This window comes from Nonomuraea mangrovi, assembly GCF_042681425.1.
GTDB lineage: Bacteria > Actinomycetota > Actinomycetes > Streptosporangiales > Streptosporangiaceae > Nonomuraea > Nonomuraea mangrovi.
This window is the reverse complement of sequence record NZ_JBHUFV010000020.1, coordinates 110,089-220,404: the sequence shown is the minus strand read 5'-3', so window position 1 is coordinate 220,404 and position 110,316 is coordinate 110,089. Positions and strand designations below refer to the sequence as shown.

Here is a 110,316-nt window from a genome sequence, read left to right as displayed (position 1 = left end):
ACGCGCCGTCGCCGAGGCTCACCAGGTCCGCCTCGGGCAGCCAGTAGGTGTGGCAGGAGACCCCATGCCCGATGCGTGCCCCGAGCGAGCGCAGCCACACGTTCAGCGGCGCGGTGCCCAGCCACGGGTCGGCGAACCACGGCGCGGCCAGCACCTCGACGAAGTTGTCGGCCAGCTCGTTGCGCCAGACGAACGAGCTCCACAGCGGTCGGTCACCGGCGGCGATGCGGCCCAGCAGCGCCCACTTGGCCAGGCTGGCCACCGCGGCGGCCACCACTCCGGCCGACAGCAGCACCAGGCCGCTCAGCAGGGCGGCGACGGGCGTGCCGTACGTCCAGGCGAGCCACAGCAGCACGCCGGCCGTCACCGCCGCCAGCGCCGCCGTACAGGTGGCCGGCAGCAGGCGGCACAGCTCGACCAGCGCGCGGGCGGCCTTCAGCCGCGCGGGCGGGTCGTAGGTGCGGCTGCGGTCGCCTCCCTGGCTGGTACGGCGCAGCTCCACCGGCGGCATGCCCAGGTAGGACGAGCCCGACTTGGCCTTCTTCGGTGTGGCCGACAGCACGCCTACCAGGCCGTCCTTGGGCACCTTGCGGCCCGGCGCGGTCATGCCCGAGTTGCCGAGGAAGGCGCGCTTGCCGATGCGGGCCTCCGCGATCCGCATCCACCCGCCGTCCAGCTCGTAGGGGGCGACCATCGTGTCGTCGGCCAGGAACGCGCCGTCGCCGACCGAGGTCATGGACGGCAGCGCCAGCACCGTGGACAGTTCCGCGTCGCGGCCCACCTTCATGCCGAGGGCGCGCAGCCAGCCCGGCGTCAGGATGCTGGCGTACAGCGGGAACAGCCACACCCGTGCCGAGGACATCAGCCTGCCGGTCGCCCACGCCTGCCACGCCGCACGGCTGTGCACGGGGTACTGGCCGGGGACCAGCCCGATCGCCAGCAGCCGCACGCCGGCGAGCGTGACGAGCGCGAACGCGGCCATCCCTGCGACCGTCGCCAGGGGGAGCGCCCACAACGTGTTCGTCGCCAGCAGCACCGCGAGGCCCGCGCCGATCCCGGCGGCGGGCAGCAGGCCCAGCGCGACCGCCGAGACCGCGTACACGCCCACCCAGAATCGGGACCTGGGTGGCCGCTCCTCTGCCCGGCGCGCCTTGCCCTGCCTGGTCGCGGGAGCGCCCGCCCACCTCGTGCCGGCCGGGACCGCGCCCTGGACCGCCGAGCCGGGCGCGATCTGGGCGTGCTTGCCGATCTTCGTGCCGGGCAGCAGCGTCGAGCGCGAGCCGACCGACGCGCCCGCGCCGATCCTGATCTCGCCGACGCGCACCCTGTCGCCGTCGTACCACACGCCGCTCAGGTCGACCTCGGGCTCGACCGAGGCGCCCCTGCCGAGCCTGAGCATCCCGGTGATGGGCGGCGCCGAGTGCAGGTCGGCGTCCTCGCCGACCTGGGCGCCCAGCAGCCTCGCGTACCAGGACATCAGCGGCGCGCTGCCCAGGTCGGGCAGCCCGAGCCTGGCCGCGAACTGCTCGGCGAACCACAGCCGCAGATGGACGGCGCCGCCGCGCGGATAGCGCCCTGGCTTGAGCCCTCGCAGCAGCAGCCGGGCGACGGCCGCCGACAGCGCGAGCCGTCCCGGCGGGGACAGCAGCACCAGCGCGCCCGCCGCGACCCACCACCACGACAGCACCGGCGCCCACAGCAGGTTGGCCAGCGCCGCCACGACGAGGAGGAAACGCAGCCCCGTCACGGTCATCAGCGGCACCATGAGCGCCGTCTGGGCCAGCGACGCGCGCACCGGCATGGGTGCGATCTCGCGCGCCTTGGCGTGGGCCTGCTGCGTCCGCTCGTCCCCCAGCAGCTCGTGGAGCGCGCCGAAGGTCGAGTGCTCGTAGAGGTCGGCGACGGTCACCGCGGGGTGGCGCACGCGCAGGGCGGACACCAGCCGCGCCGCCGCCAGGCTGCCGCCTCCCTCGGTGAAGAAGTCGGTGCGGGGGCCCTCGGGCGCCACACCGAGGACGGCGGCCCACTGCTCGGCCAGCCATCCGCGCTGCGCCTGCCGCTGGGGGAGCGGCCACGGCAGCGCATCACGGTCGATCTTGCCGGAGGTGCGGGTCGGCAGCTCCTCGACGACCGCCAGCCGGGGGACGAGCGCGGCCGGCAGCGACCCCCGCAGCAGTTCCCTGGCCTCGGCCAGATCGAAGTCCTCCGCGGCGACCAGGTAGCCGACCAGCAGCTGGCCGCGCACGGCCGCGGCCGCGCCCGCCACTCCAGGAAGGGCCTGCAGGGCGGCGTCCACCTCGCCGAGCTCGATGCGCCGCCCGCCCAGCTTGATCTGCTCGTCGGCGCGACCGGCGAAGACCAGCCCCTCGGGCTCGGCGCGCACGAGGTCGCCGCTGCGGTAGGCGCGCTCCCAGCCCATGCTGGGCAGCGGCGCGTACTTCTCGGCGTCCTTGACGGGGTCGAGGTAGCGGGCCAGGCCGACGCCGCCGATGATCAGCTCGCCGGTGGCGCCCATCTCGACGGGCCGGCCGTCGCCGTCGACGACCACCAGGTCCCAGCCGTCCAGCGGCAGCCCGATCCGCACCGGGCCCTCGCCGGTCAGCAGCGCCGCGCTCGCCACGACCGTGGCCTCGGTGGGGCCGTAGGTGTTCCAGACCTCCCTGCCGGGCACGGCCAGCCGCGCCGCCAGCTCGGGAGGGCAGGCCTCGCCACCGAAGATCAGCAGGCGCACGTCGTCGAGCGTCTCGGCCGGCCACAGCGCTGCCAGGGTCGGCACGGTCGACACGACCGTGATGCCGTGGGCCACCAGCCAGGGGCCGAGGTCCATGCCGGTGCGCACCAGCGCCCTGGGGGCGGGCACCAGGCACGCGCCGTGGCGCCAGGCCAGCCACATCTCCTCGCAGGAGGCGTCGAAGGCGACCGACAGCCCCGCCAGGACGCGGTCGCCCGGGCCCAGCGGCCGTTCGGCCAAGAAGAGGCCGGCCTCGGCGTCGACGAAGGCGGCGGCGTTGCGGTGGGTGACCGCCACCCCCTTGGGTTTGCCCGTCGAGCCCGAGGTGAAGATGATCCACGCGTCGTCGTCGACCGTCGGCCCGCCGTCGAGCGGCCAGGGGGAGGGCTCGCCGTGCACGGTGACGTGGTCGGTGACCACCGCGCGGACGCCCGCCTCGGAGAAGACCAGCTCGGCACGGTCGTCCGGGTCGTCGGCGTCCACGGGTACGTAGGCGGCGCCCGCGGTCAGCACGGCGAGGATGGTGATGTACAGCTCGGCCGTGCCCGAGGGCACCCGCACGCCGACCCTGTCGCCGCGCCGTACCCCCGCCTCGGCCAGCTCGCCGGCCAGACTCGCCACACGGGCGCCGAGCTCGCGGTAGGTCAGCGAAACCTGGCCGTCGTCGAGCGCGGACGCGTCGGGGTGCGCCGTCGTCGTCGCCTTGAGGATGTCGAGCAGGGTGCGCGGCGGCGCGGCCAGCGGGCCCGCGGCGTAGACGGCGCGGGTGGCGAGCTCCTGCGGGGCGACCACGGACGGTAGCAAGGCGCGACTCCTGGGATCGGGGACAACAGGACGCAACGAGGCATTGTCCTCCGCTATTCCCTATTCCATCGGAGGTTCGGCCAGTGCGTCTCTATATATGAGACATATCTTCTTAAAATGTGAGAAACGGGGCTAGGGTGCGTATCCATGAACGCCGTATATACCCATGGCCACCACGAGTCCGTCCTGCGCTCCCACCGCTGGCGCACCGCCGAGAACTCCGCCGCCTACCTGCTGCCTCACCTGAAGCCGCACATGGAGGTCCTCGACGTCGGCGCGGGCCCCGGCACCATCAGCGCGGACCTGGCGGCCAGGGTCGGCCGTCTGACCGCCTCGGAGGTGACCGGCGAGGCGCTGGAGCTGTCCAGGGCTGAGGTGACGGCGCGAGGGCTGACCAACGTCGACTTCGCCGTCGCCGACGTGCACGCGCTCGACTACCCCGACGACACCTTCTGCGTCGTCCACGCCCACCAGGTGCTGCAGCACGTCGGTGATCCCGTCCAGGCCCTGCGCGAGATGCGCAGAGTCACCAAGCCTGGCGGGATCGTGGCCGTGCGCGACAGCGACTACGCCGCCTTCGCCTGGTATCCGCGGTTGCCCGCGCTGGAGGAGTGGATGGAGCTGTATCAGCGGATCGCCCGCGCCAACGGCGGCGAACCCGACGCGGGACGGCGCCTGCTGTCATGGGCGCGCGCGGCCGGGTTCTCCGACATCACCGCCACGTCCTCCACCTGGTGCTTCGCCACCGACGACGACAGGCAGTGGTGGGGCGGGATGTGGGCGGAGCGGATCCTGCGTTCCGACATGGCGTGCCGGGCGCTGACCTCGGGCGCGGCCACGGCGGCCGACCTCCAGCGGATCTCGGACGGCTGGCGCGAGTGGGCCGCCTCGGGCGACGGATGGATGTCGATCCTGCACGGCGAGATCCTCTGCCGCGTCTGACCGGACTACACGCCCAGGGTGCGGACCCTCTCCCACGCGGGATCGCGGTGCAGGACGACCTCGGTGCCGTCGAGCAGTTCGTCGGGGGCCGACACCATCACGATCTCGCCCGCGGCCTCCATCTGGAGCAGCAGGTCGCGAACCCTTGGCCCGACGGGCAGCCGTCCTGCGGGCAGGTCGAGCATGGCCCTGACGGTGTCGGCGACCTCCGACAGATGGAAGGGGCCACGAGCCTGCCGGACGAGGTCGCGCACGACCGGTAGTGTGATCAGCTGCTCGGCCTCGAGGTGAGCCAGCCCCCAGATGAGCTGCTCGCGGCGGCGTCCCGTGCCGGCGCACGCGCGGCAGGCGCGGGTCAGGCCGGGCACGACCTCCTCCGTCGCGGAACCGAGGCATGCGGTGCACTTGTCATCGTTCGTCATCGCCCGACACTGTACTAAAACACATTAAACCTATGAGGTTTGCGGGTTATTGGCCGGGGTGGGAGACTGGTGCCATGAGCCCGATCGAGGCCCCTGTGCAGGCCGCCGTTGAGGCCGCACAGTGGATCCGCGCGTGCGCCGTCGACGACGCCCGGGGCCGCCACTGGCACGCAGGCGAACGCGCGGCACTCCCGCACAGGCCGGCCTCGCTCTACTCGGGCGCGGCCGGCATCGTGCTGTTCTTCCTCGAGCTGGCCGCGGCCACAGGGGACGACTCCTACCTGGAGGACGCCGCCGAGGGCGCCCGCTACCTGACCGCCGTCGTGCCCGAGCAGAGCGACCCCACCTTCCATGACGGCCTGGCGGGCGTGGTGTTCGCACTCTCGGAAGCGGGCTGGGTCATCGACGACGCCTTCACCGCCGCCGCCGCCCGAGCCGCCGACCTGCTGGCCGCCGCCGGACCCACCTGGACGGGCGATCCGTGCCAGCGCGGCGACGGCGGCATCATCCTCACCCTCCTGCACGCCTCCGCCCTGCTCGGCGAACCCGCCTACGAGCGCGTGGCCGTCGAGGCGGGCCTGCGCATCGCCGACCTGCCCGTCCCAGGGCACCGCTTCGGCGCCGAACCGCCCGCCGACCTGCCCGTCGACGCCGTCACTCCCGGCTTCCTCTCCGGTACGGCGGGCACCGCGTTCCTCCTGGCCCGCCTCCACGCGGTGACGGGCGACCCCCGCTTCCACGACGCGGCCGCCAGAGGCGCCGGCTTCGTCAGGTCGATCAGCGAGGTCAACGGTTCGTGCGCGCTGGTGCCCCACCACGTGCCGCAGGGCCGCCACCTGCACTACCTCGGCTTCTGCTCGGGCTCTGCCGGAGTGGCCAGGATGTTCCACGAGCTGGGCGACACCGACTGGGTGGAGCGTCTGGCGCACGGCATCCTCACCAGCGGCGTGCCGTACCGGCAGACCCCGGGGTTCTGGAACGTCATGTGCCAGTGCTGCGGCGCGGCGGGGCTGCTGGAGCTGTTCGTCGGGCTGTGGGCGGCCACCGGCCACGAGGAGTACCGCGCCTTCGCCCTCATCCTCGGCGAGCACCTGGTCGGGGCGGCGAGGCAGGGGCGGTGGTGGCAGGCCTACCGCAGGCTGCGGCCCGCCGAGGTCACCGCCGACACCGGCTACATGGTGGGCGCCGCGGGCATCGGCGCGGCGCTCCTCCACCTGGACGCGGCCGAGCGCGGCGACAGCCGCAGGCTCATCCTGCTGCCGGACAACCCCTTCCCGCTGACGGTGCGGTCAGGACTGTCGTAGCCGCGCCCGCCGGTCAGCAGAACCGCGAGGGCGTCCTGACCTGGCGTTCGTCGCCCGCGCCGAGCAACGCCCTCGTCAGCGCCTGGGCGTCGCCCGACATCGCCTGGAAGGCGGTGTCGAAGTGCTCGTCGGTCAGCGCGTGCTCGCCCGCCCTGATCGCCAGCAGGATCACCCGCCGCAGCAGCTCCTTGACGAAGGCCGCCGTCACCCCCTCGGTGGCGTCGACCACCTTGGCCACGTCCGCCTCGACCGGCCTGTTCCTGGCGTACAGGCGGACCAGCCGCTCCCTGTCGGGCGCCGACGGAGGCGGGACCTCCACCGCCAGATCCACCCGGCCCGGTCGCTGCACCAGCGCCCTCTCCAGCGTCTCCACCCTGTTGGTGGTGAGCACGAACGACACGTCGGCCTCGCCGGTGATGCCGTCCATCGCGTCCAGCAGGGAGAACAGCAGCGGCGAAGTCTCGAAGTGGCTGCGGTCCTCGGCGATCAGGTCGACGTCCTCGATCACCACGATCGACGGCTGCAACTTGCGGGCCAGCCCGACGGCGTAGTCGAGGTGGCGCATCCCCGGGCCCGACATCAGGATCGCGGTGTGCTCTCGCAGCCTGCCCACCAGGTAGCGCACGGTGTGGGTCTTGCCGGTGCCCGGCGGGCCGTACAGGAGCAGGCCTCTGCGCAGGTGCTGGCCCGCCTCGATCAACTGCTCCTTCAGCGCCGCGATGCCCACGACGTGCTCCTCGACCGCCTCCAGCCGGCCCTCGGGCAGCACCACCTCCTCGGCCGTCATGGACGGTCTGGGCAGGAAGGTGAGCAGTTCGTTCTCCTTGTGCTCGCTGAAGCCGAAGCTCATCACCTGTCCCTTGAACGGGTCGTGCAGGCGCTTGAGCCGTTCGATCTCGTCGCGCACCGCGGAGGCAGCGGTCCTGGAGGAGGACAGGACGGTCAGCATCGAGTGGCCCTGGTACTCGTCGACGCTGCTGACCACCAGCACGACAGGCGTGCCGTCGGGCGCGAGGCTCTCCACCATGCCGAGCTGCACCACCTCCATGCTCTCGGCGGGGCCGACGGGAGCGCTGCCGTAGTCGGGCCTGCCGAGCAGGCGGCTGCCGTCGCGCAGGGCGTAGAGCAGCATGTTGATGATGCTCTCCCACCGGCGTTCGCCACCCATCACGCCGAACCACTGCGCGCCGGGCGAGTGGGCGGCCAGGTAGTGATCGGTACCGGACTGGAGACCCGCGTGCTCCCACAGCCGGTACTTCTCCTCCACCACCACCGCCTCGGACAGGGGGCAGCCCAGGTGTCCCGTCACCCGGGCGACGAGCGGCGAGGAGGCGTTGTCCTCAACGATCCTGCTGGACACGGAGTCGTAGACCTTGGCCAGGCTCACCGCGAGAGCGTGCGCGGTGTTTTGATCGATTATGGTCACCCGCACACTCTGGCAAACCCCGGGCCCGACCGGAATGAGTAGCCTCTACTCAGGTCCGTCACCTGACGACCGGCCGGCGTGCCGCGAGGCGGCGCGGGCGCCGCGGCTGGTCGGGGGCGACGAACCCGGCCGCACTTTTGATACGGCCGGCCGAAGCCGCCGCGGCGGGGGAGCCCCACCATGGGGGTCATGGCTGACCTCACCGACCTGCAGAAGCTCATCGACCACGAGGCCGAGGCGCTCGGCGTTCCCGGCGCGGCCGTAGGGGTGATCCACGGCAGGGGCCGGCACGTCCTCACCACAGGGGTGGCCAGCGTCGACGCGCCCGCGCCCGTCACCGCTGACACCCTGTTCCAGATCGGCTCCACCACCAAGACGGTGACCGCCACCGTGATCATGCATCTCGTCGAGCGGGGCGAGCTCCGGCTGGACGGGCGGGTGCGCGCGTACCTGCCCGGCTTCGAACTGGCCGACGAGGCGGCGGCGGACGCGGTGACCGTCGAGCACCTGCTCACGCACACCGGCGGATTCCTCGGCGACATCGACGACGGCGAGAGCTGGGGGCCCTCGGCGCTGGCCGACGCCATCGCGGTGTACGGCGGCCTGTCGCAGCTGTTCCCGCCCGGCGCCGTCGCCTCCTACAGCAACGCCGGATTCCGGCTGCTGGGCAGGATCGCCGAGGTCGTCTCCGGCCTGCCGTACGAGGAGCTGGTCCGGCGCGTGGTCCTCGAACCGCTGGGCATGACCTCCAGCTTCTTCTTCCCGTGGGAGGCCGCGACCAGGCCGCACGCCGTCGGTCACGTCGGCGGTGACGACGGCCCGCGCGTGGCGCACACCTGGGGCCTCTTCCGCGAGAGCATGCCCGAAGGGGGACTGCTGTCGTCGGTGACCGACCAGCTCCGCTATGCGGCCTTCCACCTGGAAGGCGCCGCCACCGGCCAGGCCCCGCTCACCGGGGAGACCCGCGCGCTGATGCAGCGCGACCGGATCGCCGTCGGCGTCCCGTGGAAGGCGATCGGGCTGCCCTGGCTGATCGACGAGCGGGCCGGGCTGCGCCTGGTCACCCACGGCGGCAACGTCGGCAACCTCCAGCTGTCGTCGTTCGTGCTGGCGCCCGAGCACGGCTTCGCGGTCACCGTGCTCACCAACGCGGGACCCGGCAAGCGGCTCGGCGAGCTGGTGCTCGGCTGGTGCCTGGAGCACCTGCTCGGCGCGCCACAGGCCGAGGTGAAGCCCTCGCTCAGCAGGGACCCGGTCGCGAAGGAGTACACCGGCGGCTACTACGCAGGGCAGTGGACCTTCCAGGTGGCAGCGGAAGGCGAACGGCTGCGGGTCAGGATGGAGCTCGCCGAGGACCTGGCCGCCGCGGGGGTCGCGGCGCTGCCGGAGCTGGAGCTGGCCTTCCTGGACGGCGGCGAGCGCGACACGGTCGTCATGGTCACCGATCCGGGCCGGCCCGCCGGACGCTTCCTGCGCGACGAGAGCGGCCGTATCGCGTTCCTGCATCTCGCCGGGCGGGCGGCGCAGAAGCTCCCGGCCTGACCGGAACGCCGCAGAAGGGTGCACGATGGTGCGAACCAGGGCGGCCAAGCCGTCATCAAACCCGGTGGACGACTCACACCATAGGGGGATCACGATGACGCACAACAGGCTGGGCCGCTCGGCGCTGGTGGCCGCACTCGCGGGAGGGATGCTGCTGACGGGCCTCGCGCCCGCGGCGCTCGCGGAGCCGGCCGGGCGCGCGCAGGACGTGCTGGGGCCGTACGGGCTCGGTGGCGTCCGGCTGGGCATGAGCGCCAAGGACGCCAAGGCCACCGGGAAGGTCGTGCAGAAGAGGCGGGCCGGCGCCTGCTCGGGCTGGGACCTGAAGGCTCACCCCTCCGGCCGGGACCGCGTGGGCATGTGGATCTCCAAGAAGGCCGGGGTCGCCATGATCTTCGCTCCCGAGGGCGTCAAGACGCCCCAGGGCATCGGGCTCGGCTCCACCGGCAAGCAGCTCGACAAGGCCTACCCCAAGCTGAAGCGCGCCGCCAGCGGCTTCCCCATCGTCACGGTCCCCGGCAACCCGAAGGCCTACTACTACTTCCTGCTGTCCAAGAACAAGATCTACGAGATGGGCCTCGCGCTCGCCGACCAGGACTGCACCAACTAGCCGCCGAGCCGCGTCCGCACCACCAGGTCGTGCAGGGCCTCGCCCGCCGAGGGCGTCTCGGGCAGGCGCGAGGCCTCGCGTTCCTCCTCAAGCCGCGCCGTCATCCGCGCCACATCGTCGGCGGCCGAGGCGAGAGCGGGCGCGGGTCCGTGCTCGGCCTCCCGTTTGGCGGCCACCAGTTCGGGCAGGTAGGCGGGGCCGTAGTCCAGCAGCCTGGTCAGATCGGCCTCCAGCGTTCCCGTCCGCATCAGGTGGATGCCGGTGGCCAGCACCCTGAAGGTGTAGAGCAGGGGCTTGATCTCGCCGTTCCTGCCGAACAGCCGCCACTGCGTGCGCGCGAACCCCAGGTAGTGGTGGGCATGGCCGCGTGTCAGGCAGGCCGGCGCGAGCGAGACCAGCTCCTCGTGCACCGGCGAGGACGCCACCACCAGCGGGGACAGCAACTGCTCCAGCACGTACCCGTTGCGCCGCAGCAGGAGCGCGCAGAACTTCGCCAGGTCGTGCGTGACCAGGTCGACCTCGACACCCGAGCGGATCCACGACCTGTCGACCGTCTGCTCGCCGACCCGCAGCCCGACGACCTGTTCCACCGGCAGCACATGCACGCCGCGCAGGTCGACGTCGGAGTCGGCGGAGGGGAACCCGTACAGGTGCGCTCCGCTGACCGTCGCGAACGCCAGCGGGTACGGCTGCTCGCCGGCCACCTCGGCCAGCCACCCGGGAAGCGTCACAGGTTCGCCCTTCGTACCTCGACCAGGAACTCCTCCACCGCCGCGCGGTCGGGCGCGGCGGGCAGCACGCTGCGCGGCAGCGCCCGCTCGAAGGCGTCCGTCAGCGAGGCGCGCCACTCCTGCAGTTCGTCCCACGACAGCCGCCCCCGCCTGACGTCGAGCAGCCGTTCGCGGTGCGCGCCGACGTGCACGAGCGGCTCGCCGTGCTCCACCAGGTGGATGCCGCTCAGCAGCAGCCTGAGCATGTGCATGGCCTGCTTCCACTTGGGCGCGGCCGGATCGAGGCGGCGGAACTGCGCGTCGGCGTAGCGGGCGAACGTCTGGTGCGCCCGCCGCGACACGAAAGCGCCGCGCAGATCCAGCAGCCGCCTGCCCGCAGGGGCGGCCACCTCCACCAGCGGCGACCACAGCGTCTCCAGCACCGTCGGGTTGGCCTCCAGCGCCAGCACGCAGAACCGTTCCACCTCCCACGAGAACTGCTCGGGCAGCGGCCCGTCGCGGTGGGTGGGCGGCTTGTCCAGTCGCCAGAACGCCTGGGTGGGCGCCACGAACACGCCCCGCCTGTCGGTGTCGGAGGCCGGGGTGTCGAGCCCGTAGGCCCGCGACCCGACGACCACCGAAAGGATCACGTCGTCCTCGCTCACGTGCCCGCCCCCAGTCCGCTGACCAGGTCGGCGGCGTCGATCCTGCGCGCCTCGCCGAGCCCGCCGGGGAACAACGCGTACGCCTGGGCCCCGGCGCCGAGCTCCACGTCACCGGTGACCAGCGCGGCCCACTCCACCTCGGCGAAAGCGCCGGTGTCCTCGACGCCGCCCGCGCTGACGGCCAGTCGCCCGGCGAACGCGGCGACCGGCTCGTCCTCGCGCCGCAGGAAGCGCAGCACGCGTCCGCCGCCGCGCACCAGCACCGAGCCGGCCCGCGCGGCGGCGTGCCAGCACGCGACCTCCCACAGCGTCACCCGCGCGCCGACCCCGAACGCGCTCTCCATGGCCTCGCCCAGTCTGGCCAGCTCGGCCGAGCTGCCGGCCACGCTGTGGAACCGGCCGCTCGCCGAGAGGTTCAGGTCGGCCCAGCGCATCGTGCCCGCCCACAGGTCGGCCACCAGCGGGACCAGGATCTTGGCCTCGCCGGCCAGGTCGAAACGCTGCTGGACGGCCAGCGGGTCGAACAGCCCGTCCGGCGCGCGCATGAACCCGGCGAAGCCGCGCACCAACTCCTCGAACGGCACGTCGTTGTAGCTGAAGACGACCGGCACCACGTAGCGCCCGCCGAGCCTGGCCAGCTTGGACACGTCGAGGTCGACGAACTCCGAGGAGCCGAGCGGCTCGGGGGCGGAGGTCAGGTCGCCCGAGTGCACCGCCGCATCGTCGCCCAGCCGCAGGCTGGTGTAGTCGCACAGGCCGACGAACCGCCACCTGGTGTCGAACACCGCCGCCGACAGGTCGAGGTCGACGCGGGTGCCGGCGGGCTCGGCCCAGTGCAGGAACAGCCTGACCACCTGCTCGCCGGGAATCGGTTGCACGCTGCCGCGCGTCAGCCGTACCAGTGCCGTGGTGGCGGCCCGCTCGGAGGTGGGCGCGACCAGGTCGGCCAGGCCCTCGTCCAGCAGCGCGCACGACAGGGTGGGCAGCGCGGCCGCGCGCCGCAGCAGTTCGCCGCGGATGAGCTCGGCGGCGATGGCGGCCGCGTCCTCCGGCAGCGGGGCGCGCTCGTCGTCCCGCGTGTGGAAGCGCGCGCTGCCGCCCCTGGGCAGGAACAGTCGCGTGCCCCCGGGCGGCGTGCGCAGCTGGCCGAGCGCCGACATCAGCACGCCGGGCGCGATCGACCCCAGCGCGGGCTCCAGCGACCCTGTCACCAGCTCGGGCGACAGGCGCAGCAGCTGGCTCAGGCGGCGGCCCAGCTCGCCGGGGCGGCGCGCCAGCAGGGTGAGCGCTCGCTCGCCGTCCTTCGCGGCCAGTGCCTTCTCCACGTGCGAGGCGAACGTCGTCACCCGCAGCCGCCCGTCGCGCACGACCAGCAGCTCGGGGTGGGCGGCCGCGCGCTCCAGCAGCGCCGCGCCGAACGCCGACGCCGGGTCGAGCCTGGTGCCGCGCAGCGCGGCGAAGGCCAGTGCCGCGTCAGGGTGACGGGCGTGTTGCTCGTGCGGATGCAGCACCTCGGCCATGTGCTTCCACTGCTCGCCGTGGCGGTGCAGGTCCTCGATCAGGTACGGCAGCGCGAAGCCGTCCAGCGCGCCGAGCAGCCTCCTGCGCAGCGGCCTGGGCAGCGAGACGCGCCGTTCGGGCCGTATCCGGAGGCCGGGGTCGGCGCCCATGAGCACGTACATCAGTCGGAGCACGTCCGTGGCCGTGCCCAGGTGGCGGGCGAGCAGTTCCTCGGCCGCGCCGAGGTCGGGGCGGGCGACTCTAAGCGGGGCACGGACGCCGCGTGCGCCCGGCCCGACCCTCCTGGGCGGCGTGAGGCCCGGCGCCGTCAGCGCGGCGGCCAGCGCGATCGCCCTGGTCTCCTTGACCGGCACGACCTCGGGCAGCCAGCCCGCCGACAGCGGCCAGTACGCGTCGAGCAGCGCCATCAGGTCGTCGCGGTCCTCCACCGGCATGGGCGTCTGCCTCGACAGCATCGAGACGGCCAGCTCGCGGGCGGCGGCGGTGGCGTCGGGGCACAGTCGGAGCAGGGTGGTGTCGTAGGTGGTCACGCGGGCGCCGCGCTGCCGTCCGGCCGTGGGGATCAGGAACGGGTCGGCGGGGTCGATCCTGCGATGGCAGATCGGGCACGCGCTGAAATCGGAGCCGTCCCAGCAGGAGCGGCACACCAGGTGCGCGCACGGCGCGACGGGGTGCACGGTGCCCACCTTCCCGCACAGCACGCAAGGCCGCCGCGGCTCCTGCAGCAGCAGGGTGAAGACGCGGCGCACGAAGAAATCGCCGGTGTCCCTGGGCACGCTCTCCGGGAACTTCCTGAACAGCGGCACGTGGTGGACGTCCGCGCCGAGCCTGGCGGCGGCGGCGTGGAGCAGGCTCCTGCCCGCCCTGGCCAGCTCGGGCACCGGCAGCGCGGCGAGCGCGTGACGCAGCTCGGCCGACAGAAGGAACCCGTACTGCAACAGCTCGCCCTCCAGGGCGGCGACGCCGTCGGCGGCGCTCGCCTTCTGCTTGGGCGTCGTCCACCGCGAGTCGGCGGTCATGAGTTCGGGCGCCACCAGGTTTCTCCTGCGCAGCAGCACGTCAGCGGGTCCGATCACGGGAGGCACCTCCTCGGCAGGGCACGAAAAAAGGGTGGAGAGCGGAAGCGCTGGTTGCCTTGAGGTTAAGGAGAAGGAAGCGCGTCCAGGAGCCACCCTTGATCGTTCACCTTACTCGGCGGCGTCCGTTGATGTCGCCTGATATATGGCCGCGATCCTTCGGCCGTGGACTCCGGGCGAGGATCGAGGGCCACCAGGTCGCGCTCGACCTCGCCGTCCGCGCCTGGAGAGACCGAGGAGTTCGGACTCCAGGGCCCCTGACGCTTGCGCGCCCAGGGGCCGCCTTGATCTGATCGAAGGGTGAGCGAGCTTGACTGGGGCGCCGCCGCGCGCGGGATCACCTGGGACGTCGAACCACGCACCGTCTTCGAGGGAGGGCGGTGGTTCCCCGACGGGCGGCTCAACACCTGCTTCAACGCCCTCGACAGGCACGCCGACGGCGGCAGGGGTGAGCAGGCCGCGCTCATCTACGACAGCCCCGTCACCGGGGTCAAGCGCACCTACACCTACTCCGCGCTGCGCGAGGAGGTGGCCAGGGCCGCCGGCATGCTGCGCGATCTGGGCGTCGGCAAGGGCGACACCGTCGTGATCTACATGCCGATGGTGCCGGAGGCGGTCATCGCGATGCTGGCCTGTGCCAGGCTCGGCGCGGTCCACTCGGTGGTGTTCGGCGGATTCGCCGCGGCGGAGCTGGCCGCGCGCATCGACCACGCCAGGCCCAAGGTCGTGCTCAGCGCCTCGTGCGGGATCGAGGTCAGCAGGGTCGTGCCGTACAAGCCGCTGCTGGACGCGGCCCTGGCGCACGCCGCGCACCGGCCCGAGGCCGTCGTCATCGTCCAGCGGCCCGAGCACCCCGCCGAGCTGCGCGAGGGGGAGCGCGACTGGGCCGGCTTCGACGCCGAGCCCGCCGGCTGCGTGAGCGTCGCGGCGACCGACCCGCTCTACATCCTCTACACCTCCGGCACCACCGGCGCGCCCAAGGGCGTGCTGCGCGACAACGGCGGCCACGCCGTGGCGCTGCACTGGAGCATGTCCCAGGTGTACGGCGCCGCCCCCGGCGAGGTCTTCTGGGCCGCCTCCGACGTCGGCTGGGTGGTCGGCCACTCCTACATCGTCTACGGGCCGCTGCTGGCCGGATGCACCAGCGTGCTGTACGAGGGCAAGCCGGTCGGCACCCCCGACCCGGGCGCGTTCTGGCGGGTCGTGGCCGAACACGACGTGCGCACGCTGTTCACCGCGCCGACCGCGATCCGCGCCATCAAGAAGGAGGACCCCACCGGCTCCTACCTGCGCAAGCACGACCTGCGTCACCTGTTCCTCGCCGGTGAGCGGCTGGATCCCGACACCTACCACTGGGCGAGCGAGCTGCTCGACGTGCCGGTCATCGACCACTGGTGGCAGACCGAGACCGGCTGGCCGGTCGCCGCCAACTGCGTCGGCATCGAGACCCTGCCGATCAAGCCGGGCTCGCCCACCAAACCCGTCCCCGGCTATGACGTGCGCGTCCTCGATCCCGCCGGCGTGGAGTGCCCCCCGGGCGTCGAAGGCGCCGTGGTGATCAAGCTGCCGCTGCCGCCGGGCTGCCTGCCCAGCCTCTACCGCGACGACGAGCGCTTCCACGCCGCCTACCTCTCGCGCTTTCCCGGCTACTACCTGACCGGCGACGGCGGCTATTTCGACGAGGACGGCTACCTGTTCGTCATGGGGCGCACCGACGACGTCATCAACGTCGCCGGACACCGCCTGTCGACGGGGGCGATGGAGGAGGTCATCGCGGGACATCCCGACGTGGCCGAGTGCGCGGTGATCGGCGTCGCCGACGCGCTGAAGGGCCAGCTCCCGCTCGGCCTCGTGGTGCTGAAGGCAGGCGTCGACCGCCCTGAGCGCGAGGTGGAGGCCGAACTGGTCGCGATGGTCAGGGAGCGGATCGGCCCGGTGGCCGCCTTCCGCAGGGCGGTGGTCGTCGCCCGGCTGCCCAAGACGCGCTCGGGCAAGATCCTGCGATCCACCATGCGGGCCATCGCCGCGGGCGACGACTACCGGACGCCGTCCACGATCGAGGACCCGGCCGCCCTGGAGGAGATCGCCGAGGCGATCGGCGGGTAGCGGGCAGGAGACCCACCCAGGATCGAACGGCGGGCCCGGGGGATCGGGCAGGCTCGCTGTCGCCGGACCGGGCGGCCGAGCCGTACCCCCCGAACGCCTGCCGGAGATCCGGCACGCGCGCGTCCGGGCGGCTTGGGTCGGGCGCGACGGCGGGCGCCTGCCTCGCCACGCCCGGTCGGCCGCCGGATGCTCGCGCCCTTCGCCCTGGCCAGGACGCCTTTTGCGACGAGCCCTCCGTCGACGGATCCGGTTGTGATCGGGAGAACGTTGCATGTTCATGCGTGACACTGCATAATCTTCTTCATGTCCAAGGTCCTCACCTCCCTGCCCACCGGCGAGCGGGTCGGCATCGCCTTCTCGGGCGGCCTCGACACCTCGGTAGCCGTCGCGTGGATGCGCGACAATGGTGCCGTCCCGTGCACCTACACCGCCGACATCGGCCAGTACGACGAGCCCGACATCGCCTCGGTGCCCGGCCGCGCGCTGGCGTACGGTGCCGAGATCGCGCGCCTGGTCGACTGCCGCGCGGCGCTGGTCGAGGAGGGCTTGGCCGCGCTCACCTGCGGTGCGTTCCACATCCGCTCGGGCGGGCGTCCCTACTTCAACACCACGCCGCTCGGTCGCGCCGTCACGGGGACCCTGCTGGTGCGGGCGATGATCGAGGACGACGTGCAGATCTGGGGCGACGGCTCGACGTTCAAGGGCAACGACATCGAGCGGTTCTACCGGTACGGCCTGCTCGCCAACCCCCACCTGCGCATCTACAAGCCCTGGCTCGACGCGGACTTCGTCTCCGAGCTCGGCGGGCGCAAGGAGATGTCGGAGTGGCTGCTCGCCCACGACCTGCCCTACCGCGACAGCACCGAGAAGGCCTACTCGACCGACGCCAACATCTGGGGCGCCACGCACGAGGCCAAGACCCTGGAGCACCTCGACACCGGCATCGAGACCGTGGACCCGATCATGGGCGTGCGGTTCTGGGACCCGTCGGTCGAGATCCCCACCGAGGACGTGACCATCGGCTTCGACCAGGGCCGCCCGGTGACGATCAACGGCAAGGAGTTCGCCTCCCCTGTCGACCTGGTGATGGAGGCCAACGCGATCGGCGGCCGGCACGGCATGGGCATGTCGGACCAGATCGAGAACCGCGTGATCGAGGCCAAGAGCCGCGGCATCTACGAGGCGCCGGGGATGGCGTTGCTGCACGCGGCCTACGAGCGGCTGGTCAACGCGATCCACAATGAGGACACCCTGGCGAACTACCACAACGAGGGGCGGCGGCTCGGCCGGCTGCTGTACGAGGGTCGCTGGCTCGACCCGCAGGCGCTGATGCTGCGCGAGTCGCTGCAGCGCTGGGTCGGCACGGCGGTCATCGGCGAGGTGACGTTGCGGCTGCGGCGGGGTGAGGACTACTCGATCCTGGACACCTCCGGCCCTTCCTTCAGCTACCACCCGGACAAGCTGTCGATGGAGCGCACCGAGGACTCGGCGTTCGGCCCCGTGGACCGGATCGGCCAGCTCACCATGCGCAACCTCGACATCGCCGACTCGCGCGCCAAGCTCGAGCAGTACGCCAGGCTCGGCATGGTCGGCACCACCCATCCCGCGCTCATCGGCGCCGCCCAGGCGGCCTCGACCGGGCTGATCGGCGCGATGCCGCAGGGCGGCGCCGAGGCCATCGCCTCGCGCGGCACGGTCTCCGGCGACGACGAGATGCTCGACCGCGCCGCGATGGAGCTCGGCAACGACTGACGGTTCCTCGAACCGGCGGAGGGCTGGTCCGGCGGCGCCTGGCGCGGCCGACCGGACCCGCGACTGCGCCGGCCGGTCGAGGAGACCTTCGCCTGGCTCACCGAGCGGCTGGCCGGACTGCTGGCCGACAGCGGCCGGCTCGACGCGCTCGGCCGCGCCGTGCACGACGCCCTGGTCGAGACGATCGGGATCCCGCCCGACGACCGGTTCCAGGTCCTCGTGAGTCACGACGGCACCGGCGGCACGCTGCGCTACGACGACTTCCTCGCTGTGCACCGCGACGACGGCATCGTGTACGTCGCGATCACGATGCGCTCCGGGCGCACGCCCGCGCAGAAGCAGGCGCTGTACCGGCGCGGCGGGCGGACGATCTCCTGTCGGCTCGCGCACCCGTCCGTCCTGTGGGCGGCGTCACCTCATCAGTGGTCCGCAGTCGTGGTGGATCGTCCGAACCTGGAGCCCGCCCAGTCGGACATCTGGCGGATCCGGTAGTACAGCCGCGGCGGCATGTGCGGGAGCAGCCGGGAGTGCCGCTGGCCGAGCAGGGCGAACAGCTGTTGCGGGGGAAGGTTGATGTAGCGCGAGAGGTTCTCGTACCACTGGGCGCTGCAGCGTGCCTCCCTCTGGGTGGACCGGATCGCGTACTGGCGCTCCTTCTCGTAGCGGGCCAGGGCGGGCTCGAGGTGCGTGTCCCCGTGGAGCGCGGTGACCAGGAAGGCGGCATCCCCCATCGCGAGGGCGGTGCCCGCGCCGATGGAGTAGTGCGTGGTGTGCGCGGCGTCCCCGAGCAGGACGAGGTTGCCCCGGTACCACGTCCGGTTGGTCAGGGTGCGGAAGTTCAGCCAGTGCGCGCTGCCGTCGGCGTTCGCCCGGCCGATCAGCGGGTGCCCGTCCAGCGTCTCGGCGAAGATCTTCTCCAGGAGGGCCAGGCTGCCGGCCTCGTCGGCCTCGTGCAGCCCGAGCCCCTTCCAGGTCGTGGGGGAGCACTCGATGACGCAGGTGCTGTGTTCCTTGCCGTACCCGTAGCCGTAGAACCAGATCCAGCCGTGCGGGGTCTGCGCGAAGGCGAAGGTGAAGGAGTCGAAGATCTTGGTGGTGCCGAGCCAGATGTAGCTGTTCCGCCCGACCGTGACCTCGGTGCCGAAGTGGTCGGTGTGCCGCTCGCGCAGCACGCTGTTGACGCCGTCCCCGGCGACGACGAGGTCGGCGCCCGCCACCTCCTCCTCGCTGGTGATCTCGTGCTCGTACTCGAGGCGCACGCCGAGGGAGCGGGCCCGGTCCGCGAGGATGCCGAGCAGCTCGCGCCGGCCGATGCCGTAGCCCACGTCGCCTTCCTGCACCGTCACCGTGGCGCGGTCGTGGACCCGCACGATCCAGCTGTCCCAGCGGACCGAGTTCTCCCTGATGGCGCGCGCGGACTCGGCGTCGGTCTCGTGGAGGCTGTCGAGCACCCTGTCCCAGTAGGTCACGCCCCAGCCGTACGTCGACCCGGCCGGGTTCCGCTCGTGGACGGTGATGTCATGGGACGGGTCCACCAGCTTCATCATGATCGAGAAGTACAGGCTGGCGGGTCCGCCGCCGACGCAGGCGACCTTCACACTAGCTCCCAATGCTACGTAATGTAATCAATTAGTAGCATAGAGTAGCAGGCGAGGTGCAGAGCGGACGATCCCTTCCTGCTGAGGCACTGGTCACGAGATGACCAACGATCCCGCTGCGGAGTATCGGTGGGCCGTGGCAACGACCCTGCGGCGAGCGCCCGCCCGATGCCTCGCCGGGCCGGGCGCCCCTGTCCGCGGCGCCCGGTTAAACGCGTTGCCGTCACACGGTGCCGCCGTCAGGATCGGGACATGTATCTGATCGCATTCATCGGAGCGTGCGTCCTGGTGGCGATGGTCCCGGGTGTCAGCACCGCGGTCATCCTGCGCCAGACCATCAGGGCCGGCAGGGGATCGGGGCTGGCCGCCACGCTCGGCAACGAGACCGGCATCCTGCTGTGGGCGCTGGCCGCCGCGTTCGGCCTGTCGGCGCTGGTGCTGGCCTCCGAGCTGGCCTACGACATCATGCGCGTCGCCGGCGCGGTGGTCCTGGTCTACATGGGCGTGCAGTCGCTGCGGCGCAAGGACCACGCCGAGGTCGAGGTCAAGGCCGTCGACGGGTGGCGCAAGTCCTACCTGGCGGGGTTCGGAACGTGCCTGGCCAACCCGAAGGCGGCGGTGTTCGCCATGTCGTTCCTGCCGCAGTTCGTGCCGGAGGGGCAGAACGTCCCACTCACCCTGATCACGCTGGCCCTGGTGTGGGTGCTGGTCGACACCGTCTGGTACGGGGCGGTCATCTGGGCGGTGGCCAGGGCCAGGGCGGTGCTGGGGCGGCCTGCCGTGCGGCGGCGGCTCGAGCAGATCTCCGGTGTGGTGCTGATCGCGCTGGGCGTGCGGTTGGTGGTCGAGGCCAGATAGCGTTGGCCGCATGACGAACGACCTGGCGACCCTGGTGCGACAGACGGAGGACGACGATCCGCTCATGGCGCTGCGGGCCACCGCCGCGCTGCGGCGCGAGATCGAGCGCATGGAGGCGGTCCAGGTGCGCAGGGCCAGGGTCAAGGGGCTGGCCTGGTCGATGATCGCCGACGCGATCGGCGTGACCAAGCAGGCGGTGCACAAGAAGTACGGCGGGCGGGGACTGCTCAGCGGAGGAATGTAGCGAACCAGCCCGGCGCGATGTTCCACGAGTAGCCCGGTGGGACGGCGGGATGGTCGCCTCCACCGGGGGGGCCGCGGTCCCTGCGCGCCCGCCCGTCGCCTCATTGTTTCGGGGTCGGCAAGAGGCCGTGCGGGACGACGTGGCTGAACGTGGCCGAACGTGGCTGAACACTGCCTCGGACAAGGGTGATGGGGCTGGGCGCTGGCGCAGACCTGCGAATACAACCACGGCTACCCCGCCTCGCTGAAACTCGCGATCGACACCGTGCGCAAGGAGTGGGCCGCCAAGCCCGTCGGGTTCGTCTCCTACGGTGGACTCGCCGGCGGGCTGCGCGCGGTCGAACAGCTGCGCCAGGTTCTCGCCGAACTGCGTGCCGTCACTCTGCGCGACACGGTCAGCTTCCACTTCCCGCACGACCACGTGGAACAGAGCGGACGCGTCACCGACTCCGCCGTCGCCAAGGCGGCCGAGACCGCGGCACACACCCTGTTCGATCGGCTGACCTGGTGGGGGAACGCCCTGCGCGCAGCCCGCGCCGCCCGCCCCTACGCCCTGGCGGGCTGAGCGCCGGTCCTGCTTCAGCCTCTGGCAGCCGGCGGCCGGCCCGTCCCGGACCCGTCCTATTCGGGGGCCTGGACCGTGCCGATGCCCAGCGTGCTCTGCATGGGCAGCATCCCGGTTTCGAAGATCGCGCCCAGGAACGGCAGGCTCAGCTCGGCCAGCCTGGCCGCCCGCTCCTCGCCCAGCGCCAGCCACGGCCCGGCGGCCAGTTGGTCGGTCATGCGCTCGACCTGCTCCCGCAGCGCCCTTCCCGCCTCGGTCGCCGCCCCTTCGGCGTCGATCAGGCCCCGCGAGGCGAGCCGGTCGCGCGCGGCCGCCCACTCCTGCTCGCTCCAGCCCCTGCCGGCGAAGTTGGCGACCGGCGCCGCGCCGATGGCGGCGAAGGAGACGAGCGCCTCGCAGCCGTCCAGTCCGGCCGCCTGCAAGGCCGCCAGGTGCCCGTCGCCCCGGTGCTCGCGCAGCACCGTGTAGGCCTGCCAGAGCGCAAGATGCGGCTCGTCGGGCCAGGGCAGGTCGAGGTTGGCCGCGGCCGTCGGGCGGCCGGAGACGTCCGCGCTCTCGGCGGCCCGCATGGCGAGTTCGGCCGCCTCCCGCTGGTTCACCCGCTCGCCCAGCAGGTCGCGCAGGGTCCTGTCCATGCCGCGCAGCCTGGCCTCCAGCGCCTGCTCGGGCGTGGCCGTCTCCCAGATGTCCGGCACGTGCTCGGCGATCATCGCGGGGCTGAAGCTGTAGTAGGTGGCGGTGACCTGGTGCGGTCCGGCCTTTCCAAGGGGCGCGGTCCGCCAGGCGAAGTAGCTCGGCCAGCGCGACTCCACGTCGTAGCCGAGCTTGGCGGCCTCGTCGAAGACCTGGGGCGCGAAGTAGACCGCCGCGTGGACGGGTTCGATCTGGTGCCACATGCGCCGGGCGAGAGACATCTCAAGAACCTCACTGTCTAGGTACGATATGCCAGTGACGATAGACGGATGGCGCATCACTGGTCAATCCCAAATAGACAGTTATGTTGGCGAGAATGCCGAGCTGGCGGTGCTCATGGTCAACACCCTTGTGGTGACTCATGCGCACGGCCGCCGGGTGGAACCGCCCGCGACGGGGGAGGAGCGCCGGGCCGCCCTGGCGGTCGTGCGGCCGTCCGCGGCCCGCCTCGATCTCGCGGACGCCGACACGCTGGCCGCCGCCGCCGCAGTGCTGCGCTCGCTGTTCGCGCGGGACGCCCGCCTGTCGGCGCTCAACGACCTGCTGATACGGCACGCCGCGGTGCCCAACCTGCACGGCGATCCACCGAGGCTGGCCTTCCACCGGCTCGAGGCGTCGTTGGGGGATGCCTGGATCGCCCAGGCGGGCACCGCCCTCGCGATGATCATCGGGGTGGGGCAGGGGAGGCGCCTGGGCTCCTGCGAGGCCGGCGGATGCGACCTGGTCTTCGTCGACACCACGCGCAACGCCTCGCGCCGTTTCTGCGGCCTGTCGTGTCAGAACCGCGCCAAGGCCACCGCCTATCGCGCTCGCCGCGGATCTACTTAGTAAAGGGCGTCGGCTGGAACCGGTCCGTGGGTCACGCCGCCGGCGCTCGCGGACGCAGGGACACCGCCGACGCCGACATGAACAGGCACAGAGCGACGGGGATGCCAAGCGCCGGTGGCAGGCCGACCAGCTCGGCCGCGCCACCGATGATCACTGGGCCGAGCATGAGCCCGGCGTAGCCGAGCGTCGCGACCTGCGCGATCGCCTCGCCGGCCCGTGAGCGATCGTGGTTGCCCGCCGCGGAGAACACCTGGGGGACCATGGTCGCCAGGCCCAGGCCGAACAGGCCGAACCCGGCGATCGCCCAGACGGGCTCGGCGGCCAGCAGCGCCAGCCCGAGCCCGGCCGCGGCCAGCAGTCCCGACCAGCGCACCAGCGCGACGGGTCCGAAGCGCAGCGCGAGCCGGTCGCCGGCGAACCTGCCCGCGGTCATCGCGACGGAGACGGCCGCGAACGCGAGTGCCGCAAGACCCGTCGCCGCGCCGAGGTCCTCGTGCAGGTAGACGGCGCTCCAGTCGCCCGCCGACCCCTCGCCGAGCAGCCCCGCGAACGCCATCGCCCCCATGAACACCACCCTGCCGTGCCACCTGACCCGCCGGGCGCGGTGCTCCTCGCGGCGGGCCGGCACGGAGGGCAGCAGCGCGCTTCGTGCCAGGACGGCGAGCGCGGCCAGGGGGACGGTGACCAGGGCGAAGGTGATGCCGGGGGAGACCTCCAGCCACGCGGTCAGCGCGCCCGCCGCGGCGCCGAGCAGCCCGCCCGCGCTGTACATGCCGTGGAAGGAGGACATCAGCGGCCTGCCGTAGACGCGCTCCACCTCGACCGCGTGGGTGTTCATGGACACGTCGAGCGAGGCGTTGAGCAGTCCCCACGCGAACAGCGTGACGATCAGGAAGGCCAGGTCGGGGGCGAACCCCGCGGGGATCAGCGCGAGGCCGCAGGCCGCCCCCGCCGGGACGAGCACCCTGGCGCTGCCGGTTCGGTCGGTGAGGCGTCCGGCGAACTGCATCCCGGTCACCAGGCCGACGGCGACGGCCAGGAGGGCCAGGCTGAGCCGGCCGTCACTGAGGTGCAGCGATTGCTTGATCGTGGGGATGCGGGCGGCCCACACCCCTGAGACGATGCCGAGCAGGGCGAAGAAGAAGCAGACGGCGATCCTGGCCCGGCGTGCGATCACTCTGCGAGTCTGTCAGACGAGCACCTTGTCGACGAAGGCGGACAGTTTGGTCCTGGTGCGCTCGATCTGCTCCTCCACCGAGAGTGACTCCTCCATCCTGGCGCCGGGGTCTGGGGTCTTCATACCGCGCACGTAGAGCGAGCAGGCCAGGTCGGTGCAGACGTAGACGCCGACGGAGTTGCTCTGCCGTCCTGCCTCGCCCGCCCTGCGGGCGGTCATCAGCGAAACGCCGTTGCCCGGATGGGTGGTCAGGCACAGGGAGCACATGCTGCGCTGCAGGAAAGCACGCTGCTGCGCGGGAAACCTGAGCGCGACGCCGACGAGACGGCCGGCGTGCTCGGCCACGATGTAGCTGCGGTCGGGCGCGCCGGGGTCGCGCCAGCCCAGGAAGTCGAGGTCCTCCCACGGCCAGTCGACGAGATCGCGCGGGACGGCCAGACGTTTGGCCTCGCCCTTGGAACAATTGACGAACGACGTACGAATGTCCTGTTCAGTGAGTTGCTTCATGCCGCGACGCTACAGTTGCCTAGGAGTATTAGGCAAAGGAGTTTTCATGGCGCGTGCTGGACTGACGACCGAACGCGTGGCGATCGCCGCGGCCGACCTGGCCGACAGGATCGGCTTCGACAAGGTGACGATCTCGGCACTGGCACGCGGGTTCGGGGTCAAGGACGCCAGCCTGTACTCCCACGTCAGGAACCTGCAGGACCTGCGCCACAGGGTCGCGATGATCGCCGCCCGCGACATGGCCGAACGCATCGGGCCCGCGGTCGACGGCAGGGCCGGCAAGGACGCGCTCGTGGCCTTCGCCCACGCCTATCGCGACTTCGCCCTGGCCCATCCAGGGCGCTACGCCGCAGGACAGATCCAGCTCCCACCCGAACTGGTCGCCGAGTCGCAGGCGCACCAGCGCGTCTTCGAATCGTGCTATGCGCTGCTGCGCGGCTACGACCTGACCGAGCCCGACATGACCGACGCGGTGCGGGTCCTGCGCAGCGCCTTCCACGGGTTCGTGAGCCTTGAGGCGAGCGGCGGCTTCGGGCACCCCCGCGACGTGGGGACGTCGTGGGAGCGCGCGATCGACGCCCTCCACGTGATGCTGGAGCACTGGCCCCGCTGATCCGGCGGTCAGGCGGTGGTACCCGCGTCGACCGTGATGGCGGCTCCGGTGATGTTCCTGCCGCCTTCACCGGCCAGGTGGGCGACCGTGGCGGCGATGTCGCCGGGATCGCAGTAGCGGCCGAGCGCGGTGTAGCCGCGCTCGGCCTCCGCCTCGGGGCTGTCGGCCGGGTTCATCTCGGTGTCCGTCGATCCGGGGTGGACGAGGTTGACCGTGATGCCGCGCGGTCCCAGGTCCCTGGCCAGGCCCTTGGTCAGGCCGATGAGCGCCGACTTGCTCATCGCGTACAGCGTCCATCCCGGGTACGGCACGCGCTCGGCGAGGCTGCTGCCGATGCCGATGATCCGCCCGCCGCTTCGCATGTGCCGGGCGGCCGCCTGGGCGAGGACGAACGCGGCGCGGGCGTGGACGGCCAGCGTCGTGTCGACCTCGTCGAGCCTCACCTCCTCCAGCGGCCCGTACGGCGCGATGCCGGCGTTGCTGACCAGGATGTCGATCCGGCCGAAGGCGGCGACCGTGCGCTCGACGGCGGCGACCAGCTGGGCGGCGTCGGCGGCCTGCGCCTCGACGGCCAGCCCGCGGACGCCGGCGGCCTCGATCTCCTTGACGACGGCGGCGGCGCGATCGGCCGAGCGCGCGTAGGTGATGACCACGTCGGCACCGTCGGCGGCCAGCCGGGCGGCGATGGCGGCGCCGATCCCGCGGCTTCCCCCGGTCACGAGTGCGACCTTGCGTGTCATGACTCTCTCCCCTTTATCCGGAACTCGTTCCGCTTCAACCTAAACCGGAATTAGTTCCGGTTGCAAGGGTTCCAGTAGCCTGTGATCGTGAACGCCGTCGCGAACCCGCGGCGCGAGCGCGTCGACGCCGCTCGCAACCGGGTGAAGATCCTCGCCGCCGCCGCCAGCATCGTCGCCGCCCACGGCGTCGAGGGGTTGTCCATGGCGGACGTGGCCGCCGCGGCGGGGGTGGGCGTCGGCACGCTCTACCGGCGCTTCGGTGATCGCTCGGGGCTGGCCTACGCGCTGATCGACGAGCGGGAGCGAGAGTTCCAGGAGGCCTTCATCGAAGGGCCGCCGCCGCTCGGGCCTGGGGCGGGCGCCCTGGAGCGGATGCGCGCGTTCCTGCACGCGTTGACCGACAGGACCGTGGAACAACTGGACCTGCTGCTGATGGCCGAGACCGCCTCGCCGTTCGCCCGGTTCGGCGGCGCCTACGCCGCCTACCACGCGCACCTGTCGATGCTCATCGGGCAGGTCGAGCCGGAAGCCGACGGCTACGTGCTGGCCGACGCGCTGCTGGCGCCGCTGGCCGCGCCCCTGCTGGCCCACCGGATGCGGGAGTGCGGGGTGACGCCCGAGCGCGTGAAGTCGGGGCTGGACGACCTGGTGGCCGGTTTCGCCTGACGCCCGTGCCGCTACGGCGTGGGCCTGGGGCGCACGCCGTTCAGGGCGAGGTCGAGGAGCCGGTCGGCCTGCGCGGCGCCGTCCGGCTCCTGCTCGGTGGCCAGGGCGATGGCGTTGACGAGCGTGAGCAGGTCCGCGATCGTGACATCGGCGCGCACGGCGCCCGCCTCGCCGGCCCGGGCCAGCAGCCGTGCCCCCGCGCTCGTGATCAGTGCGTGACAGGTGGCGCCCAGAGCCGGGTCCCCCTGGAGCGAGCCGCGCAGCAACGACGCGGCCAGCCCGCGATTGGACGCGGCATGCGTGACGACGGCGCGCAGCCAGACGGCCAGCGAACCTCCCGCGTCGGGGCCGGCGGCCAGTTCCCCGGCCTCGGCGCACAGTGTCTCGACCTTGTCGCGGAAGACGGCCTCCAGCAGCGCCTGCCTGGAGGGGAAGTGCCGGTGCAGGGTGGCCGAGCCGACGCCCGCGCGCCGCGCGATCTCCTCCAGCGACGCCTCGGCCCCGTCCTGCGCGATGGCCGCGGCGGCCGCGGCGAGGATCCGCTCGTAGTTGCGTCGCGCGTCGGCGCGCATAGGCCGTTCGGGCATCGGGTCTCCGTGGGCTTGCTAAACGGGGTGGTCCTCCGTATCGTACTCGAACTGTAAGTGGAGGATCCCCCCGTTTGAGGAGTTCGATCGTGAAGAGATCCATCGTGGTCGCGGGCGCCACCGGCCTGCAGGGCCGCGCGGTCACGACCCACCTGCTCGCCGCCGGATGGGACGTGCGAGCCATGACCAGGGACCCGGACGGCACCCCCGCGAAGGCGCTGGCCGAGACGGGCGCGCGGATCGTGCGCGGGGAGATGGCGGACGTGGCCTCCCTGGCCGCGGCGGCCGAAGGGGCCTACGGACTGTTCAGCGTCCAGCCCACCGTCGGCTCCCCCGGAACGGCGGCGGGCTTCTCGGCGGAGGAGGAGGTCCGCTGGGGACGCAACGTGACCGAGGCGGCGCGCGCGGCCGGGGTACGGCACCTGGTCTTCACCTCGGTCGCAGGCGCGGGCCGCCACGGCAGCGAGAGGCTGCCGCGCAACGTGGCGAGCAAGGCGCTGATCGAACAGCACATCACGGCCCTCGGCGTGCCCGCCACGATCCTGCGGCCCGTCTCCTTCATGGAGAACTACACCGGCGGCTACCACTTGCGTGACGGCACGGTGACCACCCCGTTCGCGGCCGACGTGCCGCAACAGGTCATGGCCGTCGACGACCTGGGCGCCTTCGCCGCCATGGCGTTCGCCGAGCCCGCCGGGTGGATCGGGCGGGCCGTCGACCTGGCGGGGGACGAGCTGACGCCGGTGCGGATCGCGGCGGCCATCTCGGAGGCGATCGGGCGGTCGCTGCCGTACGTGGAGATCCCGATCGAGGCGGTCAGAGAGGTCGACGAGGAGTTCGCCTTCGCCTACGAATGGCTCAACGAGCGCGGCTACCGGGCCGATCTCGCCATGACGCGCCGGCTGCGCCCGGAGGTGATGGACCTGCGAACGTGGCTGGCCAGGTCGGGAGCGGCCCGCATCGCTTCCTACCTCGACGACGTCGAGCGGGAGTGAGGCCCACCGGACTCGATCAGGCCGGCGAGGCCTCTGCGGCAGGCACTAGGGTGGGGGCATGCTTTGACGCCCGCCCCGTATCAGGGCACCCCCGTGACCTCCTTCATCGTCGCGTCCCCACCCCGCACCACATGAAGGAGGCTCCTGCCTTGAACACGTCGACTTCCATCGACGTCCCCGACGCGTTCGCCGCGTCCTACGGCTCCAACGGCGCCGAGGCGCGCGCCTGGCTCGCCGGGCTGCCCCGCCTCGCAAACGATCTCCTGAGCCGCTGGGGACTACGGCGTGACGGCCCCGCCGCGTACGGCATGGCCTCGCTCGTCCTGCCCGTACTCCAGGCCGACGGCACGCCCGCCGTCCTCAAGCTCCAGCAGCTCCGCGAGGAGACCGCGGGAGCCGCCACCGGCTTGCGCGCGTGGCGGGGCGGCGGCATCGTGCGCCTGCTCGACCACGACGAGGACAGCGGCACCCAGTTGCTGGAACGGCTGGACGCCTCCAGGACGCTGTCCTCGGTGACCGACGACGACGTGGCCATGCGGATCCTGGCCGAGCTGATGGCCCGCCTGACCTCGGTGGCGGCACCGAAAGGCCTGCGGCGACTGTCCGACGTCGCCGCCGCCATGCTCGACCGGACTCCACAGGCGGTACCGGCGCTGAGCGACCAGGAAGAGCGGAAGCTGGTGCGGACCTGCGCGTCCGCCGTGGCCGAGCTGGCCGGCGAACCCGGCGACCGCCTGCTGCACTGGGACCTGCACTACGACAACGTCCTGGCAGGGGAGCGGGAACCCTGGCTGGCCATCGACCCGGAACCGCTGGCGGGAGACCCCGGGTTCGAGCTGCTTCCTGCGCTGGACAACCGGTGGGACGAGGTGGTGGCGACGGGCGATGTGACACGCGCCGTGCTCCGCCGCTTCGACCTGCTGACCGAGGTCCTCGGTCTGGACCGGCGGCGGGCGACCGGCTGGACGCTCGGGCGGGTGCTGCAGAACGCCCTGTGGGACATCGAGGACGGCAGGACCGCGCTGGAACCGGCGCAGGTCGCCATCGCCACGGCCCTGCTGCGCCGTCCGGCATAGCCACTCCGTCCGGCATAGCCACTCCGTCCGGCGCACTCCCGTCCTGGCCGGTCAGCCCGCGCGTCGCCGGCCCGCCGAGGCCCCCTCGGCGAGTTGCTCGCCGAGGGGGCTGCGGCGGTACAGGACCTGCCGTCCGTCGCGGTTCCTGGTGACCAGACCCGTGGCGTACAGCACGCGCAGGTGCTGGGAGACGGCGCTCGGGGTCACCCTCAGGCGGCGGGCGAGCTCCACCGTCGGCAGCGGCTCGTCGAGCAGCACGAGCAGTCCCGCTCGGGGCGCGCCGAGCAGCGAGGCGAGAGCAGCCGGATCCGGGGTCGGCGCCGGGGCCCACAACGTGGCCACTCCGCGGCTGGGGTAGGCCAGCAGCGGCGCTTCCTCGGGGCTGACCGGCGGGGCGGGCTTGTGGGCGAACACGGACGGCATCAGCAGCAGCCCCCGGCCGGACGCGGCGACGCGGTGCCTGCCGACCATCTTGTCGATGTGCAGCACCCCGTCGTGCCAGCGCAGGTTCGGGTGCATGTCGGCGAACAGCAGGCGCGCGCCGCCCACGGCCAGCTGCCGCGCGCGGTAGGTCATGTCGGCCTCCAGCACCAGCCGCATCTGCGGCCACGCGGGTTCGATGGCCAGCTCCCAGAAGCGCTGCAGCAGGTCGCAGACGGTGTCGCGGAACCTGGCGGCAGAGGCGTCATCCTCGGGAACCGGCCCCGCGACCAGAGCGGCCAGCAGATCGCGGCGGACTAGTTGCGGGGGCGCCTGCCGTACGACGGACAGTCCCTCCTCGATGGTCGGGGCGAAGGTCGCGGGACGCGGCGTCAGGAAATCGGGAAGGGCGAGTTTCCTGCCGACCAGGGACATCAGCAGCTCGGCGTCCGGCGGGTCGAGGCTGCCGAGAACGGACCTGCGCCACGGCAGGTGCAACGCGTACAGGCCGGGGTCGCGCAGCACCCGCAGGCTGCGTACCGTCTCGTGCAACGGTGAGACGGCGAAGCGCGTGTCCGCGAGGTCCTCGACGCCGAGCTCAAAGCTGATCATTAAGCTGTACGCTACATCAATTGGCGCGAAGGCCTCGGTGTCGTGGACTTCATCGCATGACATCTACAGTTCACGGACGGACGGCGATCGTCACAGGCGGGGCACGCGGCATCGGCGCCGCGGTGGCCAGGCGGCTGGCGCGGGACGGCCTGGCGGTGGCGGTGATCGACCTGAACGAGGCGGACTGCGCGGACACCGTCGAGGCGATCACGAGAGAGGGCGGGTCGGCGATCGCGGTCGCCGCCGACGTCGCCGACGAGGGCCTGGTCGACGACGCCGTCGCCCGGGTCGCTGCCGAGTTGGGGCCGCCGACGGTGCTGGTCAACAACGCCGGCGTCGGCCCCCGCGCCGGCATCGCCGAAATGACCACCGAGCAGTGGGACATGGTCCTGGGTGTCAACCTCCGCGGTCCGTTCCTCGTCACCAGGGCGGTCTGCCGGCACATGATCGACGCCGGGTGGGGACGCATCGTCACCATGTCGAGCATCTCCGCGGTCGGCGACGCGGCCCGGGTCGACTACGGGAGCGCGAAAGCCGGCCTGATCGGCTTCACCAAGTCGCTCGCCCTCCAGCTCGGACGGCACGGCGTCACCGCCAACGCCATCGCGCCCGGCTTCGTCGTGAGCGACATGACCAGGGCCTCGGCCCGGCGGCTCGGCCGCGACTTCGAGGAGTACCAGCGCAGCGCGGCGCAGTCCATCCCGGTCGGCAGGGTCGGCCGGCCCGAGGACATCGCGCACACCGCCTCCTACCTGGTCAGCCCCGAGGCGGGGTTCGTCTCCGGCCAGGTCATCTACGTCGCGGGCGGCCCGGTGGACTGAACCCCGCCCCCCGCTCCATGCCTCATGCGGTCGGAGGGCGCGGGTGCCAGCCGGTGGGTGGAGCCGGCGCGTCCTGGACCAAGCTCCTCGCCGCCGTGTCAGGACCGGCCTCCTCCGCCACCGTGCAAGCCCGCCGGCCGGACATTTCGCGTCCGGTGCCCTCTCGGAGATGGGTCCCTCATCCTTCGTTGTCCCATGCGGCCGGTTTGTGTCACGGCGTTCCCAGCAGGGATGCTTCGCGGTGCGAACCCGGCTGCCGCTTCGCCGGTCCGTGACCGAAGTCTTCGCTCAAGTGAGGTGAGTGTGCGTCAGCCATCCGGTGGCCCCGTGGAAGCCCAGCCCGTCGCGGGCCGCCGCCTGGTCCTGCTCCTGGCCGTGACGTGCGGCGTGGCCGTGGGCAACCTCTACTTCCCCCAGGCGATCAGCCCCCTGATCGCCTCAGGTCTGCGCGTACAGCCTGACGCGGCCGCCCTGGTCGTCACCGCCGTACAGCTCGGCTACGCGCTCGGGATCTTCCTGCTGGTGCCGCTCGGCGACCGGCTCCCGCACCGGCCCCTGGTCGTCACCCTGCTCGGCCTGACCGCGCTGAACCTCCTCGCGGCGGGCGCCGCTCCGGCGCTGCCGCCACTCGTCGGCGCGGGCGTGCTCGTGGGCGCCACGACGGTGATCGCGCCGATCGTCGTCGCTCTGGCGGCGGGGCTGGTGCCCGACGACCGTCGCGGCGCCGTCACCGGCACACTGTTGAGCGGCTCGATCGGCGGCATGTTGCTGTCCCGGGCCTTCGGCGGCAGCGTCGGCGAATGGCTGGGCTGGCGGGCACCGTACCTGACGGCCGCGGCGGCGGTCCTGCTCCTGGCGACGGTCCTGGCCTTCGCGCTACCCGCGACGACCCCGCCATCGAGGCAGCGCTACCCGGCGCTGCTGGCCGAGACGCTGCGCCTGCTGCGCCGCGAGCCGGACCTGCGCCGCTCCTGCTTCTACCAAGCGACGATCTTCGGGGCCTTCACCGCCGTCTGGACCGGCGCCGCCCTCCTGCTGACCAGTCCCGCGTACCGCATGGGCGCCCAAGCCGTCGGCGTGCTCGCCCTGGTCAACATCGCAACCATGCTCGGCACCCCCTTCGCGGGCCGCCAGGTCGACCGGCGGGGCTCCGACACGGTGAACCTCGTCTGCATGCTGGCCGTGATCGCGTCGGCCGCGGTCCTGTGGGCGGGTGGCCTCGGCGGCGTGACGGGCCTGGTCGCCCTGGGGCTGGGCACGCTCATCCTGGACGTGGCGATGCAGTCGGGCATGATCGCGAACCAGGTGCGGATCTTCGCCCTCCGGCCCGAGGCGCGGAGCCGGTTGAACACCGCGTACATGACGTGCGCGTTCCTCGGCGGCGGCCTGGGCTCGTGGCTGGCGGCCCGCGCCTTCACCCGGCTCGGCTGGCAGGGTGTGTGCGCGCTGATCGCGGCACTCGCCACGCTGGCCCTGGCGCGCCACCTCCTCCACCGCCGACACAGCCCTCGCACCCCGGCCACCTCGATCGCGCCGACCTCGATCGCGCCGACCTCGATCGCGCCGACCGCCGCCGCATCCACCTCCGTCCATCCTGCCTCCGGCTCGTCCTCCGCCTCCGCCTCCGCCTCTGGCTCGGCCCCGTCCTCGTCCTCCGACTCGGCCTCGTCCTCCGGCTCCACGGCGGTCCCGGGCTCCACCACCACGCACCCCAGATAGCGCGCCTGTCCGGTGCGCGGTCAGGGCTCGGATGGAGCGTGCCCTCACGTCAGGGCCGGCGGCTCCGCGCACGCGGCGGTACATGCCCGGGCATGGGGCGGAGAGGAGCGCCGTTGAGGTGGCGGGGGAGGGCTCGGGTCGGTCGTGCAGCCGGGGCCACGCCGGGCCCGTGGCCGACCCGGGGAGGATGTGGACACGCTCTCCTGCGTCCCGGGAGAGCGCACCTTTTCGGTCGTGCCCACGAATACGCGGTCATCCGCAGGGTTCGGCTGGGCGGATCCGCGGGATTCGATCGGGTGGAACTGTCGGTGGCGGGGTGCACGATGGTCGGTATGAGTTCGTGGCAGGAGTTCGAGAAGCAGGCGCCCGAGCTGGCGGCGACGGTGCGGGGGCTGCTGGACGCCCACAAGCACAAGACGCTGGCCACCATCAGGAAGGACGGCTCGCCGCGTATCAGCGGTACGGAGGTCGACTTCAAGGACGGGGAGCTGTGGCTGGGGTCGATGCCGGGCGCGATGAAGGCGTTGGACCTGCGGCGCGATCCTCGGATGGCCCTCCACGCGCGTCCGACCACGCCTGACGAGGCCGACCCGTCCCGGTGGGCGGGCGACGCGAAGCTCTCGGGGAGAGCGCTGGAGGTCACCGACCCCGAGGTCCTGGCGAGGTTCGAGATGCCGGGCGAGGGACCGCACCTGTTCAGGGTCGACGTGACGGAGGCGGTGTGGACCAGGGTCGAAGGCGACCTGCTGGTGATCGACATGTGGCACGAGGGCCGTGGCGTCCGGCAGGTGAAGCGCAAGTAGGAAATCTACTTTGTAAAGGCGCCGGCCGGGGTCGACGACCCCGGCCGCACCAAGCCAAGACATCAGCAACCAGGAGCCGCCTCAGTGGACGGAGAAGCCGCCGTCCACGTAGAGGATCTGGCCCGTGATGAAGGCGGCCGCCTCACCGGCCAGGAAGACGGCGGCGCCCGCGAAGTCGGCGGGCACGCCGTTGCGGCCGACCATGTGGCGGGCGGCGAGCTCCTCGACGCGTCCGGGGATCGACTGCGCGGGCTCGGTGAGGGGCGTGAGCACGAAGCCCGGAATGATGGTGTTGACCCGCACGCCGTACTTCGACCATGCCTCGGCCTGGGAGCGGGTCAGACCAGCGATGGCCGCCTTGGCGGCGCCGTACACGCCGCTGTTGCCGAAGGCGCTGACCGTCTGCTGGGAGCCGATGTTGATGATGCGGCCCCAGCCCTGGTCGATCATGTGGCGGGAGGCGTGCTGGCCGAGGAGGTAGGGGGCGGTGAGGTTGACCGCGATGGTCTGCTCGTAGTCGTCGTCGGTGAGGTCGGACATGGGCCTGCGGATGTTGTTGGCCGCGTCGTTGACGAGGATGTCGATGTCGCCCGCCTGCGCGCACACGCGGTCGACGTCGGCGCGCCGGCCGAGGTCGGCGCTGATCCACGAGGCCTTGACGCCGTGGGCGTGGAGCTTGGCGGCGGCCTCCCGCAGCTCGGGTTCCCTGCGGGCGACGATGGTGACCTCCGCGCCCGCGCGGCCGAGGGCTTCGGCGATGGCGTAGCCGATGCCGGAGCTGCCGCCGGTGACGAGGGCTGTGCGGCCGCGGAGCGAGAAGAGTTCGCGCAGGTAGTCGGACACGAGCCGAAAAGCTATCACTCGCGGCGATGGTCCTGAGGAGACGGGTGCTGTCGCGGCGTTGCGTCGCTCGTCCTCCCGGTGGCCGGCGCGGGGCGCAGCGCTCGGCTGTGGGAGAAGCCGCCGGTGGCCGAGCAGATGGGCGGCCCGGCGGCCAGGGGCGGAGCGTGTGCTCGCTAGGCGTTCTCGTCGGGGGTCGTGCGGTCGATCAGTCGTTCGTAGCGCTGCCTGGCGGCCTGCGGGGTGCCGAGGCCGAGTCCGAAGGCGATCTCCGGCCAGGTCATGCCGCGCCCGCGCGCCATCTGCAGGAGCCCCGCCTCCAGCTCGTCCATCTCCCCGCGAGCTAGAGGGATCAGGCTCAGGGCGGCGGTGATGTCGGCCCTGTCCACCTCGGGCTCGCCGTCGTCAAGCTGTGCGGCACCGCTGAGCAGGAACGACACGAGCCTGACGGCTTCGTGCGGTCCGAGGACGGAGGGATGGGTCTGCCGGCTGCGCTGCTCGTCGGTCGCGGCGTGCCGCTCGGCGATACGGAGCAGGGAGGCGTAGACGCGCTGTGCCCGAGTCTGTTCTGGATGCGCGGGCGTGAAGGGGTCGGGGGTCGATGACATGCGACCAGCATGGCGTGGCACATAAACGGTTGTCAACTATTCGTTGTGAACATTTCGTTTGCACGCGTCGGCCGCCAGGCATCACGGTGCTGGTGCGGCTGGTCGGGGAGGTGCGCGGGCGGAGAGCGAGCGGCCGCACGCGCAGCTGTCGGGCCGGTCGTCGGCCCAGATGCGCGCCACGCTGGTCGGGTTGCTGGCGGTGCCGGACGGTAAGCGCCGTTCGGAGCTGGAGCGGTTGTGTACAGCGCCGACAAAGGCCTTGGGCCGGGTGATGGCCGAGGAACTGCGCCGGGTGGCGGAGATCGCCGAACTCGGCGCCGGAGAGGTGACCACGATCCGGTGCCGAGCAGCTGCGCGCCGAGCACCTGCGCACCAGGACGACGGCACCTGCCTGGACATCGGCCGCCATCCGCTGCCCCTCCCGCCCCGGCGCGCGGCTCTCCTACGCCAGCGGACCGCCGCCCCTGTCAATCGCAGCCGCATGGCCATCCCAGCCACCTGGTTGTTCGCGGGCCGCGTCCCTGGCCGGCCCGCGGCCCGTTCGGGTTCAGCCGCAAGCTCCTCGAACACGGCATCGACGCCCGCCCGGCCCGCAACGCCGCCCTCGTCGCCCTGGCCGAAGACATCCCCGCGCCGGTCCTGGCCGACGTCCTCGGCCGCACATCGACACCGCCATCCGATGGGCTGAGATCGCCAAACGGGACTGGAGCGCCCACCTCGCCGCCCGCAATGTTATGGTCCGGCCATGATTCAACAGCGATCAACGGGACCGGCCGGCTTCAAGTAGTGCGCCAGGAAATACCTGGCGGCTCAGGGAGCCTCATGTCCCACACTGCCCATCACATTGATCGTCCGATTCTCGACGGGAGCGGCCTGAGGGGAACGCCATGGCGATCGGTGAGGATAGTTGATCTCCGTTACAGTGCCGCCTGCCTGCGGCAGGCACGGCGAGCCGGTCACCGGCCACGCCCGATGTCTCTCCGCCACAAGGTTGACGTCTACTCCTGGGCCAGGGCCGATCTCCGGGACCGGTCCGTAGCCCACTGGGCCCGCACCGAGGAGCGTCAGGCGCGCCAACGCCTGCCGACGCCATAGCGATCGTCCGGCGTGACCGGCCCGAAAGTGGTGATCACGCTGCCGTCGACCGCGTAGCCGATGTAGTCATCCGCGTAGTCGTGCCGGGTGACGGCCACGACCTCGGAGCCCGCCGACAGCCGAGCCAGCCTCTCATCCATCGCCGCCGACCAGCCCAACGGCTCGACCGCCACACACCACTCACCCACCGCTACAACCCCGACGTAACCGCCGCCTTCTCCGCCACCCGTCTCCATGACGAAGTCACCGACCTGCGAGGTCAGCTCGGCGAAGCTCATCTCCCTCGCCCCGCCGGAGCCGAAGCGGCGCACGTCGACCAGAGGGCTGGTGCGATGAGCCGCTCATCGTTGTTCCGCATGGTGACCTGCCGACCCTCTAGTCTTCCCTCTCGTGTCCCGACGATCATGGATGCTCTGGACCGCGGCCGTGCTGGCCGCGCTCGCTCCCAGCCTTTACTTCTGGGTCTCGTCGCTGCTGTCGGAAGACGACGGCACCCGGTACTACGCGTACATGTCCTCCGGGCGGTGCACGGGCGCTCAGATTCACTCGATGACCCCGGAACACCTGACATCGCACATCCCGCTCTTGGACTACGGCGGTGCACCGCTGCTCGTCCTGGCGCTGGCCGGCTGGTACGTGGGCGCACGGACCGGCCGGGACCGGCTCGGCAGGGTCGTCGCCCGCTGCGCGGCCGCGGTTCTGCTCCTCCGGCGCCTGCCCGATCTCCTGCTGCTCTCGCTCGACGGGGCGCTCGGGCCGGAATGCCTGGGCGCCTGGGGGCCGCCGGAGCTGGTGAGCTCGCAAGCGGGCTGGGACCTCTACCACCTGGTGCCCCCTGTTCTGGTCCTGCTCGCGGTACGGGTCCCGCGGCGGACGTTCGTCAGGCGCGGCCGACTCGCGCGTACGGCCGCCACGATCCTGACCGTGACGGCGACCCTGCTCGTCACGGCGCAGGCGGCCCCGGCCGGCGAGGTGAGCACAGAGGGCGAGCTCGACTGCGCCGGCTTCGGCGGCGGCACGGTCAAGAGGCTGAGCGAGGCGGAGAAGAAGTTCCTGTGCGAGGTCCGCGGCTACAACAGCTTCTACGGCGACGGCGGCATCGAAGGCTGGCAGGACGCTCCCGACCGGGTGGTTGTGACACAAGGCCACCACCTCTGCCGTGTGGCCACCCAGCACGGCGGCGATACCGGCGTGCCGGCCGTGCGGGACGCGCCGCACGGGCCGCTGGCGCACGCGCTCGGTCCGCTGTGCCCGGCAGTTGCCCGATGGCAGGAGCAGGAGGGCGCACGGAAGCAGGCTGAGGAGGCGGCGTACCACGCGGCGAAGGACAAGGCCTGCGGCCGGCATCGCCCGCACCGCCCGAAGATCAAGCCGGTACGGCAGGGGCGCGCCACCATGTGGACCGAGTTCTGGACCATCCTCGGATGGGAGGAGGGATTCGAGGGCGCTGACCCAGATCTGGTCGAAGAGCTGGTCGGCAGCGAGCGCGGTGGGCTGGCGATCTGGGCGGCCGACGAGATCGGCCACGCGTGCGTCACCGTCGAGTCGTACCGCCGTCGACCGCCGCTGGAGATCAAGGGGTGGGACGAGGTGGTGGAGGTCGACTACGACAGCCCCAGCGGCACCCTGACCCTGTCCGACGGCAACGGAAAGAGCCTGACCGGCCTGACGACCGCGGGGCCCGGGGCATACCGGGTGCGGGTGCACCTGCGCGGGCGCAAGCTCGTCTACCAGGTGCCGGACCCGCCTGACGGCGCTGTGGAGCTGCTGATCATGGTGTTCCCCGGTGAGCAGACGAAACCGGTGGTCTACCGATAGGGAGTCACCGAGCGCGCGCTGTTGTCCATGCTCCCCAGCCGGCCTGGCGATCGCCGCCGTCGCGGTGGTGCCGCCGCCCTGGAAGCCCTCATCACAGACCGCTGACAGGCGAAAGATCACAGGTCGCCACCGCTGATTTCTGCGGTCAGCCTCCTCGAAGGCCGATCGCTCTGCGGCAGGTGCATGGGGCCACCGGCGGCGCCTGCCGGGCGGGGTTGGCGGTCAGCTGCCGGGGCGCCGCCAGGGTGCGCCGGGGTCCATGGGGCGGGCCTGGCCGCTGACCTGCAGCGCGTAGGTCGGCCGGTTACGGCCGGGCACCGGGCCGAGGTAGGGGTGGCAGGTCAGGTGGCACCAGGCGGGCAGATCAAGCGGCGCGGCCGGGTCGGTGGCGATCACGTGGACGACGGTGCCGGCCTCCAGGCCGGTCACGAGACGGGCCAGCTGGATGAGCAGCAGCACGCACCGTGCGTCGCCCCCGTCCAGCACCACCGGCACGGCCGGACTGCCGTCGTCGCCATCCGGCGGGTCGCCGTCCGCGGGGTCGAGGGTCGCGGGGTTGCCGTTCGTGGGGTCGGCGTCCGTGGGGCCGGGGGTCGCGGGGGCGGCGTTCACCTGCCTGTGGCTCATGCCGCTGTCGCTCCTGCGGCAACGGGGAGGTCGGCCAACCGCCATTCGAGCATGCCGTCGGCCAGCCGGGCGGCATCGCGGCCGCGGGCGGTCAGCGCGCGGACGGCTTCGTGGGCCAGCACGCAGTAGGCGCCGCGGCAGTAGGCGACGATGGTGCCGTCGGCGGGCAGTTCGGCCAGCCGGTCGACCAGCTGGTCCAGCGGGACGGAGATGGCTCCGGGGATGTGTCCTGCGGCGTACTCCTCGCCGGGCCTGACGTCGACCAGGATCACCTCGTCGGCGGCGATGCGGTCCTGCAGCTGCTCCCGCGTGACTTCTTCAGTGACTGTCCCGGCGTCGCCGGTGCCGAGGTAGGCGGCGCGGGCCCGCTCGACCTCGGCCAGGTGTGCGGCGCCGACCTGGCGCAGCAGCGCCCACAGTGCGGCCACGTCGTCGCCGGCCAGCCGGTAGAAGACCTTGGTGCCGTGCTTGCGGGTGGCCACCAGGCCGGCCTGCTTGAGGACCTGCAGATGGTTGGAGGCGGTGGTCAGCCCGAGCCCGGCGGCCTGGGCGAGCGCCTCCACCGATCGCTCTCCCTGTGCGAGCAGATCCACCAGCTCGAGCCGTTTGCCGCTCGCCAGTGCCTTGCCCACGGAGGCGAACGCGTCGAACAGCGCGGTCTTGGCGGCGTGGTCGCCCATGGGACACTCCTCCATAAATCCTTGGAATACTGTAGGAGTATAGCAAGGGCGGGAGGAGGCCATCGTGGTGATCGCGGTCGTGGACGAGGGCCTGGGGAACTCGGCCTACCTGGTGGACCTGGGAGATGGGCGGGCGCTGGCGGTGGACGCCTCGCGTGACCTGCGCGCGTTGCGTTCCGAGGCGGAGCGGCGGGGGCTGCGGGTGGCGTTCGCCGCCGACACCCACCTGCACGCCGACTTCCTGTCCGGCGCGCCGCAGCTGGCCGCGAGCGACGGAGCGCGGGTGCTGGCCTCGGCCGCAGGGGAGCGGGCCTTCGAGCATGTCGCCCTGCACGACGGGGACGAGGTCGATCTGGGCGGTCTCACGTTGCGGGCGCTGGCCACTCCCGGCCACACCGGCGAGCACCTGTCGTTCCTGCTGCTGGCCGGTCCGCGCGCGCTGGGGGTGTTCACAGGAGGGTCGCTCATCGTCGGCGCGGCCGCGCGGACGGACCTGGCCGGGCCGGAGCGGACCGAGTCGCTGGCCCGCGCCCAGTACCGCTCCCTGCGCCGTCTGGCCGCGCTGAGCGACGAGGTCGAGGTGTGGCCCACCCACGGCGCGGGCTCGTTCTGCTCCGCTCCGCCCGGCGCCGAGCGCACCTCCACCATCGGACGGGAGAAGGCCACCAACCCGCTGCTGCTGGCAGGCGATGAGGACACGTTCGTGCGGCGGTTGACCAGCGGCCTGGGCAGCTTCCCGCCGTACTTCCTGCGCCTGGCCGAGGCCAACCGGCTCGGCCCCGCCCTGATCGGGCGGCCGCGCCTGCGGCGGCTGAGCGCGGCCCGGGTGCGGGCGCTGCTGGCCGAGGGGGCGGTGCTGGTCGACGTCCGGCCGGCGCGCGCGTTCGCAGCGGCTCACATCCCGGGGGCCATCTCCATCCCGCTGCGTCCGCAGTTCGCCTCCTGGCTGGGCTGGCTCCTGGAGCCGGGCACGCCGTACATCATCGTCCGCAACCCCGACCAGGATGCCGCCGAGATCCTCGGGCAGGCGCTGAAGATCGGCTACGAGGCCGGCGCGGGTGAGCTCACCGAGCCCTGGGACGGGCCGACGTCCAGCATCCCCATGCTCGGCCCAGACCGTGTCGGTGCCGTGAGCGTGCTGGATGTGCGCCAGGACAGCGAGTACGCCGCCGGACACGTGCCAGGCGCGGTTCACGTCGAGCTCGGCGACCTACCGGCCCGGGTGGCGGAGATCCCCGCTGAACCGGTGGTGGTGATGTGCGCGCACGGCGAGCGCGCGATGACCGCGGCCAGCCTGCTCGCCCGCGCGGGTCACCGGCGGGTGCGCGTACTGGACGGCGGCCCCGGTGACTGGGCCGATGCCACCGGGCGGCAGCTGGGGGAAGAGGCGTGAGCGCCGGCGGCGCCGCCTCCCGCGCGCCGGTACGGCTCGGACTGCGCGCCAACCTGGCCCAGTTCACCCTGCTGGTGGTGGTCAACGCGCTGGTCGGCGGCATGCTCGGCCAAGAACGGATCATGCTGCCGCTGCTGGCCGATCAGGTGTTCGGCCTTGCCGCGTCGGTGTCCGGGCTGACCTACATCGTTGCCTTCGGCGCGACCAAGGCGGTGACGAACTTCTTCGCCGGCGCGTGGTCGGACCGCTATGGACGCAAGCCGGTGCTGGTCGCCGGGTGGCTGATCGCGCTGCCGGTGCCCGCGCTGCTGGCCTTCGGCTCGGTGTGGGGCTGGATCGTCGCCGCGAACGTGCTGCTGGGCGTCAGCCAGGGTCTGACCTGGTCGACCACCGTCATCATGAAGATCGACCTGGCCGGGCCTGAGCGGCGCGGCCTGGCCATGGGCCTCAACGAGGCCGCCGGATACGGCGCGGTCGCCGTCACCGCACTGGCCACCGGCTACCTGGCCGCGGCCCACGGGCTGCGCCCGGCGCCGTTCCTGCTGGGGGCCGCCTACGCCGCCCTCGGGCTGGGACTGTCCACGCTGATCGTGCGCGAGACCCGCGAGCACGCCAGGCTGGAGGGCGCGGGCCATCCGGTCACGACGCACCCCGGCGAGCCGTCCACACGCCAGATCGCCTGGCGCACCAGCGTCGGCGACAAGGCGCTGTCGGCGGCCAGCCAGGCGGGGATGGTCAACAACCTCAACGACGCCCTCGCCTGGGGCGTCTTCCCGCTCATCTTCGCCTCACGCGGCCTCGGCGTGGTCGACATCGGCGTGCTCGCGGCGCTGTATCCGGCGGTGTGGGGGCTCGGGCAGCTGGTGACCGGCTGGTGGTCCGACCATGTCGGCCGCAAGCACCTGATCACTACCGGCATGCTGGTGCAGGCTCTGGCGATCGCGCTGGTGGCGGCCGGCGACCGCTTCGCGTTGTGGGCGGGCGCCCAGGTGCTGCTCGGCGCGGGCACCGCCCTGGTCTACCCCACGCTGCTGGCCGTCATCGGCGACGTCGCCCACCCTGCCTGGCGGGCCCGCGCTGTCGGCGTCTACCGGCTCTGGCGTGACGGCGGGTTCGCCGTCGGCGCGCTGCTCGCCGGAGCGATCGCCGGTATGTGGGGGCCGGACGCGGCGGTGTGGGCGGTGGCCGCGCTGACCGCCGCCTCCGGCCTGCTGGTCGCGGCACGCATGTACGAGACCCACCCCGAGGGGCGCCGCTGAGCATGCTGTCCCCTGACCGCGCGGGAATGATCGTCGAAGCGCCGCGGGCGTGACCCGTGCTCAGGACGCGCCGTGGAAGCGGCGGTGCAGCTCGCGCACCTGCTCGGCGAGGCCCGGAACAGGACCCTCCACCACGGCGTCGGGGACCACCTCCCGGATCGGCAGGGTGCGTACGGGAGGGGCGGGCACCCCGAGCTCGGCGAGCCAGCCTGCCAGCTGCTCGGAGGAGGCCACGTACACGATCCGGCCGAGACCGACCCAGCCGTGCGCGGCGGCGCACATCGGGCAGTGCTCGCCGGAGGTGAAGACGGTGGCCGCGGCGCGCTCCGCCGGGCTCATGTTGGCCGCGGCCCAGCGCGCCAGTTCGAACTCCGGGTGGCGGGTCCTGTCACCTGAGGCCACCTGATTGTGGCCCTCGCCGAGGACGGTCCCGTCAGCGGCGACGAGTACCGAGCCGAACGGCTCGTCGCCCGCCTCCAGGGCCTCGCCGGCCAGTTCCACGCAGCGGCGCAGATGCCGCATCTCGGCATCGTTCACCATGATGACCTCCCCGGAGCCACGATCTTCACCGCCATGCTAGGCGCGCGCCGTGTCCGCGGCGGCTCACACCGCCCGTGGCGAGCCGGGTGGGGCCTTGGCCCGACGCGTGAGGCGCGTGCCCCCGCGCCGGGGCCAGGGTGGCGGACGCTCCGGCGGCGGACACGTGGTCGGTTGCCCGGCGCCGGAGGTGCTGGGAGGCGTGTCAGGAGGCGTGCTCGGCCAGCCACGCGGTCCATGCGCGGTCGGCCTCGTCGGGGTCGGTGCCGGGGGTGAACAGGTGGTGCTGGGCGACGATGCCGCCGCCGAAGCCGTTGACGAAGCGGTACATGGCGTCGCCGGTGCGGATGCCGAGGGTCTGGGCGTTGGTGTAGTAGACGACGCCCTGGACGGGCGGCTGTCCTGGCGGGGTGATGGTGATCGGGTCGCCGGCGGCCGGCTCGCCGAGGCGGGCGAACAGGGCGCGGTAGTCGCCCGAGCCGAAAGCGGTCACCGGTACGGCGGTGCGCCCGGTGAAGTGCGTGAGGTACTCGCCGAGGGTGGTGTAGAACATCGCCAGGCCGGTGGTCATGGCCTCGAACTCGTTCTCCCAGTCGTCGCCCGGCAGGAAGCCGCTGGTGACCACGCGGACGACGGTGCTGGCCTCCGAGCGGCCCTCGATGAGGAACTCGTAGGCGATGAAGCGTCCGTCGTCGGCGGCGGGTGCCCTGGTGGCCAGTCGCTTGCCGGGCTCCCACGCGGTGATGGTGTTGGCGGGCTCGTAGCCGCCGAACGCGGTGCGGTGGACGCCCTGCTCGATCTGGTTGCGGCCCATGAACCAGGAGTCGATGCCGGGCCCTGTGGCGATGGCGTCCCATACCTGTTCGGGGGTCGCGTCCAGGGAGAGCTCGTGCTGGAGCTCGAACTCGTGTGACATGTCAGGACTCCTGGGTGTGCTGGTCGACGCTGGGATGGACGGCGACGATGACGCGGTGGTCGCGCCCGCCTTCGGTGGCTTCGTCGTGATATTTGCTGACAAGGGTGGTGACGGCGTTGGCCAGTTCCTCGGCGAAGGCGGCGCGGTCGGCGGCCGAGGCGAACCGGATCCGGCCGTCGATGGCGAAGGTGGCCACCCGCTTGCGGGCCTTCGCCGCGCCGGTGATGAGCAGCCCGACATCGCTGACCAGCCGGGCGGCGACGGCCAGCAGCCAGCGGGCCGACAGCCGGTCGGGCGAGCGGCTGGGATCGGGCTGGACGCCGGCCAGGGCGCGCGGCGAGATGACGTAGGAGGAGGCGGTGGCGCGCATGACGCGCTCGGTGACGTTGCCCTTCCTGCGCTCTTCGACGAGCTCGACCAGGCCGTGCTTCTCGAGTGTCTTCAGGTGATAGTTGATCTTCTGCCGTGGGAGGCCGACCTTCGCGGCCAGCGTGGTGGCCGAGTTGGGGTCGGCGAGCTCGGCCAGGAGCCTGGCGCGGATCGGGTCCAGCGAGGCCTCGGCGGCCGCGGGGTCCTCGATCACCGTCACGTCGAACATGCCTCCACCCTCTCACCGACAATATTTATTGTCAATAATGAGGAAGGCTGTCGGCTTGGGCTCGCAGGAAGGCGCGCTCGGCGTCGTTGCCGGCCAGCCTGATCGCCGCGGCGTAGGCCGCCCTGGCCCGCGCGGTGTGCCCGAGGCGCCGCAGCAGGTCGGCGCGGATGGCGTGGAACAGGTGGACAGTGCCCAGGTCGAGCTCGTCGACCAGCTCCAGCGCTGCCGCGGGCCCCGCCACCTCGGCCACCGCCACCGCCCTGTTGAGCGCCACGACCGGGCTCGGAGCGATGGCCGTCAGCTGGTCGTACAGTGCCAGGACCTGCCTCCAGTCGGTGGCGGAGCCGTCGCTGTGCACGGCGTTGATCGCCGCCTGGATCTGGTACGGGCCCGGCCGGTCGCGGCGCAGGCATGCGCGGACGATCGCCTGGCCCTCCTCGACGAGGTCGCGATCCCACAGCGCGCGGTCCTGCTCGGCCAGCCGTACCAACCGGCCGTTGGCGTCGGCGCGGGCGGCGCGCCGAGAGTGCAGCAGCAGCATCAGCGCCAGCAGCCCCCACACCTCGCCCTCGTCGGGCATGAGCTCGGCCAGCAGCCTGCCCAGGCGGATCGCCTCGGCGCACAGCTCCTCGCGCACCAGACGCCCGCCCGCGCTGGCCGCGTACCCCTCGTTGAAGATCAGGTAGATGACCGCCAGGACGGGAGGCAACCGGTCGGGCAGGTCCGCCTCGCGGGGCACGCGGTAGGGGATCCCGGCGTCGCGGATCTTGCCTTTGGCGCGGACCAGCCGCTGGGCCATGGTCGCCTCGGGCACCAGGAAGGCCCGGGCGATCTCGCCGGTGCTCAGGCCGCCCAGCAGCCGGAGCGTGAGCGCCACCCGTGCGGACGGCGCGAGCGAAGGGTGGCAGCAGGTGAAGATGAGCCTGAGCCTGTCGTCGTGCACGGGCCCCTCCCGCGCGGGCTCGTCGGGGGCCCGCACAAGCGCGGCCTGGGCGTGGCGGTCCTGTCGCGAGGACTCGCGGCGCAGGCGGTCGATGGCGCGGTTGCGGGCGGTGGTGATGATCCAGCCGGCCGGGCTGGGCGGCGTCCCCTTCACCGGCCAGCGCCGGGTCGCCTCGGCGAAGGCGTCCTGGACCGCCTCCTCGGCGAGGTCGATGTCGCCGAAGGAGCGGACCAGGACGGAGACGGCGCGGCCGTACTCCTGGCGGAAGACGTCTTCGATGCCGGACACGTCAGTCCTGGAGCGGGCGGACCTCGATCGGCAGGGTGGTGGCCAGGCCGGCCTTGCGTGCCCATTCGAGTGCCGCGTCGAGGTCGGGCGCCTGGATGACGACGAAGCCGCCGATGTGCTCCTTGCCCTCGGTGTACGGCCCGTCGGTCAGCAGGAGCTCGCCGTCCTTGGGCCGCACCACGGTGGCCGTGTCCGCGGGGTGCAGGCGTCCGGTGAACACCCACGCGCCCGCGGCCTTGAGCTCGCTGTCCCAGGCGTCGACGTCACGCATGATCGCCGCCAGGTCGTCGGGCGCGGGCGGGTCGCCGTCGGGCTGGTAGATGCTGAGCAGGTACTGCTTCATGATGGCCTCCCGGGTGTCTTGTCACCCTCTACACGAACGGCCTGCCTCCGGATCGACACCCCGCTCCGGAGAATCTGCTCATTCGTGCGGGGAAAGGCCCGCCGGTAGTCGCTCGGTGAGACCCCGACCTGTTTGAGGAAGTGGTGGCGAAGATTGTTGGCCGTCCCCAGGCCGCTCAGTTCGCCCACCTTCTCGATCGGCAGGTCGGTCTGCTCCAGCAGGCTCTGGGCCCTGCCCAGGCGCTGGTTGAGCAGCCACTGCAACGGTGTCATCCCGGTGGCGGCCTGCAGGCGGCGGTAGAAGGTGCGCGGGCTCATCGCGGCCTGCCGGGCCAGTTCCTCGACGGTGAGCGGCTGGTCGAGGCGGGCGCTGGCCCATTCCAGCACCGGAGCCATGCCCTCGTCGTCGGTGGTGGGCACCGACAGGTCGATGAACTGGGCCTGGCCGCCGGGGCGGTGGGCCGGCACGACCATGCGGCGGGCCAGCTGGTTGGCGACGTGCGCGCCGAGGTCGCGCCGTACGAGGTGCAGGCACAGGTCGAGGCCCGCGGTGAGCCCGGCGCTGGTCAGCACGTCGCCGTCGTCGACGTACAGCACCGAGTCGTCGACCCGCACCTTCGGGTAGCGCTCGGCCAGCTGCGCGGTGTGCATCCAGTGGGCGGTGGCGCGACGCCCGTCCAGCAGGCCCGCCTCGGCCAGGGCGAAGGCGCCGGTGCACAGCGACACCATGCGGGCGCCGGCGTCGTAGGCGCGGCGCAGGGCGGCGATCAGCGCGGGAGGCAGTGGCGCGCCGTCCTCGACACAGGCGTCGGGCACCGACGGGACGATGACGGTGTCGGCGCCCGCGAGGTCGTCGAGCCCGTAGGGCGTGCGCAGCGCCAGCCCCGCCACGGCGGGCCCCGCGTGGTCGCCGCCCCCCGTGCCGCACAGCCGCAGGTCGTACCAGGGGTCGGCCAGGTCGGGCTGCGGTTTGCCGAAGACCGTGCACGGGATGCTCAGCTCGTACAGGTCCCACGAGGGGACCCCGATGTCCTCGGTCACGACCACCGCGACGGATCCGGCACCCATGGGCTCCAGCGTATGGCAGGAATTTGGCGGAGAGCGTCACCGCTGTCACTGTCTCCGCCCGGCACCCGCTGAGATCGTGGATCGGACAGACGATTTGAGGAGTGTTGTGACATGCGGGTGACCGTGATCGGACTGGGCTCGATGGGGTCGGCGCTGGCCGCCGCCCTGCTGGACAAGGGCGTGGAGACGACGGTGTGGAACCGTTCGGCGGGCAGGGCGGGGGCGCTGGTGGCGCGGGGCGCGAAGGAGGCGGCGACGGCGCGGGAGGCGGTCGAGGCCGCCGACGTCGTGATCGCCTGCGTCCTGGACTATGACGCGCTGTACGGCGTGCTGGACCCCGTCGCCGGCTCGCTGGCGGGCAGGCAACTGGTCAACCTCACCTCCGGATCGCCGGAGCAGGCACGCCGGATGGACGGCTGGGCGCGTTCGCACGGCGTCGGCTACCTCGACGGCGCCATCATGACGACGCCGCCGGGTGTCGGCAGCCAGGAGATGATGTTCCTCTACAGCGGCTCCCCCGAGGTCTTCGAGTCGCGCCGCAGCATCCTGGCGGCGCTGGGCGACCCCGTTCACCTGGGCGAGGACCCCGGTACGGCCTCGCTGTACGACGCGGCGCTGCTGGGCCTGATGTGGGCGACGATGACCGGCTGGCTGCACGGCACGGCGGTGGTCGGCGCGGACAAGATCGAGGCCACGGCGTTCACGCCGGTCGCGATCCGCTGGATGGGTGCGGTGGCGGGGTTCCTGACCAGGTACGCGGGGCAGGTGGACGAGGGCCGCTACCCGGGCGACGACGCGACGGTGGACGTGCAGATCGCCGCGATCGACCACCTCATCCACGCCGCGCACGAGCGTGGCGTCGACAACGCGCTGCCCGAACTGCTGAAGGCGGCCATGCTGCGGGCCAGGGCGGCTGGGCACGGCTCGGACAGCTTCGCCAGCCTCGTCGAGGTGCTGCGCAACCCCGTCCAGGAGTGAGGAAGCCGCTCAGCGGGCGGTAGACGGGTTCGGGGCAGTCGAGGGGGATGCAGCCGCGGCAGGGAGGGCTTCGGCCTGAAACCCGGCCCCCTGAACGGGGCGTCTCGACCAGCGCCAAGATCTTCACCATGCTCCCGCCCGGCCGGCCGGGCGGGAGCATGTCCCGCATGACCGGCGGCGATCTCCACGAACAGCGCGGCTCCCCTGTGAGGCGGTCGTCGCGGCCTGGGCGAGCGGTTCTGTGGCGGCTGGGCCGCCGAGCCCGGCCGCCACGCGCCCGCCCGATCCGAACCCTAAATATTCCTTGACACGAATATTCGTCATGGCGAATACTTTTCCCCATGGACGCACTCCTCACCGCACTGGCCGACCCGGCCCGCTGGCGGCTCGTGAGCCTGTTGGCCGAGCGGCCCCGGCCGGTCGGCGTCCTGGCCCAGCTCGCCGAGGCGCGCCAGCCGCAGACGACCAAGCACCTGCAGGCCCTTGAGCGCGCCGGAGTCGTCACCTCCCAGCGCACCGGCCAGCGCCGCATCTACGCGCTCCGTCCCGGACCGCTGCGGGAGCTGGCGGCCGCGCTCAGCCGGCTCGCCGACACCGCCGACCGGGCCGGCGGCCCGCGCGAGACCTACGACCGTTACGGGCTCAGCCTCCACGCGGAGCGGCTCGCCGCCAACGAGCAGGGGTGGGCCGACGGCCGCTCGTTCACCTTCCACCGGTCGCTGACGGTGCGCCCCGAGCTGGTCTGGCGCCACCTGACCGAGACCTCACTGCTGGCCCGATGGTGGACGCCGGACGACCTGCGCGTCTCCGAGCTCGTCTTCGAGGCGCGACCTGGCGGGCGGATCGTCCACGAGTACCGCGATGCCGAGGACGCCGACGGCTCCGACCTGGTCGCCGGGCGCGCGCAGGGGGTCGTCGACGACGTACGCCCCGGCGAGCGCCTCGCCTACCGGCTCTCCCCGCTGCTCGCCGACGGAGGCCCCGCCTTCACCGCCCACCTCGACCTCGGCCTCCGGCCCACCGGCACCGGCACGGACCTCGACGTCCACTTCCGGATCACCGACAGCACCATCGAGTCCGCCGACTTCGTCGCGGGCATCGAGATCGGCTTCGGCCAGAGCCTCGACAAGCTCGCGGCGACCCTCGCCGCGGATTCCTCCAGCGCCGACAGCATCGACGACACCGAGCACGACACCGATGAGGGAGCACGCAATGACTGACTCGACCGGCCGCAGGGTGACCGCGAACCTGGCCCTCACCCTCGACGGGCGTTACAACGGTCCCGGCGGGCCCGGCGATTTCGCGGCGTTCGCCCCGTACGTAACCACCGACGTCGCGCGCGACCACATGACCCGCATCTGGGAGAGCGCGACGACGGCGGTGCTCGGCCGGCTCAACGCCGAGGGATTCATGGGCTACTGGCCCTCGGTCGCCGAAGACGAGAACGCCGATCCGCGGGATCGCGGATACGCCAAGTGGCTGGTCGACACGGAAAAGGTGGTCTTGTCGACCACCTTGGCCGAAGCGCGGTGGGAACGCACCCGCGTGGTGAACGCCCCCGCCGCGGACGTCGTCGCCGCACTCAAGGCCACCGGCGAGGGCGACATCCTCGTCAACAGCAGCCCGAGCCTCATCAAGCCGCTCCTGTCGGCGGACCTCGTCGACCGGCTGTACCTCATGATCTTCCCCGAGATCGCCGGGGGCGGGCAGCGGCTGTTCGACGACGGTCTTCCGGCTACGACGTGGACGCTGACCCACCAGGAGACCGGCGCGCTCGGCGAGATCGCCATGGTCTACGATCGAGCCCGCTGAGCCGGCCGGACTGCGCGCTCAGCCGGCGAGGCGGGCCCGGCTCGAAGCCCCGGAGGTCACATGTCACCGGTGTGCGAGCCGCGGCATGCCGCTCACGCGAGCATCCTGCCGCTACTAAGGTTGTGGATGTGAGTTCGAGATCCGTGCGCGCGATGGACGCCGATGAGAAAGTCGACCGGCAGGCGCGGATCCTCGAGGCGGTGCTTCGGCTCCTGTCCCTGCAGGGCATATCCGGGGTCAGCATGCGTGCCGTCGCGCGTGAGGCCGGGGTCTCGCTGGGGTTGGTGAACTACTACTACGAGGACAAGACGAGCCTGATCCGTGCGGCCCTGCACCGCATCGAGGAGCAGGACATCGCGATGGTGGAGCCGGACCTCGCCCTGGAACCGGAAGAGCGGCTGCGTGCCGCGCTGAAGCGGGTGGCCGACCCGGAGTTCCTGACGACGGAGTACCTGTCCCTGCGACTTCAGCTCTGGGCGCTCGCCCAGGCCCACGAGGACTTCGAGCGCATCAACACGGTGGCCCAGAAACGGTACCGCGAGGGGCTGGCCGCCCTCATTCGTGCGGCCCGCCCCGAGTTGTCGCGCGGCGAGTGCGGCAAGCGGGCCGCCGACATCGACGTCATCCAGAACGGCTTGTGGCTCACGGCCCTGCTGGGGCTCGACCGCGCCTCGATCAGCAGGAGCGTCACTCGCTGTGAGGAGATCGCACTCGCCGACTGACCGGTCACACGACGGGCAAATCTGAACGAACGTCCAGAAATGCATTGAACGATCGTTCAAAGGCTCGTATGCTCCCACCATGGCACCAGTCACGACGGACGACGTACGCCGCGTCGGCACCGGGTTCCACAAGGACCCCGAACGATCGATGTCGCTGCGGTCGGAGGCGTACACGGACCCGCGATGGCTCGAGGTCGACGTCCGGGCGATCTTCGCCCGCACCTGGCAGTGGATCTGCCACGGGGAGAAGCTCGAGTCGCCGGGCAGCTACGTGTCGGCCACCGTGGCCGGCATGCCGGTCGCGATCGTCCGCGATCGTGACGGAGCGCTGCGCGCGTTCTACAACGTCTGCAAGCACCGCGCCCACGAGCTGCTCACGGGCTCCGGCACCACGCGCAACATCGTCTGCCCCTACCACGCGTGGACCTACGGCCTCGACGGGCAGCTGAAGGCGGCTCGTCGCGCCGACAGGATGGAGACCTTCGACAAGAACGAGATCTGTCTCGACCAGGTGTCGGTGGAGGAGTTCGGTGGCTTCGTCTACGTGAACCTGGACCCGGGCGCCGCTCCCTTGGGCGAGCAGGCCGGGGATCTGGCGGCCGACATCGCCAGATGGGCCCCCGACGTGAGCGGACTGACCCACGCCAAGCGGTTGACCTACGACGTCGCGTCCAACTGGAAGAACGTCATCGACAACTTCCTGGAGTGCTACCACTGCCACATCGCCCACAAGGAGTTCGTCGACCTCGTCGACATGGACACCTACGAGGTGAAGACCCACGGCATCTGGTCGAGCCACTTCGCCGAGGCCGGCAAGCACGAGAACGCGGCGTACGACGTCTCGGGCGCGTCGGTCACGCAGCACGCGGTGTGGTGGCTGTGGCCCAACACCTGCCTGCTGCGCTACCCCGGGCGCGGCAACTTCATGGTCTTCCAGATCGTTCCCGCCGGTCCCGACCGGACCCTGGAGACCTGGGACTTCTACTTCGAGACGGCCGAGCTCGAGGACGCCGAGGTGCAGTCGGTGCGGTACATCGACGAGGTGCTTCAACAGCAGGACATCGCGCTGGTGGAGAGCGTCCAGCGGGGCATGGGCACCCCGGCCTTCGACCAGGGCCGCATCGTGTACGACCCGTCCGGCTCAGGGCTGTCCGAGCACGGCGTGCATCACTTCCACGGCCTCGTCCTCGACGCCTACCGGTCGTGGGTGGAAGGGATCGCCGCCGAGCACGATCACGGGGACGCCGTCCCCACGCTCACCGCCTAGAGGAACGGCCATGTCCAGGCCCGTCATCATCACCTGCGCACCCACCGGCGGCATTCACACGCCGACGATGTCACCGCACCTGCCGGTGACTCCGGACGAGATCGCCGCCGCGGCCATCGAGGCCGCCGAAGCGGGAGCGGCGATCATTCACCTGCACGCCCGCGACCCCGAGACCGGCCGCCCCGACCCGCGACCCGAGCTGTTCCTGGACTTCATGCCGAAGATCAAGGACGCCTGCGACGCCGTCCTGAACGTCTCGACCGGCGGAGGCCTCGGTATGACCCGCGAGGAGCGGCTCCGGGCCGCCGTCGCGACCTCCCCGGAAATGGCATCGCTGAACGTCGGCTCGATGAACTTCGGCATCTTCCCGATGCTGCAGAAGTACACGCAGTGGAAGCACGACTGGGAGCCGGCCTTCCTGGAGATGACGCGCGACTTCATCTTCAAGAACACCTTCGCCGACCTGGAGTACGTCGTGAAGGAACTCGGCCACGGCCACGGGACCAGGTTCGAGTTCGAGTGCTACGACCTCGGCCACCTCTACAACCTGGCCTGGCTCATCGACCAGGACTGGCTCGAGCCGCCCTTCTTCGTGCAGATGGTCTTCGGCGTGCTCGGCGGTGTCGGTGCGGACCTCGACAACCTCCAGCACATGCACACGGTGGCCGACAGGCTGTTCGGGGACAGCTACGAGTGGTCGGTGCTCGCCGCCGGACGCCACCAGATGCCGTTCGCGACGCAGGCCGCCATGCTCGGCGGCAACCTGCGGGTGGGCATGGAGGACAGCCTGTTCATCGGACCTGGCGAGCTCACGACGTCGAACGCCGGCCAGGTACGCAAGATCCGCGGCATCGTCGAGGCGCTCGGGCACGAGGTCGCCACCCCGGCACAGGCCCGGCAGCGGCTCGGTCTCAAGGGAGCCGACCATGTCGCCTTCTGACCTGTCGCCTTCTGACCTGTCCCCTTCCGGGCGCGCCCCGTCGCCCATCGAGGTCGCCCGTGTCGCCCTGCTCGGCGGCGGGGTGATCGGCCAGAGCTGGACCGCCCTGTTCCTGGCCGCGGGCAAGTCGGTCACGCTGTTCGATCCCGATCCGGCCGCGGAGAAGCGGGTCCGCCGCGCGGTGCAAGCGGCATGGCCGGCCCTGATCGAGCTCGGCCTGGCGACCAGGGCCGAGCCGGAAGGTGAGCTGCTCGTGTGCGCGGACGCGCGGACGGCGGTAGCCGACGCCCAGTTCGTCCAGGAGAGCGTGCCCGAGCGGATCGACCTCAAGCACCGGCTGTACGCCGAGATCGAACCCGCCCTTGCCGAAGGTGCCATCGTGGCGTCGTCGGCATCCGGCCTGACCCTCACCGAACTGCAGGCCGGTTGGGAGCGCCCGGACCGGTTCGTCCTCGGTCACCCGTTCAACCCGCCGCATCTGATCCCCCTCGTCGAGGTCATGGGCAACGAGCGGACAGGCGCCGGCGTGGTCGAGCGGACCCGCGGCTTCTACGAGTCCGTCGGCAAGGTCACGATCGAGGTCAAACGGGAAGTCCCCGGCCACGTCGCCAACCGGCTGCAAGCCGCCCTGTGGCGAGAGGTCATCCACCTCGTCAACGAGGGCGTGGCATCCGTGGACGACATCGACACCGCCATCTCGTCCGGGCCGGGTCTGCGCTGGGCCGCCTGGGGGCCGACGACACTGTTCCACCTCGGCGCCGGCGAGGGAGGCCTTGCCGCCTTCTGCGAGCGGTACGCCGACAGCTTCAACCGCTGGTGGGACGACCTGGGGCACCCCCGTCTGGACGAGGCCACCGCGGCCCGGCTGGTCGACGGGCTGGCGGCCGCCGGGTCCGGCGACCTCGACGCCTTGGCGGCGCAGCGCGACGCCATGATCGTGGCGGCGATCGTGGCTGCGGGGCGCGTGAAAGGAGCCCCGCCATCGCCGGCGTAGCCCTCGACCACGGCGTAGCCCTCGACCACACCTCGGTCGCCGTCCACGACGCGATGGCCTGGGCGCGGCGGCTGCGGCGCGAGCTGGGCGCGACCCCGATCTTCGGTGAGCAGCTCGCGCAGTTCAGGTACCTCCTGCTGCACATCGGCACCGCCGACGACGGGGCGAGGCTGGAGCTGCTGGAGCCAAGGGGCGAGGGGTTCCTCACCCGCTTCCTGGGCGCCCGCGGCGAGGGTCCCCATCACCTGACCTTCGTCGTAGCGGACCTGCGCGCGACGGTGGTGCACGCCCGCGCGCTCGGCCTGACCGTCGTGGGCGAGGACCACGACCACCCGCCGTGGCGCGAGGCGTTCATCGCGCCCGACGACAGGCACGGTGTCGTCATCCAGCTCGCGCAGTCCGACCGGAGCTACCCGCCGGTCGAGCAGCTGTTGTCGAGCCGTACCCGTGACGTCGAGGACTTCCCCGGCTCCCGGGGCGCCACGGAGCCGCACTGGTGGACCCGGCTGTGGCAGACGGCACCGGGAGCGGTCGCGCGGCTGGGGGCCACGCACCTGGCGTCGACGGACCTCGCGTTCTCCCGGCTCGTCTTCGGGGACCTGCTGGGGGCTCGGGTGACTGAGATCGACTCAGCACTGGAGCTGTCGTGGCCCGGCGGATCGGTCCGGGTACACGCCTCGGACCGCCCGGGCGTGACCGGCATGAGCCTGCGCGGCGGTCCCGCCGGCGGCATCGCGATCGGTCCCGCCCGGCTGGGCCCGGGCGTGCTCCACCCCTGATGCTCGAAGGCGGGACGGCCCTGGTGGCGGGTGGACACGACTGGTGGAGGTCGGGCCAGGCGTTCGCGGACAGCAGGGTGCGGGCACGGCCGGGGGAGGGCCGATGTCGGCGGCGGCCGGCTTCTTGGGGAGCGTTCGTGCCGCGGGAAACAGACACCGCGTCATGGGGAATCGGCGTGACGTGAGCCACATGTCGTGTAAGCTCTCAAGATTAGGCACGCCAAATAGAGGCTGCTAAACCTCTACATCTGGAGGATAACAGTCGCATGTCGATTCGTCAAGATGGAGTGACTGAGGCCATCAGGACCGAGCAGGAGCGCGTCACGATGCTCTACGGCAGGCTCGACGCCGCCAGGCGGCGGGCCGAGCAGGCGCTGCGGGAGGTGTTCGGGAGCGGCGGCGCGGTGGCGAACGTCCAGGGCAGGGTCGAGCGCGAGGTCGCCGCCGCCGAGCAGGCCCGCCGCCTGTCCCGGCTTTCGGGGGTGGAGCGGGGCCTGTGCTTCGGCAGGATCGACGACCAGGAGGGTGTCACCACCTACATCGGCCGCATCGGGCTGCGCGACGAGGAGCACGAGTCGGTGCTGATCGACTGGCGGGCCGCGGCCGCCAGGCCCTTCTACGTCGCCACGCCCGGCGAACCGGGAGCGCTGGTGCGCCGTCGTCACCTGCATCTGAAGGAGCGCACCGTCGTGGGCCTGGACGACGAGGTGTTCGATCTGGAGCGGATGAGCGACGGGGACAGGCGCACGCTGGTGGGCGAGGCGGCGCTGATGGCGGCGCTGCGGCGGGGCCGTACCGGCCGGATGGGCGATGTGGTGGCCACCATCCAGACCGAGCAGGACAGGGTGATCCGCTCGGGTCTGCAGGGGGCGCTGGTGGTGCAGGGCGGCCCGGGCACGGGCAAGACGGTGGCGGCGCTGCACAGGGCCGCCTACCTGCTGTACGCCCACCGCGACACGCTGGAACGGCGCGGTGTGCTGGTCGTCGGTCCCAACAGCATGTTCCTGCGCTACATCGAGCAGGTGCTGCCCGCGCTGGGCGAGACGCAGGTGGTGATGGCCACGGTGGGCGAGCTGTTCCCTGGCGTGCGGGCCGAGGCCGCCGATCCGCCGGCGGCGGCCGTGGTCAAGGGAGATGTGCGGATGGCGGGGGTGGTGGCGGCGGCCGTACGGGATCGGCAGCGGGTGCCCGACGGCGACCTGGTGATCGAGGTGGACGGCACGCCGCTGCGGGTGGCGCACGACAGGTGCGCGAGCATCAGGGACAGGGCGCGCGCGGTACGGCTGCCGCACAACATGGCCCGCAAGCTGATGGTCACCGAGCTGCTGAGGGAGCTGGCCCGCGACCTGCTCGACGGGCTGGAGGAGTCGCTGGCGCTGGAGAACTTCCTGCCGGCCGAGGACGCCGCCGCGCTGGAGCGGGAGCTGCCGGCCGCGCAGGAGCCCTACACCGAGCAGGATCTCGCCTACGAGGCCGAGCGGCTGTGGTCGTTTCCCGAGGTGCGGGCGGCACTGGAGGAGCTGTGGCCGAACCTGACGCCGCAGCGCCTGATCGGCGAGCTGCTGTCCTCGCCGCAGCGTCTCGCCTCGGCCGCCCCCGGCCTGGATCGGGAGTTGCTGCTGCGGCCGGCCGGCGCCCCGTGGACCGTCGGCGACGTGCCGCTGCTGGACGAGGCGGCCGAGCTGCTGGGCGAGGACGACGCGGCGGCCAGGGCGGCGGCGCGGCAGGCGGAGCTGGAGCGCGCGGAGGCCCTTCTGTACGCGCGGGAGGTGCTGGTCTCCACAGGCCTTGAGGAGAGGGAACTGATGGACGCCTCGGCGCTGGCCGACCGTCACGGCGGCGACGGCGACGGGCTGACGACGGCCGACAGGGCGGCCGCCGATCGCACGTGGGCGTACGGGCACGTGATCGTCGACGAGGCTCAGGAGCTGTCACCGATGGCCTGGCGCATGGTCATGCGCAGGGTGCCCGCCCTGTCGTTGACGGTGGTGGGCGATGTCGCCCAGACCGGCTCGGCCGCGGGCGCGCGCTCGTGGGGGGAGATGCTCGATCCCTACCTGGCCGGCCGCTGGCGGGAGGAGCGGCTGCTGGTCAACTACCGCACGCCGGTGGAGATCATGGAGGTGGCCGCCGACGTCCTGCATGCCGTCGATCCCGCCCTGCGGCCGCCCGAGTCCGTACGGCGGGGCGGCGCGCGGCCGCTGGCGGTGCGCGCGGGGCTGGATGAGGTGGCGGCGCTGGTGGAGCGGGAACGCGGCGAGATCGGGGAGGGCAGGGTCGGGGTGGTGGCCTCGGACGCCGTCCACGCGGCGGTGGCGGCGCTGCTGCCGGGAGGCGACGACCTCGACGCGCCGGTGGTGGTGCTGACGGTCACGCGGTCGAAGGGGCTGGAGTTCGACTCCGTGGTGGTGGTCGATCCCGCGGGGATCCTCGCCCAGTCGGCCAGGGACCTGTACGTGGCGATGACGAGGGCGACCAGGCGGCTGACCGTCGTCTACGAGGACGTGCTGCCCGAGGTTCTCGGACGTATGAAATCTACTTTGTAAAGGAGTGGGCGGGGCGACCTTCGGTCGCCCACCATTGAAGGACTAAAGACTCTCACCAAAGAACAGGTGCGGCGTGGTGGTCGTCAGCGGGACGAAGCCGAGGCGCTCCAGGATGGGCCTGCTGTCGTCGGAGGCGTCGACCTGCAGGTAGCGGTAGCCGCGTTCGGCCGCGATACGGGCGCGGTAGGCGACCAGGGCGCGGTAGATGCCGCGTCCTCGCCAGTCCGGTGCGGTGCCGCCGCTCCAGAGGCCGGCGAAGTCGGTGCCGGGGTGGAGGGTGAGGCGGGCGGCGCTGACGGGGCGTTGGCCTGCCATGGCGACGACGGCGGCGATGGTGTGGGGTGCCTGGGCCAGTTGTGTGCGCAGGTGGTGGCCGAGGTGGGTGGGGCTGGTGCCGAAGGCCTGGCGGTGGACTTCCAGCATGAGGTCGATGCCGGTGGGGTCGGTGACGGGCTGGAGGTGGACGCCTTCGGGCAGGTCGATGGTGGTGGGCTGGTCGTGGGTGTCGGCGGCCATGAGGGTTTCGGCGGGTTCGGGGGTCGAGCCTGCGGTCTGCAGGCGTTGGCCGAGGTCGGTGGGTTGGTCGTGGGCGTAGAGCTTCCATTCGAAGGGGCGGCCGGCGTAGTGGCGGAGTTGGGCGGTGATGGCGGCGTCGGCGGTGGTGTGGTCGAGGTCGGACCAGATGACGCCGTTCCAGCCGTGGGTGGTGCTGGTCTGGCGCAGGACGCCGTGGGTGAGTTCGAGGGTGGTGTGGGGGTCGTCGGGTTGGGCGTGGCGGCGGAGTTGGTCGTCGTACAGGGCGAGGACGTGTTCGGGGTTCATGGGGCTATTTCAGCAGGGTTTTCGGGTGCGGGTCTGGTGGTGTGGTGGTGGGTCGTCGGTGAGGGTCGGGCGCGCGTGAGGGGAGGATGCGCCAGGTGGCGGTGACGATGAGCAGGGTGGTCCATGGCAGTGCGGCCGGTCCTGCGCCTTGCAGGACGAGGCCGCCGGTCAGGGAGCCCGCGGCGATGCCGAGGTTGTAGACGGTGGTCTGCATGGAGGTGGCGGTGTCGGCGTGTTCGGGTCCTGAGGCGTTGACGAGTGCTGCTTGCAGGAGGGTGGGGAGGGCGCCGAAGGCGGTTCCCCACAGGGCGGTGGCGGGCAGGAGTGCGGCGGGCAGGAGGGCGAGGGTGAGCATCGCGATGGTGAGCAGGGCGATGGCGGCTTGGAGGGTGGCGCGGGGGTGGCGGTCGATGAGGGTGCCGGTGATCCAGATGCCGGCGACGGTGGCGATGCCGAAGACGAGCAGGGCCAGGTCGGTGCGGTTGCCGGTGTGCTGGGCGTAGGGGGCGATGTAGGTGTAGGTGGCCTGGTGGGCGAGGAGGACGAGGAGGGTGAGGGTGAGGACGCGTCTGATGCCGGGCAGGCGGCTGACGTGGCGTAGTGGCAGGCGGTGGGCGGCGTTTTCGCCGGGGTAGTCGGGGACGCGGAGGCGTACCCAGGCCATGAGCAGGAGGGCGAGGGCGGCGAGGGCGGCGAAGGTGGTGCGCCAGCCGAGGGTGTGGGCCAGGGCGGTGCCGGCGGGGATGCCGGCGCACAGGGCGATGGTGATGCCGGCGGAGACGATGGCGATGGCGCGGCCGCGGTGGGTGGCGGGGACCATGCGGGTGGCGTAGCCGACGAGCATGGCCCACAGGGTGCCGCCCATGATGCCGGCGAGCAGGCGGGCGGTGAAGGTGAGGGGGTAGGAGGTGGACAGGGCGGTGAGGAGGTTGAAGGCGGCGAATCCGGCCAGGACGGTGAGCAGGACGGGGCGGCGGGGCAGGGTGCGGACGGCGGCGGTGACGGGGATGGCGGCGGCGCAGGAGGTGATGGCGTAGCCGGTGACCAGGAGGCCGGTGGCGGTGGGGGTGGTGTGGAGGTCGTGGCTGATCTGGGGGAGGAGTCCTGCGGGGAGGAGTTCGGTCATGACGGCGGTGAAGGCGGCCGTGAACAGGGCCAGGAGTCCGCCGAGTGGGAGTGGGGCCGGCATGCGACCATGGTTGGACCTTCACATCAGTGTGAAGGCAAGTGGGGGGTGGTCGGTGGTGCGGATCGGGGAGTTGTCGCGGCGTACCGGGGTGCCGACGCGGATGCTGCGGTATTACGAGGAGCAGGATTTGCTGGATCCGCAGCGTTCGGACAACGGGTATCGCTGGTATGGCGAGGCGGCGGTGGTGCGGGTGCAGCAGATCAGGGGGTTGCTGGATTCGGGGTTGACGACGGAGATCATCCGGCGGATTCTGCCGTTCCTGGATGGGCCTGAGGTGATTCATGTGGCTCCGGCGTGTGTGACGGCGGAGTTGGAGGGGTTGTTGCGGGCGGAGGTGGGGCGGATTCAGGCGCGCATCGATTGTTTGTCGCGTAACAGGGACGCGTTGGTGGCCTATCTGGCGGCGGTGCGGCCTGGGTCGGTTTGAGCGGGGATGCGCTGGGTGTCGTCGTCGTCCCAGGGGGGCAGTTCGGCCGCGATGTCGGCGATCTTGGTGGTGATGTCGGCGAGGGTGCGCAGGGTGTCGATGTCGAGGTGTTGCATGATGCGCCGGTAGTGGCGCAGGCCGACGTCGTTGATCTGTTCGACGAGGGCGCGGCCTTGGTCGGTGAGTTCGACGCGGCGGACGCGGCGGTCGTGGGGGTCTTCGTGGCGGGTGACGAGGCCGTGGCCGATGAGTCGGTCGACGATGCCGGTGACGGTGGCCAGGCCGACGCCGAGGTTGGTGGCGAGGTCCTGGCCTGAGGCGGAGCCGGTGCAGGCCAGCAGGATGACGACTTTGAGCTGGCGCATGGTGAGGTTGGAGCTGAACAGGGGTGAGGATCGGTCCTGCGCAAAGACGCGGCCGAGGGCGCGTTGGGTGTCGCTGATCTGTCGGATCAGGTCGTCGCGTTCGTGGTCCACTCTCACCTCTCGCTTCCTGAGAAGGTTATCAGGAAAGGCGCATGTGGCTAAATATTCGTTCAAGGCAAAGTGTTAGTCTTGGGCGAATTCTTTGCCGCTTGCCCTGTGAGGACCCGGATGACAGCTCTGGCCCGATTGAGCCTTGCCAACCGCAGTCTCGTCATATTGGTGGCGATCGTGTTGAGCGCGTTCGGCGCCTTCACGATCCCTCAGCTGAAGCAGCAGTTGCTGCCGTCGCTGTCGTTCCCCGGCGCGTTCGTCATCGCGTCCTACCCGGGGGCCTCTCCCGAGATCGTGGAGGACCTGGTCACCAAGCCGATCGAGGACTCCTTCTCCGGTATCGACGGTCTGGAGGAGATGACCTCGACGTCGAAGGAGGGTCTGGCGCAGGTTCAGGTCTCCTTCGCCTACGGCACCGACATCGAGGAGTCGGTGGCCACGATGCAGACGGCGGTCGGCAGGATCAGGGCGCAGTTGCCCGACGGCGTCGATCCTCAGGTGGTGGCGGGCAACACCGACGACATCCCGGTGCTGGTGCTGGCGGTGGGAGACGGTGGCGACGAGCGGGCGATGGCCGACAAGCTGGGCCGGGTCATGGTGCCGGAGCTGCAGGGCATCGACGGGGTCCGTGAGGCGGAGGTCACCGGCGCCAGGGACGAGACGGTGGTGATCACGCCCGATGCCAAGAAGATGGCCAAGAAGGGCGTGTCGGCGGCGCAGATTCCCGAGGTGCTGAAGGCGAACGGGACTCCGGTGCCGGCGGGCACGTTGAACGAGTCGGGCAAGGCGCTGACGGTGCAGGTGGGCTCGCGGATCGAGTCGGTTCAGGCGTTGAAGGACCTGTATCTGGTGCCGGCCGCGCCCGCGCAGTCCGCTGTCCCGGCGCAGGCACAGCAGGCGCAGCAGGCTCAGGCGCAGGGCAGGGGGATGCCGCCCGGTCAGGGTCAGGCGCCGGTGCAGGCCGCGCCGAAGCCGCCCAAGCAGCCCAAGCCGGTCAAGCTCGGCGAGGTGGCCGAGGTGGAGCGGCGCAAGAGCGATGCGACGACGCTGACGCGTACCAACGGTGAGCCGAGCCTGGGTGTGTCGGTGACGATGACGCCGGACGGCAACGCGGTGGCGATCTCGCATGCCGTACGGGAGAAGCTGCCGGCGATGGAGTCGGCGCTGGGTGCGAAGGCGACGGTCATCTTCGACCAGGCGCCGTACGTGGAGCGCTCGATCGAGGATCTGACGACCGAGGGTCTGCTGGGGCTGGCCTTCGCGGTGCTGGTGATCCTGGTGTTCCTGCTGTCGGTGCGCTCGACGCTGGTGACGGCGGTGTCGATCCCGCTGTCGGTGGTGATCGCGCTGATCGCGTTGTGGGCGGGCGACTACTCGCTGAACATGCTGACGCTGGGCGCGTTGACGATCGCGGTGGGGCGGGTGGTCGACGACTCGATCGTGGTGCTGGAGAACATCAAGCGTCATCTCGGCTACGGCGAGCCGAAGCGGACCGCGGTGACGGCGGCGGTGCGGGAGGTGTCGGGGGCCGTGACGGCCTCGACGCTGACGACGGTGGCGGTGTTCGCGCCGATCGCGTTCGTGGGCGGCATGGTGGGCGAGTTGTTCGCGCCGTTCGCGATGACGGTGACGGTGGCGTTGCTGGCCTCGCTGGTGGTGTCGCTGACGGTGATCCCGGTGCTGGCCTACTGGTTCTTGAAGGCGCCGGCGTTGGAGCCGGAGCAGGTGCGGGCGGTGCGGGAGGCGGCCGAGGCCAAGGAGCTGCGCAGCCCGCTGCAGCGGATGTATCTGCCGGTGTTGCGTTTCGCCACGCGCAGGCGGCTGGTGACGCTGCTGATCGGGGTGGTGGTGTTCGCGGGCACGATGGGGCTGGCGGGCAGGCTGGAGACCAACTTCATCGACTCCTCCGGTCAGGACACGATCTCGGTGAGCCAGAAGATGCCGGCGGGCACGGATCTGGCGGTCACGGACGCGGCGGCCAAGCAGGTGGAGAAGGTGTTGGCGGGTCTGGACGGTGTGGAGTCGTACCAGGTCAACGTGGGTGGCGGCAATGCCATGCGTGGGGGGGCGGGCGGCGGCGCCGACCGGGCCTCCTACTCGGTGACGGTGGCCGAGGGCGCCGACAGCGCGGCGGTGGAGGAGCGGCTGCGTGGGGAGCTGAAGGGCCTGTCGGACATCGGGGAGGTGACCGTCGGCGGGCAGGGCGGCGGTTTCGGCTCCGACTCCATCGACGTGATCGTGCAGGCGCCGGATGCTGAGACGTTGGCTCGTGCGGCCGAGCAGGTGGCGCAGTCGGTCGGTCAGGTGCCGGGGTTGCGGGATGTCTCCTCCAACCTGGAGTCGAGCGCGCCGCGGATCGAGGTCGTCGTCGACAGGAAGAAGGCGGCGGAGAAGGGCGTCAGTGAGGCGCAGGTCGGGCAGGTGGTGGCGCAGGCCTTCCGTGGCGCTGCGTTGGGTCAGCTGACCTTGGACGGCCTCTCCAGTGATCTGATCCTGCGCTCCGGTGACGCGCCCGAGGATGTCGAGGAGGTGGAGAAGCTCAAGGTCGGCGCGGTGAAGGTGTCGCAGGTGGCCAAGGTGTCGCAGGTGGACGGGCCGACGCAGATCACCAGGATCGACGGTGAGCGGTCGGCGACGGTGTCGGCCAAGGCTTCGGCCAGCGATCTGGGCAGCCTCACCCAGGCGTTGACGACGAAGCTGGACGGGCTGGCGTTGCCGGCGGGCGCGTCCTTCACCATCGGCGGTGTGTCGGCCGACCAGGCCGACGCCTTCGCTGATCTGGGTGTGGCGATGCTGGCGGCGATCGCGATCGTGTTCATGATCATGGTGGCGACGTTCCGGAGTTTCGTGCAGCCGCTGATCCTGCTGGTGTCGGTGCCGTTCGCGGCCACGGGCGCGCTGGGGCTGCTGCTGGTGACCGGTACGCCGATGGGTGTTCCGGCGCTGATCGGCATGCTGATGCTGATCGGGATCGTGGTGACGAACGCGATCGTGCTGATCGACCTGATCAACCAGTATCGGGATCAGGGCCTGGGTGTGGTGGAGGCGGTGATCGAGGGCGGCAGGCGCAGGCTGCGGCCGATCCTGATGACGGCGGTGGCGACGATCTGCGCGCTGACGCCGATGGCGCTGGGGGTGACGGGTTCTGGCGGGTTCATCTCGCAGCCGCTGGCGATCGTGGTGATCGGCGGGTTGATCTCTTCGACGCTGCTGACGCTGGTGCTGGTGCCGACGCTGTACACGATGGTGGAGCGGACCAAGGAGCGGCTGCGCCGGGGTGGGCCTGCGGCGGCGGTTCCGGCCGAGGAGAAGGTGGGCGCGCCCGCCTAGCCGGGGTGTGGTCGTGGGCGGCTGCCGGCGATGAGGTCGGTGGCCGCCCAGGCGTTCGCGTGGTCGGGTGGGTGGCGGCGTCCTGCGGTGTGACCCCGCTGACACGGCGGGGGCGGGTGGGCCAATACACTGGGGCAACGTGACTTCCAAGCCGCGCATCCCGAACGTTCTGGCCGCCCGCTACGCCTCCGCCGAGCTGGCTCGCCTGTGGTCTCCCGAGTCGAAGGTCGTCGCCGAGCGGCGGTTGTGGCTGGCGGTGTTGAAGGCGCAGGCCGAGCTGGGGGTGGCGGTGCCGGGGCAGGCCGTCGACGACTACGAGAAGGTGCTGGAGAACGTCGATCTGGCCTCCATCGCCGAGCGGGAGCGGACGACCAGGCACGATGTGAAGGCCCGCATCGAGGAGTTCAACGCGCTGGCCGGGCACGAGCACGTCCACAAGGGCATGACCTCGCGTGACCTGACCGAGAACGTGGAGCAGTTGCAGATCCGCGACAGTCTGCTGCTGGTGCGCGAGCGTGTGGTGGCGCTGCTGGCGAGGCTGGCGGGGCTGGCCGAGCAGCATGAGTCGATGGTGATGGCGGGTCGTTCGCACAATGTCGCCGCGCAGGCGACGACGCTGGGCAAGCGGTTCGCGACGGCGGCCGATGAGCTGCTGGTGGCCTTCGCCAGGCTGGAGGAGCTGATCGCCCGCTATCCGCTGCGTGGCATCAAGGGTCCGGTGGGCACGGCCCAGGACATGCTGGATCTGCTCGGCGGCGATCGTGACAAGCTGGCGGCGCTGGAGGAGCGGGTGGCCGCTCATCTGGGCTTCGAGCGGCGTTTCACCAGTGTCGGGCAGGTCTATCCGCGTTCGCTCGACTTCGAGGTGGTCACCGCTTTGGTGCAGCTGGCGGCGGCGCCGAGCTCGCTGGCCAAGACGATCAGGCTGATGGCGGGGCATGAGCTGGTCACCGAGGGGTTCCAGGAGGGGCAGGTCGGCTCGTCGGCGATGCCGCACAAGATGAACACCCGCTCGTGCGAGCGGGTCAACGGCCTGACGGTGATTCTGCGAGGCTATGCGTCGATGACGGCCGAGCTGGCCGGTGACCAGTGGAACGAGGGCGATGTGTCGTGTTCGGTGGTGCGCCGGGTGGCGTTGCCGGATGCGTTCTTCGCCTTCGACGGTCTGATGGAGACGATGCTGACGGTGCTGGCCGAGTTCGGCGCCTTCCCTGCGGTCGTGTCGGCGGAGCTGGACCGGTATCTGCCGTTCCTGGCGACGACGAAGATGCTGATGGCGGCCGTGCGTGCGGGAGTGGGCCGTGAGCAGGCGCACGAACTGATCAAGGAGCACGCGGTGGCGTCGGCGCTGGCGATGCGCTCGCAGGGGGCGGCCAACGCGTTGCTGGAGCGGCTGGCGGCCGATGAGCGTTTCCCGTTGGACCGGGCGCAGCTGGACGGGCTGCTGGCCGACCGGGTCTCCTTCACCGGTGCGGCTTCCGGCCAGGTGGAGGCGGTCTGCGAGCAGGTGGGGCGGATCGTGGCGCGCTATCCGCACGCGGCCGCCTACGCTCCCGGCGCCATCCTGTGATCTACGAGCTTCGGACCGCGCGGCAGGTCGCGCAGGCCTGCGGCGACGACGATCTGGTGGTGTGGGTGGCGCAGGGCTTGTCGGGCGGGGCGCGGGCGTGGGCGGGCGGCGGGGCGGTGCTGGCCGCGGCGTCCGACGTCTGCCGCCGCGATCGGATCGCGGTGTGGGGGGATCCGGCCGATGCGGCCGATCTGTTACGGCACGCGCTGGCCGAGTCGGGCCCGACGTTCCGGCCTTTCGGTGATGCGGAGCTGATCGAGCAGGTGGCCGGACGGGTGGAGGGGCTGCGGCGGGTGGCCGCGTTCTCCTGGATGAGCCTGGATCATCTGCCGATCGGTCCCAGTGACGGGGTGTCGTGGCTGGAGGGCGCTTTCGACGGCGAGATCACCCGGTTGCTGGCGGCCAACGCGCCCGACTCCTACGCCGCTCCCGGCAGGCCGGGTGTGGCCAGGTGGGCCGGGGCGCGGGTGGAGGGGGCGTTGGCGGCGGTCGCCGCCGATGCCTGGAGCGCGCCGACGGTCGGGTTCATGGCGGGGGTGGCCACGGCCTCGGGGTTGCGCGGCAGGGGGCTGGCGGGGCGGGTGTGCCGGTGGGTCAGCGGGCGGCTGGTGGCCGCGCACGGCAGGGCGGCGTTGATGGTCGATGACGACAATGCCGCCGCGCTGGGCCTGTACTCGGCGCTCGGCTACCGCCGGCGGCCGGTGGCGGTGGCGGCCGTGTCGGGCTGAGCACCCTGCACAGTGGGCTGGGCGGTGGGCTGGGCGGCGCGTTCGTGGCGCATCCGGCGGCGCTCGAACCAGATCGTCGCGAACGGCGGCACCGCGCACGCCAGGCCCACCACGATGGTGGAGCGCGACCAGCCGCGCTCGCGGCCGGCCAGCACGACGGCGGCCACGTACAGCAGGAACAGGCCGCCGTGGATCGGCCCGAACACCTTCACCCCCACCTCGCCGGCCTGGGCGATGTACTTGACGTACATGCCGACCAGCAGGCCGGCCCAGGAGAAGGCCTCGGCGATGGCGACGGCACGGAACAGGCGCAGCACAACTATGCCCTTTCGCTGGGTTGTCGGTTGACCGCGAGCCAGCCTAACGGCAGGGTGGGGCGCCCCTTCGGGCGGTGTGCGGGCTGGTCGGCGGGGGCGGGGAAAACCGGGTGAGGTTCCGGTTGCGGTCAGGCACAGTTGACATAGTGATGTCTGGATTTGTTCCTGGTCTTGAGTTGAGCCGCGCCTTCTACGCCGAGGTGGTCTCGCCGCTGGCGGCCGGGGTGGCGCACAGTGCCGCGCTGATCGGCCCGGGGTCGGAGGTGCAGGCGTTCGACACCGAGCGCAGCGCCGACCACGACTGGGGGCCGCGGGTGTTGCTGTTCGTGCAGCCGGAGGCGGTCGCCGAGGTGGAGGCGCGGGTGACGGCGGGTCTGCCTGCCTCCTTCGGCGGGTATCCGACGGTGTTCGCCCAGCGGGGGGCGCTGCGCCATGGCGTGCGGGTGGAGGAGCTGGGCGGGTGGCTGAGGGGACGGCTCGGCTTCGATCCGCGTGAGCCGATCACGGCGCTGGACTGGTTGTCGGCGAGCTGGCAGGCGCTGGCCGAGGTCACCGGGGGTGAGGTCTTCCATGACGGGCTCGGCGAGCTGCACGCCGTACGGCGGGCGCTGCGCTGGTATCCCGAGGACGTGTGGCGGTATGTGCTGGCCTGCCAGTGGCGGCGTATCGGCGCGGAGGAGTCCTTTCCCGGCCGGTGCGCGGAGGTGGGCGACGAGCTGGGTTCGGCGGCGCTGGCGGCCGGGCTGGTGAGGCAGGTGATGCGGCTGGCGTTGCTGCAGCGCAAGCGGTATCCGCCGTATGCCAAGTGGCTGGGCAGCGCGCTGGCTCGCCTGTCGGGGGCCGCCGAGCTGGGCCGGTCCCTGACGGGGGCGTTGCAGGCCCGTTCCTATCGTGACAGGGAGCAGGCGTTGTGCGAGGCGTACCAGCGGCTGGCCGCCGTGCACAACAGGATCGCCCTGACCGCGCCGCTGGATCCGGGCGTGCGGGGTTTTCATTCCCGGCCGTTTCAGGTGATCGGCGGTGACCGGTTCGCCGCGTCCCTGCTGGAGTCGATCCGTGACCCGCAGGTCGGCGCGCTGCCGCCGACGGGCAGCGTCGACCAGCTGTGCGACAGCGTGGACGTGCTGACCGTGCCCGCCAGGGCCAGGGCGTTGACGCGCGCGGCGCTGAGCCCGTCACAGGCGGCCGCCTGAGTCGCCCGCGCGCAAGCCGGCAGCGAACATGATCGCGGCAGCGGCGCGGGGGGAGCTAGGTTGCGGGCATGCTGAGCTACGACGAGGCCGGTCAGGGGCCCGCGGTGATCCTGATCCACGCCGGCATCGCCGACCGGCGCATGTGGGACCACCAGTTCGCCGCGCTGGCCGCCTCCCACCGGGTCATCCGCTACGACTGGCGCGGCTACGGCCTGTCGCAGGATCCCGGGCAGGACCTGTGCCACCACGAGGACCTGCTGGCGCTGATGGACGGGCTCGGCGTCGAGCGGGCGGCGCTGGTGGGCTGTTCGATGGGCGGCGCGTACGCGGTGGAGGCGGCGCTGGCCGCCCCCGGCCGGGTGAGCGCCCTGGCGTTGATCGCCTCGGGCCTGGCCGGGCACGTCTGGCCGCAGGACATGCTGGCCCAGGCCCGCGAGCGCGTGCACAGCGCGGTGTCGGCCGAACGCCTGGCCCGCTACCGGCAGGGCGGCGCCGACGTCGAGGAGGGTGACGCGCGGGCGATGGCGCGGGCCCAGGTGCTGTGGCAGGTCGCCGGCCCCGAGCGCGGGCGCGAGGACCTGTCGCGGCAGGTGTGGGAGCGGGCGGTGACGATGTGCGAGGGCGTCTTCGAGCGGCTGTGGCGCGGCCCGGCCCTGCCCGAGCGGCTGCTGGACCCGCCGGCGGCCGGCAGGCTGGGCAAGGTGCGGGCGCCGACGCTGGTGATCAACGGGCTGGCCGACGTGCCGGGCATCCAGCAGGTGTCGGACCTGCTGGCGGCGGGCATCGAAGGGGCCCGCCGCGTCGACCTGCCCGCCACCGGTCACCTGCCGCCGCTGGAGCGGCCCGAGCGGGTCACGGCGCTGCTGACGGAGTGGCTGGCCGACCGGCCGTAGGCGTGGCAGGGCTGAGCAGCAGCGGCACCAGCACCTCGTCCACGATCTCCTCGAGCGCCTGGTCGGGGATGGGCACGCCGTGGGACAGGAACTGGTGGCGCAGCATCGCCTGGCCCGCCTCCAGTCTGCGCGGGGTCACCGCGCTGGCGTCCATCTCGCCGCGCTCGACGGCTCTGCGTACCACCTCGGCCATCGCCATGCGGCTGCTGCCGTGCGACAGGCGGCGCAGCTCGGCCATGCGTGACCGGTCGGCCAGCCCTTCCGACAGCAGCCCGCGCAGCGCCTCACCGGCGGGCCCCGCCAGCAGGTCGGCGTTGCGGCGCAGCAGCGCAAGCAGGTCGCCGCGCAGGCTGCCGGTCTCCTCGGGCCGCGATGGGTCGGGCATGGCGTGGTAGACGGCCTCCATCGCCAGCTCCATGCGGCTGGACCAGCGCCGATACAGCGACGCCTTGCCGGTCCTCGCCCGTTCGGCGACCCGTTCCATCGTCATCCCCGCGTAGCCGACCTCGGCCAGTTCGGCGAGCACGGCCTCGAAGATGGCGGCGTTGAGCTTGTCGCCGCGTCGGCGGGGCTGTTTGCGGTGGTCGGTGACCATGTCTAGATCCTAGGAACGGTGAGGAGTCCCGCGCGCCCGTCGACGGTGACGACCTGCCCGGTGGACAGGACGCCTGCTGGCCTCCACCACGATCCGGTCGCGGGCGCCGGTGACGGGGTTGACGGTGACGGGGTCGCCGGTGAACACCACGTTGAGGATGGTGTCCTGCCGGTCGGCGAAGGCCGAGCCTGGCAGGTCCTGCGCGGAGGCGCTGGAGCGCACCGCGACGATCGCCGGCGGACGGCTCGGCCGGCACCTGGGCGGCGACCCCGGCGTGGGCGTCGGTGGTGATGACGAAGCCGTCAGGGACGGAAAACCCCGCGCCGATCAGCTCACCCAGGTTGGCGCCCTTGCCTGCGGCCGGCGCCACCGTATCCCCGCGAGCGTCCCCGCCGACGTCCTTCAGGCGCGCCAGTGGTCTCATACGCGCTCCTCCACGTGGGCGTTGGTGCGCAGCTCCCGCACGGGCAGCAGGATCGCCAGCGCGAACGCCGCCGCCAGCAGCGGCGTCATCAGGGCGAACACCAGCGGCATGGCCTGGCCGAGTGCCGCCGCCTGGCTGTGGCCGCCGTCCATGCGCCAGGTGATGAGCGTGCCGGCCGCCGCGACGCCCGCCGAGGCGCCGATCTGGCGCAGGAAGGTCACCGAGGAGGTGGCGGTGCCGAGGTCGGCGTAGTCGACGGCGTTCTGCGTGGCCAGCACCATCACCTGCATCACCAGGCCGACGCCGAGCCCGACGAGCGCCATGGCCGCCGCGACGGCGGCGAGCGCGCCGGGCCGGGGCGCGTCGTACAGGCCGGTCGACAGGAGGGACAGCAGGGCCAGGCCCGCGCCGGCCAGTGCCGTGCCGGCCACTGGGTAGGGCTTGTAGCGGCCGGTGCGGGTGATCAGGCGGCCGCTGGCGATCGTGGTCGCCAGCACCCCGGCCATCAGCGCGGTCACCACCAGCCCCGCTTGGGCGGCGCCGGCGCCGAGCGCGATCTGCAGGAAGGCCGGCAGGTAGGTGAGGGTGCCGAACAGGGCGAAGCCGATGAGGAAGCTGATGGCCACCGGGATGGCGAAGGCGCGCCGGCGAAACAGCCGCAGTGGCAGTACGGGGTCTGCGGCCCGTCTGGCGGTCACCAGCCAGACGGCCGCGCCCGCGAGGGCCACGGTCAGCCAGGCCGGGTGGCGGGTCTGGCCGAGCAGCACCAGACCGACCACCGCCGCCGCCAGCGCGACGGTGCCGGCGTAGTCGATCGGCGGCCGCCCAGCGGAGCTCGCAGTGGAGCTCATCGTGGAGTTCGTCGTGGGGCGGGGCAGGTGCAGGGTGAGGGTCAGCAGCACGAAGGCCAGCAGGCCGAGGGGCGGATAGATCGCGAAGATCCACCGCCAGGTGAGCCGGTCGACGAAGAAGCCGCCGAGCAGCGGGCCGCCGACGGCGGCCACGACGTAGGCGGCGCCGATGAAGCCGAGATAGCGGCCGCGTTCGCGGGGCGAGACGAGCTCGCCGATGACGGCCTGCGCGCCGATCATGAGGCCGCCGCCGCCCATGCCCTGCAGCGCTCGGAAGGCGACCAGCTGCGGCATGGAGGAGGCCAGGGAGCACAGCAGCGCGCCGGCCACGAAGACGATGATCGCGGCCTGCATGACGGGTTTGCGGCCGAAGCGGTCGCCAAGCTTGCCGTAGACGGGCATGACGACGGTGGCGGCGACGAGGTAGGCGGTGACGACGGCGGGCATCTGGTGCAGGCCGCCGAGGTCGGCGGCGATCGACGGCAGCGCCGGGGTCATGATCGTCTGGTCGAGGGCGCCGAGCAGCATGGCCAGCACGAGTCCTGGCAGGACGAGGACGACCGATCGGCGCATCACGACCCCTTTTAGGAAACGGCTCGTTCTCTAAGGAGGCTACGCTTCACCTTTTGGAGACGCAACGTTCACTATCGATCGGTGTGGGGCGCTCAGCACGCGGCGGCCAGGGCGGCGGCCACCCGCTCCAGCGCAGGCAGCGCCGGGGTGTAGGGCACGCGCAGATGATGGATGAGCGTCGCGTCGGCCGCGAAGCGGGGCCCGGGCGTCAGGCTCACTCCCTCCCTGCCCATCGCGGCGGCCACCTCGTCGGCCCGCGCGCCGCTCAACCGCAGCCACAGCGCCAGCCCGCCCTGCGGAAGGGCGAAGTGCCAGCGCTCGTCACCGGCCAGTAGGCCGGCCAGATGATCACGCCTGCGGCGCAGCTCGGCCCTGCGCCGCACAAGCAGAGGCTCGAGTCCGGCCAGCAGCTCCACGGCCAGCAACTGCTGGGTCGGCGCCGCGCTCAACGGCCCGCACAGCGGGTGCGCGCCGAGCCGCCCGATCAGCGAAGCGGGACCGCGGACCCAGCCGATACGCAAGCCGCCCCACAGCGTCTTGCTGGCCGACCCGATCAGCACCGCCCCGCCGATCCTGGGCGGCGGCGCGGGATCGGCGCGCAGGTCGAGCTCGCGCAGCGTCTCGTCGGCGATCAGCGTGATCCGCTCGCGCGCGGCAAGCTCGGCCACCGTACGGCGCGCCGAGACCGTCATCAGGGCGCCGGTCGGGTTGTGGAAGTCGGGCGTCAGATAGGCCAGCCCGCCACGCGCGGCGGCGAAGGCGTCGGCCAGCTGGTCCAGATCCCACCCCTGCGAACCGACCCCGAACGGGGCCACCGTGATCGCCGTGCTCCCCGCGCCGCGCAGCAGCGACAGCACGTCGAAGAAGGTGGGGCTCTCGACCGCGGCCACCCGGGGCCGCAGGTACGCGCACAGCAGCGCGAAAGCCGCCCGCGCCCCCGAGGTGATCAGGATCTGCTCCGGCAGGGTAGCCAGACCCTGCCCGGTGTAGCGACGGGCGATGAGCGAGCGCAGCGAGGCCAGGCCCGGGCCGGGCTCGCCGTCCTCGGCCAGGACGGGACCCGCCTGCTCACACACGCGCAGCATCGCCGCATGGAAGGCCTCCTGCGGCGCGGCGGGCACGGCCCTGCGCAGGTCGATCACCCCCATGGCGCCGCTGGCCGACACCGGCGCGATCGGCTCGGCCAACGGCGGCGGCAGCCGCAGCGTGCTGGCGCTGCCCTGCCGCGTCCGCACCCAGCCGCCCTCGCGCAACTCGGTCAGGGCGGCGACCACGGTGCCCCGGCTGACGCCGAGCGCGGCGGCCAGGCGCCGCTCGGCGGGCAGACGGCCGCCGGTTCGCAGCCTGCCGTCGAGCACCGCCTCGCGCACCGCGGCGGCCAGCGCGGCCACCAGCACAACCCCTGGCCGCCGCCACTGGCCGAGCGCCGCGACCAGCCGCTCCTCACCCGCCTGCATTGGTCCAGTTTCCCATGATTGGACCAGGCCGTGGGCGGGACCGGCGGCTATGGTCGGCAACCGAAACGACCTGTAAGGAGCACCGCACGTGGATTCGCACCTGGCCGGAGACCTCGCCCGGCTGCCGGCCCTGCTGGACAGCACCCGCCGACGCGCCACCACGTTCCTGGACGGCCTGGCCGAGCGGCCGGTCGTACCCGCGTGGCCGGCCCCCGAGCCGACGGCGCTGCCGTCCACGGGGATCGGGCTGGAGGGCGCCCTGGAGGAGTTCGCACGGCGCTGGGAACCCGGGCTGTCGGCCAGCGCGGGACCCCGCTACCTCGGCTTCGTCACCGGCGGCGTCACCCCCGCCGCGCTGGCCGGCGACTGGCTGACCGCCACCGTCGACCAGAACGCCATGTCGTCGCTGGACCCCACCGGCCAGCACCTGGAACGCGAAACCGTCGGATGGCTGCGCGAGCTGTTCGGCCTCAGCCCCGCCCACCAGGGCGTCTTCGTCAGCGGCGCCACCATGTCCAACACCGTCGGCCTGGCGATCGCCCGCGAATGGCTCGGCGAAAGCCGGGGCGTCTCGGTCGCCGACGCGGGCACGGCCGCGCTCGGCCCCGTGCGGGTGCTGTCCGGCAGCGCGCACTCCAGCATCGCCAAGGCGCTGTCCATGCTCGGCATGGGCCGCGACAGCCTGACCACGGTGGCGCTGCTGCCCGGCCGCGAAGCCGTCGACCCCGCCGCGCTCGAACGCGCCCTGGAGCAGGCGCAGGGGCCCTGCGTGGTCGTCGCCAACGCCGGCACAGTCAACACCGTCGACTTCGACGACCTGCGCGCCGTCGCCGACCTGAAACGACGGCACGCGTTCTGGCTGCACGTCGATGCCGCCTTCGGCGCCTTCGCCGCCCTGTCCGCCGAGCACGCCCACCTCCTCGCCGCCCTGGACCAGGCCGACTCGGTCTGCGTGGACCTGCACAAATGGCTCAACGTCCCCTACGACAGCGCCGTGCACTTCACCCGCCGCCGCGACCTGCAGGCCCGCGTCTTCCAGAACGCCGCCGCCTACCTCGGGCCGCTCGGCGACACCCCCGACCTGGTGCACCTGAGCCCGGAGAACTCCCGCCGCATGCGCGCGCTGGCGACCTGGTTCACCCTGCGCGCCTACGGACGCGAGGGCCACAAGGAGATCGTCGAACGCTGCCTGGCCTGCGCCCGCACCCTCGGCCAGGCCGTCGAGGCAACCGCCGGGCTGCGGCTGCTGGCCCCCGTACGGCTGAACGTGGTCTGCTTCACCCTGGAGCACGACCCGACACCGCAACGCCTGGCCGCCCTGGCCGAGGCGGCGGCCCCCGAGGTCTTCCTCACCCCCACCGTCCTGGACGGCGTCCCCGCGCTGCGGGCGGCCTTCAGCAACTGGCGGACCACCCCCTCGGACGCGCGACGGGCGGCCGACACCCTGCGACGGCTGCTGTGAGCCCGCCGCGTCGGTGACCGCCGACCTCCGGACACCCCCGCGCGCCGGCGCGCCAACCCCTCCGGTATGGTGACGAACCCCAGCAGTGCTCCGAACGAGAGTGCTCCGACCGAGGAGGTGAGACCCATTTCGCCACATCAGGCTGGGTGCTCCCACCTCACAGCCGTCCGGTCCGCCACCCGCGCGTGACACCGGAGGGAGCGCCCACAGGCATTTTCCGAAAGGCGCTCATGCCGGCACCATCGTTGTCCCTCATCGTCTCCACCCTCCGCTCCGCGGGCTGCGTCTTCGCCGAGGACGAGGCCGAACTGCTCCTGACCGCCGCCACCACCCCCGCCGAACTGACCGCCATGGTCGAGCGGCGCGCCGCCGGCCTGCCGCTGGAACACGTCCTGGGCTGGGCGGAGTTCTGCGGCCTGCGCGTGGCCGTCGACCCCCGCGTGTTCGTCCCCCGCCGCCGCACCGAGTTCCTCGCCCGCCAGGCGATCGAACTGGCCCAGGCCGCCGGCCGCCCAGGCCGCCCCGCGGTCGTCGTCGACCTGTGCTGCGGGTCCGGCGCCCTGGGAGCCGCCGTCGCCACCGCCGTCCCCGACATCGAACTCCACGCCGCCGACATCGAAGCGGCCGCGGTACGCTGCGCCCGCCGTAACCTCGCCGACCTCGGCGGGCACGTCCACCAGGGCGACCTGTTCGAGCCGCTGCCCCCGCACCTGATGGGCCGCGTCGACGTCCTGATCGCCAACGTCCCCTACGTCCCCAGCCGCGACGTCGAACTGCTGCCGGCCGAAGCCCGCGTCCACGAGCCGCGGGTGGCGCTCGACGGCGGAGCCGACGGCCTGGAGGTCATGCGCAGGGTGACGGCCGCCGCGCCCGGCTGGCTCGCGCCAGGAGGGAGCCTGCTGGTGGAGACCAGCGGGAGGCAGGCGCCGCACGCCGTGCGGACCTTCACCGGCAACGGCCTGCACGCCCGCGAGGCCTCCTGCGAGGAGCTGTACGCCACCGTCGTCATCGGAACCGCCCCCCTCCCGTGACCCGGCGCGCCGCCCGCCTGCCCGGCCGTCAGGTCACAGGCGGGCGGCGTTGGCCTCGACCGCCGCGCACAGGTAGGCCGCCAGGCCCGGCGCCATCGCCTCGAACGTGGCGGTGAAGCGCGGATCGCTCACATACAGCTGGCCCAGCCCCCGGTGAATGGCGGGCGTGCACGGGTAGAACCAGCGGCTGATGTACCCGCGGTGCCGTTCGGCCAGGTCCATCACCTGCTCGGCGTCCGCGGGCAGGCCCGCCTTCATCGCCGCCACCAGATCGGCGACGATGCCGGCCCCCTCGGCCTGCAGCTGCAGCCAGTCGGCCTTGGTGTAGGCGGCGACCCTGCGGCGGCTTTCGGCGTACTCCTCGCCGCCGCCCCAGCGCCGCTCGGCCTCGGCCTCGTGCTCCTCGGGACGGAAGTCGCCGAACACCTCGAAGCGTTCCTCGGGCGTCAGCGCGATGTTCCTGCTGCGCGCCTCCATCGCGATCTCCACCGCCGCCACCATGTCGCGCAGCCTGCCGATGCGCAGCGTCAGCAGTTCGTGCTGGCGCCGCAGATGCGTCATCTCGTCGCTGGCGGGATCATCGAGGATCGCCGCGATCTCCTCCAGCCCGAACCCGAGCTCCCGGTAGAACAGCACCTGCTGCAGCCGTTCCAGATCGGCCTCGGCGTAGCGGCGGTAGCCCGCGCCGCTACGCTCGGACGGCGACAGCAGCCCGAGCTCGTCGTAGTGATGCAGCGCGCGGACCGTCACCCCGGCCAGGCGCGCGACCTGCCCCACGGAGAAGCTCATGCCCCCAGCATGAACCCTCACCCAACGTGAGGGTCAACCGCCGCTGGACTCTCCCATCACAGGAGAGTCCATGCTTGAGCCATGGATCTTCTGCCGATCGGGCAGTTCGCCCGTCTCAGCAGGCTCAGCGTCAAACAGCTGCGGCACTACGCCGAGCTCGGCCTGCTGACGCCCGCCCACGTCGATGAGGACAGCGGCTACCGCTACTACCACCCGTCACAGGCCCGCCAGGCGCTGTCGATCGGGTTGCTGCGTTCACTCGACGTGCCACTGGCGGTCATCGGCCAGGTCCTGTCAGGTACGGCAGGCGCGCTCGGCCACGTCCGCGACGATCTGGAAGCCGAGCTGCAGCGGCGGCGGCGCACCCTGGCCTCACTGGAACGGCTCATGCGTGAAGGACTGCCCGCCGCCCGCGTCGTCGAGGTGGAGGTGCCGTCGCTGCTGGTGGCGGTGACGGCCGAGCAGGCCGCCGGCGACCTGGACATCGGCAGGGCCACCTCGGCCTGCGTGGCCAGGCTCGTGGCCGCCTGGGCGACGGGCGTCACAGGCGCCCAGGAAGGCACGCAGGACCCGGGCCGTACAGGCGAGGCGGGGGAGCGGGGGCCCGAGCTGATCGGGCTGTTCCCCGTCGAACTGGCCGAACCCTGCACGGTCGAGGTGGCGCTGGTGACCGGTGCACCGGTCGCGGGCGCGATCCCGCGCGTGCTGCAGGGAGGCCGCTTCGCCCAGGTCACCCACGTCGGCCCCTACGACCAGATCGCGCTGACCTCCCACGCCCTGCTGTCGTGGTGCGCCGAACGCGGCCACCCGGTGAGCGGCCCGATCCGCGAGGTGTACGCCTCCGACCCCGGTCGCACCCCACCTGACCAGCTCATCACCCACATACAGATTCCCCTGGAGGAACGACCATGTTGACCAGCTACGGCCCCGTCACCGCCCTGACCGTCACCGGTGTGGGCGAACCAGGCGGCACCGAGCACGCCGCCGCGATCTCCGCCCTCTACACCGTCGCCGGCGCCATGAACGCCCCCATCGGCCCGATGGAGGGCCGCTGGTGGGTCGAGGACTCCAGGCCCCCGCTGAGCGTGCCGCGCGAGCAGTGGCGCTGGCACCTGCACCTGCCGCTGCCCGCGGCGCCCGAGCCCGGCACGATGGAGGCGGCCAGGGAGTCGGCCCGGCCCTCCGGCGCGGCGGTCGACCGGGTACAGGTGGTCACCTTCACCGAGGGGGAGTGTGTGGAACTGATGCACGAGGGCCCCTACAGCGAGGAGCACGTGACGCTGGCGGCCATGCAGGAGTACATGGACGCCAACGGCCTGGTCCCCAACGGCCTGCACCATGAGGTCTACCTGTCGGACCTGCGGGAGAGCGACCCCGCCAAGATGCGCACCGTGCTGCGCCAGCCTGTCAGGAGCGCGGCGGCCATCGGCTGACCGCCTGCACCTGCCCGCCTGCTTATCTGACCGCTTGCCCACCTGGCCCGGCCGCTGCCGGCGCGGCTCGCCGAGGGCTCCTTTCGAGGCCGGCCGGTACCCGGCTTCCCCATCATGGCCGCCGCCGCGGTGGGGGAGCCGGGCATGCCGCACGGCGGTCGGCCGCCTCCCACCGTGGAGCGATCCCACAACCAGCTCGCCCTGCGCCTCACCCCCGCCATCCGCAGCTGACGCCCACCCGCGAACAGCACCCCACGGCAGGGGAGCGACGTCACCAGCCGGACAGCACCTCCGCCGCCATACCCAGAGGACGAACCTCACCGGCCGGACAGCACCTCCGCCATACCCCCATGCCCCGCCGTGCTACTGCGGCGACAGCGCCAGCCGCACCCCGAAACCCACCAGCACCGTACCGGTCACCCCGTCGATCACCCGGCGCGCCCAGGGCCGCTCCAGCCACGAGCGTGCCACCCCCGCCCCGGCGATCAGCAGCGCGAACCACACCATGCCCTCGAGATTGTGCACCAGCGCCAGCAGCAGCCCTCCCACCAGCGGCGGCGCCTCCTGCGGCAGGAACTGCGGCAACAACGCCACATAGAAGACACCGATCTTCGGGTTGAGCAGGTTCGTCAACGCGCCCCTGGCCCACGCCGCCACCACACCGCCGTCCCCCTCCCGCGCGGCGGGCGCCCCCACCGCAGAGGCCGGCCCCTCACGCCGCGCCCTGACGATCATCGACACGCCGAACCACACCATGTAGGCCGCCCCCGCGTACCGCAACACCGTGAAAGCCACCTGCGAAGCCGTCAGCAACGCCGACAACCCGGCCGCCGCCGCCACACCCCACACCAGCACGCCCGTGTTGATGCCCAGCGCGGTCGCGAACGCCTGCCGCCTGCCCTGCGTCAACGCCGAACGCAGCACCAGCGCCGTGTCCAACCCTGGAACGATCGTGAGAAACGCCGCGACAAGCGCGAACGATAACAAAGCCGAAGTCATGCCCTCATGATGCCTTCCGTCGCCGGCCCCGGGCATGCGCCCCCGAGCACGCGTACCCCTGGACAGAGGCCGGCCACGTGCCCAGCACGGCGGCCGGCCACCGCGTGCCGTACGGCCTCCTGCGACACCGCCCCGAACAGCACCCCCGGCACAGCACCGAACGCGACGCCAGGCACAGCACCGAGCACAGCACCGAGCACAGCTCTCGGCACGAGGCTCACCCGCGCTGCTCCGGCGGCGGCTTCAGCAACGGATGGGCGCGCATCGCCACCTCCAGTTCACCAGGCAACTCGTCGCGGTAGCGCCCCAGCGTCGCCAGATCACTGTGACCCAGCACCCTGCGCACCGCGTCCATGTCGACCGCGTCGGCCAGCAGATGCGTGGCGGTCGTGTGCCGCAGCCCGTGCGGCGTCACCGAACGTCGCTGCGACGGATCCACCTCCCGCTGCACCCTGTCGATCACCGCCTGCACATCGCCGCGCGCCAGCCGCCGGCCCCGCCACGACAGCAGCAACGCCTTGTCGGCCGTCTCGGGACGACCCCCGTCCAGGTACGCCTGCAACGCCTCGGCCACCAGACCGGGCAACGGCACATCCCGCGTCTTGCCGCCCTTGCCGAAGATCCGCCAGTAGCGCACCCCGTCGTTGGTGTAGAAGTCCTCCACGTTGGCCCGCACCAGCTCCGAGACCCGCGGCCCCATCGTCGACAGCAACAGCACGATCAACGCATCACGCAACTCCGTCCGCTGATCGCTGCGCGGCCTGCGCCGCCCCTCGGCCACCGGCTCGGACCGCTCAGGCCTGAGGGCCTGCGCCGCCCCGATCAGCCCCTGCGCCTGCTCACGCGTCAACGCCCGCCGCTCAGGCCGCAACCCGCCCCGCTCCTTGGCCGTCACCGTCGCCATCGCCATCGGATTGATCTGCACCCACCCCGCCAGCGCCGCGTGCTTGAACAGCGCCGAGATCGAACGCCGAAAGCGCGCCTGCGACGAGGCGCTCTGCAACCCCCCGCCCGCCGTCGCCCGCCGCCCGTCGGGCTTGCGCGCGAACGCCAGCAGGATGGCATCCACATCCTCGCCCGTCAGATCGTCCAGCACCGTGCCCTCACCGGCCAAGGCCACCAGCGTCGCGGCGTCACGCGCGTACACCTCCGCCGTCGAGGCCGACAACGCCCCCGTCAGCGTCTTGGCGCGCACCAGCTCCACATAGCGGTCAGCCGCCTGCGCCACCGTCAGCCTGTTGAGCTCCGCAGGCCGCATGCCCCTCCTCGCCTAGAAGATCCGCGGCAAGACCGTATCGAGCGCCACCGACAAAAACACCTCCACCCTGCCGCCCACGACAGCCCCGACGGCTGGCCCGAGGACACCATCGACCAGCTCGAGCTGTTCCTGCTCGACAACCAGGCCATGCCCCCCAGCTCCGCCGCGCCTACGACCACGACCGGCCCGACCTGTTCCTCCACGACATCGCCGCCGCACCCGCCCGCGTCCTGGCCACCCAATGGCGCATCCCCGCCATCCAGCTGTCACCCACGCACGTGGCATGCAAGGGCTACGAACAGGACATGGCGCCGACGCTCGACCGGCTCGCCGCCACCCCCGAAGGCGCCGACCACTTCCGCCGCGCCCAGCGGTTGCTCGACGACGAAGGCATCCACACCCCGCACGCCGACTTCGTCGGCCGCCCCGAGGCCTGCCTGTTCATCCCGCGCGCCCTGCAACCCCACGCCGAACGCGTCGACCGGGGCCCGCTACACCTTCGTCGGCCCCTGCATCGGCTCCCGCACCCGGCCAAGGCACCTGGCAGCGCCCCCAGGCACCGACAAGATGATCCTGGTCTCGCTCGGCTCGGCCTTCACCAACCAGCCCGCCTTCTGCCGCGCATGCCTCAAAGCCTTCGGCGACCTGCCCGGCCGGCACCTCGTCCTGCAGATCGGCGCGCACGTCGAGCCGTCAACACTGGGGCACCTGCCCGCAGGCGCCGAGATCCACCAATGAGTACCCCAGCTCGACATCCTGCGCACCGCGCTGCTCGACCTCAGCTCCGATCCCGCCGTCGCCGAGCGCCTGCACACCATCCAGCGCCAGCTCCAGGCCGACGGCGGTACCCAGCGCGCCGCCGACCTCATCGAGCAGGCACCCTAGATGTCGCGGAAGATCTCGATCCGCGCGCCCAGCGCCGTCAACCGGTCCGCCAGATCCTCATACCCTCGGTTGATGACATAGACGTTGCGCAGCACCGAGGTGCCCTCGGCCGCCATCATCGCCAGCAGCACCACCACCGCAGGCCGCAACGCCGGAGGGCACATCATCTCCGCCGACCGCCACCGCGTCGGCCCCTCCACCAGCACCCGATGCGGATCCAGCAGCTTCACCGACGCCCCCAGCCGCGTCAGCTCCGTCAGATAGATCGCCCGATTGTCGTAGACCCAGTCATGAATGAGCGTCGAGCCCTGAGCCGTCGCCGCGATCGCCGCGAAGAACGGCACATTGTCGATGTTCAACCCGGGAAACGGCATCGGGTGGATCTTGTCGGTGGGGGAGACCAGCTTCGACGGCCGCACCGTCAGATCCACCAGCCGCGTACGGCCGTTGGCCGCCCGGTACTCCGCCGACCGGTCATGGTCCAGGCCCATCTCCTCCAGAACCGCCAGCTCGATCTCCAGGAACTCGATCGGCACCCTGCAGATCGTCAGCTCCGACGACGTCACCACCGCCGCAGCCAGCAGGCTCATCGCCTCCACCGGATCCTCGGAGGGGGAGTAGTCCACATCCGTCTCGATCTGTGGCACCCCGTGCACCGTCAACGTCGTCGTGCCGATGCCCTCCACCTTCACACCCAGCTCCTCCAGGAAGAAGCACAGGTCCTGCACCATGTAGTTGGAGGAGGCGTTACGGATCACCGACACCCCGTCATGGCGGGCCGCGGCCAGCAGCGCGTTCTCCGTCACCGTGTCGCCCCGCTCGGTCAGCACGATCGGCCTGGTGGGGGAGACCGACGCGTCCACCTTGGCGTGGTACATCCCGCCCGTCGCCGCCACCTCGAGCCCGAAGTGCCGCAGGGCGCTCATGTGCGGCTGCACCGTGCGCGTGCCCAGATCGCAGCCGCCCGCGTACGGGATCTCGAACTGGTCCGTGCGATGCATCAACGGCCCCAGGAACATGATCACGCTCCTGGTACGGCGCGCCGCCTCGGTGTCCATCGACGCCAGATCCAGCTCGGCCGGCGGCACGATCTCCAGATCGCCGCCGCCGTTGATCCACCGCGCCCGCACCCCGATCGAGGCCAGCACCTCCAGAATCCGGTAGACCTCCTCGATCCGCGCCACCTTCCGCAGGATCGTCCGCCCCGAATTCAGCAGCGACGCGCACAGCAACGCCACGCACGCGTTCTTGCTCGTCTTGACCTCGATGCTGCCCGACAGTCGCCGGCCGCCCACCACCCGCAGGTGCATCGGACCGGCGTAACCGAGCGAAACGATCTCGCTGTCCAGCGCCTCACCGATGCGGGCGATCATCTCAAGACTGATGTTCTGATTGCCCTTCTCGATGCGGTTGACCGCGCTCTGGCTCGTCGCCAGCGCCTCCGCGAGCTGCAGCTGCGTCCAACCCCGGTGCTGCCGCGCGTCCCTGATCAGCTTGCCGATCCGCACAAGATAGTCATCTGCCACAACAGGCAACATATCTCACATATGAGATTCCTTAGAGACCGGACACACCCCGATGCCACGCCACATTCTCCGGCGTCACCAACGCCTTCGCCTTACCCACGAAATCCCGCCGCGCCGCCGAGAACCCCCGCCGATCATCGAACATGTCCCGGCTCATCTCCGCCAACTCCTCGATCCGATAGGCGTCCAACGGCTTACGCCGCTCATCCTCCTCCCGGCGCTCCCGCTTGACCCGCACCAGCTCCGCGTAGTCATCACGCCCCGCCAACCGCTCGGCGAACTCCAGGACCTCCTGCTCGAACTCCTCCCGAGACCCCTTCAACACCCGATCGGCCAACCCCATCGACACCGCCTGAGCCGCCCCCACCGGCAACGCCTCCTGCGTCAGCGACTGCGCCGTCTCCGCACCCACCCGCGCGGGCAGCACATACGTCCAATACTCCGAACCGAACAACCCCATCGTCCGATAGTGCGGGTTCAACACCCGCCCCTCACGCACCAACACCCGGTCGGTGCCCAGGCCCATCATCACCCCGCCGGCACCGGCACTGCCCGCCATCGACGTCACCACCAACTGCCCCGTACACGAAATGATCTCCCGGCACACCCCGTTGATGGCGTTGATGTTCATCCACGCCTCCATCTCCGGATGGCGCGCCGCCTCGATCACATTCAGGTGGATCCCATTGGAGAACACCTCACCCCCACGCACCACCAACACCCGCGTGTCCTGCGCCACCGCGTACTGCAGCGCCTCCACCAACCGCCGGCACTGATTGGTCGCCATCGCCCCGTTGTAGAAGTCGAAACTCACCACCCCCACCCGACCGGCCCGCTGGTAGGTGATCTCCGAAAACCCCGGCTGCGACGACGGAGCCCGCCCCAGCCGCCGCCGCAGCACCGACACCGCAGGCAGCTTCACCCCACCACGGTCCTCACGCCGCAACTGGCCCACCCACACCGTTCCGTCACCGGTGTGCACCAGCACCGCCCCACCACGACGAGCCGCCACCGCACCAGGCTGACCCATCAGCACAGGCCCCACCCGCGCGTCGAACACCCGCACATCCATCCCGCACAACACCGCCGCTGCCCCCGGCGACCCGTCAGCGGCCCGAATCCGCCGCACCACCCGATCCGACGACTCCGCCCACGAGAACTCCCGATCCGCGCGACGCATCGCCGGACGCAACTGCCCCCACACCTCCGGCCGCCCGTAATCCAGCGGCATCGGCACGAACGACGGGTCCTCGGCCTTGCGCACGACCTCCAGCACCAGCTCGGTCGCCGCGTCCGCCACCGGACCGTTGTACAGGCTGCTCTTGCGCGCGGGATCCTCGGGCAGCGCGAACTCCCGCCACCCCCAGATCGGGCCCGCGTCCATCTCCTCGACCGCCTGCAACGCCGTCACGCCCCAGCGCCGCTCGCCTTCCAGGATCGCCCAGTCCAGCGAGGACGGACCCCTGTCGCCGCGCGGACCGGGGTGGATGATGATCACCCTATGCTCGCGCCACAGCCGCTCGGGCACCCTGTCCTTCAGGAAGGGGCAGACGATCAGGTCGGGTTTGGCCAGCGACACGGCCTCGAGCATGACCTCCTCGGAGATCGCGAGCTCCACGGTCACTTCATGACCCGCCTCGCGCAACTCGATCCACGCACGCTGGGTCAGGCCGTTGAACGCCGAGACAAGAAGCAGAATCCGCACTTTGGAGCATCCTTCAGAGCTGAACCTTTGACTAAGAAAGTGATGCTGACACGCCTGAGCAAACCCGAGTGACAGAAACGCGCAAATTCCCGATTTTCCCGACATTGAAATTCGGGCATAAGGGACAAAAGGGGAGATTAAGCCCAGAAAGGAAGAGAAGGCAAGATCGATGACATCGGGGGAGAGGCTCGCCGGCGGGGCCGCACACGGCACGTTCCGGCGATCGCCGATCAGGGGAGACGTGGTGTCGTGTGTGCTGCGTCACGGCGACAGGCGGGGCGCCCGCGCGCGCACGGCGCCCGTCCGCCTCGCCCCGGATTCTTAAACCAAACAGAATTCACCTTCTGTCCGGTTTAGCGTCGATTCACAGCTTTCGTACGAATCGGGTGGCGGCGCGATGACTCATGCCCGTCTCGCCGCGCACCAGGAAGACCGCCTCCTGGAACTGGCCCGTCGCCTTCAGCTCGCGAGCCTGATCGGTGACGTCCAGTGCGGGGATGAGGCGGTTGCGCGGCCGCCGCGTCAACCGTACGGCCAGGAAGATCAGGAACAGGATCACGGCGGTCACGAGCACGGTCAGCAGGACGAGGGAACCCAGGCTCGTCGGCATGACCCGATCGTAACCGGATCACCCGCATCGATCACAGGGTCTGGACGAAGGCCTCGGCTTCACCCTGGCCCATGCCCGTCTCGCCGATCACCAGGTGGACGGCCTGCTCGGCGCGGCCGGCCGCCTTCAGTTCGCGGACGCGGGTGGCGAGGTCGGGCCGGGCGCCGGCGGGTGGGCGCTGCAGGCTTTGGAGCATGGGGTGGCTGTGGCCTGCGGCGATGGCGTCGACGACGTCTTTGGCCTGCTTGAGGCCGAGTCCCGTGTGCTGGCGCAGGAGCTTGATGGCGTGGATCTGGCGGCCGCCGGCGACCAGGTCGCGCAGGGCGGCTTCGAGGTCGTGCGGCGCGACCGGCCGGTTGGGTGGCGGCGTCGTGGCGGGTCGGCGGGCGGCGCGGACGGCGGCGGTGACGACGAGGGTCACCAGGAGCGCGACGACGGCGATGACCGCGAGGACGATGAGGAGTTCGGCCGGTCCGATGTTCGGCATGCCGTGATCGTATCCCCAGCCGTTTGCTCGATAATGAACATTATGTCAAGTAGAGGTGATGGAACCCTCTCCTGACGGAACCTTTGACGAATCGTGGAAAGAGCGCCCCTGAATGATGGGGTCGCATAGTGTAGGGAGTCCGTACGTCGGATAAGGGAGCACACGTGGGGAACGACGGGGTCTTGTGCCAGGTGTGCCAGGGGGTTCTTCCCGCTAGCGGCCGTGAGGCGTATACGACGGCCCGTGGCCGGTTGATCGTCACCAACGGTTACTGCGAGGGCGGGTGCGTCGAGCGGGTCGCGCTGCGGCAGCCGCAGCAGCACCAGCAGCAGCCGGTCGAGGTGGTACGGCAGGCGCCGGTGGCGATGCCGCAGCCGCCCGGTGTCCGGGTGTTGAGCTCGTAGGAGTTCGGGGGCTGCTCCCCCGTGATCGTTGTGGGCCTGCGGACGGTGCGCCGCGGGCCCTGTCGTGTGTGAGGGTGTGGCCACGCGCCTGAATCCGCCCCGCCTCCCCCGCGACGGCCCTTCCGGCTGCGCATGCCGGGGCTCCTCTCCCCCGTTCGCCTGGTGGCCGGTTCCGTCCGGCCGGACGGCGGGGCGCTTGGCTTGTCACGGTTGGTCACTGTGTGTGATCGCTCTCCCCCGGTTCGGTGTGCCAGTAGTCGCGGGTTTCGACGGCGAGGCCGTCGGGGTCGAACCGGGCGAAGACGCATCCTGCGAGGATCGTGGGCTGGTGGCCGTCGAGGGCGTGGACGCGGAACTCGATGGCGGCGCGGTCGCCGTCGACGAGGGGCCGCTGGAAGGTGACGGTGATGGGCGTCTCGCCGTCGAAGGACCAGCGGATGTAGTCGAGGATGGCGGCCTTGCCGTGGTGGGGTGGGCGGAAGGGCATGCTGGTGTGGACGGCGTGGTCGGCGTAGAGGGTGGCCAGGGCGTCGAGGTCGTGGTGGGTCCAGCCGTGCTGCCAGGTGTCGGCGAAGCGTTGGGCGGCGGTGCGGGTGTCCATGGTGCTGATTTAATCGCTTGCGGTTTTGTCGGTGCGGTTGGTTAGTGTTCCGGCTCGTGGCTCTTCAACCTCTCATCTACGCGCGCGGGCTGGTCAAGCGGTTCGGTGAGTTCACCGCGGTGGACGGCATCGATCTGGAGGTGGCGCCTGGCGAGGCGTTCGGTTTCCTGGGTCCCAACGGGGCGGGTAAGTCGTCGACGATGCGGATGATCTCGTGTGTGTCGATGCCGTCGGCGGGCGAGTTGCGGATCTTGGGAATGGACCCGGTGCGGGAGGGGCCGGCGATCAGGGCGCGGCTGGGTGTGTGCCCGCAGCTGGACAATCTGGATCCTGATCTGACGGTGCGGGAGAACCTGACGACCTATGCCCGGTATTTCGGGTTGTCGCGGTCGCAGGCGCGGGAGCGGGCCGAGGAGATGCTCGAGTTCGCGCAGTTGACGGAGAAGGCCTCGAGCAAGGTGGAGCCGCTGTCGGGTGGGATGAAGCGGCGGTTGACGATCGCGCGGGCGATGGTGAACGAGCCTGATCTGGTGTTGCTGGACGAGCCGACGACGGGGTTGGACCCGCAGGCGCGGCATCTGCTGTGGGAGCGGTTGTTCCGGCTGAAGCAGCGTGGGGTGACGTTGGTGTTGACGACGCACTACATGGACGAGGCCGAGCAGTTGTGTGATCGGCTGGTGGTGATGGACGGCGGGCGGATCGTGGCCGAGGGGTCGCCGCGGTCGCTGATCGAGACGTATTCCTCTGCCGAGGTGGTGGAGTTGCGCTTCGGGGCCGAGCCGTTGGAGGGGTTCGTGGAGCGGTTGTCGGGGGTGGGTGATCGGGTGGATGTGTTGCCTGATCGGATCCTGGTGTATGCGAAGGACGGCGATGAGGCGGTGTCGGAGGTGCATCGCAGGGAGTTGGCGCCGTCGAGTGTGCTGGTGCGGCGCTCGTCGCTGGAGGATGTGTTCCTGCACCTGACCGGCCGGACGTTGGTGGACTGATGGCGCATCCGACGGTGGCGGTGCTGGAGCGGCATCTGACGTTGTACAAGCGGTTGTGGCGGGCGTCGTTGTTTTCGACGTTCCTGCTGCCGTTGCTGTTCCTGGCGAGTATCGGGCTGGGGGTCGGGGGTTATGTGGGCACGGTGGGGGGCGTGCCGTACGTGGAGTGGATCGTGCCGGGAGTGCTCGCCTCGACGGCGTTCCAGATGGCGGTGGGTGAGTGCACCTACAGCGTGCTGAGTGAGTTCAAGTGGACGCGGGGCGCGCACGCGATGTTCGCGACGCGGGTGTCGGCGTGGGACATGGTGCGGGGCTGGATGCTCTACATCGTGTTCAGGGTGATGGTGGCGGCGGTGGTGTTCCTGGCGGTGGTGGCCGGGTTCGGGGCGTTGTCGTCGGTGTGGTCGGTGGTGACGTTGCCGGTGGTCGCGGTGCTGGCGGTGGCGGTGGCGGCTCCTGTGTCGGCGTTCTCGGCGTCGATCGACCATGACAGCTACTTCGCGTTGCTGTTTCGGTTCGTGATGATTCCTTCGACGTTGTTCGCCGGGGTGTTCTTTCCGGTGGAGCAGTTGCCTGCGGTGGTGCGGCCGTTGGCGTATGCGTCTCCGTTGTGGCATGGGGTGGAGTTGTGCAGGGCGGCGACGTTGGGGGTCGCTCCCCCGTGGCCGGTGTGGGTGCATGTGGGTTATCTGCTGGTGTTCGGGGTGGCGGGGCTGTGCTGGGCCGCGTATGCCTTCCGTAAGCGACTTCAGGACTGATCATGGTGACGTTGGCGGTGGCTCGGCGGGTGTCGGCGGGCCGGGTGGGTGCGGTGGTGGGCCGCAATGTGGGGGCGTTGCGGAGCGGGGCCTCGTACTGGCTGGTGCTGGTGTCGGGGTTTTTCGAGCCGCTGCTGTACCTGTTGTCGATCGGGGTCGGCGTGGGTGCGTTGGTGGGGCGGATTCCGCTGGGTGACGGGCGGGTGGTGTCCTATGCGGTGTTCGTGGCTCCGGCGATGTTGGCGGCTTCGGCGATGAACGGTGCGTTGGCGGAGACGACGTTCAACTTCTTCTTCAAGATGAAGTACGCCAAGACGTTCGAGGCGATTTTGGCGACGCCGGTGCGGCCGATCGAGGTGGCGCTGGGTGAGCTGACGTGGGCGATGGTGCGCAGCTCGTTCTATACGGCGGCGTTCCTGCTGGTGATGGCTGTGATGGGGTTGGCCGAGCCGTGGTGGGCGTTGGCTGCTTTTCCGGCGACGATGCTGGTGGGGGTGGCGTTCGGGGCGGCGGGGATGGCGATGTCGACGTTCTTGCGGGGGTGGCAGGATTTCGATCTGATGACGGCGGCGCAGTTCTCGTTGTTCCTGTTTTCGGGGACGTTCGCGCCGGTGGGGGGTTATCCGCCGGTGTTGGCGGCGGTGGTGCAGGTGACGCCGCTGTATCACGCGGTGGAGTTGGTGCGGGGTCTGGCGTTGGGTCGGGTGGAGTGGGCGTCGGCGGGGCACGCGTTGTATCTGGTGGCGTTGGCGGCTTTGGGGTTGTGGGTGGCGTCGCGGCGGATTCAGAGGGTGTTGTGTTCGTGAACGGCGGTCACTGAGCTGGTCGGGAGCGGGCCGTAAAGGTGGGGGAAGGTCTCGTCGCTGCCCGGGGGTGTTTCGTAGCGGATGTCGAGGCCGGTGGGGTCGATCTCGAGCAGGAGCAGGGGTTCGGTGACGTCGGCGTAGAAGCGGTCGGTGACGGCTTGGGCTTGGCGGCGGTCGGTGCTGAGGTGGATGAAGCCTTCTTGTTCGAGGGTGCGGCCGCGGGTGGAGATGCGGTATTCGCCGGTGTGCTGGGCGTGGTGCCAGTCGGTGGCGTAGGCGATGTGCAGGACGTTCATGTGAGGGCCTCCAGGGCGAGGTCGACGTCGAGTTCGGTGGTGTAGAGGTGGAAGCTGGCGCGTAGTCTGCCTGCGCGTACGGCCATGCGGACGCCTGCTCGTTGGAGTCGTTGCGGGGTGTCGGGGTGGGTGGTGTCGAGGGAGACGATGGCGCTGTCTCCTGGTGGTTGGCCGAGGCCGGTGCGGAAGCGGTTGGCCATGGCGAGGTTGTGTCGGCGGATGTCGTCGGTGTCGAGCTGGTTGAGCAGGTCGAGGGTGGGTGCGGCGCCGACGTAGGAGAACCAGGCGGGTGACAGGTCGAAGGCGCGGGCGTCGGGGTGGTGGGTGAGCGGCATGCCGTACATGCTGGTGCCGGAGTACCAGTTGGCGGCGGTGGGTGTCATGCGTTCGCGTAGGCGGGGTGACAGGTAGCCGAAGGCGGCGCCGCGGGGGCACATCAGCCATTTGTAGGCGGCGCAGGCCAGGGCGTCGAGGCCGTGGGTGGTGACGGGTAGCCAGCCGCAGGCTTGGCTGGCGTCGGCGATGACGAGGGTGTCGTGGGCGTGGGCGGCTTGGATGATGTCGTCGAGGGGGGCGAGTTGTCCGGTGGCGGACTGGACGAGGCTGAAGGCGACGGCGGTGGTGCGGGGGGTGATGGCGTCGGCCAGCCGGTCGGGTGGGGCGGTGTCGACGTGGGCGGCTACGGCCCACGGGTAGACGTTGCTGGTGAATTCGATGTCGGGTATCAGGATGCGGGCGTCTGGCGGGAGGGCGGTGGCGATCTGGGAGATGATCTGGGAGGCGGTGGAGCTGACGGTGATGTCTTCGGTGGGTGCGCCGATGAGGGTGGCGAAGGCGGCGCGTGAGCGGGTGACCTGGTCGTCCCAGGGTTGCCAGTCGGTGCTGCCGTGGCGCCATTGGGTGAGTGCGGTGTGGAGCTGGTCGTAGGCGGGGGTGGGTGGCAGGCCGTAGCTGGCGGTGTTGAGCCAGCCCGGGGTGGGTTGCCAGAGTTTGCGGGCGGCGTCGAGGTGCATGCCGGTCAGCTTAGGCAGGCGGGAAAATGCGTCGCTTTCGTGGGGTGGGGGTTCCTACACTGCGGGGATGCTCAAGCCTTCCTTTCCGGTCGTGACCGATCGGCTGTCGTTGCGTCCGTTCACCTTCGATGATCTGCAGGCCATTCATGCGTGGGAGTGTTTGCCTGAGGTGGCCCGGTTCCTGTACTGGGAGCCGCGTGATCTTGAGGGGTCGCGTCAGATGCTGGACAAGCGGGTGGCGCGGGTGGCATTGCAGGGGGAGGGCGATGTGCTCGATCTGGCTGTGACGTTGCGGGAGTCGGGGCGGGTGATCGGGCAGGTGCTGCTGAACTGGACCAGTCGTCAGCATGAGCAGGGTGAGATCGGTTACGTGTTGCATCCTGACTTCTTCGGCAAGGGGTATGCGGCGGAGGCCGGCAGGGAGATGCTGCGGCTGGGGTTCGAGGAGTTGGGGCTGCATCGCATCGTGGGGCGGCTGGACGGCCGGAACACGGCTTCGGCTCGGGTGCTGGAGAAGCTGGGGATGCGCCGTGAGGCTCACCTGGTGGAGAACGAGTTCGTCAAGGGTGAGTGGAGCGATGAGGTCGTGTACGCGATGCTCGGCTCTGAGTGGGCCGCGTTGTCGCGTTAGCGGGGCGGGTCGGGGTGCCGGCCGCTGGGTGGGGGCTGCGCGGGCGTGAGTTCGGCGGCGGGTCTCGGTGGCGGGGTCTCAGGGGTGTGGCGAGTTCTCCAAGGGTTCTGGTGAGCGGGCCGGGGTGTTCACCCGCTCCGTCGACATGGCCGGCCGGGCCAACCGCGAGCTGGAGGTGGGCGGCCGTGCCAGGGGTGTGGCGAGCTCGACCGAGTGGCTCGGTTGAGGGGCTCGGTGCGACGGCGTTGACAATGTCCGGGTGGCGCGGTTCGGGACGGATGTGGGCTACTCCCCCTGCGAGCGCCGGCCCGGACGACGAAGGCTTCCACGTCCCGGACGTGTCGCTCCCCCGAGGCCTGCGGGGAGCGGTGGTCCGGGCTGCGAGCCGAGAAGGGGTGGTCCGGTCTGCGGCGCGAGGGTACTCCGGGAGTTCTGGGGGCCTTGCGCGCTCGTTTCGTACCACCGAGATCCTGACATCCACGGCGCATGCCCCGTGCTCATCCCGCGCGCCCTGTGACCTGACACCGGGGGCTGGTGGCGTGGCCGTGGTCACCGATGGCGGGGCACTAGGAGGGAAGCGGGGTGTCGGTAAGACTCGTGCAAGAGCTCGGGATGCTGTGCCTGCACATCCTCCAGTCCTGCCTCGGGATGATCAACGCCCTGATGATTCAGGACACCCTGGCGCTGCCAGAGTGGGCGGACGTCCTCACCGACGTCAACCGGCGCGGTCTCACCCCGCTGTTCCACACGAACATGACGCCGTACGGGGAGATACAGCTGCGTACCGACCGACGCCTGGAACTGTCTGATCTTCCGGCGATATGAATCGCCAGGCGGTTCAGGTGCGTGAAATCCGCTCTGCGAGCAGGGCTCTCAGCTCCAGGTCCTCGCTGATCGCGGCGACGCCGCCCCAGTAGCTGTGGCGGCGGTCGTCGGCCAGGACGTCCCTCATGATGGCGAGATGGCCTTCTGGTAGACCGTCGATGCCTGCGAGGGCTCGGGCAGCGGCCGACGCGACGGGGAGCGGGCGGCCTTCGAGTAGTTCGGCGATGGGGCGAATCAGGATGTGGGCGCCCTCGCCCGGATCGCCGGTGATCTTGATGAGGGCGTGGGCGGCCTCGTGGGCCGTCCAGCGGTCGCGGGCCTTGGCCAGGAGGCGCAGCGTCGGAACGTGGGCAGTGGCGTGGGAGCCGAGGTCGCCGAGGCGGCGGGAGACGTGGTGGTCCTCGCCGAGGCGGGGGCCGAGGATCCGCAGGGCGGGCTCGGGATCTCCGGTTACCTGGAAGTGCGCCCATGCGATCTCGATGAGCGCCCGCCGCTCGCCCGTACCGAGTAGCCGTTCCAGTTTGGGGGCGGCTTGCGCTGCTTGGGGGCCGATCGCGCCGACTACTCCGGCGGACCGGCCCCACTCGTCGCGGTCGAGGAGCGCGGTCAGCTCGGGGACGACCCGCGCGACCCCGTCGGCCCGCGTAGCGGCCCACGCCGCGAGGATCTCCAGCAGGGACCGCCGGAGGTCGTCGGCGGAGTCCGGCCGCAGATGCAGGGAGACCGCGGGGATCAAGGAGCCCACCCAGGGCGCGCAGGGCGTCAGCAGCTCAGCGAGCGAGGGCGCGCCTGGCCAGAAGCTGAGCTTCCCGGCGCGCTGTCCGTGGAGCGTGAAGGCGGTCTTCCGTTGGGCGAGCTGGCCGAGGAGTCCGGGGACAGCACGGTCGTCGCCAGACCAGGCCAGACCCCATATGGCGATGTTCGCCGTGGGCCCGTCCAGGTGGGCGGCCATGAGGTCGGCGTCGTGAGCGGCCTCGCGACGGGCGTGCGCGGCGAGGACTCCCAGGGCGGGAGCCGGATCTTCCAAGGTATCCACGCAACCCCGCAGCGCGGCGAGCAGGCCGGGCGCGCGCGTGTGGACGAGCGCTTCGCATGCGGCGCTGACGGCCGCGACGCGCAGGCGCTGTTCGGGGCGGGCGAGCAGGGCGACACAGACCGATTCGGTGCTGCGCCGGTCGAGGTTGCGCAGCACGTTTGCGGTCGTGTGGTCGGGGTCCCGCGAGGCGAGGTTGCTGTGTGGAAGCGGGACGGGTTCAGCGATGAGTCCGGCGATGATCTGGGCGGTGGGGACCGGGCGGCCAGGGAGCGCCCTGGCCAGAGCAAGGGTTGCGTATGTCCCGTGGTGCGCGTCGGCGCCGTTTTCCTGGTCGCGGAGGAATATGAGGACTTCGGGCAGGACGGCCGCCGAAAGACGCTTTACGAGACTGCCGAGGGCGAGCAGCGCGTCGGTTCGGACGGAGGCATCGGGGTCGGGCCACCCAGAGACGAGCGCCTGGGCAACCTCGTCAGGGTCTTGGGTGTCATTGCCAAGAGCCCAGATCGCGCCCGTCCGGACGGCAGGGTCCTGATCACCGAGCAGGGCGAGCAAGCCTGGGCGCGCCCGTGCCCAGGCCCGAGGCCAGTCGGCGGCCACGAAGCGGGCGGCGGCCACCGCAGCCGTCCCCGCGAGGCGTGCGATGATCTCCAGCACCTCCGGGCGGCACGGGACGCGAGGCGACCCGGCGACCTCCACGAGGAACGGCAGAATCGCCGGCGCGGCTGTGCAGACGAAACCGCCCTGGTGGTGAAGCTCGTTGAGGAGCTCGTCGGCTGCCTCGAACGCCTCATCGCGGGTGAGGAGGGACCGCAGGAGGGCGGGAACATCGCAGCGGCCCCAGTAAGCGTAGGTGAGCTCGCCCCACCGGATGTCGTCGACGCCCTCAAAGATCACATGACGACGATATCGCCTGGCCTGATCGCGAAGTTGCGGTGTGGCGTGGCCTTGCTCTGCTGAGCAGAAGCACGGCGTATGCGTGGGTGCCCGGTTCTTGTTCCGGAGTAATGCGACTTGCTGGCTGGCAGTGGGGCGGCAGCACCAAGCGGTACCGGAGACGTTCACCACGGTCCAGGCCGCCTACGCCACGGCCCTCGAACGGGCCCCGCTGGACGGCGACACCCGACGCGCCTACGACTCCCGCGTCCGGACCTTCCTCGCCTGGCTGGACGCCAGCGGCCTGGACGGCGACCCGCTCACCGACAGCCACGACCGTGACTTCGCCGTCCGCGACTACAAGACCCACATGAAGTCCGTCCTCGGCCGGGCGTCGAACACCGTGAACGCCCATCTGACCGCGCTGGACCACTTCTTCGCCCAGCTCGGGCTCGGCCCCGCCGTGGTGCGTCGCGATGACGCCCCCAAGCTCGCGCCCCGCGCCCTGGACGCACGCCAGCAGAAGCGGTACCTACGTGCCGTAGAACGGCGGCCACTGGCCCGCGACCGTGCGATCGGCCGGCCCGGATCTCCAGTGGCCCCCACATCGCGGTCCGCACATGACCGATTGTGCCGGGCGGAGGTGCGCGGGCGGAGGTGCGCGGGCGGAGGTGCGCGGACGAACGCGCGTGCGCCGGCCGTACGGGGATCGGGTCGAACGGCCGCGCAGAGGGCGCCCGTGCTCGGTCGCTGTCGTGGCCGCCGGCGCCGTGACAGCGCCGCGACAGCGCCGTGTCCGCGGCGGACGAGAGGGTCTCCGGCATGAACTTCACCGACATCCGGCCCCGCCCCCGCACCGTCACCGTCACCGTCGCGGGCGTCCTGCAGTTGCTGTTCGCCCTGGCTTTCCTGATCGCCCCCGTCGCCGGTCTCGTCTACGGCGCCGACGTCCAGGCCGCGGCCGAGGCCGAACTCGTCAGGCAGGGCCTGTCCCCCTCCCTGCTGGCCGAGAACAACCTCCACTTCGACGAGGGCGGCTACGCGCTGGTGCTGCCCGGCACCACCGCCTTGATCGCCGTGACCCTGGCCTGGCTGAACCTGGCAGGCAGACGTGCGGGCCGGATCCTGACCCTGATCTTCCAGCCGCTCTTCCTGGCCCTGGACGTCTTCATCCTCACCAGCCAGATGTCGCAGACGCAGTACCTGCAGTCCATCCTGGGCGAAGGCGTGGACGCGCAGGCGATCCTCGACGTGAGCGATCGCGTCTACCCCGCCTGGTTGCTCGCGGTGTCCGACGCACGCCTGATCGTCACGCCTGTCGTCTCGCTGGTCGTCATCGTCCTGCTCGTGCTGCCGTCGGCGCGCGCCTATTTCAGGAAGTGAGCGGCGGGCCAGGTCGTGGCAGTCCTCGACCCCCCGATTCTCACGCGACCATGTGGGGGTGACATTCCTCGGACCGGCCGGCAGCAGCCCGATCCGAAGACGCTCGGCTACCGCGATTGGTCGCCGATAAACAAAGCGCCCCAGAACTAAGATTCTGAGGCGTTCGGCTTTCACCATGAGAGCCACGGCGTCGACCCGACCCACACCGCCCCGCCGTCCGGGTCGAGCTGGTACCCCCCCGGTCCGTACGCCGCCCGCGGCAGCACCGGCTCTGTGCACGGTTCTTCGCCAGGCCCCAGCAGCAAACCTGGCTTGCGGGGCAAGCATGGGGCTCTGCTCGATCCACGCATAGCAGCCATCGTCCAAGGTTCAGCCCGGAGGGGTAAGGCCGGTGGGTGAGGCGGCAGGCGCGGAGAGGGAAGAGCGCCCGCCGCCGTCGGAGATGTCAGCAGTTGCCGAACGCCGGGAGGCCGTAGATGCGGAGCGCCAGCCATTCGATGGCCAGCGGCCCACCCTCCACCGCCCCCAGCACGTGACTGCCGGCTGACAGGGAGGCCCAGCGGGTGTTCACGCCGCCGGCGCAGTACTCGGAGCGAAGCGTGGCGCCCACGGCGTGCGGGATCGTCTCGTCCCCCCGCGCGTGGTACAGGAACATGGGCACCTGCGGCAAACGCGCGCCGAGCCGGTTCTCGGTCAGCCGCGCCACCCACTTGGGCTGGTTGAGCAGGTCGATCGGCGACAGGTCGGCGAAGCTCAGCCCGGCGAGCTTGCCGAGGTCGCCCACGCAGTCGTCGGCGGCGTCGGCCATCAGCGCCTTGCCGCGGTCGTTGAGGTCGTTGAACAGGTCGAGCTCGTCGTAGGCCGCGTCTAAGCCGACGCCGGCCGCCGCGCCCAGGCCGAAGTTCGCGGTGCCGTCGAGGTGCTCGGCCACCGCCTTGAGGTCGGCGGGTACCCCGCCGGCGGCGACGCCGCGCAGCCGCAGCTCGGGCGCATACGTCGGCTGAAGTTGTGCCGCCCACGCGGCGGAGGCGCCGCCCTGGGAGTAGCCCATGATGCCGATCGGCGCGCTGGGCGACAGTCCCGACGCGGGCAGCCTGGTGGCGGCTCTGACGGAGTCGAGTACCGCCTGCCCCTGCGAGATGCCGGCCATGTAGGTGTGCTGGCTCGGCGTCCCGAGGCCTTCGTAGTCGGTGATGGCCACCGCGAAGCCCTTGAGCAGGAAGAGGCTGACGAGCGCGAGCTCGGCCTCGCGGCCCTCCCTCATGCTGACGGACGGGGCGCACTGGTCGCCGAGCCCGTGGGTGCCCACGGCGTACCCGATGATGGGCCGCCTGCCTAAGGGGTAGCTCGCCTTGGGCACGAGCAGGGTCCCGGAGACGGCGTTCAGTGAGCCGGTCGCCGAGGTGGAGCGGTAGAGCAGGTGCCAGGCGTTGACAGGCACTTCGAGCAGCTTGCCCGGCAGCAGGTAGACCGTGGTCGGTTGCGCGGAGATGACGTCTCCTGCGGTCACCGAGGCGGCCTTGGCGGGCGTGGGGAGGAGGATGAGCGGGATGAGCAGCGAGAGGAGCACGGACACTCTCATGGCACCGTCCTCTGGGGGATGACCACGCTGTCACGTGGCGGGAACCTGATGGTTACCCGCCAGTAACCTGCTGTCAAGGCCCATGTCAAGGCAGTTCGCCGATGTTGCCCTCCCGGTCCAGGACCGTCTGGGAGCCTGGCCCGCGCGGCATGTCCACAAGGCATGATTTGTTGCCCGATGGCGGAGGAGAGTCGGTTCGTCTGAGTAGGCCTTACTCATGCGGGCGAGCGTGGCCAGGCCGATGCTCGTCAGGAAACCCCCCGATGAGAGGAGGCAAACCCCTTGAAGCGCGCTCTCCTGATGGTGCTCTTGCTGTCCTGTGTGGCTGTTCCCGTTCCTGCACAGGCCTCCGTCCGCTCGGCCGGCCCGGTCGCTCCGCCTCCCGGCAGCGTCGGCCCCTTCCAGATCCGGAACGTCTACAACGACCGATGTCTGGACTCTCCCGCGCAACCAGGCGGCCAGCCCGCCCCCAACGGCACGCGTCTGCAGCTGTGGGACTGCTACGGCCGTGGCCAGTGGAACCAGCAGTGGTATCTGCGCAAGGACCCGCGCTACGACCGGTTCCTGCTGGTCAACGCCTGGGACGGTAAGTGCGTGGATGCCGTGTGGAACGGCGGTAACGGCACATGGGTCGTCGCCTGGGATTGCTACCACCAGTTCAACAACCTCAACCAGCTCTGGTACGTCGGACCGAACGGCAACCCGACAGGCGCCATCTCGGCAGCAGGAGGCCGGGTGCTCGATCCGGTGTGGCAGAACATCGGCAGCAACGGCACCCCGATGCAGCTGTGGGACAACTACAACAGCGCCAGCCAGAAGTGGCGGCTGGTCTACTACTACTAGCGGATTCGCACGCACAGTGGGGAGCGGCTCTTCCGGGTCCTGAAGGGAGCGGAGGAGCCGCGCCGCCACGATGAACGATCAGGCGCCGACTGCCACCGCATGCACGGTGACGCCGGCGGCGTCCTGGCCGGCCGCCAGAACGCCTGTGCCAGGAAGCGTCACCCCCGAGGCGGCCAGGACGTGAACCGTGGTGGACGTCGCGGAGTTGGCAGCGATGCGATGGGAGCGGAAGCCGGCGCTCGCCTCGAGGCCGACCGCCACCACTGGCGGGCCTGTGAAGCCGCCTGACCAGGTGAAGGTCACCCTGCCGCTTGCGTCGGTGATGCGGGTCGCCCGCTCGATCCGCGGGCCCGTCGCGCGCAGGGAGGCCGAGGTGCTCCCGGATCTCTCACCTGCAGATAGGGCCGCAGGGTACGGCCTCGCTGTCGCTGACGATGCCCGAAGCGGTCAGAGCCCCGCCCACTGCATGATCTGTTCGTAGGCGAGGGTGGTGTAGCCGCTGCCGTTGCCGTGCGCTATGGCCGTCCCAGCGGTGCCGGTAGCGGCGAACCGGGCCGCCTCCAGCCGCACTGCGGTGGGCCCGGACACCTGGTGGACGATATCGAGCGGTGTGGTCTGCTGAAGCCACGTTCTAGATGATCTGCGAGCAGATCCGAGGCGCCCTGATCGTCACCCGGGAACCGAGACTGGCGGCTGCGCGCATCCCCTTACCCGTTCACACGCTTCGCGCCCTCAGGACTGGAGGAGGCGACCCGACTGTGCACGTCCAGGGCGCCGTGGCCGGCTGCCGGGAGAGCGGCTGCGCGTGAAGGGCGACGTCGACGCCGGTTGATCGGCTGAGGAGTCCGCCTCAGGAGACGGTTCCCGTCCCGAACGCCCAGGGGTCGGCCTCGCACTCGGCGATGAAGTCGCCGGGAAAGCCGAGTTCGAACGTCGACGCCGACTCCAGCCGGCGGACCGCCTCCTCGGGCAGGACCACGTCGACCGCGCCGAGGTTGTCGGTGAGCTGCTTGAGGTCTCTGGCGCCGACGATCGGATGCACGGCGGCGGACCTGGCGCGGGTCCAGGCGATCGCTACCTGCGCGGGGGTCGCGCCGAGATCGAGGGCTACCTCCTGGACGGCGCGCGCCACGTCGTGGTCGCGCGGGGTCAGCGTGCCGGGGTCGACGCGGGTGCCGCCGGGCGGGGCGTTGTGGCCGGTGGAGGTGAACTTGCCCGACAGGACGCCTCCGGCCAGCGGCCCCCAGGCGGCCACGCTCATGCCGTACGCCTCGGCCATCGGCAGCAGCTCGCGCTCGACGTCCCTTCTGAGCAGGTTGTACGGCACCTGCAAGCCCGCGAACGGTGTCCAGCCTCGCCACTCCGCCAGGGTGTTGGCCCGGCTGACCAGCCACGCCGGGGCGTCGGAGATGCCCACGTAGAGGATCTTGCCCGCGCGTACGGCGTCGTCGAGTGCCCGCATCGTCTCCTCGACGGGGGTGTGGCGGTCCCAGATGTGCACCCAGTAGAGGTCGATGTAGTCGGTGCGCAGCCGGCGCAGGCTCCGCTCCAGGGACAGGACGAGGTTCTTGCGGTGGTTGCCCGCGGCGTTCGGGTCGCCCTGGTCGCGTGAGAGCGTGTACTTGGTGGCGAGGACGAAGCGGTCGCGTCGTCCGGTGAGGAGTTCGCCGACGATGTCCTCGCTCTGGCCGTAGGCGGAGGCGGTGTCGATGACGTTGCCTCCGGCGTCGGCGTAGGCCTCCAGCATGGCGCGGTGCTCCGGCACGGCCCCGCCGCGTTCGTAGAAGGTCATCGCTCCGAAGAAGAGCTCCGAGACGCGCAGGCCGGTTCTGCCCAGCAGGTGGTAACGCACGTTGGGGGTTCCTCTCTTGCCGTTGTCAGGCGACCGCGCGGGCGGTCAGTTCGAAGGCGCCTGTGCCGATCCCCCACGTCAGGATGCGGCGCGGGCGGATCAGGATCCAGGCAGGCTCGAAGGGGAACGGCGCGTCCAGGCGCTCCCCCACCTGCTCGCCGCCTTCGGTGTGCGTCTCGGCGTGGCCGCGGATCTCGATGCCGCGCGGCGTCCACGGGTCGACGGCCGCCAGGTCGTCGACGACGAACGCCACGTCGGGGTGGCTTCGCGCGTCGCGGAACTTCTTGCTGCCCGCCATGTCCGAACCGGCGACCCCGCCGATCACGAGGCCGCCGGAGGCGGGGTCGTAGATGACCCCCACCGGCCTGACCGAAGGCCTGCCGTCCGGGCCGACCGTGGCCAGGCGGCCCAGCGGCTGGCTGGTCAGGTACGCCACTTCGTCGTCGGTGAATGCGCTCATGGATCCGAGCCTGCCCGGCTGGGGGCCGGTGGAGGAAGGCCGCCGTGAGGCTGGCCCTGCGGGGGCCAGGCTCACGGCGTGCGAACTAGACTCCGAGCGTGGGAGACAACGAACTGGGCGCGTTCCTGCGTGCCAGGCGCGAGAGCATCACGCCCGTCGCCGTGGGGCTCCCCGACGGGCCGCGCCGCCGTACGCCCGGGCTGCGGCGCGCCGAGTTGGCCACGCTGGCGGGGGTCAGCGTGGAGTACCTCACCCGGCTGGAGCAGGGGCGTGACCGCCGTCCTTCTCCCGAGATCTTGGCCGCGCTCGGCGACGCGCTGCGCCTGTCCGGCGAGGAGCGGGTTCACCTGCACCGGCTGGTCAAGGCGAGCAGCGGTGGTGTCTGCCAGGAGGGCGGGCGGCCCGTGCGCGAGGTGCGTCCGACCGTGCGGGCGCTGCTCGACCGGCTGGAGCCGGCGCCGGCGGTGGTGGTCGACCGGGTCGGGGAGCTGCTGGCCTGGACGGCAGGGTTCGAGCGGCTCGCGGGCCCTGTGGGGTTGCTGGAGGGCTCTGCTCCCGTTCTGTCCCGTTTCGTCTTCACTGATGCCCGCGCGCTGTCGGCCTTCCCCGAATGGGAGCGGGTGGCCGACGAGCGCGCCGCCGAGGTGCGGGCCGCGGCCTCCCTCGGTGACGTCCACGCGCGACGCCTGGCCGACGAGTTGACCGCTGTGGCGGGCGCCCGGTTCCGCGGCAGGTTCGAGGCGTCGGCGGCGCTGCCGTCACGCACGGGCGTCGAGCGGTGGTCGCACCCCGAGGCGGGGGAGCTGGCGCTGGCCTACGAGAGCATGGAGCTGGCGGACAGCGACGAGCAGCGCCTGGTGGTGTACCTGGCGGCCGACGAGGCCACGGCGGCGGCGCTGGATTCCTTGGCCCGTGCTCTGGGTGCCTGCCCTCGCTGACCTGCGGACAGGCGTGGTCGCCCGTCCCGGCTGGCAGGGGCGTGCTCAGTCGGCCGGGTGGCCGGGCGGGGCGGCCGGGCGTGCGCGCACCCGGGCCTTGTCACCGTGCTTGCCGAAGATGTGGAGGATCTCGACGGGGTGGTCGCCGCCGGGGCCGAACCAGTGCGGCTCGGCCGTGTCGAACTCGGCCACCTCGCCGGGACGGAGCGTGAGCTCGCGCTCCCCGACAACGAGCAGCAGTTCCCCTGCGAGGACGAAGAGCCACTCGTAGCCGGCGTGGGTGACGAGCCTGCGAGGGCAGGGCGCGATCACCTGCTTGAAGACCTGGAGGCGGCCCGGGTATTGCGTCAGAGGCACAAGGACGCTCCCTTTGCGTCGCCGCAGTGGGGTCAGGTGAACTCGTGGGTCGCCGGTCGCCGGGGCGGCGATGAGCTGATCGAGCGCGACGCGGTGTGCTCGCGCGAGCGGTATGAGCAGCTCGAGGGTCGGGCGTCTCTTGCCGGACTCGATCCGGGACAGGCCGCTGACCGAGATGCCGGTTTCCGCCGACAGCGCTTCGAGGGTCATGCCGCGGTCGCGGCGCAGTGAGCGCAGCCGGGGTCCGATGGCGGCGAGGACCTGCTCCAGTTCGACATCCACGCCTACCAGTGTGGCCTGCCGGACGGGTTCTTTGCAGTTTCCGCAAAATCCCTACCCGTTGGGCGGCCTGCGCCCCGACATTGCTCCTGCGGGCCTCGATCCCACGAGCGCCCGCCAAGCACCACGAAGGAGCAACCATGGATTCCGAACCCTCCGCGCGCAGACGTCGGACGGTGCTGGCGATCTGCTGTCTGAGCCTGTTCCTGGTCGGACTGGACACGACGATCGTGAACGTCGGTCTGCCATCGATAGGCGCCGGCCTGCGGGTGGGCACCCGCGGTCTGGAGTGGACGGTCGACGCGTACACGCTCGTGCTGGCCAGCCTGCTGATCTCCTCCGGTGCGCTGGCCGACCGCATCGGACGGCGACGCGTGTTCCGGCTCGGGCTGGTCGTCTTCGGCGCCGCGTCCGTGGCGTGCGCGCTCGCGCCGAACGTCGGCGTGCTGGTCGCGGCGCGCGTGGCGCAAGGGGTCGGCGCCTCGATGCTCAGCCCGGTGGCGCTCGCGATCGTCGTCAACGTGATCACTGAGCCGAAGGAACGGGCGCGCGCGATCGGCGTCTGGGCGGCCGTCTTCGGCGTCAGCATGGCCGCCGGGCCGCTCGTGGGCGGCGCTCTGGTCTCGGGGGCCGGCTGGCGGTCGATCTTCTGGATCAACGTGCCGGTCGTCGCCGTGGCGCTGGCACTGACCGCGCTCTTCGTCCCGGAGTCGCGCGCACAGCGACCGCGTCGGCTCGACGGCCCGGGGCAGCTGCTGCTGACCGTGATGGTCGGCTGCTCGGTCGCCGTACTGATCGAGGGAGCGCACATCGGGTGGGACTCGCCCGTGATGGTCGCCGGCTACGTCGTCATCGTCGCCGCCACGGCCGCCTTCGGGCTGGTGGAGTCGCGACGGGCCGAGCCGCTGGTGGATCCTCGGCTGTTCGGCCGGCCGCCGTTCGCCGCCGCCGTCGTGGGCGCGGCCGTGGTGTTCATCGCCCTCAACGCGACCCTCCTGCTCAACACCCTCTACCTCCAGCACGCCAGAGGCATGAGCCCGATGGACGTGGGGGTGGTCACGCTCCCGATGGCGATCGCCGCGACCGTGTGCGCGCCGCTTTCCGGGGTGCTCGTCGGGCGTTACGGCCCGCGCCCGCCGCTGGGGCTCGCCGGAGGCTTCCTCACCGCGGGCGGCCTCTGCCTCGTGATCGTCGGCGACCACACCGACGTCCGGCTGCTGTCGGCGGCCTACCTGCTCGTCGGCATCGGGTTCGGGTTCGCGAACGCGCCGATCACCAACACCGCGGTCAGCGGCCTGCCCCCCGCCCGTGCCGGCGTCGCCGGCGGGATCACCTCCACCGCCCGCCAGCTCGGCTCAGCCTTCGGCATCGCCATCGCAGGCAGCCTCCTCGCCCACACGCCACCCGCGCACCTCGCCCAGGCACTGCGTCCCGGCTGGCTCCTGGTCGCCGGCTGCGGGCTGCTCGTCCTTGCCGTGACCCTCCTGGTCCCGGCTACCGGCGCGGACCGGGCGCCGCGAACGGGCGCGGAGCCGGGCGGTAGGCGGGCCGAGCAGGTGCCGGCGGGAGAACGGCCGGGTGGGGGCTGACGACCGGTCCGTCGGTACCGGCGCCTTCGATACCGCCGCGCACGCCCCGTTCTCCACCACCCGGGAGTATGAAGATCAACCACTCTGCCGAACCTGCATCGTGCCAGCTCACAGCACTCGCAAAGAACCTCTCAGCTACCTGCATGCTCACTGGTTCCACCACTTACGCTGGTCACCACACCCCCCCACATCACTCCCGTGAGCTTGGGCGACAGTCTTGTGGATCACCCCCGGCACATGTTCTGCGAACCGGACACACGGATGCGCGAAACGAAGCACGTAAGGGGAGGCCATGTACAGCAAGGACGTTGCTCAGGCGGGGACGGCCGTCGTCGGGCGGACGGCAGGCGCACGCAAAACGCGAGGCGGAGCCGGGACGATCGCAGGCCGGGCGGTGACAGCCGTGCTCACGGCTGTGGTCACGGCTGTGGTCACGGCTGTGACGGCCGTCGGGATGTCGGCGGTGCCGGCCGGGGCGGTGGTCCCGGGCGTCAACGGGAAGATCGCCTTTGCCAGTGACCGGGACGGCAACGCGGAGATCTACACGATGAACGCCGACGGCAGCGCGCAGACCAACCTCACCGACAACCCCGCCGGCGACGTCGACCCGGTGTGGTCCCCGAACGCGGCCAGGGTGGCCTTCTCCTCCAATCGGGACGGCAACGCGGAGATCTACGCGATGAACGCCGACGGCAGCATGCAGACGCGCCTGACCAACAACGCCGCGAGCGAGTTCAATCCGGCGTGGTCCCCGGACGGCACGAAGATCGCCTTCCGTAGCGACCGGGACGGCAACCTCGAGGTGTATGCGATGAACGCCGACGGCAGCGCGCAGACCAACCTCTCCGCCAACGCCGCGAGCGACTTCGACCCGTCATGGTCGCCGGACGGCACGAAGATCGCCTTCACGAGTAGCAGGGACGGCAACCTGGAGGTGTACGTGATGAACGCCGATGGCAGCGCGCAGACGCGCCTGACCAACAACGCCGCGATCGACTTCGAGCCGGCGTGGTCCCCGGACGGCACGAAGATCGCCTTCCGTAGCGACCGGGACGGCAACGGGGAGATCTTCGTGATGAACGCCGACGGCAGCGGGCCGGTCAACCTCACCGACAACCCCGCGGGCGAGAGCATGCCGGCGTGGTCACCGGACGGGACCAAGATCGCCTTCTTCAGCAACAGGGACGGCAACGGGGAGATCTACTCGATGAACGCCGACGGCAGCGGGCCGGTCAACCTCACCGACAACCCCGCCGACGACCGCGAGCCCGACTGGGGCGTCGCACCGCCGGTCGTCTGCACGATCACCGGGACAGCCGGGAACAACCTGCTGGTCGGCACCTCCGGTAACGACGTCATCTGCGGCCTGGGCGGCAACGACATCCTGAGCGGCGGAGGCGGCAACGACACTCTGCTCGGGGGCCTGGGTGACGACGCCCTGGACGGCGGCACCGGCAACGACACCCTCGACGGCGGCGCCGGCAACGACTTCCTGAGCGGCGGCCCCGGCGACGACAATCTCAGCGGCGGTGCGGGCAACGACTTCCTGAGCGGCGGCCCCGGCGACGACACGCTCGACGGTGGTGCCGGCATCAACGTCAACAACGGTGGACTCGGCATCGACTCCTGCACCAATCCCGCCAGCGGCGCGGGTTGCCCCTGACGCCCTAGCATCCAGCTCTCAACCTCGTGCCACCGGCATGCGTCACGTGCGCGAGGTTGAGAGGTAGGACGCGGATCCGCGTCAGCGGCAGCGAGGGCGTGCCCGCGGGTTCGCGGGTGCCGCGATCGAGGCGCCCGCGGGCGGGGCGAAGCCGCGGGGGCGGAAGATCACGCCGTGGACGGCCCGGCGTGCCGCTGACGGGCGGCGGGTCTAGGTGACGGCCCGCAGCGCGAGGTCGAGCAGGACGCGGGCGTCGTCGGCGGGCCGCTGCTCGACCACGTGCTCCAGCCACAGCGCCGAGACGGTCGTGTAGAGCAGCCGCACCCGGGTCTCGGATGCGGGCAGTTCGAGGGCCTCGGCGATGACGGCGACGCAGCCGTCGGTCCAGCGGCGGGCGATCTGCTGCAGCACGGGGTCGCGACCGGCGTGCACGTACAGCTCCCACAGGGCCAGCTGCCGCATGCGGTCGGCTTCGACCACCTCCTCCAGGACGGCGCGCAGCCCGTGAGTGCTCACCCATTGGCGGGTGGTGGCCAGCTCGGAGTCGACGAGCAGGCCGAACGCCTCGGCCAGCAGCTGGTCGCGGGAGGTGAAGTAGTAGGTGGTGGCCGCCAGCGGCAGGGCCGCGCGCTGGGCGACCGCGCGGTGGGTGACCGCGGCGAACCCTCCCTCGGTGAGCAGCTCGACGGCCGCCGCCAGCAGCGCCGCCCTGCGCCTGCGGGCGCGGGTCTGCTGCGGCTGGCCCGGCTCCGGCCGTTCCGGTTCCTCATCCGGTACGACCGGCCGTCCCGCCCGGCCGGTCAATGGCCACCGGCCAGGTTGAGCACGACCACCCCGCCGATGATGAGCAGGATCCCGGCGACCTTGACCAAGGTCAGGCTCTCGCCGAGGAACAGGGCGCCGATGAGCGCGATGGCCGCGGTGCCCACACCGGACCAGACGGCGTAGGCGGTGCCGACGTCCATGTGCATCTTCAGCACCTGGGCCAGCAGGACGAAGGAGGCGATGTAGCCGGCCGCCACGACGACGCTCCAGCCGAGGTGGCTGAAGCCGTTGCTGAGTTTGAGTGCGGAGGTCGCCACGACCTCTGTCGCGATCGCGCCGAAGAGCAGCAGCCAGGCCATGAGCGAACCTTCCATGAATTGGGACGACCGTACCAGTTTAGTGATTGGCCTGCCGCGACGACCAGGGGGCGGCCTTGAGACGAGCGGCAGGCGCCGAAGGCCCGCCCGTGTCCTTGTGCCGTTCTGCTTGAAACGGGTGTCGAATGCGTGTTCTATGGGTCTGTGGCTTGGGACGCGCTTCCGCTCGTGGACGTCGCAGACGAGCGCCCCGCGATAGAGCGGCGTGCCGTCGTGCGCGGCGGGTTCTACGAGACGCAGGCCCGAACGATGATCGAAAAGGTGCCTCCGACCTCGGGGGTCACCGAACGGTGGGCGGTCAGCCCCTACCGGGGGTGCGCGCACGCCTGCCGCGGCTGCGGGGCCAGGCGCGCGCACCGTTCGCTCGGCCTGGACGCCGGGCGCGACTTCGACACCAGGATCGTGGTCAAGGCCAACGCCGCCGTGCGGCTGCGGGCCGAGCTGGCCCGCTGGCGGGGCGAGCCGGTCGCGATCGGCGTGACGGGCGACTGCTACCAGGAGGCCGAGGCCACCTACCGGCTGATGCCCGGCATGGTCGCGGCGCTGGCGGAGGCGGGCGTCGCCTTCACCGTCTACACCAAGAGCCCGCTGGTGCTGCGCGATGCCGGGATCCTGGCCGCCGCCGGGGCGCGGGTGGCGGTGTCGATCGCGTTCGTCGACGAGAAGATCCGCCGGGCGGTCGAGCCCGGCGCGCCGACCGCGCAGCGGCGTCTGGAGTTGGTGGCGGCGTTGTGCGAGGCGGGGGTGGACTGCCAGGTGCTGATGTCGCCGGTGCTGCCGCTGCTGAGCGACGCGGCCGACCAGCTGGCCGCCACCGTGCGGCGCATCGCCTCGGCGGGGGCCTCGGGGGTGCGGCCGGTGGTGCTGCGCCTGCCGTACGGCACGCGGCAGTGGTACCTGTCGTGGCTGGAGCAGGCCCATCCCGCGCTGGTGGAGCGCTACGCCGAGCTGTACGACAAGGCGGGGATGCCTTCGCCGGGTTACGAGGAGCGCATCACCGGGCAGATCGCGCAGCTGGCCCGCTCCTACGGCATGCACTGCGGTCCCACCCCCGCTCCGGCGGGCAGGCCGCCGCAGGCCGACCAGCTCGCCCTGGTCTGAGGCCTGCGCGAGCACGCGCCGAGCCGGCCGTATCCGGTCGGCCGCGGTTGCTGGCGTGACGGCTGATGTCACATTCCGGGCCGGGCGTCGCTCTCATGAGGTGACACCCGCCCCGAAGGGACCGACGTTGGACGCGACGAAGATCTTCCTCGACCATCGCGAGCTGCTGTTCTCGCTCGTCTACAACCTGCTGGGCACGGTCGCCGACACCGAGGACGTGCTGCAGGAGACGTGGCTCGCCTGGGCGCCGAGGAGCCGTCAGGGCGAGCCGATCGCCAACCCGCGCGCCTACCTGGTGCGGGTGGCGGTCAACGCCGCGCTGGCCCGCAGGGTGAGCATCAGCCGCCGCAAGGAGGACTACGTCGGCCCCTGGCTGCCCGAGCCGCTGGTCTCCCCCGTCCAGGCGGGCGAGTCCGATCCGGCCGTGCGGGCCGAGTCGGTGTCGATGGCGCTGATAGTGGTGCTGGAGACGCTCACGCCGCTGGAGCGGGCGGTGTTCGTGCTGCACGAGGTGTTCGGCTACGCCCACACCGAGATCGCGCCGATCCTGGAGCGCAGCCCCTCGGCGATCAGGCAGCTGGCGCACAGGGCCAGGGAGCACGTGCAGGCCCGCCGCCCCCGCCACCGGCCCGATCCGGCTCTCAGGCGGCAGGTCACCGAACGGTTCCTCGCCGCGGTGACGGGCGGCGACCTCGGCGCCCTCATGGCTGTGCTGGCGCCGGAGGTGACGCTCTGGGCCGACGGCGGCGGCAAGGCCAGGGCCGCCGGAGCGCGCCCCGTCCACGGCAGGGACAGGGTCGCGCAACTGATCATCGGCGACTCCAGGCGGCGGCCGGTGCCCGACCTCGGGGTACGGCTGGTGCGGGTCAACGGGGAGCTGTCGGCGTTGCTGATGTCGGGCGGCTCGCCGTTCGCGGTGATCGTGCTGGAGCTGAGCGCGGACGGCGGGCAGGTGTGCGGCGTCTACGCCGTGACCAACCCCGACAAGCTGGCCAGGATCGGCGGTTGAGCTCGGCGCCGGTAGCGCGGCAGGACGGTGCGCCCGTCGAAGGTGCGCGTCTCCACCAGGGTCAGGCGCAGGCGCTGCGCGGGTGGCAGGATCAGCCGGAGCCCTCCGCCTTGGGGGTGGCGCGCCACAGCGGCGCGAAGGCCAGGGCGTGCTCGTCGGCGGTGGAGGGGCCGCGCAACGCCGCGCTCCCCTGTCCGAGGTGCCCTTTCGCCGGTAGGTCGGATCCGGGGGCGGCTTCTCGACCAGCCGGTCGTAGGATTCCGGGATGAAAATTCGCAAAGGTGGGCCGGACGACGTGGCGGCGGTGCTGGCGATGTTCGACAGTGCGATCGAGTGGCTGGTGTCGCAGGGGCGGACCGGGCAGTGGGGCAGCGAGCCCTTCTCCGCCAGTGCCAAGCGCGTGGAGATGGTGAACGGATGGGCCGGGGGTGAGGGGATGCGCATCGCCGAGCTCGACGGCAGGCCGGCCGGGTGCATGACGCTCGGCGAACCTGTCGCCTACGTGGCCGCAGCGCCCGAGCCCGAGGTGTACGTCCAGGGGCTGGTCATCGACCAGCGCTTCCACGGGCGCGCGGTGGGCAGGGCGCTGCTGGATCAGGCGGTGGCCGAGGCCGCCGAGCAGGGTGTGGACCTGGTGCGGGTGGACTGCTACGCCGGTGATGACGGGCGGTTGGTGCGTTACTACGAAAGCTGTGGGTTCCGCCGTACCGAGGAGTTCAAGGTCGGCGAGTGGCCCGGTCAGGTGCTCGAGCGCAGGGTCTCGGCCGGCTCGAACGCCTGAGGCGGCTCCACCGCGGCCTGCTCGGGCACAGAGTGCTCGGGCAGGGTGTGCTCGGGCAGGGAGTGCTCGGAGGCGGGCTGCTCCAGCCGTACGCCGCGCAGCGTGAGGACCGCCACTGCGGCCAGCGCCGCGAACAGCGCCGCGCACACCCACGCGGCGGCGTTCAGGCCGGTGGTGAAGGCCTCGGCCGCGACGGCGAAGCGGGCGGGCGCTTCGGCGAGCAGGTTCGCGGCGGCGGCGATGCCCTCCCTGGCCGCCTCGGGGAAGCTGTCGGGTAGTTGCCCGCGGTAGACGGCGGTGGCCAGGGAGCCGAGGGCTGCCAGGCCGAGCGCGATGCCGAACTCGCCGCCGGTCTCGGTGACGGCCGCGGCCGAGCCCGCCTTCTCCTGTGGGGCGGCCGACATCACCATGCCGTTGCCGACGCCCATCGGCATCGCGATGCCGGCGGAGGCCAGCACCAGCCCCGCCACGACCAGAGGCAGGCCGCCGACCGCGTCGGCCTGGGTGTGCAGGAGGAAGCCCGCGGTGCCGAGCAGCAGTCCGGTGGCGATGACGTAGGCGGGGCGGATCCTGCGGGCGACCAGCGGCGCCAGCGACATGCTGGCGATCATGGCGATGTTCTGCGGGATCAGCCACAGGCCCGCCTCCAGGGGTGACAGGCCGGCCACCAGCTGCAGGTACAGGGTCGACAGCAGGGTGGTGCCCGCCATGACCACGCCGCCGACCGTCATGATCGTCATGGTGATGGTGAAGACGCGGTTGCCGAACAGGCGCAGGTCCAGCAGCGGGTGCGGCAGGTGGCGCTGGCGGCGGACGAAGCCGGTGCCGAAGGCGAGCCCGGCCGCGACGGCCAGCGCGGGCGCGGCGTGCCAGCCGTTCCTGGCCACCTCCTTCAGGCCCCAGATGAGCGGCAGGATGGCGGCCAGCGACAGCGCGACGCTGGTCAGGTCGAGCCGCCCGGCCTGCGGGGCGCGGTACTCGGGCAGCACCAGCGGGCCCGCGATCAGCAGCAGCGCCATGAACGGCACGCCGAGCAGGAACGCCGAGCCCCACCAGAAGTGCTGCAGCAGCAGGCCGCCGACCAGCGGGCCGAGCGCCAGACCCGCCATGAAGCAGGAGAACCACAGCCCGATGGCGGCGCTCATCTGCTTGGGGTCGGGGAACATGGTGCGCAGCAGCGCCATGGTGGAGGGCATGAGGGTGGCGCCCGCGATGCCGAGCAGGGCGCGGGTGAGGATGAGCATCTCGGCGCTGGTGGAGTAGGCGGCCAGCACGGAGGCGACGCCGAAGGCCGCGGCGCCGATCATGAGGAGCTTGCGGCGGCCGATCCTGTCGCCGAGGGTCCCCATGGTGACGAGGAACCCGGCGAGCATGAACGAGTAGACGTCCATGATCCACAGCTGCTGGGCGGCGTCGGCGCCGAGATCGGCGCTGAGCTGCGGCAGGGCGAGATAGAGGACGCTGACGTCGAGTGACAGCAGCAGGGCGACGGAGGCGAGCACGGCCAGGCCGATCCATTGGCGGTTCATGGCCTCACCGTCCCACCGACAAATATAATTGTCAAGACGCCTGTGGCTGTCCGCGAACGCGGCGTGAGACCGGCGCCGCCCCGGGGACCGAGATGGTGCCGCCGCCCGACGTCGATGCCGACGGTGAGATGCGGGCGCTGCCGGCATCACGGATTGCCACCGTGTCGGGCTTCCTCAAGACACTGACCACGTTGATCGATTTCGGTGCCAACGCCGAGAGCACGCGGCCTGGTGCTCAACTGCGTCACGCGCGGGCAGAGGGCCGGACGGGCGCGGGATCTCGGTGCGTCCTGGCGCAGCATCTGATCCGTCCGCGCTGGCCGTGAGCCGGACCAGGACAACCGGAGCACCGTGGTGGTGAAAGGCGTCAGCCGGTTCGACCGCACAGGCCACCACCTCACAGCCGGTGTAGGGGATGGTGGGGAGGCCGACGACGAGGTTCTGCAGGTCGATGAGGACCGATGCGGTCGTGGTGTCGGGCATGAGTGAGCCCCCTTTCTGAGGATGTCGTCCGAAGATTCCGAGGGTGAGGCTCGGGGTGCCCTTGTTCTCGGGGCCCCGGGGTGGTGGAGTTCCGAGAACAAGGGCAAGGTCGGCTCAGGGCTGGGTGTCGAGCCACTCCTGGAAGGTGGGTCCGGCGAGCTTGGCGTGCGGGCTGGGCAGGAACCCGCCGTTGGCGGCGATCTCGGCATCGGGTATGCCGGACCCGTCGACGCCGACGACCTTGATGCCTCGGCGGGCGCCGAGGAACTGGGCCGCCTCGGCCATGATCTCCTTTCGAGGTCCGGCAATCTCGGGGATCGGTGTTCCTGGGGCGGCGGGGGCGGTGGCCAGCTCGACCAGCTCCTCGGCCACGGTGCGGCAGGCCACGAGCTGGGTGGGCAGGGCCGGGAGGTAGGCGACGTCGCCCTGCTGCCAGTCCAGGAGCTGGCCGACGAACTCGTGGAACTGCGCGGCCCGCAGGATGCGGACGGGGAGCAGGCCGGACAGGAGGAGTTCCTCGTGCACCTTCTTGGCGGCCAGGAAACCGGCGGTGGCCTTGTCGGCGCCGATGATGGACGCCATGGCGATCCGGGCGACCCCCGCCTTCCGGCCGGCCTCATGCAGATTGCGGGCCGACGTACGGAAGAACTCCGTCGCGGCGTCCTGGTCGGAGGAGTGCCAGGAGGCGACGTCGATGATGACCTCGACCCCGGTGAGGGCCTCGGCGAGGCCCTCACCGGTGATGATGTCCACGCCGGTGGCGCGGGACATCGGCACGACCTGGTGCCCCCGCTCGGTCAGGACGTCGACGACGTGACGTCCCAGCCGCCCGGTCGCTCCCGCCACCGCGAACGTGGTGATGCTCATCTTGTTCTGCCCTTCTTATGCGCTGTAGTTCTGGCCGGGGGGCATCCCGGGGATGGGCTTGGCGATGAGAGCGGCGGGGGTGAAGAAGCCGATGTGGGCGATCGCCATGATGAGCGACCACATCGCCCTGTCGTCGTAGTGCGCCGACGCCCTGGCGTACAGCTCGTCGGGGACGCGTTCCCCGGACGGGTTCGGGGTGAGGACCGCCTCCACCAGCTCCAGCGCGACCCGTTCGGCGTCGGTGAAGTACGTGGCGTCCCGCCAGGTGGCCACAGCGGTGATGCGCTCCTCCGATTCCCCCGACCGGCGGAGGTTGCCGGTCTCCCTGATGGCGAAGTACGTGCTGCCGAGGATCTGCCCGGCGCGAAGTTGCAGCAGGTGGATGGTGGCCCGCGGAATCGCGCCGTTCTGGAGGGCTCTGTGCAGACCTTCGCCGACTTCCGCCATCTCAGGGAGGAAGGGGAGGGGGTTGGGCATGCGCGACCGCTGGCCGGTCGTCGTGGGCGTGGACATGGGGAAGACTTCCCTTCTCATTCTCAGCTCGTCGTAGCGCCGTACGGATCGTCCGCGCTGCGTCCTGACGACCACGAGACGCCGGCGCCCCGATCCCCGTAACAGCCGCAGCCACGTGACATAGGCCACATGGCTGCGGCTGTTACAAAGCGGTGGGGACCCACGTCTTGTGCGTGTGGCAGTGCTGAGAACGAACAGGCAGGAGCGGGGCATGACCGAGCGGAGCGAACGAAGTGCGGACCCAGCCGAGCCGCTCGATCGTGCCGACCACGTCGACTCCGCCACCCAGGCGTTCGTCGCCCACCGCAACCTGCTGTTCACCGTCGCCTACGAGATGCTCGGCTCGGCCGCCGACGCCGAAGACGTCCTGCAGGAGACCTGGCTGCGATGGGTGGACGTCGATCTCGGCACCGTGCGGGAGGCGCGCGCCTACCTGGTGCGGATCGTCACCCGGCAGGCGCTGGACCGGCTACGCGCGCTCGGCCGGCGCAAGGAGTCCTACGT

General features: G+C 71.4%; 112 protein-coding genes and 3 pseudogenes (2 of these 115 cut by a window edge). 59 read left to right on the top strand and 56 right to left on the bottom strand.

All coding sequences use genetic code 11. The features are described 5' to 3' along the window. Window positions 1-3,535, bottom strand: the 5' portion of a protein-coding gene (locus ACFSKW_RS13395; RefSeq protein WP_379572527.1) for a Pls/PosA family non-ribosomal peptide synthetase. The gene continues 230 nt to the left of window position 1, outside the view; the window shows 3,535 of its 3,765 coding nt (coding positions 1-3,535); its start codon is at window positions 3,533-3,535; its stop codon lies off the left edge, out of view. A 147-nt stretch (window positions 3,536-3,682) separates the two neighbouring features. Here ACFSKW_RS13395 and ACFSKW_RS13390 point away from each other — a divergent pair, with 147 nt between their 5' ends. Further along, window positions 3,683-4,477 carry a class I SAM-dependent methyltransferase gene (locus ACFSKW_RS13390; protein WP_379572526.1) on the top strand — a complete coding sequence of 265 codons (795 nt, stop codon included), beginning with the start codon at window positions 3,683-3,685 and terminating at the stop codon, window positions 4,475-4,477. Window positions 4,478-4,482: 5 nt separating this feature from the next. Here ACFSKW_RS13390 and ACFSKW_RS13385 read toward each other — a convergent pair whose 3' ends face one another. After that, window positions 4,483-4,899 carry a hypothetical protein gene (locus ACFSKW_RS13385; RefSeq protein ID WP_379572525.1) on the bottom strand — a complete coding sequence of 139 codons (417 nt, stop codon included), beginning with the start codon at window positions 4,897-4,899 and terminating at the stop codon, window positions 4,483-4,485. A 74-nt stretch (window positions 4,900-4,973) separates the two neighbouring features. On the opposite strand from ACFSKW_RS13385, the gene ACFSKW_RS13380 reads away from it, so the two are divergent. After that, window positions 4,974-6,203, top strand: a complete 1,230-nt coding sequence (locus tag ACFSKW_RS13380; RefSeq protein WP_379572524.1) for a lanthionine synthetase LanC family protein — start codon at window positions 4,974-4,976, stop codon at window positions 6,201-6,203. Between the two features lie 13 nt (window positions 6,204-6,216). Here the strand turns inward: ACFSKW_RS13380 and ACFSKW_RS13375 are convergent, their stop codons facing one another. Then, complete coding sequence (locus ACFSKW_RS13375; protein ID WP_379572523.1) at window positions 6,217-7,629, bottom strand: AAA family ATPase; 1,413 nt, start codon at window positions 7,627-7,629, stop codon at window positions 6,217-6,219. Window positions 7,630-7,818: 189 nt separating this feature from the next. On the opposite strand from ACFSKW_RS13375, the gene ACFSKW_RS13370 reads away from it, so the two are divergent. Together ACFSKW_RS13370 and ACFSKW_RS13365 are read left to right on the top strand one after the other, a co-directional pair. Then, window positions 7,819-9,171 (top strand): serine hydrolase domain-containing protein, encoded by a 1,353-nt coding sequence (locus ACFSKW_RS13370; protein WP_379572522.1) that lies wholly within the window; start codon window positions 7,819-7,821, stop codon window positions 9,169-9,171. Window positions 9,172-9,265: 94 nt separating this feature from the next. Next, window positions 9,266-9,781: a hypothetical protein gene (locus tag ACFSKW_RS13365; RefSeq protein WP_379572521.1), complete on the top strand. Its 516-nt coding sequence runs from the start codon at window positions 9,266-9,268 to the stop codon at window positions 9,779-9,781. On the opposite strand, the gene ACFSKW_RS13360 is transcribed toward ACFSKW_RS13365, so the two are convergent. The 3 genes from ACFSKW_RS13360 to ACFSKW_RS13350 are packed head-to-tail and all read right to left on the bottom strand — an operon-like array spanning window position 9,778 to window position 13,753. Continuing rightward, on the bottom strand, window positions 9,778-10,512 hold the full coding sequence (locus ACFSKW_RS13360) for a nucleotidyltransferase domain-containing protein (RefSeq protein ID WP_379572520.1): 735 nt from the start codon (window positions 10,510-10,512) through the stop codon (window positions 9,778-9,780). The two genes, ACFSKW_RS13365 and ACFSKW_RS13360, sit on opposite strands and share 4 nt — an antisense overlap. After that, window positions 10,509-11,156 (bottom strand): nucleotidyltransferase domain-containing protein, encoded by a 648-nt coding sequence (locus tag ACFSKW_RS13355; protein ID WP_379572519.1) that lies wholly within the window; start codon window positions 11,154-11,156, stop codon window positions 10,509-10,511. The genes ACFSKW_RS13360 and ACFSKW_RS13355 overlap by 4 nt, the downstream gene beginning before the upstream one ends. Beyond that, a complete protein-coding gene (locus ACFSKW_RS13350; RefSeq protein WP_379572518.1) occupies window positions 11,153-13,753 on the bottom strand; it encodes an MXAN_6230/SCO0854 family RING domain-containing protein in 2,601 nt (866 codons plus the stop codon). Before ACFSKW_RS13350 ends, ACFSKW_RS13355 begins: the two co-directional genes overlap by 4 nt. A gap of 300 nt (window positions 13,754-14,053) precedes the next feature. Between ACFSKW_RS13350 and ACFSKW_RS13345 the strand changes: the two genes are divergently transcribed. From ACFSKW_RS13345 to ACFSKW_RS13335, 3 genes are all read left to right on the top strand, one after another. Further along, window positions 14,054-15,859 (top strand): propionyl-CoA synthetase, encoded by a 1,806-nt coding sequence (locus tag ACFSKW_RS13345; protein WP_379572517.1) that lies wholly within the window; start codon window positions 14,054-14,056, stop codon window positions 15,857-15,859. Window positions 15,860-16,162: 303 nt separating this feature from the next. Further along, window positions 16,163-17,611 (top strand): argininosuccinate synthase, encoded by a 1,449-nt coding sequence (gene argG / locus ACFSKW_RS13340; RefSeq protein ID WP_379572516.1) that lies wholly within the window; start codon window positions 16,163-16,165, stop codon window positions 17,609-17,611. A gap of 63 nt (window positions 17,612-17,674) precedes the next feature. Then, complete coding sequence (locus ACFSKW_RS13335) at window positions 17,675-18,103, top strand: tautomerase family protein (protein ID WP_379572560.1); 429 nt, start codon at window positions 17,675-17,677, stop codon at window positions 18,101-18,103. On the opposite strand, the gene ACFSKW_RS13330 is transcribed toward ACFSKW_RS13335, so the two are convergent. Further along, window positions 18,031-19,209, bottom strand: coding sequence for an FAD-dependent monooxygenase (locus tag ACFSKW_RS13330; RefSeq protein WP_379572515.1), 1,179 nt, complete (start codon window positions 19,207-19,209; stop codon window positions 18,031-18,033). The two genes, ACFSKW_RS13335 and ACFSKW_RS13330, sit on opposite strands and share 73 nt — an antisense overlap. Before the next feature lie 252 nt (window positions 19,210-19,461). Between ACFSKW_RS13330 and ACFSKW_RS13325 the strand changes: the two genes are divergently transcribed. The 3 genes from ACFSKW_RS13325 to ACFSKW_RS13315 all read left to right on the top strand — a co-directional run bounded on the left by ACFSKW_RS13325 (window position 19,462) and on the right by ACFSKW_RS13315 (window position 20,875). Beyond that, on the top strand, window positions 19,462-20,067 hold the full coding sequence (locus tag ACFSKW_RS13325) for a LysE family translocator (RefSeq protein ID WP_379572514.1): 606 nt from the start codon (window positions 19,462-19,464) through the stop codon (window positions 20,065-20,067). Window positions 20,068-20,077: 10 nt separating this feature from the next. Then, the gene (locus ACFSKW_RS13320; protein WP_379572513.1) at window positions 20,078-20,311 is read left to right on the top strand and encodes a hypothetical protein; all 234 of its coding nucleotides are present in this window, start codon (window positions 20,078-20,080) and stop codon (window positions 20,309-20,311) included. Window positions 20,312-20,575: 264 nt separating this feature from the next. Next, window positions 20,576-20,875 (top strand): NADPH-dependent FMN reductase, encoded by a 300-nt coding sequence (locus tag ACFSKW_RS13315; RefSeq protein WP_379572512.1) that lies wholly within the window; start codon window positions 20,576-20,578, stop codon window positions 20,873-20,875. A 56-nt stretch (window positions 20,876-20,931) separates the two neighbouring features. On the opposite strand, the gene ACFSKW_RS13310 is transcribed toward ACFSKW_RS13315, so the two are convergent. Then, window positions 20,932-21,789 (bottom strand): SCO6745 family protein, encoded by an 858-nt coding sequence (locus ACFSKW_RS13310; protein ID WP_379572511.1) that lies wholly within the window; start codon window positions 21,787-21,789, stop codon window positions 20,932-20,934. A 34-nt stretch (window positions 21,790-21,823) separates the two neighbouring features. Here ACFSKW_RS13310 and ACFSKW_RS13305 point away from each other — a divergent pair, with 34 nt between their 5' ends. Beyond that, complete coding sequence (locus ACFSKW_RS13305; RefSeq protein ID WP_379572510.1) at window positions 21,824-22,396, top strand: CGNR zinc finger domain-containing protein; 573 nt, start codon at window positions 21,824-21,826, stop codon at window positions 22,394-22,396. Window positions 22,397-22,427: 31 nt separating this feature from the next. Here the strand turns inward: ACFSKW_RS13305 and ACFSKW_RS13300 are convergent, their stop codons facing one another. Then, the gene (locus ACFSKW_RS13300) at window positions 22,428-23,573 is read right to left on the bottom strand and encodes an MFS transporter (RefSeq protein WP_379572509.1); all 1,146 of its coding nucleotides are present in this window, start codon (window positions 23,571-23,573) and stop codon (window positions 22,428-22,430) included. Window positions 23,574-23,585: 12 nt separating this feature from the next. Beyond that, window positions 23,586-24,080 (bottom strand): FBP domain-containing protein, encoded by a 495-nt coding sequence (locus tag ACFSKW_RS13295; RefSeq protein ID WP_379572508.1) that lies wholly within the window; start codon window positions 24,078-24,080, stop codon window positions 23,586-23,588. 46 nt (window positions 24,081-24,126) lie between these two features. Here ACFSKW_RS13295 and ACFSKW_RS13290 point away from each other — a divergent pair, with 46 nt between their 5' ends. Beyond that, a complete protein-coding gene (locus ACFSKW_RS13290; RefSeq protein ID WP_379572507.1) occupies window positions 24,127-24,693 on the top strand; it encodes a TetR/AcrR family transcriptional regulator in 567 nt (188 codons plus the stop codon). 8 nt (window positions 24,694-24,701) lie between these two features. Here ACFSKW_RS13290 and ACFSKW_RS13285 read toward each other — a convergent pair whose 3' ends face one another. Then, on the bottom strand, window positions 24,702-25,433 hold the full coding sequence (locus tag ACFSKW_RS13285) for an SDR family NAD(P)-dependent oxidoreductase (RefSeq protein ID WP_379572506.1): 732 nt from the start codon (window positions 25,431-25,433) through the stop codon (window positions 24,702-24,704). Between the two features lie 87 nt (window positions 25,434-25,520). Here ACFSKW_RS13285 and ACFSKW_RS13280 point away from each other — a divergent pair, with 87 nt between their 5' ends. Further along, entirely contained in the window at window positions 25,521-26,099 is a 579-nt protein-coding gene (locus ACFSKW_RS13280) for a TetR family transcriptional regulator (protein ID WP_379572505.1), read from the top strand. 11 nt (window positions 26,100-26,110) lie between these two features. Here the strand turns inward: ACFSKW_RS13280 and ACFSKW_RS13275 are convergent, their stop codons facing one another. Next, a complete protein-coding gene (locus ACFSKW_RS13275; protein WP_379572504.1) occupies window positions 26,111-26,686 on the bottom strand; it encodes a TetR/AcrR family transcriptional regulator in 576 nt (191 codons plus the stop codon). Window positions 26,687-26,775: 89 nt separating this feature from the next. Between ACFSKW_RS13275 and ACFSKW_RS13270 the strand changes: the two genes are divergently transcribed. Both ACFSKW_RS13270 and ACFSKW_RS13265 read left to right on the top strand, forming a co-directional pair. Then, window positions 26,776-27,681 (top strand): NmrA/HSCARG family protein, encoded by a 906-nt coding sequence (locus tag ACFSKW_RS13270; protein WP_379572503.1) that lies wholly within the window; start codon window positions 26,776-26,778, stop codon window positions 27,679-27,681. 131 nt (window positions 27,682-27,812) lie between these two features. Beyond that, complete coding sequence (locus tag ACFSKW_RS13265) at window positions 27,813-28,757, top strand: aminoglycoside phosphotransferase family protein (RefSeq protein WP_379572502.1); 945 nt, start codon at window positions 27,813-27,815, stop codon at window positions 28,755-28,757. Window positions 28,758-28,808: 51 nt separating this feature from the next. Here ACFSKW_RS13265 and ACFSKW_RS13260 read toward each other — a convergent pair whose 3' ends face one another. Continuing rightward, a complete protein-coding gene (locus ACFSKW_RS13260; RefSeq protein ID WP_379572501.1) occupies window positions 28,809-29,789 on the bottom strand; it encodes an ArsR/SmtB family transcription factor in 981 nt (326 codons plus the stop codon). Window positions 29,790-29,845: 56 nt separating this feature from the next. On the opposite strand from ACFSKW_RS13260, the gene ACFSKW_RS13255 reads away from it, so the two are divergent. The 3 genes from ACFSKW_RS13255 to ACFSKW_RS13245 all read left to right on the top strand — a co-directional run bounded on the left by ACFSKW_RS13255 (window position 29,846) and on the right by ACFSKW_RS13245 (window position 33,132). Next, complete coding sequence (locus ACFSKW_RS13255; RefSeq protein ID WP_379572500.1) at window positions 29,846-30,610, top strand: SDR family NAD(P)-dependent oxidoreductase; 765 nt, start codon at window positions 29,846-29,848, stop codon at window positions 30,608-30,610. 327 nt (window positions 30,611-30,937) lie between these two features. Continuing rightward, window positions 30,938-32,329, top strand: a complete 1,392-nt coding sequence (locus tag ACFSKW_RS13250; protein WP_379572499.1) for an MFS transporter — start codon at window positions 30,938-30,940, stop codon at window positions 32,327-32,329. A 332-nt stretch (window positions 32,330-32,661) separates the two neighbouring features. After that, entirely contained in the window at window positions 32,662-33,132 is a 471-nt protein-coding gene (locus ACFSKW_RS13245; protein WP_379572498.1) for a pyridoxamine 5'-phosphate oxidase family protein, read from the top strand. An 81-nt stretch (window positions 33,133-33,213) separates the two neighbouring features. On the opposite strand, the gene ACFSKW_RS13240 is transcribed toward ACFSKW_RS13245, so the two are convergent. The 3 genes from ACFSKW_RS13240 to ACFSKW_RS13230 all read right to left on the bottom strand — a co-directional run bounded on the left by ACFSKW_RS13240 (window position 33,214) and on the right by ACFSKW_RS13230 (window position 35,986). Continuing rightward, the gene (locus ACFSKW_RS13240; RefSeq protein ID WP_379572497.1) at window positions 33,214-33,975 is read right to left on the bottom strand and encodes an SDR family NAD(P)-dependent oxidoreductase; all 762 of its coding nucleotides are present in this window, start codon (window positions 33,973-33,975) and stop codon (window positions 33,214-33,216) included. Between the two features lie 173 nt (window positions 33,976-34,148). Then, complete coding sequence (locus ACFSKW_RS13235; RefSeq protein ID WP_379572496.1) at window positions 34,149-34,580, bottom strand: DNA-binding protein; 432 nt, start codon at window positions 34,578-34,580, stop codon at window positions 34,149-34,151. 1,064 nt (window positions 34,581-35,644) lie between these two features. Next, a complete protein-coding gene (locus ACFSKW_RS13230) occupies window positions 35,645-35,986 on the bottom strand; it encodes a DUF6461 domain-containing protein (RefSeq protein WP_379572495.1) in 342 nt (113 codons plus the stop codon). 79 nt (window positions 35,987-36,065) lie between these two features. On the opposite strand from ACFSKW_RS13230, the gene ACFSKW_RS13225 reads away from it, so the two are divergent. Continuing rightward, on the top strand, window positions 36,066-37,493 hold the full coding sequence (locus ACFSKW_RS13225) for a hypothetical protein (protein WP_379572494.1): 1,428 nt from the start codon (window positions 36,066-36,068) through the stop codon (window positions 37,491-37,493). Between the two features lie 222 nt (window positions 37,494-37,715). Here the strand turns inward: ACFSKW_RS13225 and ACFSKW_RS13220 are convergent, their stop codons facing one another. Together ACFSKW_RS13220 and ACFSKW_RS13215 are read right to left on the bottom strand one after the other, a co-directional pair. Then, a complete protein-coding gene (locus ACFSKW_RS13220; protein ID WP_379572493.1) occupies window positions 37,716-38,120 on the bottom strand; it encodes a sulfurtransferase TusA family protein in 405 nt (134 codons plus the stop codon). Continuing rightward, a complete protein-coding gene (locus tag ACFSKW_RS13215; protein WP_379572492.1) occupies window positions 38,117-38,800 on the bottom strand; it encodes an ArsR/SmtB family transcription factor in 684 nt (227 codons plus the stop codon). The genes ACFSKW_RS13220 and ACFSKW_RS13215 overlap by 4 nt, the downstream gene beginning before the upstream one ends. 64 nt (window positions 38,801-38,864) lie before the next feature. On the opposite strand from ACFSKW_RS13215, the gene ACFSKW_RS13210 reads away from it, so the two are divergent. After that, window positions 38,865-40,193: an MBL fold metallo-hydrolase gene (locus tag ACFSKW_RS13210; RefSeq protein WP_379572491.1), complete on the top strand. Its 1,329-nt coding sequence runs from the start codon at window positions 38,865-38,867 to the stop codon at window positions 40,191-40,193. Further along, the gene (locus ACFSKW_RS13205; protein WP_379572490.1) at window positions 40,190-41,452 is read left to right on the top strand and encodes an MFS transporter; all 1,263 of its coding nucleotides are present in this window, start codon (window positions 40,190-40,192) and stop codon (window positions 41,450-41,452) included. The genes ACFSKW_RS13210 and ACFSKW_RS13205 overlap by 4 nt, the downstream gene beginning before the upstream one ends. 60 nt (window positions 41,453-41,512) lie before the next feature. Here ACFSKW_RS13205 and ACFSKW_RS13200 read toward each other — a convergent pair whose 3' ends face one another. The 6 genes from ACFSKW_RS13200 to ACFSKW_RS13175 all read right to left on the bottom strand — a co-directional run bounded on the left by ACFSKW_RS13200 (window position 41,513) and on the right by ACFSKW_RS13175 (window position 46,144). Beyond that, a complete protein-coding gene (locus ACFSKW_RS13200) occupies window positions 41,513-41,992 on the bottom strand; it encodes a nucleoside deaminase (RefSeq protein WP_379572489.1) in 480 nt (159 codons plus the stop codon). A 202-nt stretch (window positions 41,993-42,194) separates the two neighbouring features. Then, complete coding sequence (locus ACFSKW_RS13195; protein ID WP_379572488.1) at window positions 42,195-42,905, bottom strand: SRPBCC family protein; 711 nt, start codon at window positions 42,903-42,905, stop codon at window positions 42,195-42,197. A 1-nt stretch (window position 42,906) separates the two neighbouring features. Continuing rightward, window positions 42,907-43,503: an ArsR/SmtB family transcription factor gene (locus ACFSKW_RS13190; RefSeq protein WP_379572487.1), complete on the bottom strand. Its 597-nt coding sequence runs from the start codon at window positions 43,501-43,503 to the stop codon at window positions 42,907-42,909. Window positions 43,504-43,534: 31 nt separating this feature from the next. Beyond that, a complete protein-coding gene (locus ACFSKW_RS13185) occupies window positions 43,535-44,734 on the bottom strand; it encodes an RNA polymerase sigma factor (protein ID WP_379572486.1) in 1,200 nt (399 codons plus the stop codon). Window position 44,735: 1 nt separating this feature from the next. After that, a complete protein-coding gene (locus ACFSKW_RS13180; RefSeq protein WP_379572485.1) occupies window positions 44,736-45,077 on the bottom strand; it encodes a YciI family protein in 342 nt (113 codons plus the stop codon). Further along, on the bottom strand, window positions 45,074-46,144 hold the full coding sequence (locus ACFSKW_RS13175; RefSeq protein ID WP_379572484.1) for a GlxA family transcriptional regulator: 1,071 nt from the start codon (window positions 46,142-46,144) through the stop codon (window positions 45,074-45,076). Before ACFSKW_RS13175 ends, ACFSKW_RS13180 begins: the two co-directional genes overlap by 4 nt. Window positions 46,145-46,243: 99 nt before the next feature. Between ACFSKW_RS13175 and ACFSKW_RS13170 the strand changes: the two are divergent. From ACFSKW_RS13170 to ACFSKW_RS13125, 10 genes and pseudogenes are all read left to right on the top strand, one after another. Beyond that, a pseudogene (locus ACFSKW_RS13170) lies at window positions 46,244-46,702 on the top strand (NAD(P)-dependent oxidoreductase); the annotation flags it as partial. Further along, window positions 46,688-47,122, top strand: coding sequence for an imine reductase family protein (locus ACFSKW_RS13165; protein ID WP_379572559.1), 435 nt, complete (start codon window positions 46,688-46,690; stop codon window positions 47,120-47,122). The pseudogene ACFSKW_RS13170 and the gene ACFSKW_RS13165, both read left to right, overlap by 15 nt. A 341-nt stretch (window positions 47,123-47,463) precedes the next feature. Continuing rightward, entirely contained in the window at window positions 47,464-48,342 is an 879-nt protein-coding gene (locus tag ACFSKW_RS13160; protein ID WP_379572483.1) for a metalloregulator ArsR/SmtB family transcription factor, read from the top strand. Further along, window positions 48,335-48,934, top strand: coding sequence for a dihydrofolate reductase family protein (locus ACFSKW_RS13155; protein ID WP_379572482.1), 600 nt, complete (start codon window positions 48,335-48,337; stop codon window positions 48,932-48,934). Before ACFSKW_RS13160 ends, ACFSKW_RS13155 begins: the two co-directional genes overlap by 8 nt. Before the next feature lie 128 nt (window positions 48,935-49,062). Beyond that, window positions 49,063-49,656 (top strand): TetR/AcrR family transcriptional regulator, encoded by a 594-nt coding sequence (locus ACFSKW_RS13150; protein ID WP_379572481.1) that lies wholly within the window; start codon window positions 49,063-49,065, stop codon window positions 49,654-49,656. Window positions 49,657-49,735: 79 nt separating this feature from the next. Then, window positions 49,736-50,923 carry an aromatic ring-hydroxylating oxygenase subunit alpha gene (locus ACFSKW_RS13145; protein ID WP_379572480.1) on the top strand — a complete coding sequence of 396 codons (1,188 nt, stop codon included), beginning with the start codon at window positions 49,736-49,738 and terminating at the stop codon, window positions 50,921-50,923. Between the two features lie 10 nt (window positions 50,924-50,933). Then, window positions 50,934-51,863 carry a 3,5-dioxohexanoate:acetyl-CoA acetone transferase gene (gene kce, locus ACFSKW_RS13140; protein ID WP_379572479.1) on the top strand — a complete coding sequence of 310 codons (930 nt, stop codon included), beginning with the start codon at window positions 50,934-50,936 and terminating at the stop codon, window positions 51,861-51,863. Next, window positions 51,850-52,857: a 3-hydroxyacyl-CoA dehydrogenase NAD-binding domain-containing protein gene (locus ACFSKW_RS13135; RefSeq protein ID WP_379572478.1), complete on the top strand. Its 1,008-nt coding sequence runs from the start codon at window positions 51,850-51,852 to the stop codon at window positions 52,855-52,857. The genes kce and ACFSKW_RS13135 overlap by 14 nt, the downstream gene beginning before the upstream one ends. After that, window positions 52,845-53,636 (top strand): VOC family protein, encoded by a 792-nt coding sequence (locus ACFSKW_RS13130; protein ID WP_379572558.1) that lies wholly within the window; start codon window positions 52,845-52,847, stop codon window positions 53,634-53,636. The genes ACFSKW_RS13135 and ACFSKW_RS13130 overlap by 13 nt, the downstream gene beginning before the upstream one ends. Window positions 53,637-53,902: 266 nt before the next feature. Next, the gene (locus ACFSKW_RS13125) at window positions 53,903-56,182 is read left to right on the top strand and encodes a HelD family protein (RefSeq protein ID WP_379572477.1); all 2,280 of its coding nucleotides are present in this window, start codon (window positions 53,903-53,905) and stop codon (window positions 56,180-56,182) included. A gap of 42 nt (window positions 56,183-56,224) precedes the next feature. On the opposite strand, the gene ACFSKW_RS13120 is transcribed toward ACFSKW_RS13125, so the two are convergent. Then, the gene (locus ACFSKW_RS13120) at window positions 56,225-57,004 is read right to left on the bottom strand and encodes a GNAT family N-acetyltransferase (protein WP_379572476.1); all 780 of its coding nucleotides are present in this window, start codon (window positions 57,002-57,004) and stop codon (window positions 56,225-56,227) included. 4 nt (window positions 57,005-57,008) lie between these two features. Further along, the gene (locus ACFSKW_RS13115) at window positions 57,009-58,193 is read right to left on the bottom strand and encodes an MFS transporter (RefSeq protein WP_379572475.1); all 1,185 of its coding nucleotides are present in this window, start codon (window positions 58,191-58,193) and stop codon (window positions 57,009-57,011) included. Window positions 58,194-58,248: 55 nt separating this feature from the next. Here ACFSKW_RS13115 and ACFSKW_RS13110 point away from each other — a divergent pair, with 55 nt between their 5' ends. Beyond that, on the top strand, window positions 58,249-58,620 hold the full coding sequence (locus tag ACFSKW_RS13110; RefSeq protein ID WP_379572474.1) for a MerR family transcriptional regulator: 372 nt from the start codon (window positions 58,249-58,251) through the stop codon (window positions 58,618-58,620). Here the strand turns inward: ACFSKW_RS13110 and ACFSKW_RS13105 are convergent. Continuing rightward, complete coding sequence (locus tag ACFSKW_RS13105; RefSeq protein ID WP_379572473.1) at window positions 58,587-59,102, bottom strand: MarR family winged helix-turn-helix transcriptional regulator; 516 nt, start codon at window positions 59,100-59,102, stop codon at window positions 58,587-58,589. The two genes, ACFSKW_RS13110 and ACFSKW_RS13105, sit on opposite strands and share 34 nt — an antisense overlap. 111 nt (window positions 59,103-59,213) lie before the next feature. On the opposite strand from ACFSKW_RS13105, the gene ACFSKW_RS13100 reads away from it, so the two are divergent. The 3 genes from ACFSKW_RS13100 (at window position 59,214) to ACFSKW_RS13090 (ending at window position 64,724) form a co-directional block, all read left to right on the top strand. Then, window positions 59,214-62,426 (top strand): efflux RND transporter permease subunit, encoded by a 3,213-nt coding sequence (locus tag ACFSKW_RS13100; protein WP_379572472.1) that lies wholly within the window; start codon window positions 59,214-59,216, stop codon window positions 62,424-62,426. 139 nt (window positions 62,427-62,565) lie between these two features. Continuing rightward, window positions 62,566-63,996: an adenylosuccinate lyase gene (gene purB, locus ACFSKW_RS13095; RefSeq protein ID WP_379572471.1), complete on the top strand. Its 1,431-nt coding sequence runs from the start codon at window positions 62,566-62,568 to the stop codon at window positions 63,994-63,996. Continuing rightward, complete coding sequence (locus tag ACFSKW_RS13090) at window positions 63,993-64,724, top strand: GNAT family N-acetyltransferase (RefSeq protein ID WP_379572470.1); 732 nt, start codon at window positions 63,993-63,995, stop codon at window positions 64,722-64,724. Before purB ends, ACFSKW_RS13090 begins: the two co-directional genes overlap by 4 nt. On the opposite strand, the gene ACFSKW_RS13085 is transcribed toward ACFSKW_RS13090, so the two are convergent. Next, complete coding sequence (locus tag ACFSKW_RS13085; RefSeq protein ID WP_379572469.1) at window positions 64,682-65,041, bottom strand: DUF3817 domain-containing protein; 360 nt, start codon at window positions 65,039-65,041, stop codon at window positions 64,682-64,684. The genes ACFSKW_RS13090 and ACFSKW_RS13085 overlap by 43 nt on opposite strands. A gap of 176 nt (window positions 65,042-65,217) precedes the next feature. On the opposite strand from ACFSKW_RS13085, the gene ACFSKW_RS13080 reads away from it, so the two are divergent. Both ACFSKW_RS13080 and ACFSKW_RS13075 read left to right on the top strand, forming a co-directional pair. Further along, complete coding sequence (locus ACFSKW_RS13080) at window positions 65,218-66,234, top strand: DUF4037 domain-containing protein (protein WP_379572468.1); 1,017 nt, start codon at window positions 65,218-65,220, stop codon at window positions 66,232-66,234. A 68-nt stretch (window positions 66,235-66,302) separates the two neighbouring features. Then, window positions 66,303-67,127, top strand: a complete 825-nt coding sequence (locus ACFSKW_RS13075; protein WP_379572467.1) for an alpha/beta fold hydrolase — start codon at window positions 66,303-66,305, stop codon at window positions 67,125-67,127. On the opposite strand, the gene ACFSKW_RS13070 is transcribed toward ACFSKW_RS13075, so the two are convergent. The 4 genes from ACFSKW_RS13070 to ACFSKW_RS13055 form a co-directional block, all read right to left on the bottom strand. Then, complete coding sequence (locus tag ACFSKW_RS13070) at window positions 67,087-67,722, bottom strand: TetR/AcrR family transcriptional regulator (protein WP_379572466.1); 636 nt, start codon at window positions 67,720-67,722, stop codon at window positions 67,087-67,089. The two genes, ACFSKW_RS13075 and ACFSKW_RS13070, sit on opposite strands and share 41 nt — an antisense overlap. 9 nt (window positions 67,723-67,731) lie before the next feature. Beyond that, entirely contained in the window at window positions 67,732-67,944 is a 213-nt protein-coding gene (locus ACFSKW_RS13065) for a hypothetical protein (protein WP_379572465.1), read from the bottom strand. 198 nt (window positions 67,945-68,142) lie between these two features. Further along, entirely contained in the window at window positions 68,143-69,570 is a 1,428-nt protein-coding gene (locus ACFSKW_RS13060) for an MFS transporter (protein WP_379572464.1), read from the bottom strand. Between the two features lie 92 nt (window positions 69,571-69,662). Then, complete coding sequence (locus ACFSKW_RS13055; RefSeq protein ID WP_379572463.1) at window positions 69,663-71,027, bottom strand: aminotransferase-like domain-containing protein; 1,365 nt, start codon at window positions 71,025-71,027, stop codon at window positions 69,663-69,665. An 88-nt stretch (window positions 71,028-71,115) separates the two neighbouring features. Here ACFSKW_RS13055 and ACFSKW_RS13050 point away from each other — a divergent pair, with 88 nt between their 5' ends. Next, window positions 71,116-72,489 (top strand): pyridoxal phosphate-dependent decarboxylase family protein, encoded by a 1,374-nt coding sequence (locus tag ACFSKW_RS13050; RefSeq protein ID WP_379572462.1) that lies wholly within the window; start codon window positions 71,116-71,118, stop codon window positions 72,487-72,489. 230 nt (window positions 72,490-72,719) lie between these two features. Further along, the gene (locus ACFSKW_RS13045) at window positions 72,720-73,520 is read left to right on the top strand and encodes a putative protein N(5)-glutamine methyltransferase (protein ID WP_379572461.1); all 801 of its coding nucleotides are present in this window, start codon (window positions 72,720-72,722) and stop codon (window positions 73,518-73,520) included. Window positions 73,521-73,553: 33 nt separating this feature from the next. On the opposite strand, the gene ACFSKW_RS13040 is transcribed toward ACFSKW_RS13045, so the two are convergent. After that, window positions 73,554-74,309, bottom strand: coding sequence for a MerR family transcriptional regulator (locus tag ACFSKW_RS13040; protein WP_379572460.1), 756 nt, complete (start codon window positions 74,307-74,309; stop codon window positions 73,554-73,556). An 81-nt stretch (window positions 74,310-74,390) separates the two neighbouring features. On the opposite strand from ACFSKW_RS13040, the gene ACFSKW_RS13035 reads away from it, so the two are divergent. Further along, a complete protein-coding gene (locus ACFSKW_RS13035; RefSeq protein ID WP_379572459.1) occupies window positions 74,391-75,224 on the top strand; it encodes a MerR family transcriptional regulator in 834 nt (277 codons plus the stop codon). After that, on the top strand, window positions 75,218-75,742 hold the full coding sequence (locus tag ACFSKW_RS13030) for a GyrI-like domain-containing protein (RefSeq protein WP_379572458.1): 525 nt from the start codon (window positions 75,218-75,220) through the stop codon (window positions 75,740-75,742). Before ACFSKW_RS13035 ends, ACFSKW_RS13030 begins: the two co-directional genes overlap by 7 nt. A 363-nt stretch (window positions 75,743-76,105) precedes the next feature. On the opposite strand, the gene ACFSKW_RS13025 is transcribed toward ACFSKW_RS13030, so the two are convergent. From ACFSKW_RS13025 to ACFSKW_RS13015, 3 genes are all read right to left on the bottom strand, one after another. Next, the gene (locus tag ACFSKW_RS13025; RefSeq protein ID WP_379572457.1) at window positions 76,106-76,741 is read right to left on the bottom strand and encodes a LysE family translocator; all 636 of its coding nucleotides are present in this window, start codon (window positions 76,739-76,741) and stop codon (window positions 76,106-76,108) included. A gap of 217 nt (window positions 76,742-76,958) precedes the next feature. Beyond that, window positions 76,959-77,999 (bottom strand): tyrosine-type recombinase/integrase, encoded by a 1,041-nt coding sequence (locus ACFSKW_RS13020; RefSeq protein ID WP_379572456.1) that lies wholly within the window; start codon window positions 77,997-77,999, stop codon window positions 76,959-76,961. A 266-nt stretch (window positions 78,000-78,265) separates the two neighbouring features. Next, on the bottom strand, window positions 78,266-78,466 hold the full coding sequence (locus ACFSKW_RS13015; protein WP_379572455.1) for a hypothetical protein: 201 nt from the start codon (window positions 78,464-78,466) through the stop codon (window positions 78,266-78,268). 100 nt (window positions 78,467-78,566) lie between these two features. Between ACFSKW_RS13015 and ACFSKW_RS13010 the strand changes: the two genes are divergently transcribed. Beyond that, entirely contained in the window at window positions 78,567-78,737 is a 171-nt protein-coding gene (locus ACFSKW_RS13010; RefSeq protein WP_379572454.1) for a hypothetical protein, read from the top strand. A 143-nt stretch (window positions 78,738-78,880) separates the two neighbouring features. On the opposite strand, the gene ACFSKW_RS13005 is transcribed toward ACFSKW_RS13010, so the two are convergent. The 4 genes from ACFSKW_RS13005 to ACFSKW_RS12990 form a co-directional block, all read right to left on the bottom strand. Further along, window positions 78,881-80,410 (bottom strand): helix-turn-helix domain-containing protein, encoded by a 1,530-nt coding sequence (locus tag ACFSKW_RS13005; RefSeq protein ID WP_379572453.1) that lies wholly within the window; start codon window positions 80,408-80,410, stop codon window positions 78,881-78,883. 31 nt (window positions 80,411-80,441) lie between these two features. Continuing rightward, entirely contained in the window at window positions 80,442-82,115 is a 1,674-nt protein-coding gene (locus ACFSKW_RS13000) for an enoyl-CoA hydratase-related protein (protein WP_379572452.1), read from the bottom strand. Window positions 82,116-82,479: 364 nt separating this feature from the next. Continuing rightward, on the bottom strand, window positions 82,480-82,725 hold the full coding sequence (locus tag ACFSKW_RS12995; RefSeq protein WP_379572451.1) for a hypothetical protein: 246 nt from the start codon (window positions 82,723-82,725) through the stop codon (window positions 82,480-82,482). 31 nt (window positions 82,726-82,756) lie between these two features. Next, window positions 82,757-83,212, bottom strand: a complete 456-nt coding sequence (locus tag ACFSKW_RS12990) for a ribosomal protein L7/L12 (RefSeq protein WP_379572450.1) — start codon at window positions 83,210-83,212, stop codon at window positions 82,757-82,759. A 251-nt stretch (window positions 83,213-83,463) separates the two neighbouring features. Here ACFSKW_RS12990 and ACFSKW_RS12985 point away from each other — a divergent pair, with 251 nt between their 5' ends. Beyond that, on the top strand, window positions 83,464-83,616 hold the full coding sequence (locus tag ACFSKW_RS12985) for a hypothetical protein (protein WP_379572449.1): 153 nt from the start codon (window positions 83,464-83,466) through the stop codon (window positions 83,614-83,616). 214 nt (window positions 83,617-83,830) lie between these two features. Here ACFSKW_RS12985 and ACFSKW_RS12980 read toward each other — a convergent pair whose 3' ends face one another. Next, window positions 83,831-84,217 (bottom strand): nuclear transport factor 2 family protein, encoded by a 387-nt coding sequence (locus ACFSKW_RS12980; protein WP_379572448.1) that lies wholly within the window; start codon window positions 84,215-84,217, stop codon window positions 83,831-83,833. 44 nt (window positions 84,218-84,261) lie between these two features. Here ACFSKW_RS12980 and ACFSKW_RS12975 point away from each other — a divergent pair, with 44 nt between their 5' ends. The 3 genes from ACFSKW_RS12975 to ACFSKW_RS12965 are packed head-to-tail and all read left to right on the top strand — an operon-like array spanning window position 84,262 to window position 86,767. Next, on the top strand, window positions 84,262-85,203 hold the full coding sequence (locus ACFSKW_RS12975) for an ABC transporter ATP-binding protein (RefSeq protein ID WP_379572447.1): 942 nt from the start codon (window positions 84,262-84,264) through the stop codon (window positions 85,201-85,203). Continuing rightward, window positions 85,203-85,961 (top strand): ABC transporter permease, encoded by a 759-nt coding sequence (locus tag ACFSKW_RS12970; RefSeq protein WP_379572446.1) that lies wholly within the window; start codon window positions 85,203-85,205, stop codon window positions 85,959-85,961. The genes ACFSKW_RS12975 and ACFSKW_RS12970 overlap by 1 nt, the downstream gene beginning before the upstream one ends. 2 nt (window positions 85,962-85,963) lie before the next feature. Continuing rightward, complete coding sequence (locus tag ACFSKW_RS12965) at window positions 85,964-86,767, top strand: ABC transporter permease (RefSeq protein WP_379572445.1); 804 nt, start codon at window positions 85,964-85,966, stop codon at window positions 86,765-86,767. Here the strand turns inward: ACFSKW_RS12965 and ACFSKW_RS12960 are convergent. Both ACFSKW_RS12960 and ACFSKW_RS12955 read right to left on the bottom strand, forming a co-directional pair. Beyond that, a complete protein-coding gene (locus ACFSKW_RS12960) occupies window positions 86,746-87,063 on the bottom strand; it encodes a DUF952 domain-containing protein (protein WP_379572444.1) in 318 nt (105 codons plus the stop codon). The two genes, ACFSKW_RS12965 and ACFSKW_RS12960, sit on opposite strands and share 22 nt — an antisense overlap. Beyond that, window positions 87,060-88,076, bottom strand: a complete 1,017-nt coding sequence (locus ACFSKW_RS12955) for an aminotransferase class V-fold PLP-dependent enzyme (protein WP_379572443.1) — start codon at window positions 88,074-88,076, stop codon at window positions 87,060-87,062. The genes ACFSKW_RS12960 and ACFSKW_RS12955 overlap by 4 nt, the downstream gene beginning before the upstream one ends. Before the next feature lie 67 nt (window positions 88,077-88,143). On the opposite strand from ACFSKW_RS12955, the gene ACFSKW_RS12950 reads away from it, so the two are divergent. Both ACFSKW_RS12950 and ACFSKW_RS12945 read left to right on the top strand, forming a co-directional pair. Next, window positions 88,144-88,707, top strand: a complete 564-nt coding sequence (locus ACFSKW_RS12950; RefSeq protein WP_379572442.1) for a GNAT family N-acetyltransferase — start codon at window positions 88,144-88,146, stop codon at window positions 88,705-88,707. Window positions 88,708-89,307: 600 nt separating this feature from the next. Next, a pseudogene (locus ACFSKW_RS12945) lies at window positions 89,308-89,532 on the top strand (hypothetical protein); the annotation flags it as partial. A gap of 13 nt (window positions 89,533-89,545) precedes the next feature. Here ACFSKW_RS12945 and ACFSKW_RS12940 read toward each other — a convergent pair. Both ACFSKW_RS12940 and ACFSKW_RS12935 read right to left on the bottom strand, forming a co-directional pair. Further along, on the bottom strand, window positions 89,546-90,724 hold the full coding sequence (locus ACFSKW_RS12940) for a hypothetical protein (RefSeq protein WP_379572561.1): 1,179 nt from the start codon (window positions 90,722-90,724) through the stop codon (window positions 89,546-89,548). A gap of 261 nt (window positions 90,725-90,985) precedes the next feature. After that, window positions 90,986-91,165 (bottom strand): annotated as a pseudogene (locus ACFSKW_RS12935) (HEAT repeat domain-containing protein); the annotation flags it as partial. 427 nt (window positions 91,166-91,592) lie between these two features. On the opposite strand from ACFSKW_RS12935, the gene ACFSKW_RS12930 reads away from it, so the two are divergent. Together ACFSKW_RS12930 and ACFSKW_RS12925 are read left to right on the top strand one after the other, a co-directional pair. Next, window positions 91,593-92,267, top strand: a complete 675-nt coding sequence (locus ACFSKW_RS12930) for a hypothetical protein (protein ID WP_379572440.1) — start codon at window positions 91,593-91,595, stop codon at window positions 92,265-92,267. Continuing rightward, window positions 92,264-92,824 (top strand): hypothetical protein, encoded by a 561-nt coding sequence (locus tag ACFSKW_RS12925; protein WP_379572439.1) that lies wholly within the window; start codon window positions 92,264-92,266, stop codon window positions 92,822-92,824. Before ACFSKW_RS12930 ends, ACFSKW_RS12925 begins: the two co-directional genes overlap by 4 nt. Before the next feature lie 445 nt (window positions 92,825-93,269). Here the strand turns inward: ACFSKW_RS12925 and ACFSKW_RS12920 are convergent, their stop codons facing one another. Then, complete coding sequence (locus ACFSKW_RS12920) at window positions 93,270-94,406, bottom strand: lipase family protein (RefSeq protein WP_379572438.1); 1,137 nt, start codon at window positions 94,404-94,406, stop codon at window positions 93,270-93,272. 282 nt (window positions 94,407-94,688) lie between these two features. Between ACFSKW_RS12920 and ACFSKW_RS12915 the strand changes: the two genes are divergently transcribed. Continuing rightward, window positions 94,689-95,249: an RICIN domain-containing protein gene (locus ACFSKW_RS12915; RefSeq protein ID WP_379572437.1), complete on the top strand. Its 561-nt coding sequence runs from the start codon at window positions 94,689-94,691 to the stop codon at window positions 95,247-95,249. 78 nt (window positions 95,250-95,327) lie between these two features. Here the strand turns inward: ACFSKW_RS12915 and ACFSKW_RS12910 are convergent, their stop codons facing one another. The 4 genes from ACFSKW_RS12910 to ACFSKW_RS12895 form a co-directional block, all read right to left on the bottom strand. After that, window positions 95,328-95,552, bottom strand: coding sequence for a hypothetical protein (locus ACFSKW_RS12910; protein ID WP_379572436.1), 225 nt, complete (start codon window positions 95,550-95,552; stop codon window positions 95,328-95,330). Window positions 95,553-95,696: 144 nt separating this feature from the next. After that, the gene (locus ACFSKW_RS12905) at window positions 95,697-95,837 is read right to left on the bottom strand and encodes a hypothetical protein (protein WP_379572435.1); all 141 of its coding nucleotides are present in this window, start codon (window positions 95,835-95,837) and stop codon (window positions 95,697-95,699) included. A 262-nt stretch (window positions 95,838-96,099) separates the two neighbouring features. Then, window positions 96,100-97,101 (bottom strand): aldo/keto reductase, encoded by a 1,002-nt coding sequence (locus tag ACFSKW_RS12900; RefSeq protein ID WP_379572434.1) that lies wholly within the window; start codon window positions 97,099-97,101, stop codon window positions 96,100-96,102. A gap of 25 nt (window positions 97,102-97,126) precedes the next feature. Beyond that, a complete protein-coding gene (locus ACFSKW_RS12895) occupies window positions 97,127-97,561 on the bottom strand; it encodes a PPOX class F420-dependent oxidoreductase (RefSeq protein WP_379572433.1) in 435 nt (144 codons plus the stop codon). Window positions 97,562-97,659: 98 nt separating this feature from the next. Here ACFSKW_RS12895 and ACFSKW_RS12890 point away from each other — a divergent pair, with 98 nt between their 5' ends. Continuing rightward, on the top strand, window positions 97,660-98,499 hold the full coding sequence (locus tag ACFSKW_RS12890; RefSeq protein ID WP_379572432.1) for a helix-turn-helix transcriptional regulator: 840 nt from the start codon (window positions 97,660-97,662) through the stop codon (window positions 98,497-98,499). A gap of 45 nt (window positions 98,500-98,544) precedes the next feature. Here ACFSKW_RS12890 and ACFSKW_RS12885 read toward each other — a convergent pair whose 3' ends face one another. After that, window positions 98,545-99,138 carry a helix-turn-helix domain-containing protein gene (locus ACFSKW_RS12885; RefSeq protein ID WP_379572431.1) on the bottom strand — a complete coding sequence of 198 codons (594 nt, stop codon included), beginning with the start codon at window positions 99,136-99,138 and terminating at the stop codon, window positions 98,545-98,547. Between the two features lie 137 nt (window positions 99,139-99,275). On the opposite strand from ACFSKW_RS12885, the gene ACFSKW_RS12880 reads away from it, so the two are divergent. Beyond that, window positions 99,276-100,724 carry an MFS transporter gene (locus ACFSKW_RS12880; RefSeq protein ID WP_379572430.1) on the top strand — a complete coding sequence of 483 codons (1,449 nt, stop codon included), beginning with the start codon at window positions 99,276-99,278 and terminating at the stop codon, window positions 100,722-100,724. Window positions 100,725-101,016: 292 nt separating this feature from the next. Then, a complete protein-coding gene (locus tag ACFSKW_RS12875) occupies window positions 101,017-102,387 on the top strand; it encodes a DUF5050 domain-containing protein (protein WP_379572429.1) in 1,371 nt (456 codons plus the stop codon). Window positions 102,388-102,597: 210 nt separating this feature from the next. Here the strand turns inward: ACFSKW_RS12875 and ACFSKW_RS12870 are convergent, their stop codons facing one another. Together ACFSKW_RS12870 and ACFSKW_RS12865 are read right to left on the bottom strand one after the other, a co-directional pair. After that, window positions 102,598-103,191, bottom strand: coding sequence for a TetR/AcrR family transcriptional regulator (locus ACFSKW_RS12870; RefSeq protein WP_379572428.1), 594 nt, complete (start codon window positions 103,189-103,191; stop codon window positions 102,598-102,600). Continuing rightward, window positions 103,188-103,511, bottom strand: coding sequence for a DMT family transporter (locus ACFSKW_RS12865; protein ID WP_379572427.1), 324 nt, complete (start codon window positions 103,509-103,511; stop codon window positions 103,188-103,190). The genes ACFSKW_RS12870 and ACFSKW_RS12865 overlap by 4 nt, the downstream gene beginning before the upstream one ends. Window positions 103,512-103,697: 186 nt before the next feature. Between ACFSKW_RS12865 and ACFSKW_RS12860 the strand changes: the two genes are divergently transcribed. The 3 genes from ACFSKW_RS12860 to ACFSKW_RS12850 all read left to right on the top strand — a co-directional run bounded on the left by ACFSKW_RS12860 (window position 103,698) and on the right by ACFSKW_RS12850 (window position 106,420). Then, the gene (locus ACFSKW_RS12860) at window positions 103,698-104,630 is read left to right on the top strand and encodes a radical SAM protein (RefSeq protein WP_379572426.1); all 933 of its coding nucleotides are present in this window, start codon (window positions 103,698-103,700) and stop codon (window positions 104,628-104,630) included. A gap of 127 nt (window positions 104,631-104,757) precedes the next feature. After that, window positions 104,758-105,639: an RNA polymerase sigma factor SigJ gene (gene sigJ / locus ACFSKW_RS12855; protein ID WP_379572425.1), complete on the top strand. Its 882-nt coding sequence runs from the start codon at window positions 104,758-104,760 to the stop codon at window positions 105,637-105,639. Window positions 105,640-105,904: 265 nt separating this feature from the next. Beyond that, entirely contained in the window at window positions 105,905-106,420 is a 516-nt protein-coding gene (locus ACFSKW_RS12850) for a GNAT family N-acetyltransferase (RefSeq protein ID WP_379572424.1), read from the top strand. On the opposite strand, the gene ACFSKW_RS12845 is transcribed toward ACFSKW_RS12850, so the two are convergent. Then, window positions 106,378-107,949, bottom strand: a complete 1,572-nt coding sequence (locus tag ACFSKW_RS12845) for an MFS transporter (protein WP_379572423.1) — start codon at window positions 107,947-107,949, stop codon at window positions 106,378-106,380. The two genes, ACFSKW_RS12850 and ACFSKW_RS12845, sit on opposite strands and share 43 nt — an antisense overlap. A gap of 92 nt (window positions 107,950-108,041) precedes the next feature. Here ACFSKW_RS12845 and ACFSKW_RS12840 point away from each other — a divergent pair, with 92 nt between their 5' ends. Then, window positions 108,042-108,275, top strand: coding sequence for a hypothetical protein (locus ACFSKW_RS12840; RefSeq protein WP_379572422.1), 234 nt, complete (start codon window positions 108,042-108,044; stop codon window positions 108,273-108,275). 271 nt (window positions 108,276-108,546) lie between these two features. Here the strand turns inward: ACFSKW_RS12840 and ACFSKW_RS12835 are convergent, their stop codons facing one another. Next, on the bottom strand, window positions 108,547-109,299 hold the full coding sequence (locus tag ACFSKW_RS12835) for an SDR family oxidoreductase (protein ID WP_379572421.1): 753 nt from the start codon (window positions 109,297-109,299) through the stop codon (window positions 108,547-108,549). Between the two features lie 15 nt (window positions 109,300-109,314). Beyond that, window positions 109,315-109,833 (bottom strand): carboxymuconolactone decarboxylase family protein, encoded by a 519-nt coding sequence (locus ACFSKW_RS12830; RefSeq protein WP_379572420.1) that lies wholly within the window; start codon window positions 109,831-109,833, stop codon window positions 109,315-109,317. A 190-nt stretch (window positions 109,834-110,023) separates the two neighbouring features. On the opposite strand from ACFSKW_RS12830, the gene ACFSKW_RS12825 reads away from it, so the two are divergent. Then, window positions 110,024-110,316, top strand: partial view of an RNA polymerase sigma-70 factor gene (locus ACFSKW_RS12825; protein WP_379572419.1) — the beginning only. 646 nt of this gene lie beyond the right edge of the window; only the first 293 of its 939 coding nucleotides appear in the window; its start codon is at window positions 110,024-110,026; its stop codon lies off the right edge, out of view.

Coding starts and splice junctions, on each gene's coding strand:
- ACFSKW_RS13390 (WP_379572526.1), top strand. CDS start 3,683: ATGAACGCCGTATATACCCATGGCCACCACGAGTCCGTCCTGCGCTCC.
- ACFSKW_RS13385 (WP_379572525.1), bottom strand. CDS start 4,899: ATGACGAACGATGACAAGTGCACCGCATGCCTCGGTTCCGCGACGGAG.
- ACFSKW_RS13380 (WP_379572524.1), top strand. CDS start 4,974: ATGAGCCCGATCGAGGCCCCTGTGCAGGCCGCCGTTGAGGCCGCACAG.
- ACFSKW_RS13370 (WP_379572522.1), top strand. CDS start 7,819: ATGGCTGACCTCACCGACCTGCAGAAGCTCATCGACCACGAGGCCGAG.
- ACFSKW_RS13365 (WP_379572521.1), top strand. CDS start 9,266: ATGACGCACAACAGGCTGGGCCGCTCGGCGCTGGTGGCCGCACTCGCG.
- argG (WP_379572516.1), top strand. CDS start 16,163: ATGTCCAAGGTCCTCACCTCCCTGCCCACCGGCGAGCGGGTCGGCATC.
- ACFSKW_RS13325 (WP_379572514.1), top strand. CDS start 19,462: ATGTATCTGATCGCATTCATCGGAGCGTGCGTCCTGGTGGCGATGGTC.
- ACFSKW_RS13320 (WP_379572513.1), top strand. CDS start 20,078: ATGACGAACGACCTGGCGACCCTGGTGCGACAGACGGAGGACGACGAT.
- ACFSKW_RS13310 (WP_379572511.1), bottom strand. CDS start 21,789: ATGTCTCTCGCCCGGCGCATGTGGCACCAGATCGAACCCGTCCACGCG.
- ACFSKW_RS13295 (WP_379572508.1), bottom strand. CDS start 24,080: ATGAAGCAACTCACTGAACAGGACATTCGTACGTCGTTCGTCAATTGT.
- ACFSKW_RS13290 (WP_379572507.1), top strand. CDS start 24,127: ATGGCGCGTGCTGGACTGACGACCGAACGCGTGGCGATCGCCGCGGCC.
- ACFSKW_RS13285 (WP_379572506.1), bottom strand. CDS start 25,433: ATGACACGCAAGGTCGCACTCGTGACCGGGGGAAGCCGCGGGATCGGC.
- ACFSKW_RS13275 (WP_379572504.1), bottom strand. CDS start 26,686: ATGCCCGAACGGCCTATGCGCGCCGACGCGCGACGCAACTACGAGCGG.
- ACFSKW_RS13265 (WP_379572502.1), top strand. CDS start 27,813: ATGAAGGAGGCTCCTGCCTTGAACACGTCGACTTCCATCGACGTCCCC.
- ACFSKW_RS13260 (WP_379572501.1), bottom strand. CDS start 29,789: ATGATCAGCTTTGAGCTCGGCGTCGAGGACCTCGCGGACACGCGCTTC.
- ACFSKW_RS13255 (WP_379572500.1), top strand. CDS start 29,846: ATGACATCTACAGTTCACGGACGGACGGCGATCGTCACAGGCGGGGCA.
- ACFSKW_RS13245 (WP_379572498.1), top strand. CDS start 32,662: ATGAGTTCGTGGCAGGAGTTCGAGAAGCAGGCGCCCGAGCTGGCGGCG.
- ACFSKW_RS13235 (WP_379572496.1), bottom strand. CDS start 34,580: ATGTCATCGACCCCCGACCCCTTCACGCCCGCGCATCCAGAACAGACT.
- ACFSKW_RS13220 (WP_379572493.1), bottom strand. CDS start 38,120: ATGAGCCACAGGCAGGTGAACGCCGCCCCCGCGACCCCCGGCCCCACG.
- ACFSKW_RS13215 (WP_379572492.1), bottom strand. CDS start 38,800: ATGGGCGACCACGCCGCCAAGACCGCGCTGTTCGACGCGTTCGCCTCC.
- ACFSKW_RS13200 (WP_379572489.1), bottom strand. CDS start 41,992: ATGGTGAACGATGCCGAGATGCGGCATCTGCGCCGCTGCGTGGAACTG.
- ACFSKW_RS13195 (WP_379572488.1), bottom strand. CDS start 42,905: ATGTCACACGAGTTCGAGCTCCAGCACGAGCTCTCCCTGGACGCGACC.
- ACFSKW_RS13190 (WP_379572487.1), bottom strand. CDS start 43,503: ATGTTCGACGTGACGGTGATCGAGGACCCCGCGGCCGCCGAGGCCTCG.
- ACFSKW_RS13180 (WP_379572485.1), bottom strand. CDS start 45,077: ATGAAGCAGTACCTGCTCAGCATCTACCAGCCCGACGGCGACCCGCCC.
- ACFSKW_RS13175 (WP_379572484.1), bottom strand. CDS start 46,144: ATGGGTGCCGGATCCGTCGCGGTGGTCGTGACCGAGGACATCGGGGTC.
- ACFSKW_RS13160 (WP_379572483.1), top strand. CDS start 47,464: ATGGACGCACTCCTCACCGCACTGGCCGACCCGGCCCGCTGGCGGCTC.
- ACFSKW_RS13155 (WP_379572482.1), top strand. CDS start 48,335: ATGACTGACTCGACCGGCCGCAGGGTGACCGCGAACCTGGCCCTCACC.
- ACFSKW_RS13145 (WP_379572480.1), top strand. CDS start 49,736: ATGGCACCAGTCACGACGGACGACGTACGCCGCGTCGGCACCGGGTTC.
- kce (WP_379572479.1), top strand. CDS start 50,934: ATGTCCAGGCCCGTCATCATCACCTGCGCACCCACCGGCGGCATTCAC.
- ACFSKW_RS13135 (WP_379572478.1), top strand. CDS start 51,850: ATGTCGCCTTCTGACCTGTCGCCTTCTGACCTGTCCCCTTCCGGGCGC.
- ACFSKW_RS13125 (WP_379572477.1), top strand. CDS start 53,903: ATGTCGATTCGTCAAGATGGAGTGACTGAGGCCATCAGGACCGAGCAG.
- ACFSKW_RS13120 (WP_379572476.1), bottom strand. CDS start 57,004: ATGAACCCCGAACACGTCCTCGCCCTGTACGACGACCAACTCCGCCGC.
- ACFSKW_RS13115 (WP_379572475.1), bottom strand. CDS start 58,193: ATGCCGGCCCCACTCCCACTCGGCGGACTCCTGGCCCTGTTCACGGCC.
- ACFSKW_RS13100 (WP_379572472.1), top strand. CDS start 59,214: ATGACAGCTCTGGCCCGATTGAGCCTTGCCAACCGCAGTCTCGTCATA.
- ACFSKW_RS13075 (WP_379572467.1), top strand. CDS start 66,303: ATGCTGAGCTACGACGAGGCCGGTCAGGGGCCCGCGGTGATCCTGATC.
- ACFSKW_RS13070 (WP_379572466.1), bottom strand. CDS start 67,722: ATGGTCACCGACCACCGCAAACAGCCCCGCCGACGCGGCGACAAGCTC.
- ACFSKW_RS13060 (WP_379572464.1), bottom strand. CDS start 69,570: ATGCGCCGATCGGTCGTCCTCGTCCTGCCAGGACTCGTGCTGGCCATG.
- ACFSKW_RS13055 (WP_379572463.1), bottom strand. CDS start 71,027: ATGCAGGCGGGTGAGGAGCGGCTGGTCGCGGCGCTCGGCCAGTGGCGG.
- ACFSKW_RS13045 (WP_379572461.1), top strand. CDS start 72,720: ATGCCGGCACCATCGTTGTCCCTCATCGTCTCCACCCTCCGCTCCGCG.
- ACFSKW_RS13040 (WP_379572460.1), bottom strand. CDS start 74,309: ATGAGCTTCTCCGTGGGGCAGGTCGCGCGCCTGGCCGGGGTGACGGTC.
- ACFSKW_RS13035 (WP_379572459.1), top strand. CDS start 74,391: ATGGATCTTCTGCCGATCGGGCAGTTCGCCCGTCTCAGCAGGCTCAGC.
- ACFSKW_RS13030 (WP_379572458.1), top strand. CDS start 75,218: ATGTTGACCAGCTACGGCCCCGTCACCGCCCTGACCGTCACCGGTGTG.
- ACFSKW_RS13025 (WP_379572457.1), bottom strand. CDS start 76,741: ATGACTTCGGCTTTGTTATCGTTCGCGCTTGTCGCGGCGTTTCTCACG.
- ACFSKW_RS13020 (WP_379572456.1), bottom strand. CDS start 77,999: ATGCGGCCTGCGGAGCTCAACAGGCTGACGGTGGCGCAGGCGGCTGAC.
- ACFSKW_RS13010 (WP_379572454.1), top strand. CDS start 78,567: ATGATCCTGGTCTCGCTCGGCTCGGCCTTCACCAACCAGCCCGCCTTC.
- ACFSKW_RS12995 (WP_379572451.1), bottom strand. CDS start 82,725: ATGCCGACGAGCCTGGGTTCCCTCGTCCTGCTGACCGTGCTCGTGACC.
- ACFSKW_RS12990 (WP_379572450.1), bottom strand. CDS start 83,212: ATGCCGAACATCGGACCGGCCGAACTCCTCATCGTCCTCGCGGTCATC.
- ACFSKW_RS12980 (WP_379572448.1), bottom strand. CDS start 84,217: ATGGACACCCGCACCGCCGCCCAACGCTTCGCCGACACCTGGCAGCAC.
- ACFSKW_RS12970 (WP_379572446.1), top strand. CDS start 85,203: ATGGCGCATCCGACGGTGGCGGTGCTGGAGCGGCATCTGACGTTGTAC.
- ACFSKW_RS12965 (WP_379572445.1), top strand. CDS start 85,964: ATGGTGACGTTGGCGGTGGCTCGGCGGGTGTCGGCGGGCCGGGTGGGT.
- ACFSKW_RS12960 (WP_379572444.1), bottom strand. CDS start 87,063: ATGAACGTCCTGCACATCGCCTACGCCACCGACTGGCACCACGCCCAG.
- ACFSKW_RS12955 (WP_379572443.1), bottom strand. CDS start 88,076: ATGCACCTCGACGCCGCCCGCAAACTCTGGCAACCCACCCCGGGCTGG.
- ACFSKW_RS12950 (WP_379572442.1), top strand. CDS start 88,144: ATGCTCAAGCCTTCCTTTCCGGTCGTGACCGATCGGCTGTCGTTGCGT.
- ACFSKW_RS12925 (WP_379572439.1), top strand. CDS start 92,264: ATGAACTTCACCGACATCCGGCCCCGCCCCCGCACCGTCACCGTCACC.
- ACFSKW_RS12920 (WP_379572438.1), bottom strand. CDS start 94,406: ATGAGAGTGTCCGTGCTCCTCTCGCTGCTCATCCCGCTCATCCTCCTC.
- ACFSKW_RS12895 (WP_379572433.1), bottom strand. CDS start 97,561: ATGAGCGCATTCACCGACGACGAAGTGGCGTACCTGACCAGCCAGCCG.
- ACFSKW_RS12880 (WP_379572430.1), top strand. CDS start 99,276: ATGGATTCCGAACCCTCCGCGCGCAGACGTCGGACGGTGCTGGCGATC.
- ACFSKW_RS12875 (WP_379572429.1), top strand. CDS start 101,017: ATGTACAGCAAGGACGTTGCTCAGGCGGGGACGGCCGTCGTCGGGCGG.
- ACFSKW_RS12865 (WP_379572427.1), bottom strand. CDS start 103,511: ATGGCCTGGCTGCTGCTCTTCGGCGCGATCGCGACAGAGGTCGTGGCG.
- ACFSKW_RS12850 (WP_379572424.1), top strand. CDS start 105,905: ATGAAAATTCGCAAAGGTGGGCCGGACGACGTGGCGGCGGTGCTGGCG.
- ACFSKW_RS12845 (WP_379572423.1), bottom strand. CDS start 107,949: ATGAACCGCCAATGGATCGGCCTGGCCGTGCTCGCCTCCGTCGCCCTG.
- ACFSKW_RS12840 (WP_379572422.1), top strand. CDS start 108,042: ATGGTGCCGCCGCCCGACGTCGATGCCGACGGTGAGATGCGGGCGCTG.
- ACFSKW_RS12835 (WP_379572421.1), bottom strand. CDS start 109,299: ATGAGCATCACCACGTTCGCGGTGGCGGGAGCGACCGGGCGGCTGGGA.
- ACFSKW_RS12830 (WP_379572420.1), bottom strand. CDS start 109,833: ATGAGAAGGGAAGTCTTCCCCATGTCCACGCCCACGACGACCGGCCAG.